Origin of the sequence: Arabiibacter massiliensis (assembly GCF_902386925.1) — a bacterium.
GTDB lineage: Bacteria > Actinomycetota > Coriobacteriia > Coriobacteriales > Eggerthellaceae > Arabiibacter > Arabiibacter massiliensis.
The window spans coordinates 2,387,400-2,502,742 of the sequence record NZ_LR698996.1 but is presented as its reverse complement, the minus strand read 5'-3'; the positions used below and the strand labels follow the sequence as shown (position 1 = coordinate 2,502,742).

Annotated in this window: 86 protein-coding genes and 2 tRNA genes; 51 read left to right on the top strand and 37 right to left on the bottom strand. The window is 67.0% G+C overall.

Annotation, left to right across the window (positions count from 1 at the left end; translation table 11 throughout):
• Nucleotides 1–461: 461 nt before the first annotated feature.
• Nucleotides 462–980, bottom strand: a complete 519-nt coding sequence (locus FX134_RS10620) for a ferritin (RefSeq protein ID WP_080801516.1) — start codon at nucleotides 978–980, stop codon at nucleotides 462–464.
• Nucleotides 981–1,152: 172 nt separating this feature from the next.
• Here FX134_RS10620 and FX134_RS10615 point away from each other — a divergent pair, with 172 nt between their 5' ends.
• Nucleotides 1,153–1,743, top strand: coding sequence for a sugar O-acetyltransferase (locus FX134_RS10615; RefSeq protein ID WP_080801514.1), 591 nt, complete (start codon nucleotides 1,153–1,155; stop codon nucleotides 1,741–1,743).
• A 107-nt stretch (nucleotides 1,744–1,850) separates the two neighbouring features.
• Here FX134_RS10615 and FX134_RS10610 read toward each other — a convergent pair whose 3' ends face one another.
• The gene (locus FX134_RS10610) at nucleotides 1,851–4,520 is read right to left on the bottom strand and encodes a LuxR C-terminal-related transcriptional regulator (RefSeq protein ID WP_080801512.1); all 2,670 of its coding nucleotides are present in this window, start codon (nucleotides 4,518–4,520) and stop codon (nucleotides 1,851–1,853) included.
• 51 nt (nucleotides 4,521–4,571) lie between these two features.
• A complete protein-coding gene (locus FX134_RS10605; protein WP_080801509.1) occupies nucleotides 4,572–5,861 on the bottom strand; it encodes an ATP-binding protein in 1,290 nt (429 codons plus the stop codon).
• A gap of 330 nt (nucleotides 5,862–6,191) precedes the next feature.
• Between FX134_RS10605 and FX134_RS10600 the strand changes: the two genes are divergently transcribed.
• Both FX134_RS10600 and FX134_RS10595 read left to right on the top strand, forming a co-directional pair.
• Nucleotides 6,192–9,767 (top strand): hypothetical protein, encoded by a 3,576-nt coding sequence (locus FX134_RS10600; RefSeq protein WP_080801507.1) that lies wholly within the window; start codon nucleotides 6,192–6,194, stop codon nucleotides 9,765–9,767.
• Between the two features lie 12 nt (nucleotides 9,768–9,779).
• Nucleotides 9,780–11,840, top strand: coding sequence for an alkyl/aryl-sulfatase (locus FX134_RS10595; protein WP_080801504.1), 2,061 nt, complete (start codon nucleotides 9,780–9,782; stop codon nucleotides 11,838–11,840).
• A gap of 100 nt (nucleotides 11,841–11,940) precedes the next feature.
• Here the strand turns inward: FX134_RS10595 and FX134_RS10590 are convergent, their stop codons facing one another.
• Nucleotides 11,941–14,514: a LuxR C-terminal-related transcriptional regulator gene (locus tag FX134_RS10590; protein WP_080801502.1), complete on the bottom strand. Its 2,574-nt coding sequence runs from the start codon at nucleotides 14,512–14,514 to the stop codon at nucleotides 11,941–11,943.
• A 196-nt stretch (nucleotides 14,515–14,710) separates the two neighbouring features.
• Between FX134_RS10590 and FX134_RS10585 the strand changes: the two genes are divergently transcribed.
• From FX134_RS10585 to FX134_RS10565, 5 genes are all read left to right on the top strand, one after another.
• Nucleotides 14,711–19,534: an InlB B-repeat-containing protein gene (locus tag FX134_RS10585; protein ID WP_080801499.1), complete on the top strand. Its 4,824-nt coding sequence runs from the start codon at nucleotides 14,711–14,713 to the stop codon at nucleotides 19,532–19,534.
• Nucleotides 19,535–19,857: 323 nt separating this feature from the next.
• Nucleotides 19,858–20,970, top strand: a complete 1,113-nt coding sequence (locus tag FX134_RS10580) for an AAA family ATPase (RefSeq protein ID WP_080801496.1) — start codon at nucleotides 19,858–19,860, stop codon at nucleotides 20,968–20,970.
• A 191-nt stretch (nucleotides 20,971–21,161) separates the two neighbouring features.
• The gene (locus FX134_RS10575; RefSeq protein ID WP_080801495.1) at nucleotides 21,162–22,463 is read left to right on the top strand and encodes an ATP-binding protein; all 1,302 of its coding nucleotides are present in this window, start codon (nucleotides 21,162–21,164) and stop codon (nucleotides 22,461–22,463) included.
• 305 nt (nucleotides 22,464–22,768) lie between these two features.
• The gene (locus FX134_RS10570; protein WP_080801493.1) at nucleotides 22,769–23,806 is read left to right on the top strand and encodes a threonine aldolase family protein; all 1,038 of its coding nucleotides are present in this window, start codon (nucleotides 22,769–22,771) and stop codon (nucleotides 23,804–23,806) included.
• A gap of 18 nt (nucleotides 23,807–23,824) precedes the next feature.
• A complete protein-coding gene (locus FX134_RS10565; protein WP_080801491.1) occupies nucleotides 23,825–24,991 on the top strand; it encodes a 4Fe-4S binding protein in 1,167 nt (388 codons plus the stop codon).
• Nucleotides 24,992–25,056: 65 nt separating this feature from the next.
• Here FX134_RS10565 and FX134_RS10560 read toward each other — a convergent pair whose 3' ends face one another.
• Both FX134_RS10560 and FX134_RS10555 read right to left on the bottom strand, forming a co-directional pair.
• Nucleotides 25,057–26,178, bottom strand: coding sequence for an aldo/keto reductase (locus FX134_RS10560; protein WP_080801488.1), 1,122 nt, complete (start codon nucleotides 26,176–26,178; stop codon nucleotides 25,057–25,059).
• Nucleotides 26,179–26,247: 69 nt separating this feature from the next.
• Entirely contained in the window at nucleotides 26,248–27,147 is a 900-nt protein-coding gene (locus FX134_RS10555) for a LysR family transcriptional regulator (protein ID WP_080801486.1), read from the bottom strand.
• Between the two features lie 291 nt (nucleotides 27,148–27,438).
• Here FX134_RS10555 and FX134_RS10550 point away from each other — a divergent pair, with 291 nt between their 5' ends.
• Nucleotides 27,439–28,428 (top strand): TDT family transporter, encoded by a 990-nt coding sequence (locus FX134_RS10550; protein WP_080801483.1) that lies wholly within the window; start codon nucleotides 27,439–27,441, stop codon nucleotides 28,426–28,428.
• A 219-nt stretch (nucleotides 28,429–28,647) separates the two neighbouring features.
• On the opposite strand, the gene FX134_RS10545 is transcribed toward FX134_RS10550, so the two are convergent.
• The 4 genes from FX134_RS10545 to mazG all read right to left on the bottom strand — a co-directional run bounded on the left by FX134_RS10545 (nucleotide 28,648) and on the right by mazG (nucleotide 36,081).
• Nucleotides 28,648–30,012 (bottom strand): glycoside hydrolase family 30 protein, encoded by a 1,365-nt coding sequence (locus tag FX134_RS10545; protein WP_080801480.1) that lies wholly within the window; start codon nucleotides 30,010–30,012, stop codon nucleotides 28,648–28,650.
• A gap of 3 nt (nucleotides 30,013–30,015) precedes the next feature.
• Nucleotides 30,016–30,708 (bottom strand): GTP pyrophosphokinase, encoded by a 693-nt coding sequence (locus tag FX134_RS10540; protein WP_232050917.1) that lies wholly within the window; start codon nucleotides 30,706–30,708, stop codon nucleotides 30,016–30,018.
• Between the two features lie 119 nt (nucleotides 30,709–30,827).
• Nucleotides 30,828–34,955 carry an EAL domain-containing protein gene (locus FX134_RS10535; RefSeq protein WP_143412180.1) on the bottom strand — a complete coding sequence of 1,376 codons (4,128 nt, stop codon included), beginning with the start codon at nucleotides 34,953–34,955 and terminating at the stop codon, nucleotides 30,828–30,830.
• A gap of 262 nt (nucleotides 34,956–35,217) precedes the next feature.
• Nucleotides 35,218–36,081, bottom strand: a complete 864-nt coding sequence (gene mazG, locus FX134_RS10530; protein ID WP_080801474.1) for a nucleoside triphosphate pyrophosphohydrolase — start codon at nucleotides 36,079–36,081, stop codon at nucleotides 35,218–35,220.
• 91 nt (nucleotides 36,082–36,172) lie between these two features.
• Between mazG and FX134_RS10525 the strand changes: the two genes are divergently transcribed.
• A complete protein-coding gene (locus tag FX134_RS10525; protein ID WP_232050916.1) occupies nucleotides 36,173–36,634 on the top strand; it encodes a hypothetical protein in 462 nt (153 codons plus the stop codon).
• A 45-nt stretch (nucleotides 36,635–36,679) separates the two neighbouring features.
• Nucleotides 36,680–37,567 (top strand): VIT1/CCC1 transporter family protein, encoded by an 888-nt coding sequence (locus tag FX134_RS10520; protein WP_080801471.1) that lies wholly within the window; start codon nucleotides 36,680–36,682, stop codon nucleotides 37,565–37,567.
• Nucleotides 37,568–37,609: 42 nt separating this feature from the next.
• On the opposite strand, the gene hcp is transcribed toward FX134_RS10520, so the two are convergent.
• On the bottom strand, nucleotides 37,610–39,187 hold the full coding sequence (gene hcp / locus FX134_RS10515; protein ID WP_080801469.1) for a hydroxylamine reductase: 1,578 nt from the start codon (nucleotides 39,185–39,187) through the stop codon (nucleotides 37,610–37,612).
• 135 nt (nucleotides 39,188–39,322) lie between these two features.
• Between hcp and FX134_RS10510 the strand changes: the two genes are divergently transcribed.
• The 3 genes from FX134_RS10510 (at nucleotide 39,323) to FX134_RS10500 (ending at nucleotide 42,125) form a co-directional block, all read left to right on the top strand.
• On the top strand, nucleotides 39,323–39,997 hold the full coding sequence (locus FX134_RS10510) for a Crp/Fnr family transcriptional regulator (RefSeq protein ID WP_080801466.1): 675 nt from the start codon (nucleotides 39,323–39,325) through the stop codon (nucleotides 39,995–39,997).
• A 265-nt stretch (nucleotides 39,998–40,262) separates the two neighbouring features.
• Entirely contained in the window at nucleotides 40,263–40,901 is a 639-nt protein-coding gene (locus FX134_RS10505; protein ID WP_080801463.1) for a cysteine hydrolase family protein, read from the top strand.
• Nucleotides 40,902–41,276: 375 nt separating this feature from the next.
• Complete coding sequence (locus tag FX134_RS10500) at nucleotides 41,277–42,125, top strand: TrmH family RNA methyltransferase (RefSeq protein WP_080801459.1); 849 nt, start codon at nucleotides 41,277–41,279, stop codon at nucleotides 42,123–42,125.
• A gap of 72 nt (nucleotides 42,126–42,197) precedes the next feature.
• On the opposite strand, the gene FX134_RS10495 is transcribed toward FX134_RS10500, so the two are convergent.
• Nucleotides 42,198–43,886, bottom strand: coding sequence for an MDR family MFS transporter (locus tag FX134_RS10495; RefSeq protein WP_080801456.1), 1,689 nt, complete (start codon nucleotides 43,884–43,886; stop codon nucleotides 42,198–42,200).
• Between the two features lie 235 nt (nucleotides 43,887–44,121).
• Between FX134_RS10495 and FX134_RS10490 the strand changes: the two genes are divergently transcribed.
• The 3 genes from FX134_RS10490 (at nucleotide 44,122) to FX134_RS10480 (ending at nucleotide 48,079) form a co-directional block, all read left to right on the top strand.
• Nucleotides 44,122–45,597 (top strand): helix-turn-helix transcriptional regulator, encoded by a 1,476-nt coding sequence (locus FX134_RS10490; RefSeq protein WP_087881564.1) that lies wholly within the window; start codon nucleotides 44,122–44,124, stop codon nucleotides 45,595–45,597.
• 181 nt (nucleotides 45,598–45,778) lie between these two features.
• Nucleotides 45,779–47,389, top strand: coding sequence for an FAD-dependent oxidoreductase (locus FX134_RS10485; protein WP_080801449.1), 1,611 nt, complete (start codon nucleotides 45,779–45,781; stop codon nucleotides 47,387–47,389).
• Between the two features lie 234 nt (nucleotides 47,390–47,623).
• Nucleotides 47,624–48,079 (top strand): rhodanese-like domain-containing protein, encoded by a 456-nt coding sequence (locus FX134_RS10480; protein WP_087881563.1) that lies wholly within the window; start codon nucleotides 47,624–47,626, stop codon nucleotides 48,077–48,079.
• Nucleotides 48,080–48,257: 178 nt separating this feature from the next.
• On the opposite strand, the gene FX134_RS10475 is transcribed toward FX134_RS10480, so the two are convergent.
• Entirely contained in the window at nucleotides 48,258–48,686 is a 429-nt protein-coding gene (locus tag FX134_RS10475; RefSeq protein WP_080801445.1) for a universal stress protein, read from the bottom strand.
• A 216-nt stretch (nucleotides 48,687–48,902) separates the two neighbouring features.
• Between FX134_RS10475 and FX134_RS10470 the strand changes: the two genes are divergently transcribed.
• The 3 genes from FX134_RS10470 to FX134_RS10465 all read left to right on the top strand — a co-directional run bounded on the left by FX134_RS10470 (nucleotide 48,903) and on the right by FX134_RS10465 (nucleotide 51,335).
• Nucleotides 48,903–50,288, top strand: a complete 1,386-nt coding sequence (locus tag FX134_RS10470; protein ID WP_080801441.1) for an FAD-dependent oxidoreductase — start codon at nucleotides 48,903–48,905, stop codon at nucleotides 50,286–50,288.
• Between the two features lie 129 nt (nucleotides 50,289–50,417).
• Nucleotides 50,418–50,567 carry a DUF5679 domain-containing protein gene (locus FX134_RS14600; RefSeq protein ID WP_172623455.1) on the top strand — a complete coding sequence of 50 codons (150 nt, stop codon included), beginning with the start codon at nucleotides 50,418–50,420 and terminating at the stop codon, nucleotides 50,565–50,567.
• Between the two features lie 9 nt (nucleotides 50,568–50,576).
• Nucleotides 50,577–51,335, top strand: a complete 759-nt coding sequence (locus FX134_RS10465) for an aquaporin (protein WP_080801437.1) — start codon at nucleotides 50,577–50,579, stop codon at nucleotides 51,333–51,335.
• 85 nt (nucleotides 51,336–51,420) lie between these two features.
• Here the strand turns inward: FX134_RS10465 and FX134_RS10460 are convergent, their stop codons facing one another.
• On the bottom strand, nucleotides 51,421–52,359 hold the full coding sequence (locus FX134_RS10460) for a LysR family transcriptional regulator (protein ID WP_080801433.1): 939 nt from the start codon (nucleotides 52,357–52,359) through the stop codon (nucleotides 51,421–51,423).
• A gap of 297 nt (nucleotides 52,360–52,656) precedes the next feature.
• On the opposite strand from FX134_RS10460, the gene FX134_RS10455 reads away from it, so the two are divergent.
• Genes FX134_RS10455 through FX134_RS10445 form a run of 3 tightly spaced genes read left to right on the top strand, consistent with a single transcriptional unit; the run spans nucleotide 52,657 to nucleotide 55,933 of the window.
• Nucleotides 52,657–53,676: an acyl-CoA dehydratase activase-related protein gene (locus FX134_RS10455; protein ID WP_080801429.1), complete on the top strand. Its 1,020-nt coding sequence runs from the start codon at nucleotides 52,657–52,659 to the stop codon at nucleotides 53,674–53,676.
• A complete protein-coding gene (locus FX134_RS10450; protein ID WP_080801426.1) occupies nucleotides 53,666–54,904 on the top strand; it encodes a hypothetical protein in 1,239 nt (412 codons plus the stop codon). Before FX134_RS10455 ends, FX134_RS10450 begins: the two co-directional genes overlap by 11 nt.
• Nucleotides 54,905–54,964: 60 nt before the next feature.
• Complete coding sequence (locus FX134_RS10445) at nucleotides 54,965–55,933, top strand: acyl-CoA dehydratase activase (RefSeq protein WP_080801421.1); 969 nt, start codon at nucleotides 54,965–54,967, stop codon at nucleotides 55,931–55,933.
• Nucleotides 55,934–55,955: 22 nt separating this feature from the next.
• On the opposite strand, the gene FX134_RS10440 is transcribed toward FX134_RS10445, so the two are convergent.
• The 6 genes from FX134_RS10440 to FX134_RS10415 all read right to left on the bottom strand — a co-directional run bounded on the left by FX134_RS10440 (nucleotide 55,956) and on the right by FX134_RS10415 (nucleotide 64,240).
• Nucleotides 55,956–56,741 (bottom strand): glucose 1-dehydrogenase, encoded by a 786-nt coding sequence (locus FX134_RS10440; protein WP_080801417.1) that lies wholly within the window; start codon nucleotides 56,739–56,741, stop codon nucleotides 55,956–55,958.
• A 689-nt stretch (nucleotides 56,742–57,430) separates the two neighbouring features.
• Nucleotides 57,431–57,937 carry a nitroreductase family protein gene (locus tag FX134_RS10435; RefSeq protein ID WP_080801414.1) on the bottom strand — a complete coding sequence of 169 codons (507 nt, stop codon included), beginning with the start codon at nucleotides 57,935–57,937 and terminating at the stop codon, nucleotides 57,431–57,433.
• 437 nt (nucleotides 57,938–58,374) lie between these two features.
• Nucleotides 58,375–60,318 carry a molecular chaperone HtpG gene (gene htpG / locus FX134_RS10430; protein WP_080801412.1) on the bottom strand — a complete coding sequence of 648 codons (1,944 nt, stop codon included), beginning with the start codon at nucleotides 60,316–60,318 and terminating at the stop codon, nucleotides 58,375–58,377.
• 240 nt (nucleotides 60,319–60,558) lie between these two features.
• Nucleotides 60,559–61,170, bottom strand: a complete 612-nt coding sequence (gene cgr1 / locus FX134_RS10425; protein ID WP_080801409.1) for a cytochrome c-type protein Cgr1 — start codon at nucleotides 61,168–61,170, stop codon at nucleotides 60,559–60,561.
• Nucleotides 61,171–61,179: 9 nt separating this feature from the next.
• Nucleotides 61,180–63,441: a molybdopterin-containing oxidoreductase family protein gene (locus tag FX134_RS10420; protein WP_080801402.1), complete on the bottom strand. Its 2,262-nt coding sequence runs from the start codon at nucleotides 63,439–63,441 to the stop codon at nucleotides 61,180–61,182.
• On the bottom strand, nucleotides 63,434–64,240 hold the full coding sequence (locus FX134_RS10415) for a 4Fe-4S dicluster domain-containing protein (protein WP_080801398.1): 807 nt from the start codon (nucleotides 64,238–64,240) through the stop codon (nucleotides 63,434–63,436). The genes FX134_RS10420 and FX134_RS10415 overlap by 8 nt, the downstream gene beginning before the upstream one ends.
• Nucleotides 64,241–64,529: 289 nt before the next feature.
• Here FX134_RS10415 and FX134_RS10410 point away from each other — a divergent pair, with 289 nt between their 5' ends.
• Entirely contained in the window at nucleotides 64,530–65,246 is a 717-nt protein-coding gene (locus FX134_RS10410) for a Crp/Fnr family transcriptional regulator (RefSeq protein ID WP_080801394.1), read from the top strand.
• A 50-nt stretch (nucleotides 65,247–65,296) separates the two neighbouring features.
• Here FX134_RS10410 and FX134_RS10405 read toward each other — a convergent pair whose 3' ends face one another.
• The 6 genes from FX134_RS10405 to FX134_RS10380 form a co-directional block, all read right to left on the bottom strand.
• Nucleotides 65,297–67,168 carry an MFS transporter gene (locus tag FX134_RS10405; RefSeq protein ID WP_080801392.1) on the bottom strand — a complete coding sequence of 624 codons (1,872 nt, stop codon included), beginning with the start codon at nucleotides 67,166–67,168 and terminating at the stop codon, nucleotides 65,297–65,299.
• Nucleotides 67,169–67,455: 287 nt separating this feature from the next.
• Entirely contained in the window at nucleotides 67,456–68,331 is an 876-nt protein-coding gene (locus tag FX134_RS10400; RefSeq protein ID WP_080801388.1) for an SGNH/GDSL hydrolase family protein, read from the bottom strand.
• 261 nt (nucleotides 68,332–68,592) lie between these two features.
• Complete coding sequence (locus FX134_RS10395) at nucleotides 68,593–69,516, bottom strand: PfkB family carbohydrate kinase (protein ID WP_080801384.1); 924 nt, start codon at nucleotides 69,514–69,516, stop codon at nucleotides 68,593–68,595.
• A 70-nt stretch (nucleotides 69,517–69,586) separates the two neighbouring features.
• Nucleotides 69,587–70,984 carry an APC family permease gene (locus FX134_RS10390; protein WP_080801381.1) on the bottom strand — a complete coding sequence of 466 codons (1,398 nt, stop codon included), beginning with the start codon at nucleotides 70,982–70,984 and terminating at the stop codon, nucleotides 69,587–69,589.
• Nucleotides 70,985–71,134: 150 nt separating this feature from the next.
• Nucleotides 71,135–72,040: an acetamidase/formamidase family protein gene (locus FX134_RS10385; protein WP_080801378.1), complete on the bottom strand. Its 906-nt coding sequence runs from the start codon at nucleotides 72,038–72,040 to the stop codon at nucleotides 71,135–71,137.
• Nucleotides 72,041–72,174: 134 nt separating this feature from the next.
• Complete coding sequence (locus FX134_RS10380) at nucleotides 72,175–73,587, bottom strand: sodium-dependent transporter (protein WP_080801375.1); 1,413 nt, start codon at nucleotides 73,585–73,587, stop codon at nucleotides 72,175–72,177.
• A gap of 165 nt (nucleotides 73,588–73,752) precedes the next feature.
• Here FX134_RS10380 and FX134_RS10375 point away from each other — a divergent pair, with 165 nt between their 5' ends.
• The 5 genes from FX134_RS10375 to FX134_RS10355 all read left to right on the top strand — a co-directional run bounded on the left by FX134_RS10375 (nucleotide 73,753) and on the right by FX134_RS10355 (nucleotide 80,682).
• Complete coding sequence (locus FX134_RS10375) at nucleotides 73,753–75,225, top strand: LuxR C-terminal-related transcriptional regulator (RefSeq protein ID WP_080801372.1); 1,473 nt, start codon at nucleotides 73,753–73,755, stop codon at nucleotides 75,223–75,225.
• A 224-nt stretch (nucleotides 75,226–75,449) separates the two neighbouring features.
• Nucleotides 75,450–77,021: a flavocytochrome c gene (locus FX134_RS10370; RefSeq protein WP_080801369.1), complete on the top strand. Its 1,572-nt coding sequence runs from the start codon at nucleotides 75,450–75,452 to the stop codon at nucleotides 77,019–77,021.
• Nucleotides 77,022–77,118: 97 nt separating this feature from the next.
• Entirely contained in the window at nucleotides 77,119–77,517 is a 399-nt protein-coding gene (locus FX134_RS10365) for a secondary thiamine-phosphate synthase enzyme YjbQ (protein ID WP_080801367.1), read from the top strand.
• Nucleotides 77,518–77,656: 139 nt separating this feature from the next.
• Nucleotides 77,657–80,104 (top strand): molybdopterin-dependent oxidoreductase, encoded by a 2,448-nt coding sequence (locus FX134_RS10360; protein ID WP_080801364.1) that lies wholly within the window; start codon nucleotides 77,657–77,659, stop codon nucleotides 80,102–80,104.
• An 8-nt stretch (nucleotides 80,105–80,112) separates the two neighbouring features.
• Nucleotides 80,113–80,682 carry a 4Fe-4S dicluster domain-containing protein gene (locus FX134_RS10355; RefSeq protein ID WP_080801359.1) on the top strand — a complete coding sequence of 190 codons (570 nt, stop codon included), beginning with the start codon at nucleotides 80,113–80,115 and terminating at the stop codon, nucleotides 80,680–80,682.
• Between the two features lie 80 nt (nucleotides 80,683–80,762).
• Here FX134_RS10355 and FX134_RS10350 read toward each other — a convergent pair whose 3' ends face one another.
• Both FX134_RS10350 and FX134_RS10345 read right to left on the bottom strand, forming a co-directional pair.
• Nucleotides 80,763–81,998: an MFS transporter gene (locus FX134_RS10350; protein WP_232051002.1), complete on the bottom strand. Its 1,236-nt coding sequence runs from the start codon at nucleotides 81,996–81,998 to the stop codon at nucleotides 80,763–80,765.
• 93 nt (nucleotides 81,999–82,091) lie between these two features.
• Complete coding sequence (locus FX134_RS10345) at nucleotides 82,092–82,811, bottom strand: Crp/Fnr family transcriptional regulator (RefSeq protein WP_172623454.1); 720 nt, start codon at nucleotides 82,809–82,811, stop codon at nucleotides 82,092–82,094.
• Between the two features lie 388 nt (nucleotides 82,812–83,199).
• On the opposite strand from FX134_RS10345, the gene groL reads away from it, so the two are divergent.
• Nucleotides 83,200–84,786 carry a chaperonin GroEL gene (groL, locus tag FX134_RS10340; RefSeq protein ID WP_080803998.1) on the top strand — a complete coding sequence of 529 codons (1,587 nt, stop codon included), beginning with the start codon at nucleotides 83,200–83,202 and terminating at the stop codon, nucleotides 84,784–84,786.
• A 162-nt stretch (nucleotides 84,787–84,948) separates the two neighbouring features.
• Here the strand turns inward: groL and FX134_RS10335 are convergent.
• Together FX134_RS10335 and FX134_RS10330 are read right to left on the bottom strand one after the other, a co-directional pair.
• Nucleotides 84,949–85,025: transfer RNA gene (locus FX134_RS10335), tRNA-Met, on the bottom strand.
• A 118-nt stretch (nucleotides 85,026–85,143) separates the two neighbouring features.
• Nucleotides 85,144–85,923 carry a CPBP family intramembrane glutamic endopeptidase gene (locus tag FX134_RS10330; RefSeq protein ID WP_080801348.1) on the bottom strand — a complete coding sequence of 260 codons (780 nt, stop codon included), beginning with the start codon at nucleotides 85,921–85,923 and terminating at the stop codon, nucleotides 85,144–85,146.
• 49 nt (nucleotides 85,924–85,972) lie between these two features.
• Here FX134_RS10330 and FX134_RS10325 point away from each other — a divergent pair, with 49 nt between their 5' ends.
• A complete protein-coding gene (locus FX134_RS10325; protein WP_080801345.1) occupies nucleotides 85,973–86,725 on the top strand; it encodes a TraX family protein in 753 nt (250 codons plus the stop codon).
• Between the two features lie 6 nt (nucleotides 86,726–86,731).
• Here FX134_RS10325 and FX134_RS10320 read toward each other — a convergent pair whose 3' ends face one another.
• Complete coding sequence (locus FX134_RS10320; RefSeq protein ID WP_232050915.1) at nucleotides 86,732–88,246, bottom strand: LCP family protein; 1,515 nt, start codon at nucleotides 88,244–88,246, stop codon at nucleotides 86,732–86,734.
• A gap of 79 nt (nucleotides 88,247–88,325) precedes the next feature.
• Between FX134_RS10320 and FX134_RS10315 the strand changes: the two genes are divergently transcribed.
• Nucleotides 88,326–89,555, top strand: a complete 1,230-nt coding sequence (locus tag FX134_RS10315) for an IS3 family transposase (protein ID WP_080801342.1) — start codon at nucleotides 88,326–88,328, stop codon at nucleotides 89,553–89,555.
• Between the two features lie 66 nt (nucleotides 89,556–89,621).
• On the opposite strand, the gene FX134_RS10310 is transcribed toward FX134_RS10315, so the two are convergent.
• On the bottom strand, nucleotides 89,622–91,799 hold the full coding sequence (locus tag FX134_RS10310; RefSeq protein ID WP_080801339.1) for a MurT ligase domain-containing protein: 2,178 nt from the start codon (nucleotides 91,797–91,799) through the stop codon (nucleotides 89,622–89,624).
• A gap of 507 nt (nucleotides 91,800–92,306) precedes the next feature.
• Here FX134_RS10310 and FX134_RS10305 point away from each other — a divergent pair.
• The 5 genes from FX134_RS10305 (at nucleotide 92,307) to FX134_RS10285 (ending at nucleotide 97,799) form a co-directional block, all read left to right on the top strand.
• Nucleotides 92,307–93,494 (top strand): polysaccharide deacetylase family protein, encoded by a 1,188-nt coding sequence (locus FX134_RS10305; RefSeq protein WP_232050914.1) that lies wholly within the window; start codon nucleotides 92,307–92,309, stop codon nucleotides 93,492–93,494.
• Between the two features lie 208 nt (nucleotides 93,495–93,702).
• Entirely contained in the window at nucleotides 93,703–94,977 is a 1,275-nt protein-coding gene (locus FX134_RS10300) for an ArsB/NhaD family transporter (RefSeq protein WP_080801333.1), read from the top strand.
• A gap of 89 nt (nucleotides 94,978–95,066) precedes the next feature.
• Nucleotides 95,067–95,142: transfer RNA gene (locus FX134_RS10295), tRNA-Thr, on the top strand.
• An 89-nt stretch (nucleotides 95,143–95,231) separates the two neighbouring features.
• The gene (locus FX134_RS10290) at nucleotides 95,232–95,513 is read left to right on the top strand and encodes a hypothetical protein (protein ID WP_080801331.1); all 282 of its coding nucleotides are present in this window, start codon (nucleotides 95,232–95,234) and stop codon (nucleotides 95,511–95,513) included.
• Nucleotides 95,514–95,816: 303 nt separating this feature from the next.
• The gene (locus FX134_RS10285) at nucleotides 95,817–97,799 is read left to right on the top strand and encodes a bifunctional metallophosphatase/5'-nucleotidase (RefSeq protein WP_087881562.1); all 1,983 of its coding nucleotides are present in this window, start codon (nucleotides 95,817–95,819) and stop codon (nucleotides 97,797–97,799) included.
• Nucleotides 97,800–97,981: 182 nt separating this feature from the next.
• On the opposite strand, the gene FX134_RS10280 is transcribed toward FX134_RS10285, so the two are convergent.
• Nucleotides 97,982–98,827, bottom strand: a complete 846-nt coding sequence (locus FX134_RS10280; RefSeq protein ID WP_080801328.1) for a tocopherol cyclase family protein — start codon at nucleotides 98,825–98,827, stop codon at nucleotides 97,982–97,984.
• A 248-nt stretch (nucleotides 98,828–99,075) separates the two neighbouring features.
• On the opposite strand from FX134_RS10280, the gene FX134_RS10275 reads away from it, so the two are divergent.
• The 6 genes from FX134_RS10275 to FX134_RS10250 are packed head-to-tail and all read left to right on the top strand — an operon-like array spanning nucleotide 99,076 to nucleotide 103,660.
• A complete protein-coding gene (locus FX134_RS10275) occupies nucleotides 99,076–99,804 on the top strand; it encodes a hypothetical protein (protein WP_143412179.1) in 729 nt (242 codons plus the stop codon).
• A 10-nt stretch (nucleotides 99,805–99,814) separates the two neighbouring features.
• Nucleotides 99,815–100,468: an ABC transporter ATP-binding protein gene (locus FX134_RS10270; RefSeq protein ID WP_080801322.1), complete on the top strand. Its 654-nt coding sequence runs from the start codon at nucleotides 99,815–99,817 to the stop codon at nucleotides 100,466–100,468.
• Nucleotides 100,465–101,097, top strand: a complete 633-nt coding sequence (locus FX134_RS10265) for a hypothetical protein (RefSeq protein ID WP_080801321.1) — start codon at nucleotides 100,465–100,467, stop codon at nucleotides 101,095–101,097. The genes FX134_RS10270 and FX134_RS10265 overlap by 4 nt, the downstream gene beginning before the upstream one ends.
• Nucleotides 101,094–101,909 (top strand): hypothetical protein, encoded by an 816-nt coding sequence (locus tag FX134_RS10260; protein ID WP_080801318.1) that lies wholly within the window; start codon nucleotides 101,094–101,096, stop codon nucleotides 101,907–101,909. The genes FX134_RS10265 and FX134_RS10260 overlap by 4 nt, the downstream gene beginning before the upstream one ends.
• A gap of 9 nt (nucleotides 101,910–101,918) precedes the next feature.
• The gene (locus tag FX134_RS10255) at nucleotides 101,919–102,794 is read left to right on the top strand and encodes a hypothetical protein (RefSeq protein ID WP_080801316.1); all 876 of its coding nucleotides are present in this window, start codon (nucleotides 101,919–101,921) and stop codon (nucleotides 102,792–102,794) included.
• A gap of 5 nt (nucleotides 102,795–102,799) precedes the next feature.
• On the top strand, nucleotides 102,800–103,660 hold the full coding sequence (locus tag FX134_RS10250; RefSeq protein WP_080801313.1) for a hypothetical protein: 861 nt from the start codon (nucleotides 102,800–102,802) through the stop codon (nucleotides 103,658–103,660).
• A 9-nt stretch (nucleotides 103,661–103,669) separates the two neighbouring features.
• Here the strand turns inward: FX134_RS10250 and FX134_RS10245 are convergent, their stop codons facing one another.
• The 3 genes from FX134_RS10245 to FX134_RS10235 are packed head-to-tail and all read right to left on the bottom strand — an operon-like array spanning nucleotide 103,670 to nucleotide 105,544.
• Entirely contained in the window at nucleotides 103,670–104,593 is a 924-nt protein-coding gene (locus tag FX134_RS10245; protein WP_080801310.1) for a hypothetical protein, read from the bottom strand.
• Nucleotides 104,586–105,158 carry an RNA polymerase sigma factor gene (locus FX134_RS10240; protein WP_080801307.1) on the bottom strand — a complete coding sequence of 191 codons (573 nt, stop codon included), beginning with the start codon at nucleotides 105,156–105,158 and terminating at the stop codon, nucleotides 104,586–104,588. The genes FX134_RS10245 and FX134_RS10240 overlap by 8 nt, the downstream gene beginning before the upstream one ends.
• Nucleotides 105,092–105,544, bottom strand: a complete 453-nt coding sequence (locus FX134_RS10235) for a hypothetical protein (protein ID WP_080801304.1) — start codon at nucleotides 105,542–105,544, stop codon at nucleotides 105,092–105,094. Before FX134_RS10235 ends, FX134_RS10240 begins: the two co-directional genes overlap by 67 nt.
• 169 nt (nucleotides 105,545–105,713) lie before the next feature.
• On the opposite strand from FX134_RS10235, the gene FX134_RS10230 reads away from it, so the two are divergent.
• From FX134_RS10230 to FX134_RS10195, 8 genes are all read left to right on the top strand, one after another.
• On the top strand, nucleotides 105,714–106,193 hold the full coding sequence (locus tag FX134_RS10230; RefSeq protein WP_080801301.1) for a universal stress protein: 480 nt from the start codon (nucleotides 105,714–105,716) through the stop codon (nucleotides 106,191–106,193).
• A gap of 131 nt (nucleotides 106,194–106,324) precedes the next feature.
• On the top strand, nucleotides 106,325–107,920 hold the full coding sequence (locus FX134_RS10225; RefSeq protein ID WP_080801299.1) for a L,D-transpeptidase family protein: 1,596 nt from the start codon (nucleotides 106,325–106,327) through the stop codon (nucleotides 107,918–107,920).
• A gap of 125 nt (nucleotides 107,921–108,045) precedes the next feature.
• Nucleotides 108,046–108,744 carry a response regulator transcription factor gene (locus FX134_RS10220; protein WP_080801296.1) on the top strand — a complete coding sequence of 233 codons (699 nt, stop codon included), beginning with the start codon at nucleotides 108,046–108,048 and terminating at the stop codon, nucleotides 108,742–108,744.
• Nucleotides 108,732–110,261: a sensor histidine kinase gene (locus tag FX134_RS10215; protein ID WP_080801293.1), complete on the top strand. Its 1,530-nt coding sequence runs from the start codon at nucleotides 108,732–108,734 to the stop codon at nucleotides 110,259–110,261. Before FX134_RS10220 ends, FX134_RS10215 begins: the two co-directional genes overlap by 13 nt.
• Nucleotides 110,262–110,317: 56 nt before the next feature.
• Nucleotides 110,318–111,082 carry a TVP38/TMEM64 family protein gene (locus FX134_RS10210; RefSeq protein ID WP_080801290.1) on the top strand — a complete coding sequence of 255 codons (765 nt, stop codon included), beginning with the start codon at nucleotides 110,318–110,320 and terminating at the stop codon, nucleotides 111,080–111,082.
• A gap of 91 nt (nucleotides 111,083–111,173) precedes the next feature.
• Entirely contained in the window at nucleotides 111,174–111,545 is a 372-nt protein-coding gene (locus tag FX134_RS10205; protein ID WP_080801287.1) for a demethoxyubiquinone hydroxylase family protein, read from the top strand.
• A 180-nt stretch (nucleotides 111,546–111,725) separates the two neighbouring features.
• On the top strand, nucleotides 111,726–112,538 hold the full coding sequence (locus FX134_RS10200) for a family 1 encapsulin nanocompartment shell protein (RefSeq protein WP_080801285.1): 813 nt from the start codon (nucleotides 111,726–111,728) through the stop codon (nucleotides 112,536–112,538).
• A gap of 249 nt (nucleotides 112,539–112,787) precedes the next feature.
• Nucleotides 112,788–113,567, top strand: a complete 780-nt coding sequence (locus FX134_RS10195; RefSeq protein ID WP_080801282.1) for an SDR family oxidoreductase — start codon at nucleotides 112,788–112,790, stop codon at nucleotides 113,565–113,567.
• Between the two features lie 66 nt (nucleotides 113,568–113,633).
• Here the strand turns inward: FX134_RS10195 and FX134_RS10190 are convergent, their stop codons facing one another.
• Nucleotides 113,634–115,196 carry an ABC1 kinase family protein gene (locus FX134_RS10190; RefSeq protein ID WP_143412178.1) on the bottom strand — a complete coding sequence of 521 codons (1,563 nt, stop codon included), beginning with the start codon at nucleotides 115,194–115,196 and terminating at the stop codon, nucleotides 113,634–113,636.
• Nucleotides 115,197–115,343: the final 147 nt, after the last annotated feature.

Genomic DNA, 115,343 nt, shown 5'->3' with positions numbered 1-115,343 from the left:
GCTGCGGCTCGGCGTGAAATCATTCGATCGCCCCGTGAGGCGGCATCCCGAAACAACGAGGTCGGGAGCTCGCAAGCCCCCGACCTCATCGAAAGGAATACCGACAGTATCGCTTGGCTCCTCTTGAGTTGCCCACTAGCCCATCGCTTGCGCGATAACCGCAATAGTACCGCACGAGACTGTTACTTGGCGAAGATAGTCATTTCGTTCGTATTGCGTGGTTCCAACTGTCGGACTAGGCGCATTGTACCGCCTTTTCCGAGAACTGCGAACCCCCGCCAGCGTTTTTGTGCAGGTGAACAAGCAAATTGTAACCACGCCGTGGCGCAGTTGTGACCGCCTGGCACCGCGAAACGCCGCTGCGATCCGACTCCGACGCCGTGCTTCTGCGCACGAACGGAGAGCGGCCCGCGCCCTGATCGAGGGACGGGCCGCCTACAACCGGGCGTTGAGGGTTGCGCTTACTCGGCGGTGGCCAGGGGGCTCGGGACGGAGTACACGCGCGCGGCGTTCTCCTGGTCGAGGTCGTAGAGGGCCTTGGCGTCGGAGCCGAACAGCTTCATGCGGGTGATCATCTTGTCCGCGTTGTCCTCTTCCTCCTGCTGCTCCTCGATGAACCAGTCGAGGAATTTCATGGTGCGGTAGTCGCGCACGTCGGCCGCGGCGGCGTAGATGTCGTTGATGAGGCTGGTCACGTACTGCTCGTGCTCGAGGGCGGCCTCGAGCGGCGCGAGGAAGTCGGTGAACTCCTTGTCGGGCTGGTCGATGGCCAAGAGCTTCACCTTCTGGCCGTTCTCATGCAGGTAGTTGCGGAAGATCATGGCGTGGTCGCGCTCCTCGGCCGCCTGGATCTCGTACCAGTTGGCGAAGCCCTCGAGGCCCTCCTCCTCGTAGTAGTCGGCAAACGACAGGTACAGGTAGGCCGAGTAGAGCTCCTTGTTGATCTGGTCGTTCAGCAGTTCGTACACGCGTGCGTCCATCGGGATCCTCCTTCTCGTGCGGCGGCCGCCCGGGCCGCCTTCGTCTCTTCGGCGTATATGATACCGCTGGTCAGGCATTATGCGCGAGGACGCGGGCGCGCTCGCTCGAAATCAACACAGGGCGCGGCTATACTGGGAGCACGACATGGCCGCGCGGACAAGGAGGGCGCCGATGGAACGCACCGAGCGCGAGAAGATGCTGGCCGGCGAGCTGTACGACTGCGGCGACGCCGCGCTGCTGGCGCGCTGGCACCGCGCGAAGGACCTCGCGCGCGACTTCAACGTCACGGCCTCCGAGGACGCCGCGCGCAAGGAGGCCCTGCTGCGGGAGCTTCTGGGCGGGTTCGGCGAAGGCCTGTGGATCACGCCGCCGTTTTTCGTGGACTACGGCGAGAACATCTTCTTCGGGCGCAACTGCGAGGTGAACCTGAACTGCACGTTTCTGGACGCGAACGTCATCCGCATCGGCGACAACGCGCTCATCGCGCCCAACGTGCAGATCTACACGGCCTTCCACCCCACGAGCGCCCGCGAGCGCTTCGGCGCGCCGCGCGCAGACGGCCGCATCGCGTTCTGCACAACGCAGAGCGCGCCCGTGACCGTGGGAGACGACGTGTGGATAGGCGGCGGGGCCATCATCCTGCCGGGCGTGACCATCGGCGACAACGTCGTCATCGGCGCCGGCAGCGTGGTCACCAGCGACATCCCCGCCAACACCATCGCCTACGGCAACCCCTGCCGCCCGATGCGCGAGAACAGGTGAGGGCGGGCCGCGGGCGAATCTTCGCTCCAAAAACATGCCTCAGCGCACGAGGCGTGTTTTTGGAGCGAAGATGCGTCCTGGCGGATGACGCAGGACGCGCGGGCGTCTTACTCGAGGAGGCCCAGGTCGCGGGCGCGGAGGATGGCGTCCATGGCGTTGTGGACGCCAAGCTTCTGGTAGGCGGCAGCGATGTGGCTCTTCACGGTGGGAACGGAAAGGCCGCACTCGGCGGCTATCTCGGCGTTGCGCAGGCCGCGGGCGAGCAGCTCCAGCACGCGCTTCTGCTGCTTCGACAGCTTCACCGGCTTGTCGGCGCGGCGCGCTCCCAGGTTCGCGCACACGCCGCGGAAGCGCCGGCCCCGCTCGTGCGCCGCCAGCAGCGCCTCCTGCACGAAGCCGCGCTCCAAGCACCCCTTGTAGCCCGGGCACGCCAAGCGGTCGGCCAGGCTCTTCAGCACGGGCTCCACCGCAGCGCCCTCGTCGGCTGCCGCGCGGAAGAACCCGTAGGGCGCAAGAACCTCCAGCGCCTCGGCCAGCGCTTCCACGGCCTCGTCCTTGCGGCCGAGCGCCCACCGAAGCGCCGCCAACAGCGTGCCGGCCTCGCCCACGTCGAGCGGACGGTTGAACCCGCGCCCGAACTCCAGGAGCGCGCCCAGCAGCCGCTCGGCCTCCTCCGCCCGCCCCAGCACGATGAGCGCGCGGGCCGTGGTGAAGTGCTGGAACACGCGCACGAGCTCGATGCGCTCGGCTCCGGTGACGAAATACTCCTCCATCCACGCCCGCGCCGTGCGCGCATCGGCGTCGAACAGCGCGAGCTTCGCCCGGTACGCCTTCAGGTTCGGCAGGAAGTGCGCGGCCTCGACCTGCGTGAACGCCGCCAGGTCGTCCAGCGCGCAGGCCGCCTCCGCGTCGCGCCCCTGCTGCCACAACGTCGCGTGCCGCATCACCATGATGCACACGCGGCCGTCCACCTGGTTCTCCGGCACGAGCGCGGCCGCAGCGGCCTCGAAGCCGGCCAGCGCCTCGTCCAACCGGTTGCGCTCGTAGGCGAAGCACGACTCGATGAGGCGGGGGATGTAGCACCACTCCGCGCCCAGCAGCGGTCTGAACGTGCGCCCGAGCAGGTCGAACCCGCCATCTTCCAGCGCGATGGCCGAGTAGTCCACGTTGCTGCGGTGCGGATAGGGCAGGTTGTGCGTGAACGAGGCGATCTTCGTGGCCAGCCCTGCCGGCGTGAAGCGCTTCACGAACCGGCCGAACAGCGAGAACCTCCGCGCCTTCTCAATGATGGTGGTGCGGTGGTCCACGCTGTAGGCCAGAAGCGCGAACTCCACGAACCGCGTGTCGGACACGGCGATGCGCGGCAGCGCGCGATACAGCTCGTCCAGGTGGCGCTCGAAGGCAGCGCGCTGGCTGGTGAGGTAGAAGAACCACGCGGCCAGCACGCGCAGCGGCGGGCAGACCCGGAACGCCTCGTCGGGCAACGCCTCGATGCCGAGCGTGCGCAGGAAGTCGGCGTAGTCGGCCACCGAGCCGTGCGCGTTCTCGAACAGGAACAGCAAGAGGTAGGTGTCCATGCCCCTGAAGTCGCCGCTTTCGAACCAGAACCGCAGCGCCCGCGTGTAGTCGCCGCCCGCGCGGAAGCTCTCGGCCGCCCGCTTGCACAGCGCCGCGCGATCGACCCCCGCCTCCGCCGCCTTGTCGCGCAGGAAGTCGCGGAACAGGTGGTGGTAGCGGTACGTGTCGCCGTGCAGCCGCGAGAGGAAGGTGTTCGTGCGCGCGAGCTGCTCCATCACGTCGCGTGCGTCGTCGCGGCCGCTCAGAAGCGCCGCCAGCGCCGGGTCGAACTCCTCGGCCACGCTGGTGGCCAGGCAGAACGCGCGCAGGCCCTCGTCCCAGGCGCTCCACACCTGCCGCTCGAAGTAGCTGGCGAACAGCGTACGGCCGTCGCCCTTCGCCACCTGGTCGGACTTCGCGAGCGCCGCCACGCCGATGGCCCAGCCCTCGGTGGCCGCGTGCACGAGCCGTGCCTCATCGGGCGTGGGAAAACGCCCGAGCGCGTTGAAGTAGCCGCGTATCTCGTCGGGCGCGAACCGCAGGTCGTCGGCCCCCATCACCGCCGGCCCCTCCGCGCCGCCGAGCGCGCGCCACTCCCCAGGCAGCGGGGCGCGCGACAGCAGCAGCACGGCGAACGCGCCGGGCAGGCGGCGCAGCACGGCGGGCAGCGACTTCACTATCTCGCGGTTCTCGATGAGGTGCATATCGTCGATGACCAGCACGAAGCGGCGCCTGAGCGGGCGCATCTCGGCCACCAGCCGCACCGTGTGCTCCACAGGCGACGCGGAGAACGCCGGGCTTTCCAGCACCGTGCGCATGCCCGCGTTGTCCGGCTGCACCGAGTAGAGCCCCATTGCCAACTGCTTGTAGAACACCGAGGGCACGTCGTCGTAGCGGTCGAGGCCTATCCACACGCACGGCCGCTTCGCGTGCTTGAGCCACAACAGCGCCGACACCGTCTTGCCGCTGCCCGCCGGCGCGCCCACGTACACGAAGCGCCGCTGCCGCACGGCGCGGTCGAGCGCGTCGACCACCCGCAGCCGCGGCGCGCATACGTCCGGCAGCGCCGCCGGCGCGAACTTCTCGCTCAGGATGAGCTCGGGCGCCTCGACGGGCTGCGCGCTGGGCCGCGCGCTGGTCGCTGCTTCAGACGCCGTGCCTTGCCGCCCGCGCGCTGCCTTTGCCTTCCCCACTTCGGTCTTATCTTGGGAGCGCCCCATACCACCAGCCCTTTTACTATAAGAGTTTGCCATTCAGCAGAGCAGTACATGCTATGCAGTCAATTCAGTGAGAGGAGCTACGATCACGCCTTCGGGCGTTTTGTACTGGTAATCGGTTTTTCCCACAAGGACGAGCAGAAAACTCGGCTCGGGATTGCGAGCAGCTGGATTCGCGGCGATCTTCCTCTTCAGCCGCAGCAGGTTCCGAACCGCGGCATCGGCCTTCGCGGCCCCGAGCTTCACCTCAATCCCGCCCCATCGGCCATCCCGCAGTTCGACGATGGCGTCCACCTCCAAGCCGTCGGCATCCCGGTAGTAGCGCAGCGGATCGGACTGCGCCTCGCGCAGAGCGGAGGCATACACTCGCAAGTCGCGCAGGCAAAGTTCCTCGAACAGCTGCCCGAAGAGCTGCAGGTTGCCCATAAGCGCCTCCGGTCCGGTGCCCAGAAGCGCCACGGGGAGCGAGGGGTCGGCGAACCCGTGCTTGGGCTTCGTGCGCAGGCGGCCCTTCGACTTGATGGGCGCATCCCATCCTTGCAAGTCGCACACGACATAGCGGCCGATGAAATAGTCGAGGAAGGCGCTCATTCTGCGCGCGTCGGCATCGGTGACCTTCCCCTTCTTGGCAAGCCCCATGTCCTTCGCGAGCGTTTCCAAAGTGGCGGCGCTGCCCACATTGCGCGCCAGAGATTGGAGAAACAACCTCAACTCCCTCTCCGTGCCCGGAGCCTTTTCTTCCTCTTTAGCGAACAGGGCATCGAGATACTGACCTGGCACGATACGCGCTGCATCGTCATCCAAGTCGACGGCCGCAGGCCAACCGCCGCGGCAAATGAGCCTGGCAAGCTGCTCGAGGTCTGTTTCTACGGGACCCGACTCAAACGCGCCCTCGAACAGACCGGAGAGGGAGACCGATCCGCCCGAATGCCCCGATTCTGAAAGAGCCATAGGCCACATCTTCAGCCTTGATATCCTCCCCGATCCCGTATGGTGTGTTTTACCCTTGACCGGCCGCGACGAACCAGTGAGGATGAAGAGGCCGCGCTTACCGCCTGCCTCGTCAACCTTATCGCGCACCGCATCCCACACCTGCGGCACCTCCTGCCATTCGTCGACGATGTGGGGAGCTTCGCCCTTGAGGACGGCGTCGACATCGAGCTCCGCAAGCTCACGCGTCTGCTTATTGTCGAACGTCACCCTGCTTTTACCATGTGCGCGCGACGTCCACGTTTTGCCCGACCACATAGTTCCGGCAATCTCCACCGCCCCGAACGCGCGCAGATGGAGATCGACCACGGGATCGATGAGCCGGGGAAGGTAGCGGTTGCCGTCTATCTCCATTGGTACTCCACTTTCTTATAGGCTATTCAACAGGTAAAACCGAAAATGTAGTATAAATTTAACCGTAAATGTAGTATGTAGTTTACCGAAAATGTTGAAAGTGATCAACCGGGCCAATCGGGGATATCAACCGAGCGGTGGGTTCTGCCCAGATTCGATCCCCGGAGACACCCGCCACGTCGCGAGGCGGCCCTAGAATAAGCGCCGATTACACGAGAGTTTATCGTCAAAACCTCATCCTGGATGATGTTTTTTGGCGGCGGGTGCCGCTATCGTGAGTATATAAGTGTGCGCATTCCCGCGCACCGGTACGACACGAGGAGCACGCCCATGAGACTCCGCACGAAGACATCCCGCCCCTCGCGCACCGCGCTCTGCCTTCTGCTTGCGCTGAGCCTGGTCGGCCCCATGACCCCGATACCCGCCGCGGCCGGCCCCGCCGACTGGGCGCTCGACAAGATATTCGGCATCGCCTTCAGCCTGGCCGAGGGCGCGGCGTTCAAGGCGCTCGGCGCAGCCGTGGATCCGAACAGCGCAGAAGAGCTCGAGAAGGTGCTCGACTGCGTCGACGGCCTGCTGGGAGGCACCAACAGCATCGAGCACGAATGCGAGAAGATCCTGCAGGCGGTGAACGACCTGAGCAAGCAGATGAGCGACCTCGAGAACAGGAACGACCAGCAGTTCAACGACCTCAAGCAAACCGTCACGCTCAACGAGATCGAGCGCCAGCGGGAGCAGATCGTCAAGATGAGCGACTCGGTGTACGCCCCCGCGCTCACCGCCTACAACGACTTCATCAAGGCGGCGCAGGACTACTCCGCATCCATCGGCACCACCAACGAGTCTGCCCGCCTGGAAAGCGCGAAGCAGGCGGAACGGGCGCTCGCGGCCGCGTTCGACAAGCTCGACTACGAAGGCGACCTCACCACCCTCGAAACCCACGGCATCAACATGGGCCACTACACGAACCATCGCTACCTGTACAACCTGGACAAGTACGCCGACGAGGCGCTCGCCTTCGACCATCAGCGCTACGCCCTGCTCACCGCCGGCATCAACGACGTGGTGGTCAACCTGAACGTCATCGTCTACGCACAGCGCCTGGAGTACGACTACTGGAGCGCCAAGGCCGGCAACGACCCGGACAACGACGCCTGGCGCGACAAGGTGAGCGATCTCGAAAGAGCCCTGATCACCAACATCAAGCGCGTCACTGCGGACATCAACTTCACCGTGGCCGAGTTCGCCAACAAGGACGGCGACGCCGCATGGCCGCGCACCGACCTGCTCACGCTCATGCGCCCCTACGACTTCCAAACCGAGTACGACTTCAACTACGAAAGCTCGTCCAGCAGGACGTTCGAGTACCGCACGCCCGACCCCAACGGCCAGGCCACGTCGACGGTGCACTACACGGCCACTGCGGTGAAGACCGCCCCTACCATGCCCGTGTACCGCGCCTCGGTGAAGGGCGCGACGTACCTGATGGTCGACGGCAGCAGGGGCGTCTCGCACGGCGAGAAGCAGGGCGACCTCATCCACGGCCTGCGCTACTGGGAGAAGCTGCGCTCCAACACGCTTTCCACCTACGACTGCTTCGGCCTGCCCGACCAGGATTTCTACAACCTGCTTTCCACCCGCGACGGCGTGTACTCGCTTCCGCAGGATTTCGCGGCCCTCGCGCCGCTGGTCGAGCAGGAGAGCTATGCCAACTCGGAAGGATCGCTCACCTCCTTCCTGGGCAGCAATGGCATGGCCTCTATCGACCAGGAATCCTACGTGCTCATGAACAGCTACGTCGACCCGGCACCCCTCTCCAATACCCAAGAGCAGAACCACTCCTCGTCGTTCAACCTCTTCAGCACCGCCATTCCGACCAGCGGCGACTACGAGAGCGCGAAGACCAGCCTGACCATGGATGACACCGCCGACGACCCCGGCATGCTGGTGGTGCTGGCACAGGAGACGGGCAAGCGCGAGGCCTACCAGCTGCACGTGAACGCCGAGGGAAGCGGACTCGACATCGTCATGACCGACCTTACGGGCAACGCCCTTCCGGACAAGGTGCCGGCGGGTACCTGCGTCAAGCTCTCCGTCGTTGCGCCGGAACCGTCGATGCTCGATTCACTCGTGCTCAAGAACGCGAACGGCGACGTGCTGGAGAAACTCGCCACCCCCGAGGCGGCGTCGCTGGTCGAGCCCGACCAGCCAGCCGATCCCGACCGGCCCGGCGCGATGAGCTTCATGTTCGCCATGCCCTTCCAGGACGCGTTCGTCGTGGCCACGTCGAGCGTCGCTCCGGCCAACCCGCTGAACTTCTCCGAGGACGCCGATGGGGCGTACCTGGTGAGCACCCTCGACGACCTGGTAAAGGTGGCCGCCGCTTACGAGCAGCACGCCGAAGCGTACGAGAATGCCACGTTCAGGCTGGCCGCCGACATCGTCAACCCGTCCGCGCCCTTCCCGGCGTGGACGACGCCCATCGGCACCGAGGCGCACCCGTTCACGGGCACGTTCGACGGGGCGGGCCATCGCATCAGCGGCTTCACCATGGACATGACGAAGGACTCGCTCGCCGCGCAGAGGTACGGCGGCATCTTCGGCGTGATCGGCGAGGGCGGCGTGGTGCGCGACGTGGCGGTGAGCGCCGTCGACTTCAGCGGCGACCCCGCCAGCCAGTCGGTGGGCGCGCTGGCCGGCCTCAACCGGGGCAGCATCGTCGATTGCTCCACGGGGTCGGCGCAGGCCGGCGCCACGGTGGAAGGGCTCGACGCGGGCGGCCTCGTGGCCGTGAACAGCGGACAGGTGCTCAACTGCTGGTCGGGCGCGGACGTGCGCGCCAGCGCGAACGGCGGGCACGGCGGCGGACTGGTCGGCGTGGCCGAGGCGGGATCGAGCGTGTGGAGCAGCTACGCCTTGGGCAACGTGTACGCAGGCGAGCAGGTGGGCGGCCTTATCGGGAGCAACTCCGGCGACGTGTACAACGCGTACTTCGCCGGCGCCGAGGTGAGCGGCGCCCAAGCGGGCAGCTTCATCGGCGCGAACCACCACGACGTGTTCGCGGCCTACGCCGTCGAGGGCGTCGCGGGCAGCGCGTTCGGAAGCGGCGATGCGGGCGACGACCCCGAGGCCGGCCTCGCGGAGATGAAGCGGGATTCCATGACCGCGCAGTCCTTCGCCAACCAGCTCAACGCCAAGGCGACCGGCGCCATGAACTGGTGGACCTGGTCGCGCGACGCGAACGCGGGGCTGCCTTCGCAGGTGAAGGACCCGATGATCGAGCGCACGATAACCGATGGGGCCACCGGCGTCTCGCTTACCGGCACCATCCACGCGGGCGCGGTGCTCTCCGTCGAGCCCATCACCGAAGGCGACGCGAGCTACGACGCGCTCTTGCAGCATGCCGAAGCATCCGATTTGCTGGGCGAGATGACGGCGGCCTACCGGCCCCTGCTGCCCGTGAACGGGAGGAAGTCGGGCCAGGCGGCGTTGGGAGGCGGCGTCACGCTGCGAATTCCCGTAGCGGCGGCCTTCGCGGGACGCGACGTCACGGTGCTCCAGGAGCTTCCCGACGGCATGGTGGCCCTCGATGCCGCCGTCGCCGACGGCGTGGCGACGGTGCAGGTGAGCGCGGTGACGCCATTCGCCGTGATCGTGGCCGACGTGGAGAATCCACCCGTGGACCCGCCGGATGAGCCGGATGAGCCGGACACGCCCGTGGTGAAGCCGGAAGAGAAGCCGGCCGCGCCTGTTGCGAAGCCGGCGATGCCGGGCGGAAGCGCCACGGCGCTCGCGCCCATGGGCGACGGCGCGGGCGGCTGGGCAGGGGCGCTCGGGGCGCTTCTGGCTGCGGCGGCGGGAGCTGCGGTGGTATCATATCGGCGGAATCGCAAACATCTTCGCTGAAAGCGAGACGCTATGACCTGCAACCACAACCTCGACCGGCGCACGTTCATCACCGGCACGTTCGCCACGGGGGCGCTCGTGGCCGCCGGGGCCGCGCTCTGCGGCTGCGCGGGCGACCCAGGCGCAGCGGGCGACTCCCCCGCTCCCACAAGCGACGCCCTGGCCAGCCTGAACGCCGACCCCAAGCCCGCCACCGACCCCACGGCCGCCGCCAACCAGGCCGTGTACGCGCTGCTCGACTTCGACGACGAACGCGAGCGCGACTTCGCCAGCCGCAACCTCATCGCGGCCCCCGAGGCGCTCGAGATCACCGACGACGCCGGCAAGCTCGTGTGGAGCCAGAAGGCCTACGCGTTCCTCGACGGCGCGGACGGCCAGCCCGCAGAGGCGCCCGACACCGCCAACCCCAGCCTCTGGCGCAATACGCAGCTCAACCACCTGTTCGGCCTGTTCGAGGTGGTGGACGGCATCTACCAGGTGCGCGGCTACGACATGACCAACATCACGTTCGTGCGCGGCGACACCGGCTGGATCGTGTTCGACCCGCTCATGAGCGTGGAGTGCTCGCGCGCCGCGTTCCAGCTGGTGACCGAGCACCTAGGCGAGCGCCCCGTCATGGGCGTCATCATCAGCCACACGCACATCGACCACTTCGGCGGCATCAAGGGCATCGTGTCCGAGGAGGAGGTGGCCGCGCGCAGCATCCCCATCATCGTGCCGGAGCACTTCGTGGAGCACGCCGTGTCCGAGAGCGTGTACGCCGGCAACGCGGTGGGCCGCCGCGCTGCCTACCAGTACGGCACCATGCTCGAGCCCGGCGCGCAGGGCAGCCTCTGCATCGGCATCGGCATGGGCCAGTCGAAGGGCACCACGTCCTACATCGCGCCGAACGACGTCATCACCGCCACGGGCGACGTCCGCACCATCGACGGCGTTACCCTGGAGTTCCAGATGACGCCCGGCACCGAGGCCCCGGCCGAGATGAACACGTGGCTTCCCCAGTTCAAGGCGCTGTGGGTGGCCGAGAACTGCACGGGCACGCTTCACAACCTGTACACGCTGCGGGGTGCTGAGGTGCGCGACGGCAACGCCTGGGCGAACTACCTCATGGAGGCCAAGGCGCGCTACGGGGCGCAGGCCGAGGTGACGTTCCAGTCGCACAACTGGCCGCACTGGGGCAACGACTTCGTGAACGAGTACCTGGAGAACACGGCCGCCATGTACAAGTTCATCGCCGGCCAGACGCTCATGTACCTGAACCAGGGCTACACGTCCACCGAGATCGCCGACATGATCCAGCTGCCCGCCGACCTGGAGAAGAACTGGTACACGCGCCAGTACTACGGCACCGTGCGCCACAACGCGAAGGCGGTCTACCAGAAGTACATGGGCTGGTACGACGCGAACCCCGTGAACCTGAACCCCCTGCCGCCGGTGGACGCGGCCAAGAAGTTCGTGGAATACTTCGGCGACGTGGACGCCGTGCTGGCCCGCGCCGCGCAGGACTTCGAGGCCGGCGAATACCAGTGGGTGGCGCAGGTGACGAACCTCATCGTGTTCGCCGACCCGACGAATCAGGCCGCGCGCCTTCTGTGCGCCGACGCGCTCGAACAGCTGGGCTACATCGCCGAGTCGGGCCCGTGGCGCAACGCCTACCTCACCGGCGCCAAGGAGCTGCGCGACGGCGTGGACGCCGACCCGAAGTACCGCGCCACCGGCTCGTCCGACCTGCAGCGTGCCATGACCGCCAGCATGATGCTGGACAACCTCGGCATCATGACGGACTCCACCGCCGCGCAGGACACGAACCTCAAGGTGAACCTGGCTTTCACCGACGACGACCCCTACCTGCTCACCATGCGCGCGGGCGTCGTGCTCTACGAGCGCGGCGTGCAGGCGGACGACGCCGACGCCACGCTCACGCTGCCGCGCATCGGCATGTTCGCCATCCTCAGCCGCGACGAGGAGGCCCAGGCGAAGTCCATCCAGGTGGAAGGCGACCCCGACATCCTCAAGAAGCTCACCGAGCACCTGGTAACCTACGAGTTCTTCTTCAACATCGTCGAGCCGTAAGACGAAATGTCCCAAATGGGGACTGTCCCCGTTTGGGACACGCGCACTCTAACAACCGACGATCTTCGCTCCAAAAGGGGACAGTCCCCTTTTATGCCATTTATCCGATCAGGCCTCGGCGGCGGGCTTCCAGGACGGCTTCCTCGGCGGTGTGGGCGTTGAGCTTGCGGTAGGCGTTGGCGGTGTGGGTTTTCACGGTGGAGAGGGACAGGCCGGTGATCTGCACTATCTCGGCGTTCGTGCAGCCGCGCGCCAGCAGTTCCAGCATACGGGCCTGCTGCTTGGACAGCTTCAGCTTGGCGGGGACGTCGCCGGGCAGACCGCTGCGGCGCGATGCCTGCTCCTGCAACGCGATGGACACGCGGTTGAGGTAGCGCACGCGCTCGTCCTCGGCGCTCGCGCTGTCGGCGTCCCCGGCCTTGCGCAACCAACGGGCTTTCGCGCGCTTGACCAGCGGGGCGGCGGCCGTGCCCTCCATGGCCAGCGTCGCCACGAAACCGTAGGGCTCGAGCAGCTCCACGGCGCGGTCGATGAGCGCGTCGGACGCCTCCATCGCGCCGGCGCGGTACTGGGCGATGGCCCCCAGCGTGCACGCCTCGGCCTCGTCGATGGTGCGCGCGAACGAGCGCGCCAACTCGGCCACGCGCGCGGCCAGGTCGGCGGCGGCCTCGTTGCGGCCGAGCGCCACGTAGGCGCGCACGGTGGTGAGGTACGTGACCATGCGGAACAGCATGAGCGTGCCCTCGTCGCGCACGAAGTAGTGCGAGAGCCACGTCTCGGCGGCGGCCGCGTCGCCCGAGCGCAGGGCCTGGTCGGTGCGCAGCGCCAGGTAGTTCGGCTCCAAGAACTGCGCCTCGCGCATGGCCATGAGCTGCTCGATGTTCGCGGCCTCGCGCGCCACACCCTCGTCGTCGCCGGACGCGAAGGCGGCGCTCATCTGCAGAGAGGCCACCACGAACAGCGCCTCCTCGGACGACGACGGCCCCAGGTACGTGCGATACGCGCGCAGCGCCAGCTCGTCGGCGCGCGCGAACTCGGCCCGCTCCAGGGCGAACCCGGCCTCGCACGCCGCCAACGCCGCGGCGAAGTACTCGCTGAACACCGCCCCCACCGTGCGCTCAAGCCGCTCGAACGACGGCATGAGCACGAACTCGCTGAAATCGCGCAGGCACCGGTGCGCGAACGGCAGGTTGATGGTGATGGAAGCCATCTGCTGGCCGGTGCGCCGAAACGGCAGCTTCGGCAGCTTCTCCAGCCGCACGGCCAGCGACGCCAGCGAGGTGCGCGGATCGATGAGCTCCACGGTGACGGCCGCCTGGAAGAACCGCGGGTAGCGCAGCGCGATCTTGGGCAGCCGCGCGTGCAGCGCGTCGAGCGCGGCCTCGGTGCCGGGGCGGTCGCCCGTGAGGTAGCGGTACCACACGAGCGAGATGTACAGGAACGGGTAGCGCTCGAGGGCGTCGGCCGGCAGGTTGGCCAGCGAGCGGTGGAAGTCGTCCACGTAGGCGGCGATGGAGCGGTTGTTGCGCGACGTGCCGTATTGCAGTTCCTCCAGAATCTGGGCCTTGAGCAGGCGCATGTCGCCGCCCTGCACCGCGTAGCGCCGCGCCGTGTACGCGTCGCCCACGCCGTGGTAGTAGCGCGCGGCCGTGCGGCTGAGGCCCTTCGCGTCCACATGCGCCAGCTCGGCACGCCGCCGCAGGTAATCGAGGAACACCGCGTGGAAGCGGTAGCGCGCGCCCTCGCCCTCGCGCGCGACGCCGATGCGCGAGAGGAACAGTCCGCGGCGCATGAGGTCGTCGATGGCGGCTTGCGCGTCGTCGCATCCGGTGAGCAGGGCGAACAGCGGCGGTGTGAAATCGGACACCACCGACGCGCGCACGAGCATGTCGCGCGTGGGCTCGTCGAGCGCGCTCCACACGTGCGCGGTGAGGAACGGCGCGATGGAGGCCTCGTCCGTGCGGCCGCCGTCGGCCACCATGTCGCCCGCCGCGATGGCCGCAACGGCGAACGCCCAGCCGCCCGTCGCCTCGCGCAGCGCCTCGGCCTGCCCGTCGGCCAGCTCGCGGCCGCGCACTGCGAAAAACGAGCGGATTTCCGCGGCCGTGAACAGCAGCTCGTCGGCCCGCACGCAGGCCACGCCCTCGTCCTGCACCTGCTTGTCCAGAAACGGCGTCGGCATGGCGCTGCGGCTGAGCACGAGGAAGCGCAGGCGCCTCGGCAGCCGGCGGATGAAGGCCGGCAGCGATTGCACCAGGTCGCGGTTCGCGATGCAATGGAAGTCGTCCAGCACGAACGTGGTGGCGGGGCCCTCCTCGGGAAGCGTCCGGGCCAGCATCATGGCGTGCTCGATGGGCGAGGCGGCGAACGCGGCGGGGTCGGCAGGGGCGGCAGAGGCGGCGGCGCCAGGGCCGTCTTCCTCGGCGCTGGCGACGGCTGCGCAGAGCTGCTGGTAGAACGGAGCGGGCGCGTCATCGTAGGCATCGAGCGACAGCCAACGCGCGTTCACGTTGCGCCCCGCCAGCCATAGGCGCGCGGACACCGTCTTGCCGAACCCGGCCGGGGCCTCGATGAACACGATGCGCGTGGCGCTGGCCTCGTCCAGCCGCCGCATGAGCGCCGCACGCGGCGCGGCCGCTGAAACCGCCTCCGCCGCGAACCTCCCTGCGTCCATCACACCCCCTTGCTCCCCATAGGCTCGGCACGTTCTCCACTATAGAGCAAGTGCCCGTGCGCTGCCGCCTTTTTTCGGAGAAGGGCTGAAGGGGAAGCGACAAAACTTCATACGGTACGATGGCGCGGAGCCTTGGCGGGCGATATAGTCAAGCGGTACGTTGGGTTATTCCCCTCACGATGCCGAGGAGCGTTTCATGAACACCATCCGCCGCGCCGCCTGCGCACCTGCGAACGTGCTGCTGTCCCTGGTCTTGGCCTTCACCCTCATGCCCCTGCCGCGCGCGTGGGCGGACGACGACGCGGCCGTTGACCCCGAGGCCCTCCCCGCCGTCGACGGCACCGTTGACCCCGAGGCCCTCCCCGCCGTCGACGGCACGGCGGCAGCGGCCGCCCCCTCCACCTCCCAGGCCAACTACTTCGACGACCCGTCCGCGTACAAGGACTTCGGCATCGACACCGCGAACGTGCCGACGGACTTCAACGACGACACCTCCACCGACCCGCTCTCGGGCTACAAAAGCCTCGACCCGCAGAACCTGTTCATCGGCTACGTGAACAAGAACGAAAGCGACACCGGCATGACCGCCGTCGCCGACAGCCTCGATTATCTGGTGAACTCCGGCGACGGGCTCGACAGCATGCTCAAGAAGTCCATCGGCTCTTCGCATTCCATCACCAACGACTGGAAGCGCTTCCAATACCACGCAAACGACGCCATCCCGCTCAAATACAACGGCGAGGACTTCATCGTGGAGAACACGCTCTATACGGGCACCTTCCCCGACACGATAGGCGATCGCAATAGCAAGCAGGAGATTTTCGTCCGCCGCTACGAAAGCGGCAAATCGCCTGCGAAGGTCGCGGCGGTGTACAACTATCTGGCCAACGCTCCCGACCTGGTTTCGAACATCGAGCAGGAGGGCTCCCTGGGGTTGACGGCCATGGCCGCCGGCAACTTCTACCACACGGACAACGGCAACCAGCAACTTGCGGTGTACTGCCCCGCGCCGGCGGTCCCCCTCCGGTACCCGTCCCTCCTCATCTACGAACTCGACGAAAATGGTCTTCACCTGAAGCAGAATATCCCCCTCGCCGACATGGACAGTCGTTTCTTCCTCCCCTCCGAAGACTGGCGCAGGCCCATCGTGCACCTGTCCACGTTCTCCCACGACGGCTACGACGATCTGGTGATCAACGTGAGCTATCCCCGCTCGAACGATTTCGGATCTTCCAGCCAGAAGCACGACCCCATGATGTTCATCTACTCGACCGGCGGCGCTCCAGGCGAATTGAAGAAGGCGTTCGAATGCGAGATGACGTCCGGCAACCATCGGATGCGGTTCGCCTCGGCCCTTCAAACCGACCTCAACGAAAACGGCGTGCCCGAGCTGGTGGTGGCCGGCCATTGCAACGAAGGCTACGGCAAAAGCGATCACGCAGGCAGGATGAACTCGAAGAAGAACCTCGTGCAAATGTTCACCTACGACTCCTCCCGCGGCTACCAACCCGTCTGGGACCAGCCGAAGGAAGTCGAAGCCATCGAAGACGTGTACGTCGACTACGAGATGTGCGAGCCCGCCGCAACAGCCACGGGCAAGTTCCTCCGCAACCAGAAAAATGCCCTGTTCGTGGAGGGGGTCGTGTTCACGCTCTCCGCCGACTCCCCGGCAGCAGGCAAAAGCGAGGCCGACCTGTTCAGGAACGGCGCATTCGCCAAGCAATTCAAGATGAGCCTCACGGGCGGCCGCAACCACTTCATAAAGAAGGCCGTGAGCGGGAACTTCGCGAAGATGAACGTGGGCACCGAGCAGATAATCGTGCAGAGCGGCGCGATCGACCCCGTGGTCAACTACCGGCTGACCTACGATGTGCGCTGGATCTACTCCAACAACGACACGCTCGTCGCCCACGACACCGACCTCGGCTACCTCGAGAACAAGGACACCCGCGACAACGGCACGTTCCTCACCTTGGCGCGGTGCGAGGTCAACAAGACCAACGCGTACCAGTTCCAGCTGAAGTCCAAGAGCTACGGTTGGAGCGCGCCCACGCCCCTCGCCGTGCTGGGCGGCGCGCCTTACTGGAGCGAGCTGCAGGGCGGCGACTACGCCATCGGCTCCACGTCGTTCGGCATCAACCAAACCACCGCGAGCGGAAGCGGCGGAAGCTGGCAGGTGGGAGGCAGCTTCAACGTAGCGGCCGAGTTGCTGGTGGGCTCGGGCTTCTTCGGCACCAACATTCTTGGGGGCGGCGGCTTCGACTTCCACGTCGCGGCGAGCTACATAGGAAGCTACACCCAAGAGCACGAGGTGAGCCGGTCGCTCACCTACACGGAGCAGGCCGGGCGCGACATGGTGGTGTGCCAGGCCACGCCCGTGGTGGTGTACGAGTACGACGTGTACGTGCCGAAGTTCATCGTGACCGAGGAATACCTCGATCAATACAACAAGCTCGCCAAGATGGTCGACCCGACGAAGGAATGGGACCCGAGCATGGTGGGGCAGAGCGTGGGCGATTGCACCGTGCCTTTCAAGGTGATCAGCACGCACGCGCCCGCCCTGAGCATGCTCACGGTGCAGAAGTACAACGCCTTGTGCGAAAGGTGGCGCAGCAAGGACGATCGTATCGAGATGAAGGACTTGTTCCCCCACCAGCCGGGCGACCCCACCACGTATCCCGCGAACGCGGACAGCCTGCCGAAGGTGCATGAGGAAGACGGCACGAAGGCGCTTGCCACCAGCCAGCTCCTCGATGTCACGGCGGAAGGCGGCTCCGTCACCGCCGAGGCGAGCGTGACGGATTCGTCCGGGTTCACCCATGGGTTCGAGCTCGCGCTGGGAGGCGGCCTGTCCGCGAGCATCGCCGTCGAAACGTCGTTGTTCGGCGCCATGAGGGGCTCCATCACCGGCGGCTGGGACGTGGACATCGTGGGCGGCGGAAACTGGACGACGTCCACCGCCACCGGCGAGACGTTCTCGACCAGCCTCCCGCCGCTGCCCAAGGGCTGCGACTCCTACGGCCACAGCGTGCAGATGGCGGTGTGGCAGACCGATGCCTTGGCGAGCCACCCGTTCGTCATCGGATACCTGGTAACAGGCACGGGGCCGGACAGCGCCCCGAGGAGCCTGCCGCGCTGGGCGGTTCCCTACAGCACCCAAGGCACCGACATCGTCTGGGCGTGGAGCAACGACACCACGCGGCCAGCCGAGCAATACGGCATCGCCACCCCCAGCACGCAGGGCACGTGGAACGTCACGGGTTCGGTGCTCGGCACGACGAATAACTACACGACGCGCGGGGTGGCGGGCGAAGAGCAGCAGATCAAGTTCCAATCGTATGCCTCCCAGAGCGGGAGCAATCCGAGCGTCTTGGGCCCGGCCGTCTCCGGCTACACGAACGGGCCCGGCGCGCCCGCCATCACCGCGCACCCGGCGAACCTCAACGTGAAGGAAGGCGGAACGGCTGCGTTCACCGTGGAGGCGACGCCCCAGGCGGGCGGGCAGCTGGCTTACCAGTGGTACGAGCTGGACACCGAGAGCGATGAGTATTACGCCACGTGGAAGAAGCTGGTCGGCAAGACCGGCAAGACCTTGACCCTCGAGAACGTCACGAAGAGCGGCTACGACAAGCATCGCTACCGCGTGGAGGTGCTCGACGCATCCGCCATCCCGAACCAGGCGGCCCTGTCGAACCCGGCAACGCTCAGGGTGGACGCCGCCTCCGACCAGAGCGATGCGGGGAAGCTGGTGCCTAACATCTCGTTCGAGGTGACGGGGAGCACGGTGGTGCAGCACGGCGACGAGGTGTTCTGCGATTACGGGGACACCTTCGATCTGAAAGTCAAGGTGACGGACGCCGACGGCAATCCCTGCATCGGCGAGATCCAGTCCTTGACCGTGAAGGCCTACAACCCAACCGCCAAGAAGCTGGAGCAGGGACAGGCCTACAACACCGCACAACTGAACGGCGACGGGGAAGTTCTCTATGAGAACAACTGCCCTTCGGACGACACGAAAAACACCCCTTGGCGAATAGGCGCGAATGAACCGAAGGTGTTCCAGGTGGAAGCCACCTACAAACCCTCCGACGGTAACACCACGCACGTGTTCACCACGGCCACGCTCTTCATCAACTACGGCACCGTCGATATCTCGCGCAAGGCCCGCATGCTGGACTTCGACGTGGACGGCGACAAGCTGCCCGACCTGAAGCGCGCGTTCACGCAGGCCATGGAGCTGCCCAGCCCGGAGATCGACATGGTGGGCCAGACGTTCGAGGGCTGGTACCTCGACGAGGCGCTCTCGACCCCGCTCACCCACGAAAACCTGCGGAACCTGGTGGGCGATGCCGTCGTGTTCAGCAAGTGGAGCCAGATCGAGCGCACCGTCTCCTACGAGCTGAACGGCGGCGAGAACCACCCCGCCAACCCCACCGTACTCACGCACGACAGCAGCGCCGTGAGCCTGCTGCCGGCGACGCGGGCGGGCTACGCGTTCGAGGGCTGGTTCCTCGACCCCGACTTCACGCAGCCCATCGACTGCATCCCGCAGGGCGTGCTCGACGACCTCACGCTGCACGCCAAGTGGTCGCTCGTGGAATACCCCATCTACTACGCCTCGTTCTGGGGGACGAACCCGGCCGGCAACCCGCTCACGTACACAGTGCTCGACGAGGTGAAACTTGAGCCGCCCCTGTTCGAGGATGCCGTGCCCGGCTCGAACGCCTGGTACGCCGATTGGCAGTTCACGCAGAAGGCCGAGACGACCATCCCCGCAGGCAGCACCGGATCCGTCGTGCTGTACGGCAATGCCGAGCGCGCGGCCGAGCCGGATCCCGGCCCTGGCCCGACTCCCGGTCCCGACCCGAATCCGACCGTCCCGACGTCCGGCGACCCCGCGCACCCCAAGGCCCTCGTGCGCACCGGCGACTTCCCGTTGCCCTGGATTTTGCTGGTTGTGTGCGCCTCAGCCGCAGCGGCCGCCATCGTCGTCACCGTCCGCATCCGCCGCCGTCCCTAGGAAGTCGAACTGTCCCAAACGGGGACTGTCCCCGTTTGGGACGCTTTGGCATAAAAGGGGACAGTCCCCTTTTTGCCATTCACCGCCGTCGGACAACTTTTTCGAGGCAACGACGGCTCAAGGAGCACTTCAACGCCTCGCCTGTGACGAGACCTCGGCGTTTTCCCAACTCGTGATCACCTATCGGGCTTCCGATATCCTGCAGAGCCATCGTTGCCTCGTTCGCATAGTCAAGAAGCCTTGCATTTCTTTACGATTTAAGAGAAACTTAGAATAACTTAGAGAAACTTAGAACTACTGAGAGAAAATTGGCTGGGTTGATTATGGGCAGCGTGGAGAATCCTTTCACACCAAGCTTTGGCGAAGCTCCCGCTCATCTTGCCGGGAGAAAGCTGGTGGTCGACAATCTTGTCCGGGCTTTTCGCAGCGAACAGCGCAAACCGGAGCTCACTACGATCATCTCCGGCGCCAGAGGCACGGGAAAAACAACTTTGCTCACCCTGCTCGCCCACAAGGCCGAGGAGCGCGGATGGATCACAGCTAGCGTTACCGCCCTTCCCGGCATGCTTGACGATATCGAGATACGCGTTCGCAAACAGGCGGCCCATCTGATCGACACCGAAAACGGACCTAGCCTTGCAGGAATAGGTATCCCGCAAGTGATCGACATTCGATTCGAGGAGAAGAGCCGGCCAGCTGGCAATTGGCGCTCACGCATGGAAGATCTGCTCGTCCAGCTGGAGACCTGCGGTGCAGGTCTTTTGATCACCGTCGATGAGGTTGATGTCGAGCTTGATGAAATGATCCAGCTTGCCGCTGTTTACCAGCATTTTGTACGCGAAGGACGCAAAGTCGCTCTGCTCATGGCGGGCCTCCCCCATCACATATCAGCACTCCTCAGCAACAAGACGGTCTCTTTCCTCAGACGTGCCCAAACCCAACTTGGCCGCATCGCCGACTTCGAAATCGAGGATGCCCTCCTGAAAACCATACAGGAAAACGGCCGCAGCGCCGACGTTGAAGGGCTGAAGCTCGCAACCGAGGCAATCGGCGGATTCCCGTTCCTGATGCAGCTTGTGGGATACCGCTCATGGGACGCGAATCCTGAAAGCAAGTGTATTTCGTCTGCAGACTTCCATCGCGGCATCGCAGTGGCGCGCGAAGAGTTGCGGGCGCGCATTCTCGAGGCGACGTTCCGCGAGCTGTCGCCAGAAGACGTACGCTTTGCGAGTGCCATGCTCCAAGACGAGCGGGAGAGTCGAATCGCCGACCTCGTAGCCCGCCTCAACCGATCTTCGGCACAGGTTGCACAGTATCGCAAACGACTTATCGAAGCAGGCGTCATCGGGCAACAAGGGCGCGGCGTGGTGGCATTCGAACTCCCCTACTTTCGCGAATACCTTATGGAGAAGCGAGAAAACGGCGAATTGGGCTGATTCGCTCCCTCAAAACGCCTCTGCTGCGCACTCATACTGACTAGTGCACAACCCTAGGGGCTCGGAAAATACGAAATGAATAATTCGGATTTTCTTTCTTATGAAGTTCGGAAAATCGTACTTCATCTATTCGGATTTTCGCCAAACCTGCTATACTCCCTTTTAAAAGGCGCTTGCGAAAGGGAGGCGATATGGCCGACGTCATCAAGCCAGCTGGGTACCGTCCGCGAATCGTCGATGCGGAGGTTGACCGGTTCCTTGACATTTTCGGCGCCGTGGAGATTGCGGGCACGAAGTGGTGCGGCAAAACGTGGACCTCGCGCGCGCATGCTGCCAGCATCAGCTACGTCGACCGAGGGAACAACCTGGCGCTTGCAAAAGCCGACCCCTCCCTGATGCTCATAGGCGACGAGCCGCACGTCATAGACGAATGGCAGCGCGTCCCCGCTCTTTGGGACGTTGTCAGGCACGCCGTGGACGACGCGGCTGGCAAGAAGGGGCTGTGGATTCTCACCGGCTCGTCCACCCCTCGCAAGAAGGAAGATAAGCCCGCCCACAGCGGGGCCGGCCGCATCGGGCGCATTCGCATGCTGCCGATGAGCTTAGCCGAGTCGGGCGAATCGAGCGCAGCCGTCTCTCTCGCAGGCTTGTTCAGGGGCGAGTTCTCCCGGCAGAAAGTCGATGTCGACACGCGGGCGCTGCTGGATATGGCCTGCCGCGGCGGCTGGCCCGAGGCGATCGACGCGCCTGTCGACAAGGCGCAGACCATCGCACGCGAGTATCTGCGCACGATTCTGGAAGAGAGCGCACCCACCCTCGGGAAGAGCAGCGACATGGCTGAAAGGTTGATCGCGTCGCTTGCGCGGAACCTGTGCCAGGCTGCCACGTATCAGACCTTGCGACTCGATATGTACGGCGGCGAGGAGGATCCCGAGGGTTTGGCAAGCGACAAGGCCATCACTGGTTACCTCGAGATGCTTCGATCGCTCTATTTGATCGAGGGCGTGAAAGGCTGGGTTCCGCCCGCGCGCTCGCCGAAACGCGTGCAGTTGAAGGAGAAGCGCTACTTCGCCGACCCATCGCTCGCTGCCGCAGCGCTCGGAATGACGCCCGAGGCGCTCCTTGAAGATTGGCAGACGTTCGGCCTCATCTTCGAGAACCTTTGCATGCGCGACGTGCTCGTGTATGCGCGGGCGCTTCCAAACGTCGGCATGACGCCCGTGCGCTACTATCGGGACGACTCGGGACTTGAAGCCGATGCGATCATCGAGCTGGCCGACGGTCGTTGGGCAGCGCTCGAGTTCAAAGTGAGCGAGGACAAGGTTCCCGAGGGCGTCGAGAGCCTAGAGCGGCTGCGCGCGAAGCTGCTTAAGAACCCGAGTGCACGTACACGCGAGCCCGAGTTCCTCGCTGTGATAGTGGGGCTGGGCGAATACGCCCGCAAGACGGAGGAGGGTGTATACGTCATTCCTCTGAGAGCGCTTGGGGCCTAGCGGCTGCCTATTCGGAAAATCACGAATGGAAAGTACGGATTTTCACGGTTGAGAAATTCGGATTTTCGGAAGTCGGCGATTCGGATTTTCGCCGGCTTGCGGAATGTCCCAAAAAGGGCCTGCCCCCTTTTATGCTATTAGTTCTTGTGGCGAGAAGAACGCCGTGAGCGATGTGAGCTCGATGGCCAGGTCCGAGGATGATTTCTCCGCACTTGGCGCGCGCTCGGCGAGATGCGGCTTGCGTTCGGCAGCAAAATACTCGACTATAGGAGGCGACAGACAACGGAACGCGAAGGGACCGACCAGTGCTTCATTTCGATTCGGACTACATGGAGGGCGCGCATCCGGCCATCATCGAGCGGCTTGCGGCCACGAACCTCGACCAGACGAGCGGCTACGGCACCGACGAGGTGTGCGAGCGCGCCCGGCAGCGCATCCGCGAGGCGTGCGCGTGCCCGGAGGCGGCCGTGTACTTCCTGGTGGGAGGCACGCAGGCGAACGCCGCCGTGGCCGACCAGATCCTGCGGCCGTGGGAGGGCATCGTGAGCGCCACCACCGGCCACATCACCGCGCACGAGGCGGGCGCCGTGGAGGCGTGCGGCCGCAAGACGCTGCCGCTGCCGCAGCACGACGGCAAGCTGGACGCGACCGAGGTGCGTGCGTACTGCGAGGCGTACTGGGCCGACGAGAACCGCGAGCACATCGTGGCGCCGGGCGCTGTGTATATCTCGCATCCCACCGAGTACGGCACCGTGTACTCGCTGGCCGAGCTGGAGGCATTGGCACAGGTGTGCCGCGACTTCGACATGCGGCTGTTCATGGACGGCGCGCGATTGGGCTACGGCCTGGCCGCCGTGGGCGCCGACGTCGCGCTGCCCGACATCGCGCGCCTGTGCGACGCGTTCTACATCGGCGGCACGAAGGTGGGCGCCTTCTGCGGCGAGGCCGTGGTATTCACCAAGCCGGGGCTGGACGACCACTTCTTCACGCTCATGAAGAAGCGCGGGGCGCTACTGGCGAAGGGGCGCTTTTTGGGGCTGCAATTCGACGTGCTGTTCGAGGAGGAGGACGGCGGGCTGCGCTATGAGAACGCCGGCCGCCACGCCGTGGAGCTGGCGCAGCTACTGGCCGAGGGCTTCCGCGCGAAGGGCTACCAGCTGCACCTGGACTCGCCTACCAACCAGCAGTTCGTGGTGCTCGACGACGCCACCAAGGCGCGCCTGGCCGAGCACGCGTCGTTCGGCTTCTGGGAGCTCACGCCCGACGGCCGCACCGTGGTGCGCTTCGCCACCAGCTGGGCCACGCGCCCCGAGGCTGTGGACGAACTGCTCGCGCTGCTGTAAGAAGAGAAGGGGGCTGCCGTGCCCGATCTGATCGCCATAGCCGAACGCCTGGCCGAGCGCCCGCCGGTGGCAGCGCTCGACGGCGGGCGCTGTCTGCGCGTGCGCGACCGCGAGTCGTCGTGCGCCGCCTGCGCCGACGCGTGTCCCGTGGGGGCCGTCGCCATGCGCGCGGCGGCCGTGGAGGAGGAGGCGCCCTACGGCTCGGTGGACGCGGTGAAGGACGCCGGCCCCCGCATCGACGACGAGGCGTGCGTGCGCTGCGGCGCGTGCATGGCCGCGTGCCCCACGAACGCGCTGCTGGCGCTGCCGCCGCTCGACGACGAGGAGCTGCTCGCGCGGGTCGCCGCCGCTGGGGCTACGGCGCGGGCGCAGGCGGCAGCCGAGGCGAGCGAGGAAGAGCCGCGGGAGCCCGAACCCGCGACGGCCGGGTTCGCCTGCGAGCGCGCGGCCGCCGGGCTGCGGCTCGAGCGGGAGCGCGTCGTCGTGCTGCCGTGCCTTGCGTGGGTGGATGCGGCGCTGCTCGTCCATCTGGCGTGCGCGGGTGCGGAGCGTGTCGAGGCTCTGCTCGGCGCCTGCGCGTCGTGCGAGCTGGCGGCCGTGGAGGCGCGGGTACGTGCGGCGCTGGACGAGGCGCGGCGCGTGTGCGACGCATGGGGGCTGCCCGTCGCGTTCAATGCGGACGGAGAAGGGCTGCTCGCGCCGCCGGACGCCGATGCCGCCGGCGATCCTTCGCGCCGCGCGCTGCTCTCCCAGGTGGGGGCCTCGCTTATCGACACCGCGAAGGCCAAGGCCTCCCACGCGCGGCCCGAGCCCGACGTGCGCCGCTGGCGTCTGCTCGATGACCTGCACGCCGCCGGCCTGCCCGACGACGGCGCGATCGTCCCCCGCGCGCTCGCGCCGCGCGTGGCCATCGACGTCGACCGCTGCTCCGGCTGCGCCCAGTGCGCGCTGTTCTGCCCCGCCGGGGCGCTGCGCAAGATCGGCCGAGCGGCGGGCGGCGGAACGCTGCTTGAATTCGACCCCGCGCGCTGCCGTGACTGCGGCGTGTGCGAGGGAACCTGCCGCTACGGCGCGCTCACCTGCGAGGAGACGCTCACGGCGGGCGAGCTGTTCGCCTTCGACCCCCTCGAGATCGTCATCCCCAAGCGCCGCGTCCTCCCCGAACGCTGCCTCCGCTCAGGATGACAAAGCGCCAAGCGCACAAATGTTTCACGTGAAACATTTGTTGATTTTCAAACTCATGGATAAAATCACTCGAAGTGGGCGGCGGCTGTCTCCATGTGGTGGACGATATCGATGCTCTGGGGGCACATGGCCTCGCAGGCGCCGCAGGCGATGCAAGCGGACGCGGGCGCGACGGCCTGCCATGCGTATTGGCTCTTCGCGAAAGCGCGGTTGCCGGTCATGAGCTCCAGATTCAGCAGCGACAGGATGGTGGGGATGGCCACGCCCTGCGGGCAGTCCTTCACACAGTAGCGGCAGTTCGTGCACGGCACGGCGGCCAGCCCCGTCAGCAGCTCGCGCGCCTCGGCGAGCGCGCGCTCCTCCTCGGGCGAGAACGGCGCACTCACCTGGAGCTCGGCCATGTTCTGGCGCGTCTGCTCAAGCGAGGACATGCCGGAGAGCACCGTGAGCACGCCCGGCAACCCGTAGCAGAAGCGGTACGCCCACGACACCAGGCTCATATCCGGCCGGCACGCGCGCAAAGGCGCGGCCACCTGCTCGGGCAGCTCGGCCAGCCGTCCGCCGCGCGCGGGCTCCATGATAACCACGGGCACGCCGTGCTTGGCGGCCACCTCCATGCAGGCGCGCGACTGCGTGACCGGGTTCTCCCAATCCAGGTAGTTCACCTGCAGCTGCACGAAATCGACGTCGGGGTGCGCCGTGAGCAGCGCGTCGAGCGCCTCGGGGCCGTCGTGCATCGAGAAGCCCCAGTTGCGGATGCGCCCGGTGGCCTTCTGCTCGCGCGCGAAGTTCCACATGCCGTACTCGTCGAACTTGGCCGTGCGCGCGCCGCCCACGTTGTGCAGCAGGTAGAAGTCCACGTAGTCGGTGCCCAGGCGCTCAAGCGACATGCCCAGGTTGGACTTCGCCTCCTCGGCGCTTTCGGCGGCCCAGGCCAAGCACTTCGTTGCGATGGTGAACGACTCGCGCGGATGCCGCGCCACCAACGCCTTCCCGAGCGCCTTCTCCGACGCGCCCTCGTGGTAGACGAACGCGGTGTCGAAGTACGTGCCGCCGCCTTCCAAAAACGCGTCCACCATCTGCTCGAGCTGCGGAAGGTCGATGCTGGTCTGGTCGGCGGGGTCGAGCAGCGGCAAGCGCATGCAGCCGAAGCCGAGCTTCGGCGTGGATTCGAATTCGGGCCTCATGGGGTCTCCTCTCGTCGGATTCGCCGCTCATCATACGGCTTGGAGCGCGCTCCAAGTCAAGGGTCAATCTCAGACGGTTTCGTCTGCGAGGGCGCGCACCTCGTCGAACAGGCCTTGCAGCTCGCTCTCGAACACGCTGCCCGCCAGACGGATGAAGGCGATGCCGTGCTCGATGGCCGGACCCGCCAATGGCACGGCGCGCAGCGTGCCGGCATTAAGCTCGCGGCGCACGGCGGCTTCGTACAGAAACGAAATGCCCAGGTCGCGCTCCACGAACACCTTGATGACGCCGAGGCTTTCCACCACGCTCGCGCGCTTGAACCCTTCGACGGTGAGGTTCTGCGCGGCCAGCGCATGCTCGAGCACGGCGCGCGTGCCCGACCCCCGCTCGCGCAGGATGAGGCGCTCGTCGAGCAGATCCTCGATCGTGAGGGGCTCGCGCGCGAACTCGTGCCCGGGGGCGCACACGCACACGAGCCGCTCCGTGCGCAGCAGATCCCACTTGTAGGCGCTCTTGTCGAAGAACCCCTCGATGAACGCGCAATCGATCTCGCCCGCGTCGAGGAGCCCGAGCAGCTCCCCCGTTCCGCCGGATCGCACGACGGCCTGCAGCTCGGGGTGGCGCACGAGGCAGTCCGCGAGCGGCGCGGCCACCAGGTGCTCGCCTGCGGTGAGCGTCATGCCCACGGCCAGCCTCACCGGCGCGCCCGACTGCGCGTTGGCCATGCGCTCGCGCAGCATCCGCTCGTCGTGCGCCATCGTGGCCAGCGCGTCGCGCAGCAGCCTGCCGGCCTCCGTGAGCACGAGACGCTTGCTGCGGTAGTCGAACAGCCGCGCGCCGTACGCCTTCTCCAGGTGCGCGATGTGCTGGGAGACGGCCGGCTGGGTGATGGACAGCTCCTCGGCGGCCCGCGTGTAGTTCATGGTGCGGCACGCCGTGAGGAACGTCTCCACGCGGAAGTCCTGCATGTGCTCGCCTTCCTCCCAGGTCAGGCACCCCGTTCGTCGGGGCCGCCCGTTTATCATAACAACATGTTATCAATTCATAATAATATAGAAGTTTTCTTTCTTGTTCAAGCGTGGAAGAATAGGCGGCGGCTCGCGGAGGCGGCATGCGCATCGGATGGCCGGCACCCGATGGCACCCGACTCGTCACGCGAGCCCCGTGCGTGTTTCGTGCGCGTTTCGCGTGAATCATCGCCCGGCAGCCTCCCTTCGCGCGTCATGGGTTTATGATGCGCCCAGCAGAAAGGTGTTAACGTGCGCGAACTTATCAAAAAAGTCCCCATCCCCACAGCCGGCGTCGCGCTCGGCTTGGCTGCGTTGGGCAACCTTCTGCAGCCCTACACCGAGATCGCCCACGCCCTCTGCGGCGTGCTGGCGCTCCTTCTCGTCGTCCTGCTTTCTGCGAAGATCGTGCTGTTCCCCGGCATGATCCGCGACGACCTGCAGAACTCTATCATGGCCAGCGTCAGCGCCACCCTGTTCATGACGCTCATGCAGCTTGCCACCTACCTTGCGCCCTTCGCCTACGAGGCGGCCGAGGCGCTGTGGGCGGCGGCCATCGTGGCGCACCTTGCGCTCATGGGATGGTTCACCTCGCGCTTCTTCGCCCGCTTCAAGCTGCACGAGGTGTTCCCCACCTACTTCATCTGCTACGTGGGCATCGTGGTGGCCTCGGCGACCGCTCCCACATTCGGCATGCAGCTGGTTGGGCACGTGCTGTTCTGGTTCGGGTTCGCATGCTACCTCGTGCTGCTCGGCTTGGTGACGTACCGGTATGCGAAGCATGAGGTGCCCGAGGCCGCGCGCCCGCTGTTCTGCATCTACACGGCGCCGATGAGCCTGTCCATCGTGGGCTACCTCGCCACGGCGGCCGAGCCCAACGCGGTGTTCGTGGCCGTCATGCTGGTGCTGGCGCAGCTCCTCTTCGTGGCGGTGCTCTCGCGGCTGCCGCTGCTCCTGCGGCTCAAGTTCTATCCCAGCTACGCGGCCATGACGTTCCCCTTCGTCATCACGGCCACGGCGCTGGGCAAGGCGCTCGCGTTCTTCTATGCGAGCGGCTGGGGCCCCACGCCCGTGCTTGACGTGCTGCTGCTGGCCGAGACGACGGTGGCGGTGGTGATGGTGGCCTACGTGTTCGCCCACTACGTGCACTTCTTCTTCAAGCGCGTCGAGGCCCCCGAAAGCGCGGCCGTCATCCGCGAGAACAAGCAGATCGCCCGCTTCAGCGAGCACTTCGAGAACTAGCCCGACCCCGGCGCACCTCCCTCACCCGACGGATGTTTCACGTGAAACACTCGTCGGGTGCCCTTTTTGAACGCACAATCGGGAAGCCGCTCCCAACTGCACGCAAAACCGCGCCGCATCCCCGCGGCGCTTGCTGCTGGCGCCGCAGGGGATCCTTCGACTCCGTTCGCTGCGCTCACTCCGCTCAGGATGACAAAGGGAGGGCTGCGCTCGCTCCGCTCAGGATGACAACGCGGGAGCTAGCTCTTCGGCGGTCCAGGTGCAGGTGACGATGCCGTGGGCGGGTGCCTCGACGCGGGCCGTCCAGGGGCGCTCGGCCACGTCGAAGCGCACGGCGCGGCCGGTGCGGTTGAGGACGACCAGCACGCGCCCGCCCGCCGCGTCCACGAAGCCAGCGCATTCGACATCGCTTGAGAAGCGCGACGTCAGGAAGCGCCGCGCGCCGGGACGCACGAACCGCGACACGTGCCCGAGGTAGTAAAACGACCTGTTCACAAGCAGCTTTTGCGCCTCTCGGTCGTACATGAGCGGCGCCTCGCAGAAGTTGCCCACGTGGTTGGGGCCCCCGCGCTCGTCGAGCAGCAGGTTCCAGTCGATGAAGCCCTGCGCCCCCGCCTCGAGGTGGCCGATGAGCGCGTGGGCGTACTGCTCGGCCTTGCGCTCCTGGGTGGCGTCGGCCATGCCTTCGCGCGAGAACTCCACGCATCCCTCCGTGAACAGCAGCTCCTTGCCGGGGAAGGCCTCGGCCACGGCGCGCACCTGCTCGAAGTGGTCGCCTGCGTACCAGTGGAACGCGATGCCGTCCACCGCCTCCGCCGCGCCGGGGTGTGCGAGCACCGCCTCGGCGCGGTCGAGCACGCGGTCGGTGTTGTGGTCCCAGGCCAGCAGCTTGACGTCGGGAAAGCCCGCGTCGTCGAGGGCCGGCCGCAGGAATCGGGCGGCGAACTCAGCTTCCTCCTCGGGCTCGAACAGGCACGAGTCCCATGTCTGGCGCGCCATCGGCTCGTTCTGCACGCTCATGCGCCCGATGCGGACGCCCTCCTGCGCATAGGCCGCCACGTAGCGCGCCAGCAGCCGCGCCCACGCCTCGTAGCACGAGCGGCGCAGGCGGCCCCCGCCGTTCATCATGCGGTTCGTCTTCATGAACGCGGGCGGGCTCCACGGCGAGGCCAGCAGCTCGAGTTCCGGATTCGCAGCCAGGCCGCACTGGATGAACGGCAGCAGCAGCCGGCGGTCGCGCTCGATGGAGAACGACCGCAGCGCCCGGTCGAACGGCCGCACGTAGGCGTAGTTGCCCAGCGCGAAGTCGCAGCTCTGGATGTGCGTGCGGCAGAGCGTGTACGCGTTGCCGCCCGCGTCAGCGTTGCCGAAGCACAGGGCGATGAAGCGGTCCTGCTCGTCGGGCGGCATCTGCGCGAACACGTGCGCCCCCGCCTCGGTGAACGCCCCGCCGAAGCCCGCGATGCGCTGGAACGTGCGGTCGGGGCGGCACACGACAAGCTCCATCTCGGCGCGCTCGTCGCGACGGAACCGCACGTCATCGCGGCGAAACGCGCTGCGGCCGTCAGTCGTGTAGACGCGCATGGCTCACTCCTCCATCTCGAGGGCGCGGGCGAGGATCTGCATGCGGGCCTCCACATCCTCGATGATACGGCTGCAGTCCTTGAGCTCGCTGTAGGAGTCGATGCCCTCCACCGCGCGCACCGCCTTGTACTTGAGATCGTGCTCGAGGCTGGCCCAGAAGTCCATCGCGATGGTGCGCAGCTGCACCTCCACGGGGATGAGCTCCTTCTTGTCCAGGAAGTACACGGGGATGCGCACGATGACGTGCAGGCTGCGGTAGCCGTTGGGCTTGGGGTTGGCGATGTAGTCCTTCACCGTGACTATCTCGAGGTCGTCCTGCCTCTGCAAAAGCTCCAGCAGGTTGTACACGTCGTGGATGTACGAGCAGATCACGCGCACGCCCGCGATATCCATGATGTAGCGTTCCATGTTCTCGAGCGTGGGCTCCTTGCCGTAGCGACCCAGCTTCTCGAAGATGCTCGCCGGCTTCTTGATGCGCGACTCCACGTGGTGGATGGGGTTGCGGTGCTTCTTGAGGTTGAGGTCCTGGTCGAGGATCTCGAAACGCACCTCCATCTCGCGCATGGCGGCCTGGTACTTCTGGACGATCTCGCGGGTGCGCGACTCGGCGCTGCGCAGGCGCTGCAAGTCCTCGATGGGCTGGCGCAGATCGTCGGTCACGCTGAACTCCGACAGCGGCGCGTCATCCTCGGCCACAGCGTATGCCACCTCCCCTGGGTAAGCGATGCTCTTCGTTTTTCGTGCGAATGGCTATGATAGCCGAAGCGAGGTGATGAGACAAAGGCGCGACAAAGGGACGGGGCGCCTTTGTCTCATCACCTCGCGACGCGCAGGCGGTTCTTGCCGGCGTGCTTGGCCTCGTAGAGCGCCTGGTCGGCGCGGGAGAACACGTCCTCGTAGCCCTCATCGGAGGCGCGGGTGGGCGCGGCGCCGATGCTGATGGTGGGATGCAGGCCCGCGTCCGCCGCGTCGCCGTCGAACAGCGCGGCCACCGAGCGCTTCATGGCGGCGAGCTTGCGCACCGCCACCTCCAGGCCGATGTTCTTCAGCAGCACCACGAACTCGTCGCCGCCCACGCGCCCCACCACGTCCGACTCGCGGCAGCTCGAGCGCAGCACCCGGCCCACCGCGGCCAAAAGCTCGTCGCCCTTGAGGTGGCCGAACGTGTCGTTCACGGCCTTGAAGTCGTCGAGGTCCACCACGGCGCACACGCTGTGCGAGCGCACATGGGGATCGGCCAGGGCGTTGCTCACCAAATCGTGCGCCGCCGCGTAGTTCGACAGGCCCGTCACGCCGTCGACCTCGGCCTTGAGGCGCAGCTCGCGCTCGGTCTGGATGTTCTCGATGAGGCCGACGAGGTGCCACGCGCCGCCCTCGTCGTGCGCCACGAACAGGTTGGTGCGGTACCACTGGTAGCCGGTGCCGTAGTAGTCGGCGCGGTACTCGATGATCTCGTTGGTGGTGCCCTCGCGCACGCGCTCGAACATCGCGCGCACCGTCTCCATGCTCTCGGGGTGCACGGTGCTGGCCCGCGCGTCGGAGAGCGTCTCCACATAATGGGGGATGACCTGGGCTTCCATTCCCTTTCCCGTGCGGTCGATGTACAGGAGCACCGTGTCGGACTCGGAGTCGTAGTCGAAGCTGATGGCGTGCGTCAGCTCGCTGAGCAGGCGGTAGCGCTCGGTCTGCCACGACTGGCGGCGGCGTTCGCGCACCTCCTCGGTGACGTCGGTGATGACGGCGTACACGCGCAGCCCGCCCCGCTCGAGCGGCGCGACGCGGCTCTGCACGCGCACGACCGCCTGCTGGCCGTCCCTCAGCATCGTGCGCTCCAAGACGAAGTCCTGAGCACCCTCGTCGGAGGCGCGCTGCGCGAGGAAGCGCTGCACCGCCTGCGAGTCGTGCACCGTGGCGTTCGCGGCGATGAGCACATCGTACTCCGCGCGCGACTTGCCCACCAGATCGCACACCGCATCGCTCACGTAGCGCGGATGCGCGCCCTCCTCGTCCAGATCGTACACGCCGATGCCCGCGGGCAGGTTGGCCACGATGTCGCCCACGCGCCGCTCGAGCCGCGCGTCCTCGGCGAGCGTCCGCGCGGTCACGTCGTTGTTGCAGCACAGCACGCTCGTGTCCGACGCGCGCAGAAACGTGCTCTCGTACCACAGCTCGCGCCCCTCCACGACGAAGCGGTAGGTGCAGGTGATAGGCTCGTCGGGCAGCTTCTCCCGGAAGCCGCGCACGATGCCGCCCACGCGGTCGCGATCCTTCTGCGAGGGGATGTGCTCGAACCACAGGGCCAGCGCCTCCTCGATGGGCACGGGCCGGGCGTCCTCGGGCGACTGGTGCATGGAGTGCTTGAGCAGGTAGGTCCCCTGCTCCACGTTCACCTCGAACACCTCGTCGAACACCCCGCACAGAACGGCCGTGAACCGCTTCAGCTCGGTCTCGCTGCGCTGGCGGCGCGTCTCCGTCACGTCGTTGAACGCGCTTTGCACGATGGTCTGGCCGTCCATCGTCACCGTGAGCGCCGAGACGCCCTCCACCCAGCGCAGCTCGCCGTCCGCGCGCCTCAGCTGGCAGGAGAACGGCAGCGGGCCGGACCCCGCGCGCAGGCGGCGCAGGATGCCGTGCAGCTGCTCGTGCCCCTCGGGCGAGAGGGGGGCGAACACGTCGTCCTTCGTCAGGGAGAGGACCTCCTCGAAGCTGCACGCCATGACGTGGCACGCCTCCTGGTTCGCCGATACCATGCGCGGCTCGTCGTCCACCGTGTAGCGCACGATGCAGCACGGCAGGGTGTCGAAGAGCTGGTGCTGCTGCTCGGCGCGCGCCTTGAACTGCAGGTCGCGTTCCTTATCCTTCGTCACGTCCAGGAACACGGCCACCACGTACAGCACGCCCCCGCTGCGGTGCATCACCGACGCGGACATCGAGCACCACCGCTCGACGCCGCCCTGGCATGCGATGCGCAGGGTACCCTCGGCGCGCTTCGCCCCGTCGCGCAGCTCCCCCACGACCGCCTCCACGATCCAGCGGTCCCCGGCCGCGACGGGGGCCAGCGGATCCTCGCCGCACGCCTTCTGGAACTCCTCGCGGCCGTACCCCGCGAGCTCGGCCGCCGCGTCGTTGAAGTCGAGCATCGCGATGCGCTCGCCCTCCAGGCGATAGAAGCACAGGCCGCCCGGCACGCCGTCCATCGCCGCGCGCAGGCGGTCGCGCAGGGCCTTCGTCTCGGTGGTCTCGTCGAGGAGGAGCAGCAGCGAGGACACCGAGCCCTGCTGGGTGAGCAGGCGCGCCGACACGTGCACCCAGAAGTCGTCGCCCCGGCCGCGCACGCACAGCTCGCATTCGCCGACGGCATCCACGGCCGCGCGGCCGAGCGCCTCCTGCAGGCTCTCGGCGTCGTCTTCGGCCAGCGCGCCGAACACCTCCTCCTGCGTGTGGGCGAAGCGGTCGAGCGGTAGGGCCAGCAGGCGGTGGAAATCGTCGTTCGCACGCACGACCTCGAACGACGAGCCGTCGAACTCCGCGAGGGCGGCCGGGCCCACGTAGCTGTTGAACACGAGCGCGATCACCGAATCGGCGTCCCACAGCTGCGCGGCCTCTTCGCCGCCTTCGCGCCGCACGGCATGCCAGCGGCGGCCGTCCTCGACGCCGCCGAGCCGCGAGGCGCGCATGACCTCCTCGAACGACGCGCGGTCCACCGGCTTGGAGAACCAGTAGCCCTGCATGACGTCGCAGCCGATGCTGGCCAGGTAGGCCGCCTGCGACTCGGATTCCACGCCCTCGGCGATGACCGGCAGCTCGAGCCAGCGCGCCATGCGCACCACCGACGCGAGGATGATGCCGCCGCGCGTGTCGTTGCGCGCATCGAGGAACCGCAGGTCGAGCTTCAGCACGTCCACCGGCACGTCCTTGAGCACGTTGAGCGACGAGTAGCCGCTGCCGAAGTCGTCCATCTCCACGGTGAACCCGGCGCCCTGGAGCCGGCGCACCGCCTCGGCCAGCTGCTCGGGCGCTTCGACGTAGGCGCTCTCGGTGATCTCGAGGTGCAGCAGGTCGATCGGCAGGTCGTGCTCGCGCACGAGGCCCTCCAGGTAGTCGCACAGGTCGTCGCGGTAGATGTCGGCGCGCGACAGGTTCACCGACAGGCGGGGCACGCGCGCCGCGCCGTCCGGGCCCGCCTCGTCGAGCCACGCGCGCAGGCAGCGGCAGGCCTCGGCCCACATGTGGTAGTCGAACTCGGAGATGAGCCCGGTGCGCTCGAACACGGGGATGAACTCGGCCGGCCCGATGAGGCCTTTCTGCGGATGGTTCCAGCGCGCGAGCGCCTCTGCGCCCACCAGCTCGCCCGTGGTGTAGCGGTACTGGGGCTGGAAATGCAGCTCGAACTGGCCCGACGCCAGCGCGTCGGCCATCTCGCCGGCCATCTCCTGCTCTTTGACCACCGAGTCGCGCAGCGATTCGTCGAAGCGCGCGCATTTGCTGTCTTTGGCCCCCGTCTTGGCGGCGCGCAGGGCGAGCAGGGCGCGGTCAGTCATGAGACTCACGTCCAACCCAGGGTCGTCCACCTCGTACACGCCGAGCCGGATGAAGAACGCGAAGTCCGCCGGGTACGTGCCGAACCAGGCGTCGAGCTGGCGCAGCGTCCGCTCGGGATCGCACTGCGAGCTGGGCAGACAGGCGGCGAAGTGGTCGGCGCGCAACCGGGCCGCCACGGCGTGCTCGGGCAGGAGCGACGCGATCTGCGAGGCCACGGCCGCCAGCAGCCGGTCGCCCGCCTCCGCGCCGAAGCGGTCGTTGAACACCTTGAAGCGGTCGATGTCCCCGTACAGGATGACGAAGCGCTCCTGCGGGTTCTCGTCGATCAGCCGCCGGACGGCGCGGTTGAATCCCTGCCGATTGGCAAGGCCGGTCAGGGCGTCGCGTTCGGGCGCACTCAAATTCGAGCGCCCCCCCCCGGCGGCGTTTTTCGGGGCCCGCGGGGCCCTGCATCTCACGATGTCGCCTTACGGCCGCTGGGACCACCCTCCCTCCGACGGGTCGCGGACGCCGTCATCTGCCCCTTCATTGATCGTGCGGCTTACATTCTACCCAGACCGCGGGCCGCAGGGCAAGCTTGAAGGTGAATTCAAGCCCGCGGCGCACGAGGCGGCGGCAGACGGCGCAGGCCGGGCGGCGTCAGCGGCACGGGCCCGGGCGGCGTCAGCGGCGCTTCGCGACCTGCCAGAGCTTTTCCTGCTCGTCGAGGGAGAGCTCCTCGATGCGTCGGCCCTGCTCGGCGGCCGCCTGCTCCATGGCGGCCCAGCGGCCGCGGAACTTGGCGCACGTGGCGCGCAGGGCGCTTTCCGCGTCCACGCCCATGCGGCGCGCGACGTTGACCAGCGAGAACAGCACGTCGCCCAGCTCAAGCTCCACGGCGGCCGCGCTCGCGGGGTCCGCGCCGGCGTCCACCTTGCCGTTCGCGGCCTTCGGCGTGGCGGCATAGGCCTCCCGAAGCTCGGCCTCTTCCTCGGCCACCTTCGCCCACACGTCGTCCACCGTGTCCCACTCGAAGCCGGCCGCCGCGGCCTTGCGCGACACCTTCTGCGCCTGCATGAGCGCGGGGAAGCTTGTGGGCACGCCATCGAGCAGGCTTGCGCGGGGCTCCTCGGCGGCGGCCGTGGCGTCGGCGGCGTCCTTCTCGGCGAGCTTCACCTGATCCCACAGGTCGAGCACCTCGGAGGCGTTCTGCGCGCTGGCCTCGCCGAACACGTGCGGGTGGCGACGGATCATCTTCGCGTTCACCTCGGCGCACACCTCGTCGATGTCGAACTCGCCCGCGTCGGCGGCAATCTGGCTTTGCAGCACCACCTGCAAGAGCACGTCGCCCAGCTCCTCGCGCATATGCGGCACGTCGCGCGCCTCGATGGCGTCGACGGCCTCGTAGGCCTCCTCGATCATGTTGTTCGCGATACTGGCGTGCGTCTGCTCGCGGTCCCACGGGCAGCCGTCGGGCGCACGCAGGGCAGCGATGGTGGTGACGAACTGGTCGAATGCGGGGTGGTCGGCGGGATCGATGGAGGGCATGGCGGGATTTCCTTTCCTCGGCTGGTCAACAGCAGTATACCCCTGTGCGGGCGGCGTGGTATGCTGCATGGCGACGCGAAAGGAAACCTGCATGGATGCCGCCTCTGACATGACCGCCCCCGCCTCCCGCCCGCCGCGCGTGCGCCGCGCCGTGTGGGTGGCGCGCCTCGCGTTCTTGGCGGTGTTCGTGGCGAACGTGCAGTGCGCGGTGCAGTTCGTGCTGTGGCCCGAGGCGTACGCGGGCGGCTTCGAGCTGGCCGGCGTGCCGGGCGCGGCCGCGGTGCGCGGCATCGGCGTGGCCTTCCTCATGTGGAACGCCACCTACCCCGCCGTCATCGCGAGCCCGCTGCGCTTCCGCGCGCTGGCCGTGGTGGTGCTGGCGCAGCAGCTGGTGGGGCTGGTGGGCGAGACGTGGATCCGCCTCTCGCTGCCCGCCGGCCACGTGCTGCTGGCCGCCAGCATCGAGCGCTTCGTCGCCTTCGACGCCGCCGGCCTCGTCCTGATGGCCGCCGCCTTCGTCTGGCTTATGCTGGCCGCCCGCAAAATGTCATAAAAAGGGACAGTCCCCTTTTGTGACATTTCCGATTCGAGGAGGATCATGAACGAGAACAACCGCCTGTCATCCGCCGCGCTCGCGCAGATCCGCGCATTCCAACAGAACGAGGTCACCGAGTCCGCGGTGTACCGGCGCATCGCCGCGTGCACGAAGGACGAGGGCAACCGCGACACGCTGCTGCGCATCGCCGACGAGGAGGCCAAGCACGCCGCCATCTGGCAGCGCTACACCGGCGAGGAGATGCGTCCCCAACGCGGCAAGGTGGCCCGCTACGCGCTGCTGGCGCGGGTGTTCGGCTTCACCTTCGCCGTCAAGCTCATGGAGAAGGGCGAGGCCAAAGCTCAGATATCCTACGACGAGCTAGCACGCGAGGCCCCCGAGGCGCTGGACATCCGCGCCGACGAGGAGGCGCACGAGGCGGCGCTTCTGGACATGCTCGACGAGGAGCGCCTGTCGTACGTGGGCAGCATGGTGCTGGGCATGAACGACGCCATGGTGGAGATGACGGGCACGCTGGCGGGCCTCACGCTCGCCATGCAGAACACGCGGCTCATTGCGCTGTCGGGCCTGATCACCGGCATCGCGGCCACGCTTTCCATGGCGTCGAGCGAGTACCTGTCGGCCAAGAGCGAGGGACGGCCCGACGCGCTGAAGTCGGCCAGTTACACCGGCGTGGCCTACCTCATAACGGTGGCGCTGCTCATCCTGCCGTACCTGCTGTTCGACGCCGAGCACTACCTGTGGGCCATGGGCACCATGATAATCATCGTGCTGCTCATCCTGGTGGTGTTCAACTACTACATCTCGGTGGCGCAGGACCTGCCGTTCAAGAAGCGCTTCGGCCAGATGGCCGGCATCAGCCTGGGCGTGGCCGCCCTCTCGTTCGTCATCGGCATCCTGGTGAAGCAGTTCCTCGGCGTCGACATCTAAAATGTCCCAAATGGGGACAGTCCCCATTTGGGACATTTCGTCTTACGCGAGGGCGGAGAGGGGGCGGACGTCGAACTCGCGCACGAGGACGTCCAGCACGGCGGGCGAGACGAAGGCGGGCAGCGTCGGGCCCAGGTAGATGCCCTTGATGCCCAGGTGAAGCAGCGAAAGCAGGATGCTAACAGCCTTCTGCTCGTACCACGACAGCACGAGCGTGAGCGGCAGGTCGTTCACGCCGCACTCGAACGCCTCGGCCAGCGCCAGTGCCACGCGGATGGCACCGTACGCGTCGTTGCACTGCCCCATGTCCATGAGGCGCGGCAGGCCGGCCACGGTGCCCAGGTCCAGGTCGTTGAAGCGGAACTTGCCGCAGGCCAGCGTGAGCACCACGCTGTCGGCCGGCGTCTGCTGGACGAACTCGCGGAAGCGGCTGCGGCCCGGGCGCGCGCCGTCGCAACCGCCCACCAGGTAGAAATGGCTGATCGCGCCCTGCTTCACCGCGTCCACCACCGCATCGGCCACGCCGAGGATGGTGCCGTGGCCGAAGCCCGTGGTGAGCTCCGCGCCCGCTTCCGCCGCGATGGCCTGCGGCTCAGCGAACCCGCCCAGCTCGAGCGCACGCTCGATGACGGGGCCGAAGTCCTTGTCCGCGCCGATGCGCGCCATGCCGGGAAACGCCACGGGGCCGGTCGTGAACACGCGATCGGCGTACGATGCCGCGGGCGGCATGAGGCAGTTCGTGGTGAACAGGATGGGCGCGGGCAGGTCGGCGAACTCCTCGCGCTGGTTCTGCCACGCGGTGCCGAGGTTGCCCTTGAGGTGCGGGTACTGCTTGAACAGGGGATACGCGTGCGCGGGCAGCAGCTCGCCGTGCGTGTACACGTTCACGCCGCGCCCGGCCGTCTGGTCGAGCACCAGCTTGAGGTCGAGCAGGTCGTGGCCGGACACCACGACGAACGGCCCCGGCTCCACCGTGCGCGCCACTTGCGTGGGCTCGGGCGTGCCGAACGTCTCGGTGTTGGCCTGGTCGAGCAGCTCCATGCAGCGCAGGTTCGCCTCGCCCACGCGCAGCGCGAGCGGCAGCAGCGCGTCTGCGCCGGCGGCGTCGTCGGCCAGCGCGGCCAGGCCCTCGTGCAGGAAGGCCGACACCGCCTCGTCGCGGTAGCCGAGCGCGGCCGCATGGTAGGCGTAGGCCGCGAGCCCGCGCAGGCCGAACAGCACGAGCGACTTGAGCGAGCGCACGTCCTCCGGCGCATTCCACAGGCGGGCCAGGTCGTAGTCGGGAGCAGCCGAGATGCCGGCTGCGGCGGCGATGCGGTCGCGCTCGGCGTGCGCCCGGTCGATGAGCGCGCGCAGCGACGCGTCGTCGAAATCCACGTTGGTGAGGGTGGCGAAGAGGCCCTCCATCGCCACGTCGTCGGCCCCGGTGCGTGCCGCCGTGTCCGTGCCGCCGGCCGCTTTCGCCGCCTCCACCGTGAGCGCGAGTCCCACGAGCGCGCCGGTCAGCTCGTCTTGCACCTGCGCGGTGGCCGCCGTCTTGCCGCATACGCCCGCCGCGCCCGTGCACGCGGCGCACCCGGCCGTTTGCTCGCATTGGAAGCAGAACATCGTCGTGTCCATGCCGTCGTCCTTCCCTTCGTCGCGCGCCGCTCGCGGGCCCAGCCGGTCGCTCGCGCGGATTCCTTCTTGCCTGACGCGCTTCACCCTACGATACTGGCCCCAGATGTTCCGTTGTAATTCCAACGAAGGAGACCGATGGACCGCCACCTTACCCTCATCGGCCGCTCGCCGCTGTTCGACGGCATCCGGCCGGACGACCTCGAGGCGATGCTCCGCTGCCTGGGCGCGCGCACCCGCACGTACCCGCGCGGGTCGGCCGTGTTCCGCATGGGCGACGCCACCACGTGCATGGGGCTGGTGCTCGAGGGCGCCGTGCGGCTGGAGAAGGACGACTGGTGGGGCAACCGCACCATTCTGGCGTCGTTCGGACCGGGCCAGTCGTTCGCCGAGGTGTATGCGTGCGAGCCGGGGCTGCCGCTCGACATCAACGCCGTGGCGGCGGAGGACGCGCTCGTGCTGCTACTGGACGTGGGCCGCATCGCCACGATGTGCCCCTCGTCGTGCGCCTTCCACGCGCGGCTCATCCGCAACCTGCTGGGGCTCATCGCCAAGCGCACGCACGCGCTGACGCGCAAGATCGAGCACACGTCCAAGCGCTCGACGCGCGCCAAGCTGCTGTCCTACCTGTCCGAGCAGGCCGAAGCCGCAGGCGCGGCCCGCTTCGCCATCCCGTTCGACCGCCAGGAGCTGGCCGACTACCTGTCGGTGGAGCGCAGCGCCATGTGCGCCGAACTGTCGCGCATGAAGAAGGAGAACCTGATCGACTACCACAAGAACCTGTTCGAAATCGTGCGGGCAGAAAAGATCTGATCGAGCCTGGCCACTTGCGGTTTTAGCGGCGACGAATCCGGGATAGGAACCCCTCACCCTCGCCCGCGCTGAGGAGGGACCGCCGCTCTTGTTCTCGTCGAGGAAACGCCTCCTTGCGTCATTTTTTCTCACTCGCTTTGAGAATATTCGACTGTGGGTCACTTTTTCTCAAAGCGAATGACAAAGAGAAGCCGAAATCCCCTTGGCGCGAAACGCGGTATCATGGTGATCTCTGGAATCATTCGTGTTTGGATGGGAGCGCCCTATGATCGAGCCCCGCAACGCAGCTTTGCTCGTCATCGACATGCAGCATGGATTCGTCGACTCGTCGTCGGCGCTGTGCGTGGCGGGGGCCGCGGCCACGGTGCCCGCGTGCTCGCGCGCGCTCGACCGCGCTCGCGAACTGGGGATTCCCGTGTTCCACGTGGTGCGCGAGTACGCCGAGGACGGCTCGGACGTGGAGGCGTGCCGCCGCGCGGTGTGGGTGGAGGGCGGCAAGCCCGTGTCGCGCGCCTGCGCCAACCCGCGCACGCTAGCCGAGGTGGAGCCGCTCGCGCCGCAGCCCGGCGACCGCGTCGTGGTGAAGCCGCGGTTCTCGGCGTTCTTCGGCACGGGGCTCGACCTCGTGCTGCGCCGCCTGGGCGTGGACACGGTGGTGCTCATCGGCACGACCACGCCCAACTGCATCCGCACCACCTGCTACGACGCGCTCTCGCTCGACTACAACGTGGCCGTGGTGGAGGATTGCACGTCGTCGCGCGCGCCCGAGGTGCAGGCGGCGAACATCGAGGACATGCGCTGCATCGGCGCGCACATCATGACCTGCGAGGAGTTCTGCGAGCGCGGCCTGGCCGACGTGCCCGACGTCGTGGCCAAGGCGCGCGCCGCGTGCCGGGAGGGGTGAGGGGGCTCTTCTTCAAGCTCAGGCTTTCGCCAATGCATGAGCGAAGGCGCATCGTTTGGGCGATACACGATTTGCGAGGCGTTTTGCAAAAAAATCGAAGCTGTGATGGCTTGAAGAGCTCTTGGCGGCCTTCGAGGCCCTGTTTTCAGCGCAAAACTAGCGAAAATCGGCATTGTCCGCATGGTCAAGCCAGCATTACTTCGAAAAAATTGCAAATCAGGCCTGAATTACTGCATTGGCAATGCGTTGGAGTCTCGACGGAGCGCCGGGGACCGGGGGCACCGGGGCTTCTATAGGGTACCGGGACTCGCATCACTGCGCATGCCGCGCTTCTGGTATAGTCCTTTCGCGAACGACCCCGAAGGAAGGTTCCCCATGCCCCTCGTAGAAGTTTCCACGCTGGACGACCCGCGGCTCGACGCGTACGCGCGCTTGACGGAGGCGCAGCTGCGCAGCAAGCTGGAGCCGGAGCGCGCCCTGTTTATCGCCGAGTCCGGCAAGGTGATCGAGCGCGCACTAGAGGGCGGCATGGAGCCGTTGTCGCTGCTCATGGAGGCGAAGTGGCTGCCCGCCATGCAGCCGGTGCTCGACCGCGTGGATGCAGCGTACCCGCACGTGCCCGTGTTCGTGGCCCCGCACGATGAGCTGGCGAAGCTTACCGGCTTCGAGCTGACGCGCGGGGCGCTCGGCGCGTTCCGGCGGCCGGCGCTGCCGAGCGTGGCCGACGTCGTGCGCGGCGCGCGGCGCATCGCGGTGCTCGAGGACATCACGAATCACACGAACGTGGGCGCCATCTTCCGCTCGGCCGCCGCGCTCGGGGTGGACGCGGTGCTCGTGACGCCCGCGTGCTACGACCCGCTGTACCGGCGCGCCGTGCGCGTGTCGATGGGCACGGTGTTCCAGGTGCCGTGGACGCGCATCGGCGAGGAGGCCGGCGCCGGGGCCACCGGCACGGGAGGCTGGGCCGAGGACGGCGTGCCGCTGCTGCACGAGCTGGGCTTCAAGACCGCGGCCTTCGCGCTGACGGACGATTCGGTGCCGCTGGACGACCCCGCGCTCAACGCCGAGGAGCGCCTCGCGCTCGTGTTCGGCACCGAGGGCGACGGCCTCGCCCGCGACACCATCGCGCGCTGCGACTACACCGTGCGCATCCCCATGGCCGCCGGCGTGGACTCCCTCAACGTCGCCGCCGCCAGCGCCGTCGCCTTCTGGCAGCTGCGGTAGAAATGGCACAAATGGGGACAGTCCCCTTTTATGCCAAAATGTCCCAAATGGGGACTGTCCCCATTTGGGACATTAGAGGGCGTCGTCGGCGGGGTGGCCGGTGTGGTTCACGCTCTTGGCCAGGGGGTTCTCCTTGAGGGTGAGCATGAGGAGGAAGCCCACCACCAGCAAGGGCACCACGTACAGGAAGATGGGCACGAGGGCGTCGGAGTACGCGCTCGTGATGATGTCGCGCGCGGGGCCGGACAGGTGGTCGATGAACTGGGGCGTGATGCGGTTCATGCTGATGTTGTCCGCTTTCGGCAGCTGCGCGGCCAAATCGGCCGCGAGGCGCGACGTGAACAGCGCGCCCACGAGCGACGCGCCCAGCGTGGATCCGATCTGCCGGAAGAAGTTGTTGGCGGCGGTGGCCGTGCCCACGATGGCGTGCGGGAACTCGTTCTGCACGATGAGCACGAGGATCTGCTGCCCGAGGCCGATGCCGAAGCCCAGCACGAACAGGAACACGCCCGTCATCAAAAGCGACGTATCCGGCGTCAAGCGTGACAGCAGCACGAACCCCACGGCCGCCACAGCGCACGACGCGATGGGCATCCACTTGTAGCGCCCGGTCTTCGTGGCCAGAAAGCCCGTGCCCACGGCCGTGAGCAGCACGCCCGCCATCATGGGGAACGTCATGAGGCCGGCCTGCTCGGGTGCGAGGCCGTCCACGATCTGGAAGTACGTGGGCAGGTACGACACCGTGCCCATCATCCCCAGCATGATGAACATGCCCGCGATGGTGCACACCACGAAGTTGCGGTTCTTAAACAGCAGCATGGGGATGATGGGCTCCTTCGCGCGCCGCTCCACGAGCACGAACACCACGGCCGCTGCCAGGAACAGCGCGAACAGCCCGAGGATCTGCCACGACAGCCATGGGTACAGCGTGCCGCCCCACGCCGTGGCCAGTACGAGCGACGACACCGACACGGCCATGGCCATCATGCCGCCCACGTCCACCGGCGGCCGGTCGTCGCGGCGCTCGGGCTTCGTGAGGAAGAACGCCACGGCTGCGATGGCCAGCAGCGCCAGCGGGATGTTGAACGCGAACAGCCAGCGCCACCCCGTCACCTGCACGAACCAGCCGCCCAGCAGCGGCCCCACCACGGTGGACACCGCGAACACCGAACCCATGACGCCCATGTACTTGCCGCGCTGCCGAGGCGGGATGATGTCGGCGATGGTGGCCTGCGCCAGGATGATGAGGCCGCCGCCCCCGAGCCCCTCCACGGCGCGGCCCGCGATGAGGCCGTCCATGCTGGGCGCGAGTCCGCAGGTGGCCGATCCCACGATGAACACCGAAAGCGCCACGATGAACAGGTACTTGCGGCCGAACAGGTCGCCCAGCTTGCCGTAGATGGGCATCATGATGGTTGAGGCCAGGATGTAGGCCGTGGTCACCCACTGCATGTGGTCGACGCCGCCGAGGTCGCCCACGATGGTGGGCAGCGCCGTGGCCGTGACGGTCTCGGACAGCGTGGACACGAACATGGCCAGCAGCAGGCCGGCGAACACGGCCGCCACGCCGCGCTTGCGCTCGGGCTTGGGCTCGGCGGCGGGCACGCTCCCCTGCCGGGCGGAGTCGGCGGCCAGCTGGGCGGCCCGTGCGGCCGCCGCGGCCTCGGGGGTCGCGACCGCCTGCACGCGTTGGGTTTCCGCCGCCTCGCGCACGCGCGCCTCGTCCGCCGCCGCGCCCGCCGTCCTGTCCACGCCTTCCATAGCCGCTCCTTCGCATCCGTCGCATTCGACCTCCCAGTATGCCGCCCCGCACGGCCACGAGCCGCCTGCCGCGCGCAGCGGAAACCGTCCCGTCAGCGATACGCTCGCAGGTTGTCATCCTATGGGACAATGGATGACATGGTGCACTGACACCCCCGAAAACGGATGCGAAACGACCTATCGCCGGTCAGGACAAGCGGGTAGAATACGGGGGATGACCAAGGAGGGTACGGAAATGGACGACCGCGCCGTGAACAGCCTCGAGAGGCAGCGCGCCCAGGCGACGAACGCCGTCGGGTACGGCATCGTGTGCGGCCTCACCTTCCCGCTCATGATCTCGAGCACGTTCCTCCAGGAAATCAGCCTCTCGCACGGCGCGGGCGACGCGTTCGGCGCGCTGTTCTTCCTGGCGTACTCGCTCACGATGGCGCTCACGGCGCTCGTCCATCTGTTCCACCGCACGCCGACCCACCGCGGCCGCATGGCAAGCGCCTACGTCGCCGCGTTCGTGGGCAACACGCTCATGCTGGGCCGCACGCTCGGCCTTATCGAGGGCGGCTGGCTGTACGCGTTCCTCGCGTCGGGCACCATCGGATACGGCCTGGCCACAGCCGAGCTCGGCTGGATGGCGCGCATCACCACGCTGCACGAGCATGGCCGGATCTCGCTCACGCGCACGGTGCCGCTCGCGTTTCTGTGCGGCGGGATGGTGGCCGCGCTCATCTTCTACGCCACCGGCGCCACAGAGATACTGTTCGCGCTCACCATCATCGTGATCTCGGCGGCGCCGCTCGTGCGCTCGCAGACGCTCGAGGAGGCCGACCGGCGCATCAGCTTCTCGCAAGGCGGCGCGGGCGACTTCGTGAAGGCGGTGTCGTACCTGGCGGTGTTCTCGTTCGTGTTCGGCGCGGTGAGCCAGGTGGCCACGAAGACGGGCAGCGACCCCATCCCCATCGAGGCGCAGGCGGTGGTGGGCATCCTCGTGGCAGCCGCGGCCATGCTGGCCTACGCGATGCTGCGCAGGCGGCCGCTCGCGGTGAACGACCTGTACAACGTGCTTTTCCCCATCGTGGCGCTCGCGCTGGTGGCGCTGCCGTTCATCACCTCGCCCGCGCTGCACATGGCCGCAACGGTGCTCGTGTTCACGGCGTTCTACCTGGCGGGCATGAACGTGCGCATCGCCGTGTGCCTGCTGGGCGAGCGCGACCGCGTGTCGATGTGGGTGTACCTGAGCATCGCGTTGGGTGCGTCGGGGCTGCTCATCCTGGCGGGCGTGCTGATGGGCGCGTTCGTGCTGGCGCAGGAATCGCCGGCGATGGGGCTCGCGCTCGTATCGCTCGTGTCGCTGTTCGTGCTGGCGCTCAACCCCGTGGTCACCGCGCGCCTCGAGCAGCGCCGCGCGCGCGATGCGGAAGCCGCGGCCCCCTCGTCTGCCGCGCCCGACGTCCAGCCGGAGCACGCCGACGTGCTGGCGCTCCAGACGGACCTGCTGCGCTCCTTCGCCGCCAGCCACGGCATGACCGCGCGCGAAACCGACGTGCTCGTGCTGCTCGGCCAAGGCCGCACGCGCACCTACATCGCCGCCGAGCTGGGGCTGTCGCCCAACACCATCAAGGGCTACATCCACAACGTCTACCAGAAAAGCGGCGCGGTGGACAAGCAGGACCTGCTGGACCGCGTGGAGCTGTACGGCCAAGGACGAGAGCTGTAACCCCTGGTCAGCGCTCCCCTCCTCCACAATGGAGGGTTTCCCGACCCCGCGCCTTTTTCGCAAGGCGAACCGGCGGCCCACCCACTTTGGGGCTGACGCGCCGCGGACGGCTCCCTCATGATGATCGGCAGCGGACGGCGGGGAAGCCGTCCACCGACATTTCCGAGAGGGAGGAAATCACATGTCCGAACAGGGGAACATCAACGATCGCACCGGCCTGACCCGCCGCTCGTTCATCATGGGCCTGGGCGCCACCGCCGCCGTCGTGGCGGGCGGGAGCCTCGCCGCCTGCGCCCCGCAGGCCGGCGCGGGCGCCGAGGGCGGCTCCAACTCCGCGAGCGAGGGCGGCTCGCAGACGTCCGGTTCCGCCGCGCCCGCCGGCAAGAACGCCCCCGACACCATCCAGGCCGCGGCCGAGAAGCCGGCCGAGAAGCAGGAGACGAAGGACGCCGACTTCGTGGTGGTGGGCAGCGGCATCGCCGGCATGAGCGCCGCGGTGGAGGCCTCGCGCGGCGGCGCCAAGGTGGTCGTGCTGGAGAAGCACAACGTGACCGGCGGCGACTCGTCCATCTGCTCCGGCAACTTCTACTGCTGCGGCTCCAAGAAACAGGACGAGATGGGCTACACGAACTACGGCACGCCCGAGGAGATCGCGCAGTTCTTCTTCGAGCAGTCCGACGGCGACGCCAACATGGACATCTGCCGTCTCGTGGCCGAGAACGGCGGCGCGGCGATGGACTGGCTCGTTGAGCTGGGCTGCGACTTCGACAAGAAGCCCGGCGACAACGTGTCCGACCGCTCCATGCTGTCCACTACCAGCGGCAAGGGCATCGTGGACAACCTCATCGCCGAGGCTGAGAAGAACGGCGTGGAGCTGATGATGGAGACGCGCGCCATCGAGGTGCTCACCGACGGCGACAAGGTGTCCGGCGTGAAGGCGCGCCAGGGCTCCACCGAGTACACCATCAACGCGAAGGCCGTCATGCTGGCCTCGGGCGGCTTCGACGGCCAGGACTGGGCCAAGGAGCTCTACGCGCCCGGCGCCGTGGGCTGGCACACGTTCTCCAGCCCCAGCAACACCGGCGACGGCATCGAACTGGCCAAGCAGGCCGGCGCGACGACCCTGCTCAAGGGCGGCCTGTCGCAGATCCACCTGGTGGGCCGCGAGCCGCTGCCGCTCAACGACGAGCTGAGCTCGCTGCGCATGGTGAACACCGGCGTGTTCGTGTCCGACCTGGGCTACCGCTGCGCGAACGAGTCCATGACCAGCCAGTTCGACTACTTCACGCCGTTCGTGCAGAGCGGGCGCAAGGAGTTCACCATCATCTGCGACTCGCAGCAGCCCGACAAGCGCATGGACCTCATCAAGAAGGGCGTCGAGAAGGGCGTGGTGGACACGGCCGACACCATCGAGGAGCTGGCCGAGGCTGCGGGCCTGCCGTCGTACCCGCTGATGAAGACCATCGAGAAGTACAACGCGCTTTGCGACGCCGGCGAGGACACCGACTTCCACAAGAAGCCCGAGGACCTGCAGAAGATCGAGGAGGCGCCGTTCTACGCCATCCAGATCACGCCGAACACGAACGACTCGTTCGGCGCGCTGGCCATCAGCACGAAGGCCGAGGTGCTCGATGCCGACCGCAAGCCCGTGCCCGGCCTGTACTCCGGCGGCACGTTGGGCAACGCCGAGCTGTTCTACATGCGCTACGCGGTAAGCGGCTCGTCGCTATGCATGGGCACCGTGACCGGGCGCATCGCCGCCCAGAGCGCGCTCGAGTACATCGGCGCGTAGCGGCTCGCCCGTCGCAGTCGTTTGCAACCCCGATTCGCCCAAGCGCCCCTTGCCCTCCGCGAGGGGCGCTTTGCGTTGGAGCGTACCCCCCCCCCCGCCTTCCGTGGAGAAGCGTTCACAACTGGCGGATTCCCGAGAAGATCGCTTGACTTCTCTATCTGTATGCCATAGTGTTACAGTTACAAACTGTATTGAACGATATTACAGTTACCCGAAGGCCAAGGAGGAAATCGCATGATGAACGACGGAGGCAGGGCCGTTGCCCGCTCCCCTCGACGCGCGGCATCGGCCGCAGCCGCGACGTTCGCCTTGGCCGGCGTGCTGGGCCTGGCATCCTGCGCCGCGCCCGCATCGACGAACGACGCATACGCCAAGATCACCGCCGACGAGGGCGCAGCGCTCATGGAGTCCGGCGACCCGGTCATCGTGGACGTGCGCACGCCGCAGGAGTACGCCGACGGGCACATCCCCGGCGCCATCAACATCCCCGTGGAGACCATCGGCGCGGACAAGCCGGCCGAGCTCTCCGACGCCGACGCCGAGCTCATCGTGTACTGCCGCACCGGCGTGCGCAGCAAGCAGGCCTCCGACAAGCTGATCGCGATGGGATATCAGCACGTCAACGACATGGGCGGCATCGTCGACTGGACCGGCGAGAAAGTGACCGGAACCGAACCCGGCGACAAGTAGCCCCCCCCCCCGCTTTCCTGGGGTCCGTGCGCGCTCCGCCTTGACCGACACGTGGACAGGTATGGGCAACCGCTCCGCATAAAGACGCGGAACGCGCACGGACCCCGGGAAAGCCGAGGCGGCGCACTACGAAAATGGCATAAAAGGGGACAGTCCCCTTTTATGCCATTCCGCGCGTTTACTTCGCGATGAGGACGGGGATCTTGGAGCCGTGGAGCAGCTTGTGGCTCACGCTGCCCATGTACTCTTTGAGGCCGCTCAGGCCGCGGTTGCCCACCACCAGCAGGTCGTAGCCGCGCTGGTCGATGAGCTTGATGATCTCGGTGGCGGGGTTCGTGCCGGTGAGCAGCAGCGAGTCGGCGCGCTCGGCCACGGGGCCCAGCTGATCCACCGCCTCGGCCAGCAGGTCCTCGCCGTCGGAGATCATCATGTCGAGGATCTCCTTGAAGCTGGCCATCTGCTTGTCGTCGAGCAGCGGGATGGGCACGACGTACACCACGTCCACATGCGCGTCGGGGTTGGGCTCGGCCAGGCTGGCCGCCATCTCGAGCGCGCGCTTCGCACCCTCGGATTCGTCGAATGCGACGAGCAGTTTGTTCACAGCCATTCTCGGCCTCCTTCCGTCGCAGCGCGCCTCGCGGCCCTTCGCGCGCGGTGCATCGCCTGCGTTCCGCTTCCAGTATAAAGCTTAGAGAGCAGGCGGCGGCTCAAAAATCGGCAGCGCCGAAATGTCCCAAATGGGGACTGTCCCCAATTGGGACATTTCGGGGGTGCGGCGGGCGGGATACCATGGGACGTCCCAACAGGACGGAAAGGACGACCCATGGAACACTTCGACGCGGCCATCATCGGATTCGGGACGGCGGGCCGGGCCCTCGGCGGCGCGCTCGCGGACGCGGGCCAGACGGTGGCCGTCATCGAGCAGTCCGAGCGCATGTACGGCGGCGCCTGCGTGAACAACGCGTGCATCCCCACGAAGGCGCTCGTGCACTCGGCGCGCCTGTCGGCGGCCATGGGCGGCTCCATCGTGGAGCGCGAAGAGCGCTATGCCGCCGCCATCGACGACATGAACAAGCTGCGTGACTCCGCGCGCGAGCGCAACTACCATTCGCTGGCCGACCGTCCCAACGTCGCCGTCATCGACGGGCGCGCCGCGTTCACCGGCCCCCTCGCCCTCACCGCGGCCACCGCCGACGGCACGCGCGAAATCGACGCCGACCGCGTGTTCATCGACACGGGCTCGCTTCCCTCGCTGCCCGCCATCCCCGGCATCGACAGCCCGCGCGTGCACGTGAGCAGCTCGCTCATCGACGTGCGCACCCTTCCGCGTCAGCTGGTGGTGATCGGCGGCGGCTACGTGGGCCTCGAGTTCGCCAGCATGTACGCCGACTTCGGCGCGCAGGTCACCGTGCTGCAGCGCGGCCCCGCCATCCTCGAGCACGAGGACGGGGAGACGGCCGAAGCCGTGCGCAAGAGCCTGGCCGACCGCGGCATCCAGCTGATCTGCGACGCGGACGTCGAGCGCATCGACGACGAGCATGACCAGGTGCTCGTGCACGCGCGCATCGGCGGCGCGAACGGCGCGGAGAGGCGCTTCCCCGCCCACGCCGTGCTCGCAGCCACGGGCCGCACGCCCAACACGGCGGGCCTCAACCTGGAGGCCGCCGGCATCGAGCTCGGCGAGCGCGGCGGTATCCGCACCGACGAGCACCTGCGCACCACCGCGCCGGGCGTGTGGGCCATGGGCGACGCCGCCGGCAGCCCGCAGTTCACCTACATCGCCTACGACGACTTCCGCATCGTGCGCGACGACGTGCTCGGCGACGGCGCGCGCACCACCGAGAACCGCGGCGCCATCCCCCGCTGCACGTTCGTCCATCCCCCGTTCGCCCGCATCGGCGCCACCGCGCAGGAGGCGCGCGACGCCGGCTTCACCGTGCGCACGGCCACGCTGCCGGCCGCGGGCATCGGCCAAGCGCGCATCCTCCGCGACGAGACGGGCCTCATGAAAGCCGTCGTGGACGCGAACTCCGACCTCGTGCTGGGCATGGACCTGTTCTGCGAGGACGCGCAGGAGCTGGTCAATCTCGTGAAGATCGTCATGGACGCGCGCATCCCCGCCACCGCGCTGCGCGACGCCGTGTTCACGCACCCCTCCATGACCGAGGCGTTCAACAACCTGTTCGCCGCCCTGCGCGACGCCGGCTAGAACGCGCCCCGCCATACCTCCGATGCCAGCCCCCCGTCAAGCTGTCAACTTTTCTTTAACGCATTGACGTGGGCGTTCTCTAAGGTGAACATGAAGCCACCGACCTGTAGTATTCGAAAAAGGAGAGTCATGGCTATCGAAGCGTACTGCATGAAGTGCAAGGAGAAGAAGGCGATGAAGGATCCCGTCGCCGGCACGACGAAGAACGGCAAGCCCATCACGAAGGGAACGTGCCCCGACTGCGGAAGCACGATCTGCCGCATCGGCGCTGCGAAGTAGGGGGGCGTGATGGAGGCTTCCTCGATCAAGAAGTACGGTGCCGAGGCATTCGGCACGTTCGTGCTCACGCTGTTCGGCTGCGGAAGCGCCGCCGTGGCGGGCGCCACCTTAGGGACGCTCGGCATCGCCATGGCGTTCGGCCTGTCCATCGTTGCCATGGCGTTCGTCATCGGCAACGTGTCGGGCTGCCACATCAACCCGGCCGTGTCGCTGGGCCTGTTCCTGGACAAGCGCCTGTCCGCCAAGGACCTGATCGGCTACTGGATCGCCCAGTTCATCGGCGGCATCGTGGCCGCGGCCGTGCTGCTGCTCATCGTGAGCATGTGCGACCTCGGCGGCGCTCTGACCACCGGCCTCGGCTGCAACGGCTATGACGCCGCTTCGTCCGTGGGGCTCACCGCCATCGGCGCCGTCGTGGTGGAGATCATCCTCACGTGCGTGTTCGTGCTGAGCGTGCTGGGCTCCACCGCCGACGAGCGCACGGCGCCCTACGCCGGCATCATCATCGGCCTCACGCTCGCGTTCGTGCACATCATGGGCATCCCGCTGACGGGCACGTCCGTGAACCCGGCGCGCAGCTTCGGCCCGGCGCTCATGATGGCGTTCTCGGGCGATATGACCGCGCTGTCGCAGGTGTGGGTGTTCATCGTGGCCCCGCTCGTGGGCGCCGCGTGCGCCGCCGGCATCTGGGCCGCGTTCAAGGCGAAGGCGAAGGCCGCCAAGCCGGCTACCGCCGCCGCCGACGAGGACCTGGCTGCCCAAGCCTAGCGCAAACCGAACGCACCGCGCTCTGAAAAAGCCCGCCATCCCGGCGGGCTTTTTTACGTTTCCAAGCTTAGGCGCTTATTCGCAGTCACTTCGCCGGCGACCCGACCGCTGCCACGGCCAAACGCCCGATGGAGTTGCCGCCCAGCACGAGCAGCTCGTCGACTATCCAGCGCTCGAACACGCAGTATGCGTGTGATTTACGCTCCTTCGGGCTGACCAGGCAGATAGGGATGGCCACCGCGTCCTCCGACGCGACGAGGCGCGTGACGCTTTGCGGATGCAGCCGGCCGAGCGCCGGGATGCCGATGACGAACACCGCCCCGTCGGCGCCCAGGAACTCGTCGAGGTTTTTGCGGTCGAAGTCGAGCTGGCGCACGTCGACGCCCCGCTCGCGGAGCTTCTCCCGGATGGGATCGCCGAACGACTCGAAGCCGCTCGCCACCGCCATCGGGAACGGCTCGAGGTCCTCCAAGGACACGGCCGTGCGCGAGGCAAGGGGGTGGCTCGTCGCCATGAGGACGCCGGTGGAGATGGTGCCGACGCTCACGCAATCGAGGTCGGGATGGGCGAGCGCCCCCACCGTGAGGAGCGCATCGTACACGCCTGCACGCAGCCGCTCCACCCCTTGCGCGCATCCTTCGAGCGCGACCGTCGTCTCAATGCCGAGGTTCTTGCCGACGAACGACGAGATGCTGGCCCGCGCCCGCTCGTGATTGCTGAACGGCGGCGTGCACAACGCCAGCTTCAGCGTCAGCGAGCCGGACTCCTGGTACGAGCACGCGAACTCCTCGAGGTCGGCGAACATCCGCAGCACAGGCTCCGCCTTCGCGTAGAAGCTCTTGCCGAAGAGCGTGGGGCGCACGCCTCTGCTCTGGCGGATGAACAGGTCGCTCTTCAGCTCGCGCTCGAGGTCAGCGATGGCTTTGGACACGGCTTGCACCGTCACGTACTGGTCCTTTGCCGCAGCCGACAAGCTGCCGTGATCGAACACGGAGACAAAGTATTTGATCTGTTTTATGTTCAAAGAACCTGCCTTAGCGCTCAACCTGCCTTAGCGTTCCCGACGCGGGCCTCTTCCCTATCTGGGGGAATTCTAGCGCTCTTGCCCCTCTTGCAACCGAGAACTGACCCCTTTCAACTTTCTTTTAACAAAGCACCAAAGTGCTTCCATCTTGCATATTAGCAGGTCATAAGGGTGTTTATCCTGCACGGCAGCAGGCGGACGGACGCGCGGAGAAACAATGCAGCATCGAACCTGCGCGCGCGGGCAGTGGTATGCTGGAATGCGGAAGGACGCGCGCGACAAACGGCAGGAGGACGCATGGGATCGGCAGGGCTTCCCGCGAGAGCCGGGCACATCGACGCGCGGCGCATCGGCATGCCGCGCGCGCTTCTGCACTACCGCTACGGCGCGCTGTGGACGACGTTCTTCGAGGCGCTCGGGCGCGAGACGGTGCTGAGCGCGCCCACCGACAAGGGCACGGTGGCGCGGGGCGACGCGCTGTCCAACGACGAGTGCTGCCTGGCCTCGAAGATCTACCTCGGCCACGTGGCCGCACTGGCGGGCGCGTGCGACGCCGTGTTCGTGCCGAGCATCGCCAACGTGGGGTTGCGCAAGGGCTTCTGCACGAAGTTCCAGGCGCTGCCCGACCTCGTGGCCAACACGTTCGCCGACGAGCGCCTGCCGGTGCTGTCGTGCCTGGTGAACGAGTCGGCCGAGAAGCTGGGCATGAAGGAGGGCCTGCTCGCGGCCGCCGCCTCCCTAGGCGCGGGCCCGCGCGACGCCAAGCGCGCGTGGAAGGAGGCCGCGCACGCCCAGGAGCAGGCCGAGCGCTTCGCCGCCACGCGGCAGGCCCGCGTGCTGGCCACGCTCGCCCACGAGCGGCAAGCGGCGGCCGGCCGCCCCGGCGACGCGCCGCTGGGCATCCTGCTGGCCGCGCACCCCTACGTCGCGCACGACCCCTACCTGGGCGGCGCGCTGGTGGACCTGCTGGAGGGCCTGGGCGCCGTCGTCCTGTTCACCGACGAGGCCGATCGCAAGCGCGCGCTGCAGGCCAGCTTCGACTTCTCCGACACGCTGCCATGGATCGTGAACCGCGAGCTCATCGGGGCCATCACGCTTTTGCACGAGCACGTGGACGGCATCGTGCTGGTGAGCGCGTTCCCGTGCGGGCCCGACTCGATGACCGACGACGCCATCGTGCGCTGCGTGCGCGGCAAGCCCATCCTCAACCTCACCATCGACGCGCAGAGCGGCACCGCCGGCCTGGAGACGCGCGTCGAGAGCTTCGTTGACATCCTGCGCTACCAGAAGAAAGGGGGCTACGTCCATGGCGCCTGAGAATCCGCGCGACCGCGAGCGCGTGAACCCCCTGCGCACCGACGCCACCTCCGACGAGGTGCGCGGCGCGCGCGTGGTGCTGGGCGGCGAGGGCGGCCCGTTCAAGCTGCTGCCCAAGCTGCCGCGCCGCGCGCGCCCGGTCAAGCGCGACCGCCACGCCCGCACGCGGGTAGCGTTCTTCCGCTACAGCTACTACGACATCGCGTTCAAGTTCTTCGTGGAGCAGGTGCTCGACGCCGATTTCGTCGCGCTGCCGAAGCCCACGAAACGCACCATCGAGCTGGGCTCGCGCCATTCGAGCGACTTCGTGTGCGCGCCGTTCAAGCACATCCTGGGCGACTACATCGAGGCGCTCGAGCTGGGGGCCGACGTGCTCGTGCAGTTCGCCGGGCCGTGCCGGCTGGGATACTACGGCGAGCTGCAGCAGTCCATCCTGCGCGATCTGGGCTACGAGTTCGACATGCTGAACTTCGCCATGCTCACCGGCAAGCCGCTGACCGAGTACATCTCCACGTGTAAGAAGAAGGTGAACCCCGACCTGTCGGTGCCGCACGGCGTGCGCGGCATGCTGGCCGTGTTCAAGATGATCGAGTGCCTGGACGAGGCGAGCGACTTCTACCTGGCCAACGCCGGGTTCGAGGCCGAGCCGGGCTCGTTCGACCGCGCGCGCGAGGCGTACTTCGCCGACATGCGCGCGGCTGCGAGCGAGCGTGACATCGCCGCCGCGCAGCGCCGGGGGATCGACGCGCTGCGCGCCCTGCCGCTCGTGCGGCCCGAGCGCCCCCTGCGCGTGGGCGTGGTGGGCGAGTATTTCACCGCGGCCGACCCCGCCAGCAACCTGGGGCTTGAGCGCAAGCTGCTGGGCATGGGCGTGGAGGTGCACCGGATGCTGAACATGACCAGCCGCAACCTGCGCTACAACGAGAAGAACCTGCGCGCGGGCATCGCCGACTACGTCGCCTACGACATGGGGCCCACGTCGAGCATGACCATCGCGGCCGCGCTCAAGTACGCGCAGGAGGGCTTCGACGGCGTGGTGCACCTCAAGTCGTCGGGCTGCACGCCCGAGGTGGACTGCATGCCCGTGCTGCAGCGCATCAGCCACGACTACCGCATGCCCGTGCTGTATTTGAGCTACGACTCGCAGACGAGCGACACCGGCCTAGACACCCGCCTCGAAGCGTTCTACGACATGCTGTCCATGAAGAAGGACCGTTTGTCATCCTGAGCGGAGGCGGTGCCAGCCGCCGGAGTCGAAGGATCCCGCCAATGAAAGGAAGAGAAGACTGTGACGGACGCGTACCTCGGAATAGACATCGGCTCCATCTCCACGAAAGGCGTGGTCATCGACGCGGATCGGAGCATCGTCGCGCGCACGTACCTGTGGACCGAGGGCAACCCGGCCGACGCGGCGCGGCGCGTGGTGGCCGACCTCGGCGCGCAGATCGACCGCGACGCCGTATGCGTGCGCGCCGTGGGCACCACCGGCAGCGCGCGGCGGCTCGTGGGTGCGATGTGCGGCGCGACCGTGGTGAAGAACGAGATCACCGCGCACGCCGTGGGCACGACGTTCCTGCATCCCGACGTGCGCACCATCCTGGAGATCGGCGGGCAGGACTCCAAGATCATCTGCGTGGAGAACGGCATCGCCGTGGACTACGCCATGAACACGCTGTGCGCCGCCGGCACGGGCGCGTTTCTTTCGAGCCAGGCGCATCGGCTGGGCGTGGAGGTGGAGGAGTTCGGCGCCATCGCGCTCACGTCGAAGAAGCCGGCGAACATCGCGGCGCGCTGCACCGTGTTCGCCGAGAGCGACCTCGTGCACAAGATCCAGGTGGGCTACGCGCGCGAGGACATCATCGCGGGCCTGTGCCGCGCGGTGGCCACGAACTACCTCAACAACGTGGGCAAAGGCAAGCAGATCGTCGCGCCGGTGGTGTTCCAGGGCGGCGTGAGCAAGAATGCCGGCGTGGTGCGCGCCTTCGAGGACGAGCTGGGGATGCCCGTCGTCGTGGACGCCGACGGACACCTGATGGGCGCGTTCGGCGTGGCTTTGCTGGCCGCCGAGGCCGCCCCGCGCGCGGGAGCCGAGGCGTTTGACTTCGACGCGCTGCGCTCGTTCGAGTTCGCCACGCGCGAGGTGGAGTGCCAGAAATGCGCCAACCGCTGCGAGATCATCTGCGTGCACCGCGACGGCAAGATCATCGACTCCTGGGGAAACCGCTGCGACAAAGGCGCCGTGAAGACCGAGGCGTGAAGCCGCCGCGACCGCAGGCACCCTACCCGTCGCCGTGTTGGAAACCGGGGTAGAGGGTCATGCCGCCGTCGACGTAGAGCGTGATGCCGGTGACGTACTTCGCCTGATCGGAGGCGAGCCAGGCCACGGCGGCTGCCACGTCCTCCGGGTCGCCGATGCGGCCCATGGGCACGAGCTTCACGGTGGATTCGAGCGCAGCAGGGTCGGCGAGCTTCTCCGCATTGAGGGGAGTGTCCACCGCACCGGGCGCGACGGCGTTCACGCGGATGCCGCGGTCGGCGTACTCGAGCGCGAGCGTCTTGGTGAGCATGCCCACGCCCGCCTTGCTGGCGGCGTAGTCCGCAAAGTGCGGCCACGGGATGCTCTGATGCGCCGACGACAGGTTGATGATCGCGCCTGGCATGCCGCAGTCGAGGAAGTGCTGGATAGCGCGCTGGCTGCCGGCAAAGACCCCGGTCAGGTTGACGTCGATGACCTTCTTCCACTCCTCGACGGACTTCTGGTCGGACGGGGCGCCCACCTCGATTCCCGCGTTGTTCACCCAGACGTCGACGCCGCCGAACGAGAACATCGCTGCGTCGAAGAGCGCGTCTACGCACTCGGCCTTGCTCACGTCCGCCTGCACTGCGGCCGCCGCGCCGCCGGCCTCCTCGACGGCCCGCACCGTCTCGCGGGCGCCCTCCTCATCGGTGCGGTAGTTCGCCACCACGTTCATGCCCTCCGCGCCGAAGCGCCGGGCGATGGCCGCGCCGAGCCCCTTCGAACTCCCGGTGACCACGGCGGTCTTTCCTCGCAGGTCGTCGAACATGGCGCATCCTTTCTCGCAGCGTGAGCTGGGTTGGCGCCGCCACGATAGCGCGGCTTTCGACAGCTGCCAGCGAGGATGCATGCATCGTGGAGCGCCCGTTGGCGATCCGCCACCGTTTCGAGCGGACGGCCGCCTCGTGCCGGTAGCGTCCAGTGCGCGAGAAACCGCCTATCGTGGCAGAAATCCAGGTTTCACGCGCACTCGGCACCGCAGGCCATCAGAACCTGCACGCGAATCGCGCCCGCCTGACACAATAATCCCCTACGTGAAAGGCTCGGAGACGGAAAGGGGCGGTCATCGGCTCCTCGGAGCAATGGCCCTCGGCGTTTTCCCAGGTCGCGAAATCCCAACGCCCGCGATGATCGCCAAAATCCTTTCACGTCGAGGTTTTTTGTGTCAGGCAGGTCCGATTCGCGTGCACTCCCGAGGTGCCTGATTGTGCGACAAGACGAATCAGAGCATTCGTGCTGAGAACCCGACGTTTCACGTGAAACATTTTGACGAGCAGTGAGCTGAAAACGAGCTTGCGCGGAGGTGGCAAAAGGTCGCCGAAAAAGGTTTCTTTTTGCCACGCTAGCCGAACAACAACTCAGGCGCACCGTCCGCGGCGAGGTGGCGGCCATCCGCATCAGGCGGCGCGGATCCCCGATGTTTCACGTGAAACATTGGGGGATGCCGCGGGTTGGCCGCTAGCTTATCCAGCGGATGCGGGACTCGTCAAAGCGGTCGCGGCCCTTCGGCGCGGGCTCTTCAGCCGGACGGCCGCAGGCGACGAGGGCGAACGGTTCGACGCCTTCCGGCAGGCCGAGCACCTTGGACACGGCGGCAATGCGGTCGGGTTCCGGCGCGACGCCCAGCCACACGGCACCAAGGCCCAGCTCCACGGCCTCAAGCAGGAGATTCTCCACCGCCGCGCTCATGTCCTGCGGGGCGCACATCGGGAAGTGCAGCTCAGCGGTGTGCGTGCAGGCCGCGATGACGCACGGTGCCGCGGCGGCCGGCTTCGCGTAGGGCGTCGCCTCGGACAGACGGACGCGCGTTGCCTCGTCGCGCACCACGTAGAACTCCCATGGCTGCTGGTTGCCCGCCGACGGTGCCGCCATGGCCGCGCGCAACAGCGCCCTCACCTCGTCGTCCGTCACCGGCTCGTCGGTGAACCTGCGTACGCTCGCGCGCTTGAAAATCGCCTCGGTCATGTTGGCCTCCTTTTGGCTCGCTTCCCCTAACGAAGCCGATCATAGCGCGCCGCCCGGCACCCGCGAACGGAATTTTTCAAATCGCTCAGGCGGTGCTTTAAGAAGAGTGGCGCGCCTTACGGCGCGCGGCTTTGGAAGGATCCTTCGACTACGCTCCCTTCGGTCGCTGCTCGGGATGACATACCTGCTTGCCCGCCCCTACGAAGGACGAGGCAGCCAGCACGTCATCTTGAGCGAGCGTAAGCGAGTCGAAAGATCCCTCTAAAAGAGCGCGTCAGCGCGACACGCTCTTCCCTGTCATCCTGAGCGAAGGCCGTAGGCCGTAGCCGAAGGATCCCGTGCGGCGATAGCCGAAAGACTCCCGGTTGGCACCGCAGGGGATCCTTCGACTTCGCGCTGGCGCGCTCCGCTCAGGATGACAATGGGCCCCACCCTAATTACGCCATCAGCTTCGTCACCGCGTTGGCGTAGGCGACCGGATCGTCGATGGGCATGCCCTCCACGATGAGCGCCTGGTTGTACAGGATGGTGGCGTACAGCTTCACCTTGTCGGCGTCGCCCGCCTCCTGCGCGGCCTTCAGCGCGGCGAACACGGGGTGCTTCACGTTCAGCTCCAGCACGCGCTCGGACTTGGGGCCGTCCTCGCCGTCGGGCATCTGCGCCATGATGCGCTCCATCTCCAGCGAGATGGGGCCGGCCGCCGTGATGCACGCCGGCGCATCGGTCAGGCGCGACGACACCGTCACGTCGGTCACCGCGTCGCCGAGCGCGTCCTTCAAAGCCGCGAACAGGCCCTCGTTCTCCTTGGCCGTCTCCTCGGCCTCCTTCTTCTCCTCCTCGGAGGCCAGATCGAGGTCGCCCGACGCCACGTTCTTCAGCTCGAACGGCTCCGGCGCGTCCTCGCCGTCGCCGGCCGCCGCGGCGCCGTAGGTCATCATCGACTGGAAGCAGAACTCGTCCACGTCGCGCGTGCACAGAAGCACGTCGTAGCCCTTGGCCAGCACCGTCTTCACGATGGGCATCTTGGCCAGGCGCTCGATGCTCTCGCCGGCGGCGTAGTAGATGGCCTTCTGGCCCTCCGGCATGGCGGCCAGGTACTCGTCCAGCGTGACCAGCTTCTCCTGCTTGGCGGAGTAAAACAGCAGCAGCTCGGCCAGCTCGTCCTTCAGCATGCCGTAGCTCGAGTAGATGCCGTACTCCAGCCCGCGGCCGAAGTTCTCGAAGAAGCGCTCGTATTCCTCGCGGTCGTTGTCGCGCATCTTCTTCAGCTCGGACGTGACTTTCTTCTCCACCTTCTTGGCGATGGCGCGCAGCTGGCTGTTGTGCTGCAGCGTCTCGCGGCTGATGTTCAGCTGCAAATCCTGGCTGTCCACCACGCCGCGCACGAAGTTGTAGTGGTCGGGCAGCAGCTCCTCGCACTTCTCCATGATGAGCACGTTGGAGCTGTACAGCGCCAGGCCCTTCTTGAAGTCCTTGCTGTACAGGTCGTACGGCGCGCGGCTGGGCACGAACAGCAACGCGTCGTAGGAGAGCGCGCCCTCGGCGTGGATGCTGAACGTGCGCGCGGGGTCGGCAAAGTCGTGGAAGTCGGTCTTGTAGAACTCGTGGTACTCCTCGTCGGTGACCTCGGATTTGCTGCGCTTCCAGATGGGGATCATCGAGTTGATGGTGTCGAGCTCGGTGTAGCTTTCGTACTCGGGCGTGTAGTCGTCGTCGGCGTCCTCGGGGCGCGGCTTCTCGCGGCTCTTCGACACCTCCATCTGCACGGGGTAGCGTACGTAGTTGCTGTAGCGCTTGATGAGGTTTTTCAGGCCATATTCGGAAAGGAAGGTGTCGTAGCTCTCGTCGCCCTCGTTGTCCTTGAGCGTGAGGATGACGTCGGTGCCGTGGCCCTCGCGCTCGGCCGCCTCGATGCTGTAGCCCTCCACGCCGTCGCTTTCCCAGGCCCAGGCCTCGTCGCTGCCGTAGGCGCGCGACACCACGCGTACGCTCTTCGCCACCATGAACGAGCTGTAGAAGCCCACGCCGAACTGGCCGATGATGTCCACGTCGTCGCCTTGGGCCTCGGCGTTGTCCAGCTTGAACGCCATGCTGTCGGAGTGCGCGATGGTGCCCAGGTTGCGGTCGAGCTCGTCCTTCGTCATGCCGATGCCGCTGTCGCTGACCGTGACGGTGCGCGCGTCCTTGTCGAAGCTCACGCGGATGGCCAGCTCGTCTTTGGCCAGCTGGATGTCCTTGTCGGTGAGGCTTTTGAAGTAGAGCTTGTCCACCGCGTCGGAGGCGTTGGAGATGAGCTCGCGCAGGAAGATCTCGCGGTTGGTGTAGATGGAGTTGATCATGAGGTCGAGCAGCTTCTTGCTCTCGGTTTTGAACTTGCGCATGGTTCGCGTCGCTCCCTTTCAATCCTGTTTTAGCACTCGCAGGCTGAGACTGCTAACACGTGATTGTAGTACGAGCCCGCCCGATGTCAAGAAACCCGCACAGCCTTTGCAGAAATGGCAACGGGACGGGTGCTCGTTTGCTCTCGGTGCCATTTTCGCTCCGAAAACCGCAGGCGGCCGCCCGGCACGATAGCCGGGCGGCCGCCTTCCCGCGCGAGGGAGGGAGGGGGTGCGCGGGTCCTACGCTGCGGGCAGCTGCGCGTTTTCCTTCGCAGTCAGCCAACCGGCGGGCGTCACGGCGTCATCGTGGCAGGTGGTGCAGTAGTTCACCGACGCGCGATGCGCCTTGTGGCACGAGTCGCACGAGATATCGCCGTGATAGGGCAGGTGCGGGTTGCGCGGCTGGTCGGCCGTCACCTTCGCCAGATCGTCGCGCGTAAGGTTGTGGCAGGCCTCATTCAGGCAGAACTCGTCGGGCGAGAGCCCGCGCGCCGCTGTCAAGTCGGCCAGCGTCGCCTCGGCAAGGGGCACGCCGTAGCCGCCCGTCACCCAGGCCGCGCCCTCCGTCACCTGCTCGCCCAGCGTGGGCACGTGGCAGTCGAGGCAGGTCTTGCCCGAAGCCCGATGTGCCACCGCCAGCATGCTGGACGTGTCCGCCACCTCGTTGCCCCACTTGTCAACGCCCGCCTGGCCGAGCGGCTGCTCGTAGGTTTCAACATACGGGTCCATGGGCGTATGGCAGATGGCGCCGCAGAAGCTCGGCTGCTCGTGCCACACCCAGAACCCCATCCCGGCCACCACTAGGACGAGCGCCACCACACCCGCCACCAGGGGCCATTTCTTCGCTTTCATGGCGGCCCCCTACGCTCGTTCGACCTGGCACAAGCCGGACTTGAACGGCGGGTAGCCCGTCACATGGTCGAACTCGCGCTCGGTAAGCTTGTTCACGTTGGCCTTCTCCCATCCGTGGAAGATGTCCACCACGCCTGGCAGCACGAGGTTCGTCACCTCCAGCTTCACCTGTATCTCGCCCAGGTGGTTGAACACGCGCACCTGCTCGCCGTCCTCCAGTCCGCGCTCGGCGGCCGTCTTGGGATGCAGCCGCACGATGGGCTCGGGCATGAACTGGTTGAGCCAGGGGCAGTCGCGCAGCTTCGAGTGCGAGTACATGGGCACGCGCGAACCCGTGTTCAGGATGAGCGGATAGTCCTTCGCCAGGTCGGGCGTGCTGATGGGGCTGCTCACCGGCTCGTTGTATTCCGGCAGGCCCTCCAAGCCGCACTCTATCATGATCTCGGACACCAGCTCTATCTTGCCGCTGGGCGTGTTGAAACCAGGCTGGCCGTCCTTGCGGATCTTGCCCGTCTCGTACTTCTTTGGCTCGTAAGGCGCGCCACCCGGCACCGTGTAGCCGTCGGGATTGTCGCGCAGATCCTGCATGGTCACCTCCAGCCCCGACGTGCGCAGCACCTCGGCCAGAGCTTCCTCCACGCTGCCGTTGAAGCACTCCTCCGCGTAACCCAGGCGACTGCCCAGCTCCATGGCCACCTGCCAGTCCTCACGCGCCTCGCCGCGCGGCTCCACCACCGGCTCGCGCAGGTAGATCTTGCGTCCGAACACCGCGAGCGGAGCCATGCGCTCGTAGCACATGGCGGCGGGCAGGATGATGTCCACGTAGTCGTGCGTCCAGGGGCGAATGTAGTAGTCGGCCGCGCAGACGAAGTCCAGCTTGCCGATAGCCTCCTGGTACAGGTGGCTCTGAGGCCACATCATGGCGTTACCGCCGAACATCACCATGGCCTTGATCTTGCCCTCGTCCACATATTCGGGGAAGCGGTTCGTCTGCATCTGCTTGACGAATCTCGTCCACACGGGGAAGTCCTGCAGGTCGTAGCGCTTGTCGGCCAGCTCCGCGTCATAGATGTCCTCGCGGTTGAAGCCGGCCGTGCTGGCGAACAGGTCGAACGGCAGCCCGGGCGCTATCTGCAAGCCGCCGGCCACGTCCACGTTGCCGGCCAGTGCCACGAGCGACGCGATGGCGCGCATGTTGTTGCCGGCATTGGTGTGGTGCACTTGCGGGCTCGCGCTCGTGATGAACGAGCCGGGCGTCTCCTGGCCCCACAGCTTCGCCGCCGCCTCTATCTTCTCGGCCGGCACCCAGGTAATCTCGGCCACCTTCTCGGGCGTGAACTGCTGCACGTACTCCTTGAACTCATCGAAGCCGTGCGTCCAGTTGGCGCAGAAGTCCTCGTCGTAGTAGCCGTCGCGCAGCATGACGTGCGCGATGCCCAGCGCCAGCGCGCCATCCGTGCCGGGACGCAGCTGCAGGTGGATGTCGGCTAGGCCCGTCACCGTGGGCGTGACGCGCGGGTCCACCACGATGAACTTGCAGCCCTTCTCCTTTGCGTTCATCAGCTTGCCGAAGCGGTTGGGCAGCGACCACGCGGGATTGAGCGACCAGATGAGGCACGACTTGGAGGCGTCGGTGGGGTTCGCGCCCATCGTCTGCGCGCCGAACACCAGGCCGGTGCCGATGAGCGTGGCGTAGGCGCAGGTGGAGCTTTCGTTGCCATAGGTGGGCGTGCCGAACAGGTTGGCCAGGCGGTTCACGGCACCGCGCGGCTCCTTCGGGTCGCCGCAGTAGAAGAACACGCCCTCGGGGCCCATCTCGTCCTTCACCTTGGTGAGCGCCGCGACGATGGTGTCGTACGCCTCATCCCAAGTGATCTGTTCCCAGCCGGCGTCGCCCTGCCCTTTCGGCTTCGTGCGCTTCATCGGATGCAGCAGGCGGTGCGGATCGTAGAGCTCCTGCAAGCTGGACAGGCCCTTCGCACACAGCGGGCTGTTCGGGTAGTTCTCGCGCGACACCACGCGGACGATCTTGCCCTCCTTCACCGTGGCGGTGATGCCGCACTTCGGCGCATGGTTGCACATGTCGCAGTACGTGTGCTTCGTGACCTCGGGCGCGCTCTCGTCGGCGAATGCGTCGTCGGGGTAGACGAACTCGAAGCCGCCCTCGATGGCCGAGATGCCCACCGCCATGGCTGCCGCTCCCTTGAGGAAGCTGCGGCGCGACAGGCCCGTACCCGGCGCTGCTGCGTGATCCAACGTTGCGTTACTCATGGTCGTCGCCACCTTTCGCCTCGACCTCGACCTGCTCGGATTTGCGCTGATTTTTCACACCCACGGCGATGCCCGCGCCCGCCACAGCCGCCACGGCCACGCCGCCGACGGCCGCAGGCAGCGGGATGCCGGGATCGGCCGGCTGCGAATCGACGCCCTTGTTGGCCACCGTCTGCACCTCGGCATGCGGCAGCAGGTCCTCCGGCATGCCGTCTACCGGCCGATAGTAGAAGTGCGTGTTGCGAATCTGCACCACCTCGTTCTTCGCGATGAACGCGCTGACAGGGCTTTCGGGATCGTCCAGATCGCCGAAGTAGCGCGCGTTGCCGGGGCAGTTCGACACGCAGGCGGGCTGAAGCCCCGCGTCGATGCGACCCGCGCAGAAGATGCACTTCTCCACCACGTTCGTGCGCTGAATGCCCTCGGCTTCATACGGCGCGGGCTCCTCGGCATCGAAATAGTTGGCCGCCACGTCGTTTTGGACGCGCGCGCCGTACGGGCACGCATGGATGCACGACCCGCAGTTGATGCACTCGCTGTAGTCCACCATCACGATGCCGTCTTCGCGCACGTACGACGCGCCCGTCGGGCACACGTTCACGCACGGCGCGTCCTCGCAGTGCATGCAGGCGTGCGGCAGGTAGCAGCGGCGGTTGTCGGGATCCTCCCCCCACTCCCGCGCTTCCACCTTGCCCCAGGCCACACCTGGTTCGGTGTTGTTGTGCATCTGGCACGCAACCACGCACGCGTAGCATCCCGCGCAGCGCCTGAGGTCGATGGCCATCGCCATGTTCGCCATAGCTTCACTCCCCTTCCGATAGGTTCTATTCCCCCGCCACGAAGAGCACGCCGAAGTTGGAGAGGCGGCGCAGCACGTTTCCCCGGTTTAGCGTCATGCCTGTTCCGCAGCGTGTTTACAGGGTATGAAATCTACGCGGCGGCCGGTAGAAGCGGCGGCATAACTTGGAGTTATCGTGCGAAAGCGCCGCAGATGCGCAATCAAATCACAGAGCTTTCGTAGGAAACATCGGGCGCAGAACACGGAGCGTTGAGCTACAATAATCGAGGACACGACGACAGGGGGATTCGTGGGCACCGATAGCGACTTCGACGCCATCCTCATTCCGACGCTTCCGTTCAAGAAGCTGCGATTCGGGGAGTTCATCGACCAGGCGCGCAAGCGGAAGCTGTTCAAGGGCGAATACATCGACCTGACCTGCGCCGACAAAGACGACCGCTATTTCTATTACATCGAGAAGGGGCAACTGAAATGTTGCTTCGAAAACGAGGACGGTCGGGAAATCGTGGTGTACTACCGCAACGAGGGCAACGCCTTTCAGGCCGAGTACCACCACTTCGCCTCCATCGGTCAGAACCGCATGAAGTTCGTGGCCACCAAGGACACCGTGGTATTCGCGTTCACGCTGCAGCAGCTGTTCGACATCGTGCGCGAGGATTTCGAGCTGTTCGACGAGCTCATGTACGTGGTGCACATGAGCTTTGCGCAGATAGGCCACCGCATCGGCAACACGGGCATCCAATCGTCCAGCAAGCGCATCCTCATCTGGCTCACGAAGCTGTGCGAAGTGCGCGAGCCCGATCCCGACGGCGTGTACCGCATCGAGTGCAACCTCACGCTGCAAGCGCTCTCCGACATCCTGCTCGTGCACATCACCACATGCAGCAAGCTGCTGACCGCGCTGGAAACCCAAGGCGTGGTGGAGCGCACGAAAACGCAGCTCCTCGTGAAGGACTACGAGAAGCTGCGCGCGTACTGCAACGAGGAGAATCCCGTGCTGTATTAAGGGAAGGCGCCCCTCGCGTCAACGCCTTCCCTGTCCGACAGAGAACACGCCTACGCCCCCTGCAGGCAGGAGTCCATGGCGTAGCGGAGGATGTCGGAGCGGTTCACCGTGCCCACGACGGCGCCGGCGCGCACCACGGGCACTTTCTTCAGACGGCGTTCGGCCAGAAGGGCGCACGCCTCCTCCAGCGTGGCGTCGGCGTCGAGCGCGACCACCTTCTGCGTGGCGATCACGCTGGCCGGCAGCGCCATGAGCTCGCGGAGGCGCTCGTCGAACGTCTGGCTCTGGGCGGCCTCCATCAGGGAATACGCCCCGGTGATCACGGGATGCTTGTCGGCTAGGTAGCGCATGACGTCGCCGTCGGACACGAAGCCGGCCGGCTTGCCCGCCTCGTCCACCAGCGGCAGACCGCCCACTTTGCGGTCGACGAACGCGCGCATCACCTCGCCCACCGACGCGCTGGCAGGCAGCGTGTAGGGGTCGGCCTGCATGAGCAATGCCAGCACCGACTGCGGGGCGGCCGCGCGCTCGGCGGCGCGCACTTGGGAGCGCTTGCGGGCCGCGCGGGCGTACACGAACGCCATCGCGAAGCCGAGCGCGCCGATGGCCGCGGCCACCGCCATCGCCAGGGAGAAGCCGCTGGCCACAGCCGAGGCCGCGTTCGCCCCCTGCGCCGCCGCGTCCGCCTGCCCCGACGACATGATGCCGATGTACAACGAAGGCCCGATGCATGCCGCTATCTGCACGAACGTGGTCATGAGCGCCACGCCGAACGGGTTCTGCTGCGGGGGCAGCGTGCGCAAGCCGGCCGTCTGCGACGGCGAGAAGATGAAGCCCACGCCCGCGTACACCGCGAACATCCCTACGAACATGAGCGGAATGGACAGCAGCGGGCTCGCCACGATGAGCCCCGCGAAGCCCAGCGCGATGGCCGCGAAGCCCAGCGGCAGCAGCGGCCACTCGCCAAGCTTGTCCATGATGCGGCCGCCCAAAAGCGTGCAGCCCGCATTCGCCAGCACGGGCACCAGGATGACCAGGCCCGCAACCATCGCCGTCATGCCCGCCGCACCCTCAAGGTACAGCGGCAGCAGCACGCTCAGGGAAAACGTGCTCATCATGGCGATGGTGGCCAGCACCAGCGCCGGCCAGAACGCGCGGCTCTTCATGGGCGCCAGGTCGATGAGCGGGTGGGCGCACCGCAGCTGGCGCACCGCGAACGCCGCGCCCACCGCCACAGCCAGCACCAGCGATACAGCCGCCACCGCCGCATCAAGCGTGAGCTGGGCCAGACCGAACGACAGCGCCGTCAGCATCACGGCCGACAGCACCACCGACGCCACGTCCAAGTGCGCCTCGCTCGTCTCCAAATTCTTCACGAAGAAGAAGCCCATCACCACAAGCACCGCCATAGCCGCGATGGGCACGACGAAGATGCTGTGCCACCCGAACGCCGTCACCAGCGCACCGCACACCACCGGCGCGAACGCGGGCCCGAACGTGATCATGCAGCCGCCCACGGACATGAACGTGCCCAGCTTGTTCTTGGGCGTGACCGCCAGGATAGTGTTCATCATGAGCGGAATGAAGATGCCCGTGCCCACCGCCTGCACCAGGCGCGCCGCCATGAGCACCTCGAAGCTGGGCGCGACCAGGCCCATCGCCGAGCCCACGATGCTCAAGCCCGCCGCGCTGAAGAACAGCGTGCGCACATGGAAGCGCCGGTAGAGGAACGCCATGCACATGACCACGACGGTGGCCACAATCATATAGCCCGTGACCAGCCATTGCGCCGTGACGGAATCCACGCCGTAGTCGCCCATAATGGCCACGAGCGCCATGTTGACGAGGTTCTCGTTGAACCCCGCGAGGAACGCGCTGCCGTACAACACGGAAAGCAGCAGCACAAGAGGTTTTCCTTGCATGAAGGAAGTCCTTTCATCTTCGGTTATCTTGAGGGCCCCATCGAACCTACCAGCGCGAGACGTGCGCCTTTCGGGGTAACGAGACACGCCGAACGCGTCGAAAGCATACGGCAGCAATCGATTCTAGCGAATCGCGACGGCTCGCGTAAGTGTTTTTAAGATGAAGGCGATTCGGCAGAAGAACGACGATGCGAGAGCAGGGCCGCTTCCCTTCTCGTGACAAGATTCTTCTTTCTTATCACCAAATGTGACAAGATTCTCTAATCTTGTCACGACGCGCGCCGTCTTTAGGCTGGCGGCTCGCAGACGCAGAGCCACTGGTTGCCGGTGGAGGCGGCGCGTTCGCAGCCGATGCACGACGGGCGGTCGCAGGATTCCTCGGAGCGCGGGGCCTCGGCAAGCGCTTGAGCAGCCGCATCGTCCAGCGGCAGCCCCATGGACTGCTCCACCATGGCGGCCAGCTGGCGCATGCCGCGCGCGGTGGGGTGCGTGCCGTCGAGCGCCTCGTAGTCGCGGCCGAGCGCGCGGATGTCGGTCACCTTGCAGCCGTTCGCGCGAGCCGCCTCGCGGATGGCATCGTTGTAGCTGTCGAAGTGCACGCCTCGCAGGTTGTACGCGAACGTGGAACGCTCGCTGCCGGCCACGCGGCCCGGGCAGAGCGTGCAGCACCACACCTCGGCCTGGGGATACGCCTCGCGAATGCGCGCGAGCATCTGGCTGTAGGCGGCCCCGAAGCGCTCGGCCGCATCGGCAGGCGCGAGACCGGCGGTGCGCTCGGGCACGCTTTCCACGTCCAGGCACTCGGGCAGGGCGTTTCCACGTCCCGCCGCCTGGGCTTCCGCACCGCCCCACCCGTAGTCGTTGATGCCGATGAACACGAGCACCCCATCGGGCGCGACGCCATCCTTCGCCAGCGCCTCCACGCGCTGCTGGCTGTTACCCGCCGGGAAGCCCGCGCCCTCCACCATGCTGCCGGAGAACGCGCCCACCCGCAGCGGCTTGGCGCCCAGCGCTGCGAGCACCTGCGCCCACCAGGTGTCGGTAGGCAGCTTGACGCCGGTTGCCGCGCGTCGTTCGCCCTCGTAGAACACGCGGAAGCCCTCGGGGTTGCACCCCTGAAACGTGCTGATGGAGTCGCCCAGTATGGAAATGCGCTTGGTCATGAGGCCGTCCTTCCCGAATTGCAGGGCCGCTTCGTCGCGCGCCCGCCGCCGGAGATTGTACGGCGAACGCGCGGTTTTGTCATCCTGCCCGGGACGGGGAAGCGCTCCCCCTGTGTCATCCTGAGCGGAGCGCGTCAGCGCGGAGTCGAAGGATCCCGTGCGGCGAAAGCCGGAAACGTCACAGCTGGCGCCGCGCGGGATCCTTCGACTGCGCTCCCTTCGGTCGCTCCGCTCAGATGACAAGGGGGATGCTTCGCCCGCTCAGGATGACAGAGGGGGCACGCCCAACTGCGCGAACGTCTCGTCGTCCAGCGTACCGCCTTCCACCTGGCAGACGGCGCCGGCCACGCGGTTCGCCAGGGCGAGCGCGTCCTCCCACGAGCGGCCCGCCGTCCGCGCGGCCACGAGCGCACCCAGGTGCGCGTCGCCGGCGCCTATCGTGTCCACCACCCGCACGGGCTCCGTGGGCACCAGCACGTGCCGCCCGCCCTCGAACAGGTGCGCGCCTTCCGCGCCGGCCGTCACCACCACGGCGTTGCCGCATTCCTCCGCCAACGCGAAGCCGGCCGCTTCCAGCGACGCACGCCCCGTGTAGGCGAGCGCCTCCTGGTCGTTCAGATGCCACACGGGATGCAGCGCGTTGATGCGCGCCGTCTTCTCCGGCCCGACGCCCTGGATGCGCGGCCCGGGGCCGTAGTACAGCTGCACCTGGGGATGCGCCTCGAAGAAGCCGATGATGGCGGAGCCGCCCGCGCCCTCCACCTCATAGCCACTGGCCAACCCGCATGCGAAGCGGCCGGCATCCAACGCATCGAACCACGCGGGTTCGAAGTGGCGGTCGATACCCGGCATGGTGAGCATGGTGCGCTGGCCGTCCGGCTCCACGAAGCACACGCAGCCGCCGTTGTCGCGCCCGCCCGGCACGCGTAGCGCCTCCAAGCCGCGCGCGGCCAGCTCGCGCTCGGCGAACCCGGCGAACACCCCGCTACCCACCGGCGCGAACAGCGTATGCGGCACGCCTAGCTGCCGCAGCACGTTCGCGGAGTTGAACGCGCAGCCGCCCACCGTGGCGCGCACCTCGTCGGCCACGATGCCCTCGCCCGACTGCGGCAGACGCGGCACCCGGCACACCAGATCCACGATGATGGCCCCCACCGCCAGAATCGCATCGCCGCCGTTCGACATGCTCGCTCCCTTCAAACGAAAAAGGGCCCCGCCGCACGCGCGAGGCCCCTCGATCACACTCAGCGATTCGCTACACTTCCAGGTGCTTGAACGCCTCGGGGACTTCCTTGTAGCCCTTCGACTTCACCGCGCCGATGATCAGGCCGATCACCAGCCACACGATGCCCACGGCGTACGTGGCCAGCTCGAAGCCGGTGAACACGTACCCCAGGATGACGATGCCGATGGCCGGGCAGATCAAATACATCAGCACATCCTTGAACGACGTGCGCTTCTTCTCCTTCACGAAGAAGAACCAGAACACGGCGAAGTTCAGCAGGATGAACGACGACAGCGCGCCAAAGTTCACGAAGCCCGCCAGCGTGCCCATGTAGTCCTGCAGCGGCAGTGCCAGGCACAGCGTAATGACGCCGAGGAAGATAGACGCGACCCACGGCGTCTGGTACTTCGGATGCACCTTGCCGAACACGCGCGGGATAACGCCGTCGCGGCCCATGGAGTACAGCAGGCGCGAGGACGCCATCTGCGCGTTGATGATGTTGGCGATGCCCACGGCCACGATGTTCACCAGCAGCATGATCTTGTAGAACACGGGGCCGCCCACCAGCATAACGGAATCGAAGAAGCCCATGTCGGGATCGGTGTTGGCCCAGTCGGGCTGCACGATGGCGGCGATGTAGGTCTGCGCCACGAACACCACGATGATGATGGACAGCGCGATGATGATGCCTCGTCCGATGTTCTTTTCGGGCTCGTGCGTCTCTTCGGCCAGCGTCGACATGCCGTCGAAGCCGAGGAACGACAGCGCCGCGATCGAGATGCCCGCCGCGATGAAGTGCGCGTCAACCTGACCCGGCTGGTAGAGCGGATCCATCACGAAGCCGCCCGCACCGCCGCCGCCCAGCACGAAGCTGGTGCCCAGGGCGATGAACGCCACCACGGCCACGATCTCGACGATGAAGATGACCCAGTCCACGCCGCGGCTCATCTGGATGCCGCGGATGTTCACGAACGTGTTGAACGCGATGAACGCCATGGCCCACAGCCACGCCGGGCTGCCGGGAACCAGCGCGACACCCCAGTTCATCACCATGACGATGAGCAGGGACGGCACCAGCACGTAGTCCAGCAGGATGAGCCAACCGGCCATGAAGCCCACGTGCGGGTTGATGCCGCGCTGCACGTAGGAGTACACCGACCCCGCGATGGGGAAGCGCTTGGACATGCGCATGTAGCTCATGGCCGTGAACAGGATGGCCACGAAGCCGATGATGTACACCAGCGGCGTCATGCCGTGGCTGTTCTGCTGGATCGTGCCGTAAATCGATTGCGGGGCGATGATCACCATGAACAGCACGCCGTACAGCACGACGTCCCACAGCCCCATGCCCCGTCGCAGCTCCTGCTTATAGCCGAACTGCTCGATGTTCTCTCCGGACACCTTGGCCGGAGTCTCGGCTTTCGCCATCGCAACACCCCTTCTCTCGTCTCCGCGCGATCCCCACCGCGCGCCAGTTTGGGTTCCGCGTCTCTCGCTTTACCCTCGTAAAGCGGTAGACGCGGTATCGTAGACGGCCCCTGCGAACAGGCGCCGGACGATCCTCTCCACGCCGCGCGGCTAGCCCACCAGCGGCGGGAACTGCGGCAGCTTCGGCGTGCCCATGCGCAGACTCAGCTGCACCTCGCACGGCTTGCACGCCTGGTTGAGCTCCACGTCGCTGCGCACCGACATGTACATGTACGTGTCCACGGCGTCCCAGCCGGTCACGCGCATGAGCAGGCGCTGCATCTCCTTCGAGGCGTTCACCAGGGCCTCGTTGAACTCCTGGGCGCTGGCGTTCACGTACCACTGGCCGTGCGGGCCGAACGTCTCGTGCACGGGCCAGTTCAGCTCGAAGCCCTTGATGAGCGACACCTTCACGGTGATCTCGGAGGCTATCTCGATGCCCGTGCCGCACAGCTCCGCGTCGCCCATGGCGGCGTGCACGTCGCCCATCTGCAAGAGCGCGCCGGGCACGCGCACCGGGAAGTACAGGCGCGTCCCCTTGGTGATGAGCTTGTTGTCCAGGTTGCCGCCGTGCGCGCCCACGTAGCCGTCGATGACGTCGTCGCCGTCGGGCGCGGTGCCGATGACGCCGATCATCGGGTCGATGGGGAACTTCACGCCGTTGACCTCGGCCATCCCGTCTACGATGGGCACCTTCTTCGTGCGGTAGTCCGTGCCCTCGAACAGCGGGCCGCAGTGGTCGTCGGTGGCGATGGTGCCTTCGTCGGCCACCTCGATGTCGTAGATGTCCACCACCAGCACGTCGCCCGGCTCGGCGCCCTCCACGTACACGGGGCCGGCCGCGGGGTTGGCCACGTCGTAGCCGTAGTCGAGGCTGGCCATGGTCACCGTCTCGTCCACCAGGCGATTCGAGAAGCAGTCGAGCGTCTTGAACTTGAGCACCTCGCCCGGCTGCGCCGTGTAGCAGGGCGCGTTGTCCTTCGAGAACGCATACACCTGGCTGTCGATGACCTTCATGGCGTCCGCCTCCTTCTCCCGTTGCCCCGGCCCCCAGCCGAGTTCGATGAGCGCATTATACTGCTGTTCGGCGCATACGCGAGGCTCGAACGCCCTCAATTCCCACGGTGATTTCGGCAGTTTCGGCAGCTGCGCTACGCCAGCCCCAGCCAGACGGCGAACTTCGGCACATAGCCCATCACGAAGATCACGATGATGAGCGCCGGAATGCCGAACTGCAGCCACGGCTTCGACCAGCGCGGGAAGCGCGCGCCCTTGCCCGTGTCGGCCTCGGCCAGGAAATTCTCCCAGCCCCAGCCGCCGCGCGTCACGCAGAACAGCACGTAGAACAGGCTGCCCAGCGGCAGCAGGTTGTTCGACACGATGAAGTCCTCGATGGATTGGATGTCGCCGATGGCGGGCACGGTGACGCCCGAGAGCACATTGAACCCGAGCGCGCACGGCAGGCTGAGCACCGTCACGATGATGGCCGTGCGCGCGACCGCCTGCTTGCGCGACCAGCCCCACTTGTCCATCGACCAGCTGATGAGGTTCTCGAACACCGCGATGATGGTGGAGAGCGCCGCGAAGCTCATGAACACGAAGAACAGCGCGCCCCACAGCTGCCCCATCGGCATCTGGTTGAACACGCTCGGCAGCGTGACGAACACGAGGCCCGGGCCGCTGCCCGGCTCCACCGCGAACGCGAAGCACGCCGGGAAGATGATGAGGCCCGCCATGAGCGCCACCGCCGTGTCCAGCCCGCAGATGCGCAGCGCCTCGCCCGTGAGCGAGCGCTCCTTGCCGATGTAGCTGCCGAAGATCTCCATGGCCGAGATGCCCAGCGACAATGTGAAGAACGCCTGGCCCATGGCCGCGAACACGGCGTCGCCGAACGTGGCCCACTGCTCGGCCGGCGTCGCGCCTGCGAACAGGCGGCCGAAGTCGGGGATGAGGTAGAACTCGAGGCCTGCGAGGCCGCCCGGCAGCGTGACCGCGCGCGCCACGAGCACCACCATGATGCCCAGGAGGCACACCATCATCACCTTCGTGACGCGCTCGACGCCCTTCTGCAGGCCGAAGCTGCACACGAGGAACCCGAGCGCAACTACCGCGAGCATCCAGCTCACAAGCTCGACGGGGTTCGCCAGCATGCCGTCGAACACCGCGCCGACGCCCGCGCTGTCCAGCCCGTTGAACGCGCCGGTGGCCATCTTCGCCACGAACGAGAGCATCCAGCCGCCCACCGTGGTGTAGAACATCATGAGCACCATGCACCCCAGATAGCCCCACCACGAGAACCAGTGCCACTTCCGCGACGGCTGCAGCGCGTCGAAGGCGCTCGCCGCGCTCTTCTGGCTGGCGCGGCCCACGGCGAACTCCATCACCATGACGGGAAGGCCCAGGATGAGGAGGAACACCAGGTACATGAGCACGAAGGCCGCGCCGCCGTACTCGCCCGTGATGTAGGGGAAGCGCCACACGTTGCCCAGGCCGATGGCGCACCCCGCGCTGATGAGGATGAACCCCAGCCGCGACCCGAACCGCTCCCGCTTGGCCTCCGCCATGCCACATCCCTCCGCGCTTGTCTTGTACGATAGTGCCCCGCCGGCAAAACCCTGCAATTGTACCGCAAGTTAGCAGAAACGCATCGGCTATGATGACGCAAGAAACCCGCCGAACGCGCATTATAATGATGCAACGCACGTCTCGGGGATCATGACGGAGGGGCGATGGAAAACACGGACCGACACACTTGCACGAAACAGCTCGGCGCAGATCGCCGCTATCTCGTCGCTATCGTCGGTTTCACCTGCCTGTACGCCGTGTGCGTGTCATTTTTCTATTCCAGCTGGCTGATCGACCGGCCGAGCTTCTCCCCCGCATCGTTCGACAACGTGCTGAACCCGTCCATCTTCGTCGCATCGCTGCTGTTCTCGCTGCTCGTGCGCTCGAAGGCGCCGCTTCGCCGTCTGCCGTACCTCGTCGTGGGCTACGCCGGGTTCGCCGTTGCGCTGGGAGGAACGTTCTTCGCCGCGACGGCGGACCTCGACCCTGCCGTCGTTTCCGCATCGGCGCTGGCGGCCGGCGTGGGCATGGGACTCGTCATGCCTTTCTACTTCGAGACGTTCGCACGTTACTCGTCGCGTCGCATCGCCATCGCATTCGGCATCATGGCGCTTGGCGGCATGGCGGCGAATATGGTACTGGGGTTCCTGCCCGACTTCCTTTCGCTCGCACCGTACGCCCTGCTCCTCGTCGCTTCGGCAGGATGCCTTGCCTTCGTGTGCCGCACCGACGCTTCAGGGCATTCGAACGCCGACCGGCACCGCGACACCGCGGCATCGGCGCTCCCGAAGCGCGAGTTTCTCGACGTGTTCCTCGTGTCCGGCGTGTGCACGTTCGCGCTGTCCATCGTCTACGGCATCATCGACACCGCCGCCACCGGAAGCAGCGCCTCCCCCGCCACGTCGATCCTCATCTCGCAGTTCGGCGGCATCGTCGCCGCCATCGTCTTCCTCGCGTACTTCGGCACCCGCTCGCAACCAGCGCCGTCGCTGCTGTTCAACGTCGTGTTCGGCATTCTGGCTACCGGCATTCTGTTCCTGCCGTTCCTCTCGAACGACTACGCGGTGTCGCTCAACATCCTGGCGGCGGCCGGATGGAAGCTCGTCATGCTGGCGCTGTTCTTCCTCGTGGTCGTCACGTATGCGCACAGCCGCACGAAACTGCTCGTGGGCATCTCGCTTGCTTACGCGCTGCCGCGATTCGGCCTGTTCGTCGGCCAGAATGTCGCGCAATTGCTGGGGGTGGGCAGCAGCGCCGACTTCGTGCGCACCACGGCGGTGGCGTTCTTCCTGCTGTACCTCATCCTCATGGTCATCTGGCTAGTGAACTCCCACGAGCGCAAGCGCGCCGAGGTGCAGGCGCGCGCCGCCGACGAGCTGCTCGGCCGATTCGAGCACGAGCAGGAAAACGTGCGCAAGCTGCGTTGCGACGCGCTGGCCGACGACCACGGGCTGACCAATCGCGAGAAGGACATCCTGTACCTGCTGGCGCAAGGACGCGACATCGCCTTCATCTGCGAGACGCTGTTCCTGTCGAAGAACACGGTGAAGAGCTACCAGAAAACCATCTACGCGAAGCTCGGCGTGCACAGCAAGCAGGAGATCATCGACCTCGTGCACACCGAGTCTCGCTGCTGATTCCGCCCGCAGCGCAGGTCGCCATCTCAAGCGAGCGCAAGCCGTCAGTCGCCCCCAGCGCTTCCCCATCTGCATAACCCCAGGTCGCGCACCCCACCTCAAGGGGGGTTTCGGCATTTCCCGCTCCAGGTGGGGTGCGCGTGCCCGCGTCCGCGCCTAATCTGGCCGTGACGGCATGTTGAAGAGCGCATGCCGAAGGCAACCGACCGAGGAGGATGCATCATATGAGGGAGACCATAACCGCAACGGGTTCCAAGGGCGTCTCGCGCCGCTCGTTCGTCACCGGCGCGGCGGCGGCCGGCGTGCTGGCGACGCTCGGGCTGGCCGGCTGCGCGCCGCAGGGCAAGCAGACCGCAGCCGCCGCCACGAACGGTGCCGACACGAAGTGGGACGAGGAGTGCGACGTCCTGATAGTCGGCAGCGGGTACACGGGGCTGGCCGCCGCACTCGAGGCGAAGAGCGCCGGCGCCGATGTGAAGGTTATAGAGAAAACCGAGCGCGTGGGCGGCAACTCGGCGCTGGCCGCCGGCGACTTCGCTGTATGCGGCTCGAGCGTTCAGGAACGCGAGGGCGTGCAGGACTCCGTCGACCAGTACGTCGAGGACATGCTCGTTGCGGGCCTGTACCTCAACGACAAGGACAAGTGCCGCGTCATCGCGGAGAAGTCGAACGAGACCTGGGAGTGGACCATCGAGATGGGCGCCACCTGGGACACGAACGACCAGGGCGAGCACTTCCTCTACCCCTACGGCGGCCACACCGTCATGCGCTCCATCGCGCAGGGCAAGGGCGGCGGCGCGAACGTCACCACCCCCTTCGCGGAGAAGCTCAAGGAGATGGGCGTCGAGGTGGAGACGAAGCGCATGCTCACCGAGCTGGTCAAGGACGAGAACGGCCGTGTGATCGGCGCCGTCGTGCACGATAGGCCCAAGGGCAACGACGTCGAAAGCGGCACCCCCGTCACCATCAAGGCGAACAAGGCCGTGGTGCTGACCACCGGCGGCTTCGGCCAGGACCTCGCGTTCCGCATGGCACAGGATCCGCGCCTCGACGACACGGTGGACTGCACGAACCAGGAAGGCGCGACCGCCGAGAGCCTGCGCGCACTCGTGGCCGCCGGGGCCATGGCCGTACACACCGACTGGATCCAGCTGCTTCCCTTCATGAGCCCGGACGAGTCGGGCTACGGCGTTGCCGCCTTCTACACCGACGGCCAGGCCAGCTATGCGCCCACGCTGGACGTAGCCACCGGCAAGCGCATCGTCAACGAGCTGACCGACCGCAAGCGCTATGCGGACGCCATCCTGGAAACCGGCCAGCCGTGCGTGCAGATCACCTGCAAGAAGGCGCTCTACGACGGCGGCAGCGGACTCGAGGGCGCGCTGAAGGCCGGCATCACGCTTGAGTTCGCTTCCATCGAAGAAGCTGCCGAGCACTACGGCATGCCGATCGACGCGGTGAAGGCGGAGATCGAGCGCTACAACACGTTCGTGGCGAACAAGGTGGACGAGGACTTCAAGAAGCCCATCCCCGACGACGCGCAGCCCATCGACGAGGCCCCGTTCTACGGCGTGCGCCTGTGGCCGAAGGTGCACCACTGCATGGGCGGCGTGAAAACCGACCTCGACTGCAAGGTGCTCGACATGGACCTGCAGGTCATTCCTGGTCTGTACGCGGCAGGCGAAGCGGTGGGCGGCATCCACGGCGCATGCCGCCTGGGTTCGTGCGCCACGGCCGACTGCCTGGTGAACGGCCGCATCGCCGGCCAGAACGCCGCCAAGGAGCAGAGCGCCTAGCAGCCCCGCGTGGCCAAAATGTCCCAAAAGGGAACTGTCCCCTTTTGGGACATTAGTGCGCTATAGTGGACGCACGAGGCGAACAGGAGGTTGCAGCATGGCCATCTTCACCCACACGATCTCGACCGCGACGGAAGAGCTGGTCGACATCACCGCGCAGGTGCGCAAGGACATCCAGGCGAGCGGCGTGCGCGAGGGCCTGTGCGTCGTGCACTGCCCGCACACCACGGCCGCCGTCACCGTCAACGAGAACGCCGACCCCGACGTGCAGCGCGACCTGGTGCTGGGGCTGGACGCCGCCTTCCCCGATCGCGCCGACTTCCGCCACTTCGAGGGCAACAGCGCCGCGCACCTCAAGTCGAGCGCCGTCGGCTGCACCCAGACGTTGCTCGTGGAGAGAGGGGCGCCGGTCCTCGGCACCTGGCAGGGCATCTACTTCTGCGAGTTCGACGGCCCCCGCACCCGCACCTACCACGTGAAGGTGATGGCGGGGTAGGCGCCCGGCGAAGCGAATTGGTGACGTTCTATCTGACAAATTCTGGGCAGAACGGCGCCTCTTTGCCTTCCTATACTTATGTTGCCCGCATCGGGGGACGCGTATGCGCAGATGCGGACATCGGAACGATAGGAGGAGCATGGACAAGAACAGGGATCATTCACCGATCGAGTACGTCAAGGACGGCAAGCTCACGCGCCGGACGTTCGTGAAGGGGGCCGGGTGGATCACGGTCGCCTCCGCGATAGGCTTCGGCGCCGCAGGATGCGCGCCCGCCGGCGAGCCGCAAGCCGACAAGGAGAAGGAAGCGGCGGCGCCCGTCGACCCGAACGAGGGCGTCACGTACGCCCACGCGTGCTGCAATCTCAACTGCACGTCTCATTGCCATCTGAAGGCGCACATCAAAGACGGCAAGATACTCACGGTTACGCCGGGCGACACGCCGGGCCGCGAGGACTACGCCAACGCCTGCCTGCGCGGCATAGCGCTCAGCCAGAAGACCCAGGACGAGAACGCACGCGTCATGTACCCGATGAAGCGCACGGGAGAACGCGGCTCGGGCGAGTTCGAGCGCATCTCATGGGATCAGGCGATGGACGAGATCTCACAGAAGCTGCTCGAGACGAAGGATAAGCACGGCGAGCAGGCGGCCGGCTTCTACTCGTTCACCGGCAACTCGGGCAACCTCTCCATGAGCGCGCCCACGCGGTTCGCGGGCACCTTCGGCGGCACGGTCTTCGACATCGAGGGCATCATGGGCGACCAGGGCGCCAGTATGGGCATGATCCTCGCCTACGGCGTGAAGCGCGGCTCGCACGACACGCGAGACTACCTCAACTCGAACATGATCGTGCTGTGGGGCCGCAACGTGGCCGACACGCACACCTCCGAATTCCGCTACCTCGTGGAGGCGCGCGAGAAGGGCGCGAAGATCGTCGTGGTCGACCCGCGCCTGTGCTCGTCGGCCGCTATCGCCGACCAGTGGATCCCCCTCAGGCCGCAGACCGACCCCGCGCTGGCGCTCGGCATGATGAACGTCATCATCGGAAACGACCTGCACGACAAGGAGTGGCTCGCCTCATACAGCGTCGCCCCCTTCCTGGTCAGGGAATCCGACGGTGCCTACGCCATGGACGGCGAGGACTGGCTCGTGTGGGACACCGCGTCCAACAGCGCCAAGAAGCACGGTGAGGAAGGCGTTGTCCCCGCACTTTCGGGCACGTTCGAGGTGAACGGCGAGGCGGTGCGCACGGCGTTCGACCACCTGGTCGACGAGGTGTCGAAGTACACGCTGCCCGTGACGGCCGAGATCACCGGCCTGTCCGAGGATGTCATCGAGACGTTCGCCCTCGAGTACGCCAACGCGAAGCCCGCCGGCATCCGCATGGGCCAGGGCATGCAGCGCGTGTGGAACTCGTTCTCGCCGTTCCGCACGGTGGCGACGCTCGCGGCCGTGACCGGCTACGTGGGCATCAAGGGCGGCGGGGCGTCGCACATGGGCGGCATCTCGGCGGCCGAGACGCATCCCGACCTGAAGATACCCGCGATCGGCAACCCCGACTGGTCGAACACCGGCGACAAGAAGGCCGCCATGGTGCGCACGTCCACCATGTACGACCAGATCATAAGCAAGGACCCCTACCCTCTCGACTTCCTGTGGTTCGCGAACTCAAACTTCGTCAACATGAGCCCCGACGCCAACAAGATAATCAACGAGGTGCTGCCCAACGTCTCCACCATCGTGACGGTGGATCCCTACTGGACATGGACGGCCAAGCAGTCCGACTACGTGCTGCCCGCGTGCAACTACTGGGAGAAATGGGACGTCGAGGACCGCACGCCCTGGGTCATCATCAGCAAGCCCGGCATCGAGCCGATGGGTGAGAGCAAGTCCGACGTCGAGATCATGTCGCTGCTGGCCAAGAAGGTGGGGCTCGAGGATCTCTGGAACAAGACCGACGAGGAGTGGGCGCGCGGGTTCTTCAACCCCGAGCATCCCGCCTGGGAGGGATTCGACTTCGACAAGGCAGCCGAAGAGGGCATCTTCGCCCGCGCGGACGCCATCTTCGAGCCGCTCATCTTCCGACCCGACAACACGTTCCCCACGCCGTCGAAGCGCTTCCAGCTGTACAACGAGGAGCTCGTGCAGTTCGGCCAGGAGGTGCCTACCTACGAGCCGATGCTCGAGGATCCGAACGGAGATCTCGGCCAGAAGTACCCGCTTGTGTACCTGCAGTTCCACGACCGCCTGAACGTGCACTCGCAGCACATCCTCATCCCCGAGCTCAGCGTCGTGCAAAGCGAGCCCCAGCTCGAGATGAACCCGGTGGACGCCAAGGCGCGCGGCATCGAGCACGGCGACGTCGTGTCCATCGTGAACGACCGCGGCGCCTGCAAGATGAAGGCGTTCCTGACCGAGGGCATCCGGCCCGGCACCGTGGCCACGGCGAGCGGATGGACGCCCGAGCAGTTCATCGAGGGCAATTACCAGATGCTCACCCATTTCACGATCAACCCGACCGAAGAGTTCATAGGCCAGACGAGCACCGCTTTCTATGACGTGTTGGTCGAAGTAGAGAAAGCGTAGGTGGAATCATGGCTGACAAGGTTCAATACGGCATGGTTATCGACACGACCCGCTGCATGGGATGTCAAACCTGCGTGGTGAGCTGCAAGGTGTCGAACCAGACCCCCGAGGGGCTGTACTGGGGGCGCGTCCGCAGCCGCGACGGCGAGATCGTCTACCAGGCCACGGGCACCTTCCCCGACGCGAAGCTGGCGTTTCGGCCCGAGCTGTGCAACCACTGCGAATCTCCCGCCTGCCTGGCCAAATGCCCGGCGGGCGCGATCGAGAAGCGCGAGGACGGCGCCGTGGTGGTGAACGAGGAGGCGTGCATCGGATGCGGCACCTGCGCGGTGGCCTGCCCCTACGAGATACCGCAGGTGGACGAGGCGGCCAAGAAGGCGTCGAAGTGCACCCTGTGCCACGAGCGCATAGCCGTGGGCGAGCAGCCCTGGTGCGTGCTGTCGTGCCCCGGCAAGGCGCGCATCTTCGGCGACCTGGGCGACCCCGCAAGCGACGTATCGAAGTACATCGCCGAGAAGAAGGCCGTCCCCTTCCACGAGGAGTTCGGAACCGGCCCCTCGGTGTACTACGTGATGTGACGTTGCCAACCCTCCCTCCCTTGGAAGCCCGCCTCGGCGGGCTTCCTGCTTTTCGGGGGACAGCGAGCGGGGGCCGAGCGCTAGAAGCGAACCGCCCGCTTGGCGACGAGCAGCGCGAACGCGCTTGCGATGGCGAAGGCGGCCTGCCCGGCGAAGACGAACTCCGGGGTCGCAGCCACGGCGAACAGCCAGCCGAAGAGCGTCGAGGCGCAGGCGATGCCGAGGTCAACGACGTTCTGCTGCACGGCGAGAGCCGATGCGCGGAACCGCTCGTCCACGCGCGCGGATATGGTGGAGAGCACGACGATGGTCGACCCGGACGAGCCCAGGCCGGCGACGAGACCCGCCGCGAGCAGGATGGACGGGACGGACTGCACGAACGCGATCAGCCCGATGCCCGCCCCCATGCAGCCGAGCGTGCCCGCCAGCAGTATCCGCCGATCGCACCGATCGGCGGCCCAGCCGGCAAGCGGGTTGGCGATGAGGCCGCCCAAGCTGAAGCACGAGAAGAACAGTCCCGCGTTGATGGGGGATCCGATCCCCTCGACGAACGTCACGACGAAGTTCATCGACAGGCCGTACCCGAGCGAGACGACCGCCGTGACGCAGAGCAGCACCGGAAGGTTCCCCTGCCCCGACGCGAAGGCCCCGCGCAGCTTCCCCGCCGTTCCTGGGGATTCCCCGCTGGCGCGCTCGGCCGCCCTTCCTGCCGCCGAGCCTCCGTCCGAAGGCGCGAAGCACAGCGATAGCACGAGCGCCATAGCGGCAAGGCCCGCCAGCGCCAGGAAACAGGCCGCATACCCTCGCTCGCCCACCAGCATGAGCGCGGCGAGCGGCCCGACCAGGAGCGACGCGGCTGTGGCGAAGCGGTAGGCCCCGATGAACAGGCCGCTTTTGCCCTGGGGCGCGATGGAGGCCACGGCGGCCACGGCGCAGGGCCAGAATGCCGAAAGTCCGACCGCCTGCACGCATCGCACCAGCAGGATCTGCCAGAACGCCGTGCAGAACACGAGCATCACGCTCGATACGACGAACGAGGCGGCGCCGACAACCATGACGAAGCGGGTTCCGCGACGATCGGCCAGCGGGCCGAAGTAGAAGCGCATGAGCACCGCCACCAGGAGGAACACCGTCCCCTGCAGGCCTGCCTCCACCATCGTCGAGCCGATATCCAGCGAATAGGAAGGCAGCAACGTCATGAGGACGTTGTTGCAGCCGTACATCGAGAACCCCGCGAGCGAGATCCCGACGAGCGGGAGCACCCCTTTACGGACGCGCGTGCGTCCTTCCTCGTCCAATCGTCGCGCATGCGCCATCTTCAACACCCCCGTATCCCCTTGGCACCAGAGTATATCCGCGCGACGCGGGCCGGTCTGCCCAATAGTGTGCACACGCGGGAAAAGAAGATGTCAGTCGCCCGACTCGAGCTTCGTGACGCTTTCCAGCCGATCCATGTCGAGGATCTCGATGCTGTTGCGCCGCTTCGCCACGATGCCCTGCTCCTGAAGGCGCGAGATCGACGACGTGACGGAGTTCCTGCTGATGCCGAGGATGTTCGCAATGTCGCCGTTGCCGTACTTCACGATGATGGGCGCAGTCACATCGTCCGACCCGCCGGCGGCGCGCGAGCCCAGCTCGTCGCGACCGAGGCTGAGCAGCAGCATGGGCACCCGCTGGGCGCTTGCGTAGAAGGCCGACGAGACCGATTCGTTCGTCAGCGTCGAGATGAGGTTGTACAGGTACTTCACGATCATATCGGCGAAATCCGGGCAGGTGTGCAGCGCTTTGAAGAACGATTCCTTCGGGATGGCGACGAGGTCGCTGTCGACGCACGCGCTGGCCGTGGCGATGGGCACGCACGTGTCGCTCAGTATCTGGAAGCCGAAGAAATCGCCCTTCTTGCAGAAGTACAGCGTCTTCTTGCGACCGTCGCGCTCGAGCTTGTAGATCTCCACCATGCCCTCCGCCACGAAATGCGCGGTCCTATGGGGCTCCTCGCCCCATCCGAACAGAACGCCCTTCGGCACATGGCGCTCGTAGTAGTCGACGCCCGCCTTCTGCAGCATGCCGACTAGCTCGTCCCTCCCCGGAAGCTCCGACGAGATCTCTCCCCTGTCAGGCCAGAACATGGTTGCCCCCTCCCCCAAACTTCGCCCTGCACGCCCAAGCATAGCACAGCGATATGTGAGACAAAGGGAGACGAAGGGACGGGGCAATCGTCTCATCCAAGTGCATCTTCGCTCCAAAAACACGCCTCATGTGCTGAGGCGTGTTTTTGGAGCGAAGATTGCAGCGACTGGTGTTTCACGTGAAACGTCGGGGCTTTCAGAGCGTCTCAATCCAGAGGAATCGCGGAAAAGCGGGCTCGCGGCTAGCACTCTGAGCAAAAGAGTGCTAATTTCTTCGGGTATGGTTTTTCAGGCGCTGCGTTTCGCGGGCAGGCTCTTCGCCCCTCGGAAGGCGGCGCTCCGCGCGGCGATGGCGAAGCGCCGCGACATTTGCGAGGAAGGAAGAGACGTGCCCAAAGATCTTGCTTTCGATAACGAAACCCGCGCGAAGCTGGCGGCCGGCGTGAACAAGCTGGCCGAGGCGGTGCGGGTGACCATCGGCCCCAAGGGCCGCTACGTTGCCATGGAGAAGCAGCACGAGAAGCCCAGTCTGTCCAACGACGGCGCCACCGTGGCCGCCAACGTCGACCTGGAGGATCCCATCGAGAACATGGGCATGAAGATCGTCCGCGAGGCCGCCATCGCGGCCAACAACGACGCGGGCGACGGCACCACCACGGCCACCATCCTGGCCGACGCGCTGGTGAGCGAGGGCGTGAAGTGCGTTATGTCAGGCTCCGACCCCCTGGCGCTGCGCCGCGGCATCCAGAAGGCAGCCGACGTGGTGGCCGGCGAGGTGCTCAAGAACGCCGTCGAGGTGTCCACGCGCGAGCAGATCGCCGAGATCGCCACAGTCTCGGCCGGCGACCGCGAGATCGGCGAGAAGATCGGCGAGGCGCTGGAGGCCGTCGGCCGCGACGGCATCGTGTCGGTCGAGAAGTCGCAGACGTTCGGCATCGAGGTGAAGGTGCTCAAGGGCATGATGTTCGACAACGGCTTCATCTCGCCGCACATGGCCGATGATCCGGGCCGCATGGAAGGCGAGCTGACGGAGCCCTACATCCTGATGACCGACCAGCGCCTGGCCGACAACTTCACCGACGTCGTGCCCGTGCTCGAAGAGGTCATGAAATCCGGCCACCCGCTGCTCATCGCCGCCGACGACGTGCGCGGCGAGTCGCTGAACGCGCTGCTCACGAACCGCCGCCGCGGCACGCTCAACAGCGTCGCCGTGAAAGCGCCGTCCCTGGGCGACCGCCGCAAGGCGGAGCTGGAGGATCTGGCCATCCTCACCGGCGGCGAGGTTATCACGCCCGACCGCGGCCTCACTTTGGCCGACGCCCAGAAGAGCATGCTCGGGCGCGCCGCCAGCGTGCAGATTTTCAAGGATCGGACCATCGTCATCGGCGGCAAAGGCAAGAAGGAGGCCGTCGAGCAGCGCTGTAACCAGCTGCGCGCCCAGATCGAGCAGACGAAAGTGAAGTACGACCAGGACGTGCTGCGCGAGCGCTTGGCCAAGCTTTCCGGCGGCATCGCGGTGATGAACGTGGGCGCCGCCACCGAGACCGAGATGAACGAGATCCGCAGCCGCATCCAGGACGCGCTCCTGGCGACGCGCTCGGCCGCCGAGCAGGGCCTCGTGGCCGGCGGCGGCGTGGCGCTCGTGCAGGCCGCAGCCGCGCTCGACGGCGTGACCTGCGACGAAGCGGACGAGCAGCTGGGCGTGGACATCCTGCGCAAGGCCCTGGAGGCTCCGGCGCGCGCCATCGCCGACAACGGGGGCTTCGAGGGTAAGCTCGTGGTGGAGAAGATCAAGACGCTGCCGCTGGGCGAGGGCCTGGACAGCAAGTCCGGCGAGTACGGCGACATGATCTCGCGCGGCATCGCCGACCCCGCGAAGGTGACCACGACCGCGTTGCACTCCGCCGCGTCCGTGGCGTCGCTCATCCTCATCACGAACGCCTCCGTGAGCGAACTCGTCCCCGAGGAGAAGTAACCCGCCGGACAACCGCCCGCCCCAAGCCCCCTCGCCCCTGCCAATCCCCCAAGCCCCCTCGCCCCTGCCAATCGCAGCGGACGAGGGGGCTTTGTAGTTTAGGACTCGTTAGCGCCAAACAAAAAGGTCGGAAGCCATTTGAGCTTCCGACCTGCTAGTTTCTGGTCGCGGGGGCTGGATTTGAACCAACGACCTCCGGGTTATGAGCCCGGCGAGCTACCAGACTGCTCCACCCCGCAACGTAGGTTGCGCCTACCCTTCCTGCCCGAAGTACCTTCAAACAGGAAAAGCGGCAAGAAAGAATATTACCTTCGCGGAGTCCTGGGCGCAAGATAAAACTTTGCTTTCACAGAATCATCACGTCGGTCCGGAGGGCGATCCGGGGGTTCCGCCTCCCCGCTCCTTTGCCTCGCTCCAGGCGGCGAGGGCGGGCGGGACGAGGAGGGCGGTCGAGGCGGCCAGCAGAGCGAGGTCGCGCAGGTCGCCGGTGACGTAGGTGGCTTGCGCGGCACCGGCCAGCATGAGCGGACCCGCGTAGAAAACGTTGAACAGGCCGTGCAGCCCCGCAATCGCCCACAGGCTGCGCGTGCGCACGAAGAGCCCCGCCATGAACAGGCCGAACAGCGTCGCTTGCAGCGGCTTGAGCACGGTTTGGGCCCAGGCTACGGCCGACCCGGCCGCAACCGCATCGGCTATCGGCACGTGCAGTGCGCCGAACAGCAGCGACGAGACGAGCGCCGCCTTCAGCAGCCCGCGCCGACCGCCACCGAAGGCGGGCACGAGCGCGGCGAGCGCCGCCACGCGGAAGACCCCTTCCTCGAACACGCCGGTGAACAGGCACGAAAGCACGACCTCGAGCACCTGCGGCACGGAAGCCGAACCGTCGCGCCCCATACCCGCAACCGACGCGAGCCCGCAGGCGAGCCCCACCGCCAGCACGTAGGCCGGCCATCCGAGGCTGCCGCGCATCCCCCGCCACGCGAGCGCCGGCCGATCCGCCAGCGCCGCGGCGCCGACGCCTACCGCCGCCAACAGCACCCCTTGTACGAGCAGGTCGCCGGACACGAGTTGGAAGCACGCGACCGAAAGCACAAGCGATCCGGCGAGAACCGCCGCAGTCTTCGCCTCCTCTTTCATGCCGCGCCACCTCCCGCCTTCGCCTTCCCGTGCAGTATACTGGAACGCCATGGCAACGACGACAGGCATATCGGCAACCGCACCTCCCCGAGGCGGGCTCTCGTCGTTCGCGCTCAAAGCCGTGGCCATCATCGGCATGACGTTCAACCACGGCTGCTACATCTTCTACCCCTACCTGCCCGTCGAGGCGCTGTCCGTCCTGTTCGGCCTGGGGGGCGCCACGTTCCCTATTATGGCGTTTCTGCTGGTGGAAGGCTACGTCCACACCTCCAATGTCAGGCGCTACGCCCTGCGGCTGCTCGTGTTCGCGCTCATCGCCGAGGTGCCGTTCTGGCTCTTCTTGTCGCATGAGGGCAACGTGCTGTTCACCTTGCTCCTCAGCCTCGCGGCGCTCTACCTGTACGACCGCCTGGAGAATCGCGCGCTGTTTTGGCTGGCCTTCGCCGCCCTCACCGCCGCGAGCGCGGTGTGCGACTGGGGAATCCTCGGGCCGATCATGGTCCTCATGATGCGCGTCCTGCCCGGCCGCCGCGAGCGCATCGTCCTGCCCATCCTCCTGCCCATCGTGAGCTCCGGGCTGCCCTACGCCTTGCAGCTCTTCGCCACGCTCGACCTGGTGAACCTGCCGTTCGCCCTGTACGGCCTGGTGGGATGCACGCTGGCCATCCCTCTTCTGCTCGCGTACAACGGCGCGCGCGGCCGCTCGATGAAGTGGTTCTTCTACGCGTACTACCCGCTGCACATCCTGGTGCTCGGGCTGGCGAAGGGGCTGCTTCTGGGCGATTGGACGCTCGGGTACTGAGGATGCCTACCAGTCGGCGCCGAGGATGACGAGGAGGTCGCCGTCGAAGGCGTACGAGCCGTCGTTGAGCACGAGCCTGCCCGCGCCGAGCGCGTCCGCCACCTGCTGCGCGGCGGCCGCCTGGCCCTCCGTGCCGTACACGACGAGCGTCTCCGCGTAATCGAAGCTATCGGCGTTGCCGGACTCCACCGTGTAGCCAAGGGCCTCGATGGACTCGGCCGCCACCGAGCCCGCGCCCGCCACCCCGTTGCCGTTGAGCACGGACACGAGGCCCGGCTGCGCAGACGCCTTCGCCCCGGTCGCGCCCGAGCCGCCCGAGCCCGATTGCTGACCGCCCGTGGTGGCCAGCACCGTGTTCGATCCCGCATCGACGATGTCCTGCTCGGTAGGCGGAAGCCCCTGGTCGACGCGGGCCATCATCTTCTTCCACGCCTGGACGTCGGTGATCTCGTACCAGATATCGTTGATGTACTGCGATTCCGTAGGCTCCATGGCCGAGTAGATGTCGGTGGAGGGGTCGAGCCCCTGCAAGGCCTGCGCGAGGCCAACGATATCGGTGATCTCGAGATCGGTGGTGACGTACTGGGAAAGCGCCTGCACCGTGCCGGCCATGGTGGCCACGTCGGCCGCGAGCACCTTCTTGGCGATGGCCGCCAGGACGAGGCGCTGGTTGGCGGCGCGATAGGAGTCGCCGTCGCCGAACTCGTCGTAGGCGTGGCGCGCGCGGCACAGGATGAGCGCCTGGTCGCCGTCGAGCGTTTGGAGGCCGGCGTCCACGTGCCCCCCGGCGTCCGCGTCGTCGATGGTCATGGGAACGTCCACCTCCACGCCGCCTAGCGCGTCGACGACGTCCTTGAACCCGTCGAAGTTGATCTCGGCGTAATGCGAGATGGGCACGCCGGCCAGCTTGGATACCGTCTCCACCGTCATGGCGGGGCCGCCGATGGCATGCGCGGCGTTGAGCTTGTTCTGCCCGTACTCGCCCATGTCGACGAGCGTGTCGCGGTGCAGCGACACCATGGTCACCTTCTTGTCCACCGGGTCGATGCGCGTGAGGATGATGCTGTCGCTGCGGAACTGGTCGCCGGCGTACTCGGCCGATGCGGCGCGGTCGTCCGACCCGTCGGTGCCCATGAGCAGCAGGTAGAACGGCTCTCTGGCCAGGTCCGTGTCCACGAGCGCGGCGCGCAGATCGTCGTCCACGCCTTCGTGCAGGTTGCCGGACAGGGTGGAGTAGTAGGCGAAGGCCGCTCCCGCCCCGCCCAGCACGAGAACCGCGATGACGGCGAGAGCGATGAGCATGGTGCGGCGGCGGCGCTGCCTGCGCGCATGCACGTACTCGGCGCGCGAGATGCGCCGCGGCGTGGGAGTCTGGCTGGGGGGCGTCGCATACCTGGCGCGCGAATCGACCGGCATGCGGCCGGCGTCGGCGGGCGTGCGGCGAGCGCGCGAGGGGTTGCTGCGTCGGTTGTCCATACGGCCATGGTGCCAGTCGCACGGCAGCGGCGCAAGCGCCCCCACGTCTTCCCTAAGAAATGCCCATAGGGCGTGACAGAGGGACGGGGAGGTGCGGACTCTAAGTTGGAGAAAAGGAGTTCGCATGTTCTCGCTTGAAGAGAAGATAAAAGCCGTTAACCTCGTGAGGGACGAAGGCATGAGCTACCGGTCCGCCGCCCGGTCCTGCGGCGCCTCCCACGAGACCGTGAGGCGCTGGCGCCTCCAGCTCGAGGGAGGCCGCGGGGAGGGCCTCGGCGCGGCCGGGAAGCCCCGAGCCCGGAAGGAGGCCCCCGTGCCCGACCTGGACAACCTGCCCGACGACCCCGAGGAGCTCAAGCGGATCATCTTCGACCTGCGCTTCGAGATGGACCTCAAGCAGGCGGTCGTGGACATACTAAAAAAAGACCCCGGCGCCGACCCGAGGACGCTCCCGAACAGGGAGAAGGCCCTTCTGGCAGGCGCCCTGCGGAGAACGTATTCGATTGGATGGACGCTGTCGTCGCTTCGTCTCGCACCAGCCACCTTCTACTACCACGCGAAGAGGGCCGGGGAGGACCCGGAGGCGGAGCTGCGGCCGAGGGTGGTCGAGGCGTGCCTGGAGAACCCGGGGTGGGGGTACCGCAGGATCAAGGCGGCCCTCGCCTCTGACGCGGAGAGGCCGCTGAACGCGTCGGAGAAGCGGGTGCGCCGCGTCATGGCCGAGGAGGGCCTGCAGCCCGACAGGCGCCGGAGGGGCTCCCGCTACAGCTCCTACTCGGCCAGGGCCGACGCCTCCGACCTGCCCAACGTCCCCTTGCGCGAGGACGGCGGCCACGACTTCTCGGCTCCCGCGCCGAACCGCCTGTGGCTCACCGACGTGACCGAGTTCGCGCTGCCGAGCGGGGAGAAGGCGTACCTCTCGCCGGTCCTCGACTGCTTCGACGGCATGCTCGCGGGGTGGGCGGCCTCGGCGAGCCCCGCCTCGGAGGCCCTCGTCGACCCCTCGCTCGAGCGGGCGTGCCGGCTGCTCGGCCCGGGCGGCGGGTGCACGGTCCACTCCGACAGGGGCGGGCACTACCATGCGAAGAGCTGGATCCGGATCTGCGAGGAGAACGGCCTGGCCCGCTCGATGTCGAGGAAGGCCTGCCCGCCGGACAACGCGCGGATGGAGGGGTTCTTCGGCAGGCTCAAGATGGAGTTCTTCGACACGCGGGACTGGACGGGGGCCTCCGCGGAGGATTTCATCGGGGAGCTCGACGCGTGGCTTCTGCGCTACAATGAGTCCAGGCCCAAGCTCTCGCTCGGATGGATGAGCCCCGTGCAGTACAGGAGGAGCCTGGGGCTCGCCGCCTGAGGCCGGGGCGTCTACAAGAAATCGTCCGCACCTCCCGGGGTAATCGTCACTCTGTCACGCCCCTCCCTACGCTTTCACGTTGAAGCGTTTGCAGAGGGCCTCGTTCGCCGCGAGTTCCACGGCGTCGTCGAGGGGCGCGAGGGCGGCGGGCTCTCCCTGCGTGCGAGCCGCGTTGCGTTCGAGGGCGCGGCAGAGCAGCTCGTCGGCCACTTCGGGGTTCTTCGCCAGCAGCGGCCCGTGCAGGTAGGTGCCCACCAGGTTCTTGAACAGCACGCCGTCCTTCTTGTCCGCGTCGTTGTTGCCGTGCCCCGTCGCCGAGGCCACCTCGCCGAACGCCTCGACGCCCGCGCCGAGGTGCGTGCGGCCGGCGTGGTTCTCGTAGCCCACCACGGGACGCGTCGCCAAGGGCGAGCTCAGCACGATGTTGTCGATCAGCCGGTCGGCCGAGCCGCCAGCGGCGCGCTCGGTGGTCATGTCCACGATGCCGAGGCCCTTCACCACCTCGTCGCCGAGCAGCCACTCGTGCCCGAGGATCTGGTAGCCGCCGCAGATGGCCAGAAGCACGCCGCCGTCCTCGACGTAGGCGCGCAAGTCGTCGCGCATGCGCATGAGCTCGCCCGACGCGAGGCGCTGCTCGCGGTCGGGACCGCCGCCGAGCACCACCAGGTCCACGCCGGAAAGGTCGACGGACTCGCCGTGGTTGACGCGGCGCACCTCCACGGGGATGCCGCGCCAGCGCAGACGCTGCGCGAGGACGCGCACGTTGCCGCCGTCGCCGTAGAGGTTCAGCAGGTCGGGGAACAGATGCGCGATCACCAGCGGCGACGCGGCGCCCGGAGCCGGCGGCTCGATGGGTCCGCGCATCTCGGCAGGCGCGCCGGAGCCCGACGCCGCCGCGGCCGTCCCCTCGCCCGCCCGCGCGTCGAGCACGGCCTTAACCACCGGCAGGGCCGTGTAGTTGGCGATGAAGTAGGCGTTCGCCTCCTTCGGCAGGCCGGCGATGCGCGCCAGCAGCTCGTCGGTGCCGTCCACCACCTCCGACACGATGCCGGCGTACTTGAGGCGCACCTGCACGTCGTTGCCGCGGATGCCGCCGGCGAACACGGCCATCGGGCCGCCCTCGGCCAGCTCCTCGAAATCGATGTCCCACAGCCACGACACGTCGCGGCCGTCGCCCTCCTTGTCGTTCACGAAGAACGCGACCGCCTTGGGATTCGGATCCTGCGCGACGATCTTGAGGTTCTGATTGAAGCCGGTGGGGTTCTTGGCCAGGTTGAGCAGGATGCGCCGGCCGTCGATGTCGAAGGTCTGCAGCCGGCCGTTCTGCGGGTCGAACGCGTCCACGGCCTGGCGCACCGCGTCGGCAGGGCAGCCCGCCAAATCGGCCGCAACCGCCGTGGCCAGCAGGTTGTACACCATGTACGCGCCGTTGTACGGGGCCTCTATCTCGAAGGCGTCCGCGCCGTCCTCCGCGCGCCGCACGCGAAACGCGAGGCCGTCGGCGCCCAGGCGCACTCCCTCGCCCGCAAAGGCCAGCGCGGGCCGCTCGAAGCCGCAGTCCGGGCAGCGGTACGCGCCCAGCTGGCCGTACTGGCGGTAATCGTACTCCAGCATGGCAGAGCATTGCTGGCACATCTGCGCGTCGGCCACGGTGTTCTGCGGCAGCCCCATGTCCTCGGCCAGGCCGAAGGGAACGGAGCGGTTCGCCGCGCGCGCGGCGATGGCGGCGCACAGCGGGTCGTCGGCGTTGTACACCAGCACGGTGCCCGGCGACTTCGCCAAGGCGCCTGCGATGCTGTCCTGGATGCGGTCGATCTCGCCCACGCGATCCAGCTGGTCGCGGAACAGGTTGAGCAGCACCACGTAGCTGGCCTGCATCTGCGGCAGGATCTTCGCCAGCCACAGCTCGTCGCTCTCGAACACGCCCCAATCCGACGGCTTCGCGTGCAGCAGCGCCGTGGCCACGCCGGAGTCGAGGTTGGCGCCCGTGCGGTTGCACACGACGCGCTGGCCCGCGCGCTCGAGGATGTCGGCCAGAAGGTTGGTCACCGTGGTCTTGCCGTTCGTGCCCACCACCAAAAACGAGCCCGCCTGAAGCTTCGGGGCCAGGTCGGCGATGAGGCGCGGGTCGAGGTAAAGCGCCATCTTGCCGGGAAAGTTCGCGGCGGGGCGGTGGAACACGTTCTTCAGCCCCCAGGTTGAGACGGCGCTGACGGCGCGTGCGGCGGCGAACTGAATGCCCATAGGTTCGTTCCTTTCGATCACATGGTGCCACCAGTATAGCCGTTTGCCCTGCGCGCCTACGGCCCCTGCCACGTTGCGCGCCCCGCCCCTCCATACAAACTTCAGCAAGCGGCGCCGCTGCGGCCCTCGCGGCCGACCCGCCGTTCAAGCCGGCCGCTGAATCAACCGCCGGTGAAGATGCTCGCCGTGATGTAGTTTTGATGGCATCACGTGGTATGGTAGTTCAGATGTGCACTGTGCCCGGCGCGCGACCCACGCACGAGGACGACCATGACATACGACCGCTCCCATAATCGAACCAGCGCAACGCGTCCGTATCGCGATGCCCCGCAGCGTTCTGATCGCGGGACGAGTCGCGTCGAAGGCCGCCCGCCTGCGACGTCCCCGCGCCCTTCCCGCACGCCGCGCGAAGCGTACGGCAGGCAGTCGGCGTATCCGGCCCGACAGAGCTCCTACCGCCGTCCCCCCTACGAAACCGAACGCCTCTCGTCGCGAGGCGGCGGCTACGTGCCCTACGGCAGCCGACCGCGCACCGCGCCCCCTCAGCCGAAACGGCCGCGGCGCAAGCTCGCGGGCATCCTCGTCTGCTCGGCGATCGTGCTCGCCTTCGCGAGCGTCATCGCCTTCGCCGTGCAGAGTCTGCCCATCTCCATCACCTTCAACGGGCAGGCGCTCGAAGTGCCCGGCGAGCGGACGCTCGCCGACGCCATAAAGACGAGCGGGATCCAGCCCGCGCCGGGCGACCTCGTGGCCGTGGACGGCAGCGTGATCGAGGCAGGCAAGGGCGAGCCCTTCCACGCCACCGTCAACGGCGAGCCGGCGAGCGATCTTACGCGCAAGCTCGCGAAGGGCGACGTCGTGGAAGTGGGCGACGGCGGCCCCATCGAGGAGCCCTCCGACGTCTCGGAGCAGGCCGTTCCCTTCGTCATCGAGACGGAGGGCAACGGAGCCATCCATCTGCTCGAAGGCGAGGGGGCCGAGGGCCTCGTGCAGACCAAGACCGGGCACATCTCCGGCATCACCGCCGACCAGACCGTGCGCGAGCCGCAGAACATCACGCGGCGCAACGTGAGCCCCCAGGTGGGCGACGACAAGGTGATCGCGCTCACGTTCGACGACGGCCCGTGGCCCGACACCACCGCGCAGGTGCTCGACGTGCTGAAGGAGCACGGCGCCAAGGCGACGTTCTTCACCGTGGGCAACCGCATCGACGGCGAGGGCATCGACCTGGTGAAACGCGCCGCAGCCGAAGGGCATCAGATATGCACGCACTCGTTCAGCCATGCCTCGGGGACGGGGCAGGGCGTGAACCTGGGCTACATGTCGCCCGAGGAGCAGACCGCGGAGATCGAGCAGGGCTACGCCGCCATCCAGAACGCCACCGGCGCTGAGGCGAGCCGCGTCATCCGGACGCCCGGCGGCAACTACGGCGAGGAGGTCATGCGCGCTATCGGCCCGCTGATCAGCGTCGAGATCGGGTGGAACATCGACTCCCAGGATTGGCAGAAGCCGGGCGCGGGCGCCATCGTCAACCAGATAGAGGCCGCCTGGCCGGGGGCCATCGTCCTCATGCACGACGGCGGCGGCGACCGCACCCAGACGGTCGAGGCGCTCAGGAAGGCGTTGCCGCGGCTCAAGGAGCAGGGCTACCGGTTCGTGACCGTTGACGAGCTCATGGCGTACCCGCTGGCCTAGCCGACGCGCCGCTCGCCGTCCAGGGTCAACCGCTCGCTTCTGTCGCGGGCGCATTGACAAACCTCGCCGAAAATCCCTGTCCACGACGCCGCCAACTTGCTATAGTTCAAACGAGGTCGTGCGGAGGCGCGGCTTTTTTGAGGACGATATTCGGGAAATTGGGACTCTGCGGGCGCTGGAGAAGCCGCCTGCGTGAGGCGGTGTTTTCATGGACGTGAGCCAAATCGTATCCATCGCGGTCTTCGTCGTGGTCATGGTGGCCATCATGACGGAGAAGCTGCACCGGTCGCTTGCGGCCATCGTGGGCGCCATGCTGGTGCTGGCGCTGCACATCCTGCCGTTCGACGCGGCTATGGAGCACATCGACTTCAACACGCTCGGCGTGCTCTTGGGCATGATGCTGTTCGTGTCGGTGGTGAAGCTCTCCGGCATGTTCGAGTTTCTGGCCATCAAGGCAGCGCGGCTCGCCAAGGGCGACCCATGGAAGGTCATGCTGCTGTTCGTGCTGCTCACCGCCGTGCTTTCGGCGTTCTTGGACAACGTGACCACCGTGCTGCTCATCGGACCGATGACGCTCACCGTGTGCAAGCTGCTCGATGTGAACCCCATCCCGTTCTTCATGACCGAGATCCTCGCGTCCAACATCGGCGGCACGGCCACGCTCATCGGCGACCCGCCCAACATCATGATCGGCTCGGCCGCCGGGTTCACGTTCTTCGACTTCATCCTGTACGACGCGCCGGCCGTCGTGGTCATCCTGGCCGCGGTGCTGGGGGTGTTCTACCTGATGTACGGCCGGAAGATGCAGGTGAACGAGGAGCATCGCGCGCGCCTCATGGAGCTTGACGAGCACGCGATGATCAAGAGCAAGCGGCTGCTCAAGCAGAGCTACGTCATGATCGGCCTGGTGGTGGTGGGCTTCATGGCCCACGGCGCGCTCGGCCTTGAGTCCAGCGTCATCGCGCTCGGCGCGGCTGGCATCATCATGCTGATCTCGGGCGAGAGCATCGAGGAGGCGCTCGCCAACGTGGAGTGGACCACGCTCGCGTTCTTCGCCGGCCTGTTCGTCATCGTGGGCGCCATGGCCGAGACGGGCGTCATCGAGATGCTGGCGCACGCGCTCATCGACGCGACGGGCGGCAACGTGTTCATCACCATGCTCGTGCTGCTGGTGGGCTCGGCCGTCATCTCCAGCTTCCTGGACAACATCCCGTTCGTGGCCACGATGATCCCCATCCTCTTGGCCATGGAATCCACCGGCATGGACGTGACGCCTCTGTGGTGGGCCGTGTCGCTGGGCGCGTGCCTGGGCGGCAACGGCACGCTCATCGGCGCGAGCGCCAACGTGGTGCTGTCCGACATCAGCAAGAAGAACGGCTACGAGATCACGTTCGTGCAGTTCCTGAAGACGGGCTTTCCCATCATGCTGCTGACCGTGGTGATAGCGGGGCTCTACCTGGTGGTGCGGTTCCCGCCGATGTAGGGTTTTCGGCAGAAACCACTGGTGGACCCCTTGCGAGGCCCGGAAGCTTTCGCTATACTTCATTTTCGCGCTTCGCAAGAGGCCGTGACGCCAACGTGGCTCAGCTGGTAGAGCAACGCACTCGTAATGCGTAGGTCAGCGGTTCGAATCCGCTCGTTGGCTCCAGAAAATGTGCAGGTCATCGGGGTAAAACCCGGTGGCCTGTTTCTGTTTTGAGCTTTGAATATTCCAGTTTGGCGAATGGGAGGATGGATATGGGAGCAGCGAAGCATGGCGAGGCAGGGCGCTACCTTCTCACATCCTTCGACGCGGACGAGCGCGCCACCGACAGGCGCGGCCTGTCAGCGCGCGACGACGCCGAGGCGCTTGAGCAGGCCGAACGCGCCCGCTGGGAGCACGAAGCCGCAGGAGAGAGCCGCCTGCTCGTGCTGGAGCGCGCGGACGGCGGTGAGCGCGCCGTCGTGGCCCGCCTCGGCTCGCGCCGCTTCGAGGGCGTCCGCGAGGTGCCGGAAGGGCTGGGCACGCCGCTTGACTAGCCGCCGTCGGCGGATATCGGCGCGCCGCGGCCCCCAAGCCTTGCGCGGTGGCCGGATCGCCTGCGAAAGCTGTGGACAGAATCGGCCTTCGGGACTGATTTTTCGCGCATCCCACGGCCGCAGACGAAAGAAACCCCTGGTCGCAAATGCTTGCGCCAAGGATCACCCTTTCAAAATCAGTCCCGAAGGCCGATTTTGTCCATGATGATGCAAGTCATATATAAATTCGGACGCTCGTCCACCGAGCCGTCGTGTAAGGTGTAAAATAGTGGACGTCATTTTCCCCGTGCGAAGGGAACGCCCATGAAGATGTCGCCGCGAAGCCTCCTCGACCGCCTCGGGCACCTCGCGCTCGCCCTCGCGTTCGCCTGCGCCCTGCTGCCCCTGCCCGCCGCAGCTGAACCGGCGGAGGAGTCCCCCGCCACGGTCGAGGCCGACGAGACGACCGAGCCGGAAGCCGAACCCGCAGCGACCGAGGGGTCCGCAACCCCCGCGCCCGCAGCCGCCTCCCCCATCGTCATCCTGCACACCAACGACGTGCACTGCGGCGTCGACCAGGTGCTCGATGCGAACGGCAACCCCACGAGCATCGGCTACGCGGGCGTCTCGGCGGCCCTGAAGGCCGCGAAGGCGCAGTACGGCGACGACAACGTCACGCTCGTCGACGCCGGCGACGCCGTGCAGGGCAAGCCCATGGGCACGCTCTCGCAGGGCGCCTACCTCGTGGACATCATGAACCAGGTGGGCTACGACCTGGCCATCCCCGGCAACCACGAGTTCGACTACGGCATGGCCCAGCTGCGCGCGCTCGTCGGCCGCTCGAACGCCACGTACCTCGCCTGCAACTTCGACAACCTGGCCACCGGCAAGACGGAGTTCTCGCCCTACACCATTAAAACCTACGGCACCACGAAGGTGGCCTACGTGGGCATCGCCACGCCCGAGTCGCTGACCAAGTCGAACCCCGCTCACTTCAAAGACAAGAACGGCAACACCGTCTACAGCTTCTGCGAGGACGATTCGGGCCAGGCGCTCTACACCCGCGTGCAGCAGACCGTCGACGCGGCGCGCGCGGCCGGTGCCGATTACGTCGTGGCCCTCGGGCACCTGGGCGAGACGGGCGTCGCCACCCGCTGGCGCGCCGACACGGTTATCGCGAACACCACGGGCATCGACGTGTTCATCGACGGCCACTCCCACGAGCAGTACGAGCAGCGCATCGCCAACAAGAGCGGCCAGGAGGTGCCGCTCGCCCAAACCGGCACGCAGCTGCAAACATACGGCCAGGTGGTCATCGACCCCGCCACGGGCTCCATCACGACGAGCCTGGTGAAGCCGCCCGTGGCGCAGGACGCCGACACCGCCGCCTTCGTCAAGCAGATCGAGGACGAGCTGAACAAGACGCTCGGCAAGGTGGTGGCGCGCACCGAGGTCAAGCTCGTAGCCGTGGAGAACGACGCGCGGAAGAACTGGGCCGTGCGCATGCACGAGACCAACTTGGGCGACCTCACCGCCGACGCCATGCGGGTGGCGCTCGGCGCCGACATCGGCTTCTCGAACGGCGGCGGCATCCGCTCCGACGTGCCCGTGGGCGACATCACCTACGGCAACGCCATCGGCGTGCTGCCGTTCGGGAACGCGCTGTGCAAGGTGGAGGCCTCCGGGCAGACCATCATCGACGCGCTGGAGATGGGCGCGCGCCTGTATCCCCAGCCCAACGGCGGGTTCCTGCAAACCTCGGGGCTCACCTACGAGATTCGCTCCGACATACCCACGCCGGTGAAGCTGAACGCCAAAAACGAGTTCGTGGGCATCGAGGGCGAGCGGCGCGTGCAGAACGTGCGCGTGAACGGCGAGCCCATCGACCTGGGCAGAACCTACACCGTGTCGGCCATCGCGTATCTGCTCAAAGACGGCGGCGACGGGTTCACCATGTTCAAGAACGCGAAGGTGATCGTGGCCGAGCAGGGCCTGGACTACGAGGCGCTCATCACCTACATCCAGGATAACCTGCACGGAGTGATAGCCGCCGACTCCATCTACGCGAACGAGGGCGGCGAGGGCCGCATCCTCGTGAAGAACGGCCCCGACCCGAAGCCCGTGCCGAAGCCCGACCCCAAGCCCGAGCCTACGCCCGCGCCCAACCCGAAGCCCCTCGCGCCCACCGGCGACCCGCTGACGGCGCAGACGGCGCTGGCGGGAGCGGCCGCGCTCTGCGCGCTCGCGGGGGCAGTGGGAGCGCGGCGCGCGATGCGGCGCGCACGGCCAACCGCGTCACGCAGGTAGAGGGCTACAGCGGGGATGCGGCCCTCTTTGTCATCCTGAGCGAGCGAAGCGAGTCGAAGGATCCCACGCGGCGTTAGCTGACAGTCTCACGGCTGGCGCCGCACGGGATCCTTCGACTACGCGGCTTCGCCGCTCCGCTCAGGATGACAACCTGAATGAGGCAATTACCCCGTCCCTTCGCCTCATTCCACGTGCTCGTAGCCGGTGTGGGGGCAGACGGCGTCCAGCAGCGTGCGGCCGCCTTTCTCGAATGTGAAGCGCGCGGGTATGGCGGGGCTTTCCCTGATCACGCGGCGCATCTCCCCCTGGTCGGGGGCCTGCAACCGGTGTCCCTCGTCGCCGCGCACCTCCACGCGCAGGCGCAGATCGCGCTGGACGAGGTCGATCACGCGTTCCGAGGCCTCCACGATGCGCACGCCCAGATACGTGGCCAGGCGGTACTCCTCGTTGTCGAGGCTCACCACCGCGATGCAGCCGGTGAAGCGGATGCCCAGCGGTATCTCCGCTATCGCCACCATCACCGAGGCGTCGCGGTCGAAGTCGACGCTCTGCACCCAGGTATAGCCGCGCGGGAAGCTGTGCCCGCGATCGCCCTCCATGTAGCCGACGGCGTTGCGGAAGCGATGCTCCTCGCCGTCGAGCTCCACCATGCCGTCCACGCGGTGGCGCATGCTGAACACGGTGTGCTTCGTCTCCATCGGCAGCAGCGAGAACGGCCCCATGATGTCGTAGCGCAGCGGCGTGAGCGCGCGATAGCGCAGGCGTCCCTCCAGGTCGATGCCGTCCTGGTGCACGTTGAGGTCCATGCCCTCGGGTGAGAAGAAGCTCTCGGAGATGCGGATGCCCGGCACGCCGCCGCGCGAGGGCCCCACCCGCTCGAACGCCTCGAGCGGGTACGCCAGGTAGCGCGCCTTCTGCGGTGTGACCACCTGGATGAACGCGTTGTCCTCCGCGCGCCCGGGGATGACCGCCAGAAAGTCGTCGCCCTGCTCCTGCTTCATGTACCAGCCTTCGTAGTACGGCTTCATCTCGCCCGCTCCTCGCGATTCGCTGCTTGCTCCGGACGTCGATCGTAGCAAGCGCCGCCCGCGCTACCAGGCAGCCGCCCCCAGCCGTCAACCGCCCGTTGGGCAACGGTGGCGAGCGCGGATGAAAAACCTCTTCTTTCACCGATTGATGCAACATCGTTTTCTCCATAAAGCGGCGCGGCGGGAAGGCCATACAATCACTCGAAGACCAACTGCACAAACCCATGCGGAAAGGATCGGTGGAGAACATGGCTCGATCGCGCTTCCTCAGCTTCGCATCCGCAGCGGCGCTCGGCATCGCGCTGCTCGTCCTCGGCGCGTGCGCCCCGTCCCCCGGCCAGGAGCAAGCGGAGCCCTTCGCCCCGGCCGAGACCACGCTGGACAAGTCCGGGCTGTACGCCCTGGGCGAAAGCGTCTCTGTCGGCGGCCTAGCCGACGAGGGCCAGGCCACGGCTTCAGACGAAGCGCTTTTCGTGCAGCTTGCCAGCATCATGAAGCTCGATACGTTGCCGGAAGGCGTCGAGAGCAGCGATTTCAGGGGCGGCTCGTTCGACGCCTCGTCGGCCGCCGCCATGAAGGAGCGCCTCGGCTTCGCGCCCGATGCCGAGGGCGGACTTCCCGAAGGCTACTCCTACGTGCTCGTCGAGGAGTCCGTGACGAACGCGACCGACGGAACCGTCACCTACGACGTGAGCCAAGGCCGGTTCGCGCTCAGGGGAGATGCGGGGGAGCTCGAAAACGTCGGCACCGACGATCCGCTTTGGCGCAGCGAATGGAGCGGGAGCAACCTCAAGCAATACTGGCAGGTGTCCCTCGAGGCGCGCGAGAGCGCGAGCGTGCAGCTTCTCTACGCGCTGCCGGACGACGCGATCGACGCCGCCGGGCTCGCGTACCTGGTCGATCCGGGCAACGCGAACGGCGAGGAGGGCTTCACGGGCCTCAAGGCGTTCGACGTGGCCGGCCAGATTCAAGGGTAGGGTGAGTCTCATGAAGGTGGAAGTGAAGGGCCTTGTGAAGACCATCAAGGGCGCGACCGTGCTCGACGGCATCGACCTCGCCCTGGAAGGCGGGCGCGTGTACGGCCTTCGCGGCAAGAACGGCTCGGGCAAGACCATGCTCATGCGGGCGATGGCCGGGCTCATCAGGCCCACGGCCGGCGAGGTCGTCATCGACGGGCACCCGCTCGCGCCGGGCGAGTTCCCGCCGAGCGTGGGCATCATGATCGAGAACCCCGCGTTCATCGGCAAGTACACGGGCTTTCGCAACCTGAAGTACCTGGCGGGCATCAGAAACGAGATCGACGACGCGAAGATCGAGCGCACGCTCGAGGAGGTGGGGCTCGACCCGCACGATAGGCGCACCTACAAGAAGTACAGCTTGGGGATGAAGCAGCGCCTCGGCATCGCGTGCGCCGTCATGGAGGACCCCGACCTGCTGCTGCTCGACGAACCGATCAACGCGCTTGACCCCGCCGGCGTTGAGATGGTGCAGCGGCTCGTCGCCCGGCAGAAGGAGCGGGGCGCCCTGGTTGTGGTCGCCTGCCACGACGCCGAGGAGCTCGACGATTTGGCGGATGTGATCTACCTCATGGCCGAGGGACGGATCGTCGGCTGCGAGGACGGCGGGGGCGATGCCGCATGAGGAAGACGCTGTCCATCGTCATCGCGACGGCCTGCATCGCCCTCGCCGTTCTGTGCGGGTTCCGGATCGCCCAGGTGAACGCCGCCTACCCCGAGCAGCATTCCCGCGCCTTCTCGATAGGCGAGGAGGCGACCTATGCCGGCCAGGACTCCTCGGGCGGGCAGGTCGAATACGGATCGATCCTGGTGAGAGCCGAGGGGTCTTCGCTGGTCGACTACGAAGGGCTGAAGGCGCTCGTGCCCGATCACATCGACTCGTTCATAGAGGACGGCACGTTCCGCGACATGAGGGCGCTATTCGTCGAGATCGAGATGAGAAATGCCTCCTCCGAGGTGAAGAAGGTGTACGTGCGGGACTTCTCGCCGCAATCGGGCGCGTGGACGAACGGCCTGTACGCCCCGCTGTACATGACCCTGAACGACGACCCTTCGACGATCATCGAGCTGGAGCCCGGCGAGAAGGCCAGCAGGACCCTCGTCTACCTCATGTACGACGGGCAGTTCAGCGGCGGCGGTTGGGAGCGCGTCAGCGAGCGGGAGTTCGAGCTCGTTTTGGCCCTGTATCCCGACAAATACCTCATCGAGCTGGGCGTTCCATCTGCGGGCGGCAGGGAAGGGAGCACGGTATGATCACGGTGGAGTTGAAGCGGGCGTTCGCGAACAAGCTGTTCGCCGCGGCTCTCGCCATAGGCGCCGCCCTCGCGCTCGCCCAGATCGTCACGGTCGTCGTGCCTTACGGCCTGGGCGAAGAGTGGGCGTTTTGGCGCGCGGGGTCGAAGGGTGCCTATCCCAACTCGCTCTTCGACTCGTGGATGGGCGCCACCCCCTTCTCCATTTGGTCGGTGCTGTACTTCTTCGTGCTGCCCCTGACGGCCTGCCTGCCGTACGCCGACAGCCTGTATGCCGACATGAGGAGCGGCTACGCCGCGAACGTCGTGAGCAGGGGCGGGGCCGGGCGGTACTTCCGGGCCAAGGCGATCGCAGTGCTTCTGACGGCGGGCACGGTGGGCGTGGCGCCCCAGCTGGCCAACCTGCTCGGCACAGCGCTGCTCGTGCCTATCCTTGCGCCCGAGCCGACGGCTGGAACGTTCTTCGTCTTCTCGGGTTCTCTGCTCGCGGATCTCTTCTACGCATCGCCTTGGCTCTACGTCGCGTTCTTCATGGCGCTCTGCTTCGCCGTGTGCGGCCTTGTGGCGTGCTCGTGCCTCGTGTTCTCGTACCTGGTCGCGAATCGGTTCATGGTGCTCGTGGCGCCGTTTCTGGCGTGCGCCATCGCCTTCCTCGTCCTCGGGGACTTGGCGGGGTATTCCCCGATCAACCTTCTGAATCCGGCGCAAACCCATGCCGTTGCGCTTCCGGTCGTCCTGATAGTCTACGGGGCGCTGGCGGCCTTCGAGGCGGCGTTCCTCACCTGGCGGTGCCGCCGCTTCGAGGCGCTGTAGGGAGCCGGCATGGAACGCAGAAGAGGAAAGCTCGGAACGTTCGCGCACCTGGCCCGCTACGATCTGGCCAGGGGCTTCTCTTCCAACGGGACGAGGCTCGTCGTGGCCTTCGTCTGCGTCATCGCGCTCGCGGCGATGTTCCTCTCGGCGCTCGACGCCGCAGCGGGGTACGCCAGGGCGATGGGCGCCGACGACTCCTCCGGCGGGTTCGGCTTCGTCGACGTGCTCGCGTACTTCTTCGCTGGCTCGGACTACTATCGGGCGGGCGGCAAGGTGCCGTTCGCGCTGCCCATCGGATGGCTGATTCAGCAGATCCTCATCGCCGTCCTCGTGGGGAGCTACGCCGTGCACGACCTTGGCGGGCAGGCGCCCCAGGTGCTCGTGCGGATCGGCGGAAGGTGGGCGTGGTGGCTGTCGAAGTGTTTGTGGACGGCCGCGACGGTGCTGGCTTTCTACGCGGCGGAAGCCTTCGTCGCGCTGGCCGCCGCAGCAGCGCTCGGAGGGTTGGGGGCGATGGGCGATGTCGAATCGGTCGCGGTGCTCGGCTTTTCCCTGTCGGGTTTGGACGGTGCCCGGCTCGCCCTGCTGCTGGTGCTGCCCGCCGCCCTGTCGCTTGCCCTGTCGCTTGCCCAAGTGGCGCTCTCGCTGGTCGCAGGCCCCTTCATGGCGTTCGTCGCCGTGGTCGCGTTTTTGGCGACGTCGGTGTACTTCGGCTCGCCGTTGCTCATCGGAGACTGTTCGATGATGGCTCGAAGCGCCTTCGTGCAGCAGGGCGGCGTGGACGCGGCGGCGGCTCTCGCGGCGTGCGCGGGCGTCGGCTCAGTCGCCGTAATCCTCGGAGGGCTAGCCTTTTCGCGCAGGGATCTGGCCGACAGGAAGGATTAAGCGACATGGGAGGACGAAGCAGGGGGCTGTACGCCAGGACGGCGGCACAATCGCTCAGGGCCGCGCCGATCGTGATGGCGGGCTGCATCGCCGCAGTGGCGGCCGCGGCATTCGCCGCCTGCGCGCAGCAGACCGCCTACCTCTCGGCGTACGATTTGACCCCCGGCTACCTCGACAGCCTCATATGGCTCTTCTCGTCGCACAAGGGCATCCCCCTGCTGTGGTGCGTCGCGCCGGCCGCGCTCATGGTGTGGCTCGTGGCTGCGGGCCGGCACCGGCGCGGGGCGGGCTGGGCCGTCCGCCACGGAAGCGTGCGCGAGCTGTGGGTCGAGGACGTTGCGGACGCCGTGGTCGGCGCGGCCGTGTTCGGCGCCGCCACGATGGCCTCGGCGTGCGCGGCCGCATGGGCCTTCTCGGGAGGCGCGGCGGCCGACTTCGGGCCCCACGGCGTCTTCGCCGCGGTGACCGAGCAGGTGCCGCCGGGGCCCTTGGACGTCGGAACCGTCACTGCGGCAAGCGCGGCGCTGTCCTTCCTCGTGCTCGCCGTGTTCGGCACCGCGTTCCAGCTCGGGAGGCTCTTGCTGAACGGCCCCGCCGTGCCGTTCGCTACGCTCGTCCTGCTGGGACTGCCGACGATTCACGGCCCGCAGGCGTTCCTCCTCGAGGCCGCCCGGCTGCTGGGCGTCCCCGTGGATCCCAACGGCGTCACGAACCCGCTTTCGCTGCCCTTCGAGGTGAGCTCGGTGTTCTACGGCTCGTGGCTGCCGGGCGCGGGCCACGGCTTCTGGCTGCAGGCGCTGCTCTTCGCCGTCCTGCTCGCCCTCGGCCTGCTGGCCGCGCCCCGCAAGGATCGCCTGCGCCCGTGACACCTCAAGCTAGCGGCCCTTCTCCACAAGCGCGAACAGCGCAGGCTCCCCTGCGAGGGACGCCCACGCTTCGGCATCGCTCGCGCTCGGCAGCTGCGTGAGATAGGCCCGATACATGGTCTCGAAGCCCTCCGCCGGCACCAACCCGTAAGCCTTCGCCGCGCTCGACCCGTCGGCAAACGTCGCCGTCGCGCCGATGGTCACGTTCGCGAGGCGCTTTGCGTCGCATTTCGCAAGCAGGGCCTCCATCGCGTCGGCATCCCCCGACTGGTAGCAGCGATCGAACTCGACCCTCTCCTCTTCGTCGAGCACGTAGTTGAGCCCGATCTCGCGAACGACCTGCCTTCCGTCATCGAAAGGCACGGTGAACGAGTTGGACGTCTCCTCCGCAACCTCGCCTTCGCTTCCCTGGCTGCTCTTCCAGCTCCCATAGGAGACGCCTTCGCCGTCGATGGAATACGCGACCGATTCCACGTTCTTGCCGGCGACGGACATGTCGAACGCGTAGTACCTGCTCACCGTCACCACGCTGAAATCCACTGCGTCGCTTGCCGCATCGTAGAGGTACCCCGCGCTCGTGCGCGTGGGATGGAATCGGTCGAAGCCGAGATCCGCCGCGCCGTCCGGAGCCTCTTCGGCATACGCCGCCAGCGAGAACGAGTTTCCCGAAAGGAGCATCGCCACCCTCTCGAACGACCCGGCAGCCGCCAAAAGCCCCACGCCGACGACGACCGCCAGGCACGCGGCAATCGCGGGCCTCCACCTCCATGCCGCGGCTTTCGAGCCCCGGGGGTCGCCGACGCGAGGCGAGGCGCTTTTCGCGGGGAGCTCCTCGGCGCGAAGGAGCGCCTTCGTCCGGGCCTTCAGCTCGTCGCTTGCCGTCACGTCTGCTTCGATTTGGGCGTATGCCCGCTTGAACTCGGCTTCATTCATCTGCGGCTCCTTCCAGCGATATCCTGAGCGCCTTGCGCGCCCGATGGAGGTGCGATCTGACGGTCGAAGGCTTCTCGCCGAAGATCTCGGCGATCTCCTCCGTCGAATAGCCTTCGAAATAGTAGAGGTGGATGGCGCTTTTCATGGCGGGGGCGAGCCCGTCGATAGCGCGCTCCAGCGCCGTCTTAGAGAGCGAGAACTCGTCCATCTCCTCGACGGCGTCCGATTCCTCGAGCTCGGCCGTGGGCCGGCGCTTGCGAAGCTCGTCGTAGCAGCAGTTGAGGGTGACGCGGATCAGCCAGGCTTTCAGATGGTCCTCGTCGGCGATCTTGTCCTTAAACTTGAGGAGCCGCATGAAGACGGTCTGGAAGACATCCTCGGCGTCGTGCCTGTTGCCCATGTACCGGGCCGCCATCCTCAGCACCGTATCGCCCCAGACGTCGACGGCCTCGCAGACGTCGACCTCGAAGGAGCCTTCCCTCCTTCTCTTGAACGGGCTCACTCGCCGAGCCCCGGTTCCGTGCGCGCGGAGGAGCGGCCCTCGTGAAAGCGGTCCCGTCTGCATCGCTTAGCCTTGCCCAGCACTGCTTCGGAGAGCCTGGCCGGTGCATTCACCTGCGCCAGGGCCGAGCGCCACCGCTCAAGGAGGGCGTCAACCGCGTCGCCGCTCCGCTCGTCCACCGAGGCGACGAGCGCCACGACCCTCCCTTCATCGCACACCGAGACCGTCTGGCCGCACTCATCGGCCAGGGCGCAAAGGCGGTCGAAGTTGTCGCAAGCCCAATCGTAGTCCACGCTCGGCCCCTCCCCGCCCTGACGCGTCGCGGAGCACGGCTCGCGCGAGCCGCCCGCCGCGAGCCGAAGCGCATCATCGTCCCCGCTTTGCGCAAGCGGGGCCCTTCCCTTCCGCACGAGCTCGCCGTAGAGCTCCGTGAATTCCCCTTCGTCCATGGTCGTCCTTTCGCTTCCCTTTCAAGGGAAAACGGATGGGCGGCCCGAAACGTTGCAAACTCTTCCGAAAATTCGCCCCCCGCCGCCCGCACGGAGCGTCCCGCATGTCGCGGGGCCGATGGTTGCTATACTGGGAGCGAAACGGCGGCCCCGCGAGAGAGGAATCCTCATGCTCTACGATAACATCCTGGTGCCCTACGACGGCTCGCCTTCCGCGCGGGCAGCGCTCGCGGAAGCCGTGCGGTTCGCGAAGGACGACCCCGGCCTCACGCTGCACGTCGTCCAGATCGCGGACATGGAGCAGCTGGTCATCGACAAGCTCGAGGCCGAGGGGCGCGACTACGCCACCGTCTCCGCCTCCGACGATCTGCGCGCCACCCACGACGAGGTGGTCGCCGAGGCCCAGGAGCGCCTCGAGCGCCAGGTGGACGGCGTGACGCACGGCCTCATGAACAAGGCGGTCGCCGAGCTGCTCGAGGAAGTGAACCCCGGCCCCCAGATCGTCGACTACGCCGTCGGGCACGACTGCGACCTCATCGTCATGGGATCGCGGGGCCTAGGCGCGCTGCGCGGCATCATCGGCAGCGTGAGCAGCTACGTCCTGCGCAACGCCGACGTCCCCGTGCTCATCGTGAAGCATATCGACTGACGCCGCCCGCCGCGCGCATCTGGCGGGTTCAACCGTTGCTTTCATCTGACGAAATCTTCCTTTGCGCAGCGTAATCGGGCAGGGTTCGGTACAATGGACGCCGACCTGACATCCCGCGCGTGAGAGTGCTTATGAGCAAGAAGAGCAACCCGGCGTCGCACGGCCGCCATGCGGCGAGCCCGACGCCTTCCAGCAACGTCGACGAAACGACCGGCACCGGCCTCAGACCGGTGCCGGCGCCTCAGGGTCCGCAGGGCTTCGCGCCCGCCGGCCCGCCTACGCCGGCCGACTTCGGCTTCGACGAGAAGCCCCGCAACCGCCGCCCCTTGAAGGTAGCCGGCATCGTGCTGGGCATCCTCGTCGCGCTCGCGCTGGCGGCCTACCTGGCGGGGGCGTTCTACTTCACGGGCCGCTTCATGCCCAACACGACCGTCGGCGACCACGACGTCTCGCTCATGACGGGCCAAGAAGTGGGCGGCCTGCTGGCCGCGGACCTGGAAGGCTACGCCGTGTCCGTGTCCGGCCAGGGCTTCTCGATGGATATCTCGGCGAAGGACGCGGGCATGGCCATCGACACCGAGGGCGTCGTCGGCCGCATGCTGGACGACGCGAACCCGTGGCTCTGGCCGATCGAGCTCACGCGCGAGCGCGACGAGACGGACAAGATGGCCGCCTCGTACAACGAGGGCGGGCTCGGCGACGCCGTGCGCGCGGCCGTGGAGGAGTTCAACGCCTCGGCCGAGCTGCCGGTGAACGCCACGGTCGCGTTCGACGAGGGCGCGAACGCGTTCGCCGTGCAGAAGGAGTCCGTGGGCACGGCGCTCGATCCGGAGGCGGTGATCGCGTCGGTGGACGAGGCCCTGGCGACGCTCGAGCCGACGGTTAAGCTGACGGCCGAGCACCTGCTGCAGCCGAGCGTCCTTTCCACCGACGGATACCTGAAGGCTTCGGCCGACGCGGCGAACCAGCTGATGCGGGCGAACATGCAGCTCATGATGGGCGGTACGGTGGCGGCCGAGGTGAACCCCGCGCTGCTGTCGACGTGGGTGAAGTTCGACGACGCCCTCATCCCCTCGCTTGACGAGGAGGCGCTCGCCGCCTGGGTGGACGAGACGGCGGCCGCCTTCAACACGGTGGGAACGGAGCGCTCCTACACCCGTCCCGACGGCAAGGCCATCACGGTGGCCGGCGGCCCCTACGGCTGGTCGGTGGATCGCGACGCCCTGCTCGAGCTGGTGAAGACAGGCGTGGCCGAGGGCACGACCGGCGAGGTGGAGGTTCCCTGCGAGACGACGGGCACGGCCTACAACGGAGCCGGCGCGCAGGATTGGGGCGCGCGGTACTGCGACATCGACCTGTCCGAGCAGTACGTGCGCTTCTACGACGAGTCGGGTTCGCTGGTGTGGGAATCGGCCTGCGTGTCGGGCACGCCGAACGGGTCGCACAACACCCCGCCGGGCGTGTACTGGCTCAACCAGAAGGCGAGCCCCTCCAAGCTGAAGGGCACCAACCTCGACGGATCGAAGTACGAAAGCACCGTGCAGTATTGGATGCCGTTCGTCGGCAACGTGATCGGCATGCACGACGCCGACTGGCAGCCGTACTTCGGCGGCACGCGCTACCTCGACGGCGGCGGTAGCCACGGCTGCGTGAACCTGCCGCCGGGAGCGGCCTCAGTGCTCTACGGCATCATCCAATCCGGCGACGTCGTAGTGTGCCACTGGTAGCCACTTTGTCATCCTGAGCGGAGGCGGCGCGGCCGCCGGAGTCGAAGGATGGCAGATGCGCGTTGATCGTTTCTTGATATTCTCGTGGTAGACTTCCCGGACGCAGCACCGCAGAAGGGGGCACCGTGGAGGACAACGCGCGCAGGCAGCAGGCCACCATTCTCGTCGTTGACGACGAGCCGGATATCGTCGCCCTGCTGGAGGAGTATTTCGTCGGCCAGGGCTACGAGGTGCTCACCGCCTGCGACGGGCCGACCGCCCTCAAGCGCGCCGAGCGCAGCCCCGACCTCATCGTGCTGGACGTGGGGATGCCCCTCATGGACGGCTACGCGGTGTGCCGCCGGCTGCGCGAGCACCTGGCCTGCCCCATCGTGTTCCTCACCGCGCGCGTTGAGGACGTCGACGCGCTTGAGGGCTTCGAGGCGGGCGCCGACGACTACGTGCTCAAGCCCTTCTCGCTGGCCGTGCTGGGCGCGCGGGTGAAGGCCCACCTCGCGCGCGACATGCGCCAGCAGACGAGAGCCGAGGTGCGCTTCGACGGGGACATCGCCATCGACTACCGCGCGCGCACCGTGTCGGTGGCCGGCGAACCCGTGGAGCTCACGCGGCGCGAGTTCGACATCGCGGCCTTCCTCTCGAAGCATCCCGGCCAGGTGTTCGAACGCGAGCGCATCCACGAGCGCGTGGGCGGCTGGGAGGCCGAGAGCGACCCCCAGGTGGTCACCGAGCACATCCGCCGCATCCGCAAGAAGCTGGCGGCGGCCGGCGTCGCGCCCGACCCCATCGAGACGGTCTGGGGCATGGGGTACAAATGGCGCGCGTGAAGCGGAAGCGCCCGCAGAAGAAGCGCTTCGCCCGCCTGCGCGAGCGCTGGCGCAACGCCTCGCTCAAGACGTCGTTCATGGTCTACATGCTGGCGTTTTTGCTGGCGGCGCTCGTGCTGTCGACGGTCACCGGATCGATCTTCGCCAGCCTGCAAAACGACATGACCGCCGACGCGTACGAGATGGCGGGCATCTACGTGTACGACGCGGAGCAGAACGCGCTCGTGCCGGCCCGCTCCCTCTCCGTCGACGAGGCGGGCAACGAGCTGTTCGTCCAGCGCGCCGACGACGCTCGATCGCCCATCGCCCTCGACGACCCGCCGCAAAGCCTGGTCATCGAAAGCTACAAAGGCGAAGGAGGCATTCGCGCGCAGGACGTCGCCGCCTACGACGCGCGCGCCCGCGAACTCTTCGGCGAATGGGTGGCCGACAACCCCGGCAACCCCTACGGCGGCCTCTTCGACGGAACGGACGCGGCGCGGTTCGGCGACCTGCTCGTGTCGCCGACAGGCTATTACGCGCACACAGAGCCCTCGGAAGGCGCGCGCGTGCTCTCCACCTTGTTCGGCTTGCTCACGTTCCTCATGTTCCCCCTGTGGTTCGGGCTGTGCATCTTCGCGGCGGCGCGGCGGTTCTACCGCTTGCGGCTGGCTCCGGGCCTGGCCGTCCTCGACGACGCGGCGGCGAAGATAGCCGACGAGGATCTCGACTTCCAGGTGGCCTACGACCGCGACGACGAGCTGGGAAGGCTGGCCGGCTCGTTCGAGACGATGCGCGCCTCGCTGGCCGACTCGCAGCGCGCGCTGTGGCGCACGGCCGAGGAGCGCAAGCGCCTGAACGCCGCGTTCGCCCACGACCTGCGCACGCCGCTCACCATCCTGAAGGGCAAGATCGAGCTTCTGGACGCGCATCTGGGCGCGGGCGACGCGACCCCCGAGCAGCTGAAGGCGTCGGCGGAGGCCCTCGCGCGCCAGGTGGAGCGCCTGGAGCGCTACGTTGCGGCCATGAGCGGCCTGCAGAAGCTGGAGGATCGCGCCGTCGCGCGCGAGACGCTGCCGTTCGACGAGGTGGCCGAGGGCATCGACGACATCGGGCGCGGACTGGCCGCCGACGCGGGCAAGCGCTTCGCGCTGTCGGTGAGCCCGGCGTGCGATGCCGCGCGGCCCGCGCTGCACGTCGACCGCACCATCGTGGGCGAGGTGGCGGAGAACCTCGTGGGCAACGCGATGCGCTTCGCGCGGGAGCGGGTGGACGCGCGGCTCGATGTGCGCGAGGGGGCGCTCGTGCTCGTCGTGGACGACGACGGCCCCGGCTTCTCGCCCGCCGCGCTCGACCACGGCTGCGCGCCCTTCTTCAGCGAGACGCCGTCGGAGAGCCACTTCGGCCTGGGACTCAACATCGCGTCGCTTCTGTGCGAGCGCCACGGCGGGTCGCTTTCGCTGGCGAACCGGGCCGAGGGCGGCGCGCGGGCGACCGCATGTTTTGCATTGAGTTTGCCGGAGGTTGGGAAGGCGTAGACATTTGCTCCGTACCATGGGTTTCGTGAGATACGATCCCGGAAACGGAGCACCCCATGGAGAAGACCGCAACGCCCGCCGTCCCCGCCGCGCCCAAACCGCACGCACCGGGAGCCGACAGCCGCCGCGCCCTCGTGCGCAAGCGCGTCGCGGTGATCGTCGGGCTGGCGGCCCTCACGGCCGGCATCGGCGCGCTGTGGGCGCTGTTCGGCCCCGAGCTGCTGGCATTCGTAGGAGACGCGCCGCGCTTCCGCGCCTGGGTGGACGAGGCGGGCGCGGTGAGCCGCGTGGCGTTCGTGCTGGCCAACATGGCGCAGGTGGTGCTCGCATTTCTGCCCGGCGAGCCGCTCGAGCTGGCAGCGGGCTACGCGTTCGGCACGCTGGAGGGCACGCTCTGGTGCCTCGTGGCCAGCGCGCTCGGCACCGCGCTCGTCATGGTGCTCGTGCGCACGTTCGGCATGCGCATCGTGGGACTGTTCTTCGCGCCGGAGAAGATCACGTCGGTGCGTTGGCTGCAGGACGCGAGGCGCTTCGAGCTGGTGCTGTTCCTGGTGTTCCTCATCCCGGGCACACCGAAAGACCTGCTCACGTACGTGGCCGGTCTGGGAAAGAGCCCCATCGGGCGCATCGTGGCCCTCACCACGGCGGGCCGCATCCCCTCCATCATCTCCTCGACGCTGGCGGCCGGCGCGTTCGGCGACGGCAACTACGGCATGGCCCTCGCCATCGGCGCGCTCACCGTGGCGCTGGCGGGCATCGGCGTGCTCGCGTACCGTCGCTTCATGGCCAAGCATGTAGTTATTGAGAATGATTCTCAATAAGTTCAAATCTGGCTGCACAACCATGATGGACGGAGTATCATATCGGGCATAAGAAGGAACCGCTGTTCACCTGTGAAAGAGAGGGGTCCCCATGCCCAGTTTCGCCAACCCGTTCGCCGGCAACGTCGACCGCAAGATGACCAACGCCGAGCTCATGCAGGCCTTGCGCCTCGATATCGCCGGCGAGCTCGAGGCCATCTACCTGTACGAGTCCCATTACCTGGCCACCGACGATCCGGCCGCAAAAGCCGTGCTCGCCGACATCCGCGACGAGGAGAAGGCCCACATGGGCGAGCTCATCACGCTGATGCGCCACCTCGACCCCAAGGAGACGGAGTTCTTCCTGGAGGGCGAAGGCGAGGTGCAGGAGCAGCTGGCCGAGCTCGGCATCGTCACGGACGGCGAGATTGCCGCCGCGCCTACCGAGCCCGCCCCCGCCCCCACCGTCGGCGACCTGTCGTAAACCCCTTTTGCCATCCTGAGCGAGCCGCTGCGCCAAGCGCTCCCTTTGTCATCCTGAGCGAGCCGCTTGCGCCAAGCGCTCCCTTTGTCATCCTGAGCGGAGCGAACGAAGTGAGCGCAGTCGAAGGATCCCGCGCGGCGCCAGCCGGATGGCATCAACCACCACCGAAAGGAGTCCCTCATGGATTACCTCGCTCGCGATACCGCCGACCTCTCGGTCGAGCTTTGGAACCGCATCGACGACGCCGTCGTCGGAACCGCCCGCAAGCACCTGACCTGCCGCCGCTTCCTCAAGACGCACGGCCCGCTGGGCGTTGGCGCCACCACCGTCGCCGTTGACGGCGTGGCCAAGGAGGAGGTGCTCGAGGACGGCATCGGCCGCATCGTCGGCCGCACGCAGCTGGAGCTGCCGCTGTTCTACGAGGACTTCACCCTGCTCGGCCGCGACCTCGACCTGGCCGTGCGCACCGGCATGCCCGTCGACCTCGCGCCCGCCGTGGCCGCCGCCAAGAAGGCCGCGCGCCGCGAGGACGAGCTCGTGCTGAACGGCAGCAAGGCGCTCGACGTCGAAGGCCTCGTCAACGCGAAGGGCGCCGGCAAGATCAAGCGCCGCAACTGGGCGCAGGGCGAGAACGGCTTCGCCGACGTGGCCGCCGCCGTCTCGCAGCTGGCCAAGACCGGCTACCTCGGCCGTTACGCGCTGGCCGTCGCGCCCGATCTGTACCTCGACCTGCAGCGCCTGCAGCCGAACACCGGCATGCTCGAGATCGACCGCGTGCAGAAGCTCATCGGCGACAACGTGTACATGACGAGCGTCCTCGCCCCCGGCCAGGCCGTGCTCGTCTGCGCCGAGCCGGAGTACCTGGACCTCGCACTGGGGCTTGACCTCTCCGTGGGCTACCTGGAGTTCGCCGACTTCAACCACACGTTCCGCGTCATGGAGACGGCCGCCCTGCGCATCAAGGACCCCGCCGCCATCGTCGTCTTCGCGTAAGCGCGACCCCGCGCACCGCCGCTCGCAAGGCCGGCCTGTCAGGGTCGGCCTTTTTCGCGCATCGGCACGCCGTCCGTTTGCGGTTTCGTGCCGCTCCCTCGCGCACGCCTCCGCAAACCGCCGCATTCGGCCGCACTCTCGCGGCATCACAGCATCGCGACAACCGCCCCCTATCCTGTACGCATCGCCCTCCGCGCACCCGGACGGCGACGAACCCATGGGAAGGAATGCATCGAAAGGGAGGATCGCATGAGACTGGAGAACGAGAGCGCCGTCATCACCGGCGCGGGATCGGGCATGGGCCGCGCGATGACCGAGCTGTTCGCGCTCGAGGGCGCGAACATCGTAGCCGCCGACATCAACACCGACGGCGTGGAGACGCTCATCGCCGAGCTCAAGGAGAAGGGCGCGCCCGGCACCATCGTGCCGTGCAAGACCGACGTGAGCGACTGCTCCCAGGTGGAGGCGATGATCGACCTGGCCGTGGAGCGGTTCGGACGCCTGGACATCCTGGTGAACAACGCCGGCATCATGGACCATATGATGCCGGTGACCGAGCTTTCCGACGATCTGTGGGCGAAGGTCATCGACGTGAACCTGAAAAGCGTCATGTACGCTTGCCGCCACGCGATTCCCCTGATGACCGCGCCGAAAGACGGCGATCGGCAAGGCGGGCGCATCGTGAACACGGCCTCGGTGGGCGGCCTGAGCGGCTGCCGCGCGGGTGCCGCGTACACGGCCTCGAAGTTCGGCGTCGTGGGCCTCACGCGCAACATCGGCTTCATGTACGCCACCAAGGGCATCCGCTGCAACGCCATCTGCCCCGGCAGCATCGAGACGAACATCGGCGTGGGACTCTCCGCCGCGAGCGAATTCGGCATGGAGCGGGCGACCAGCGGCATCGGCTCGAACCCCCGCAACGGATCCGCCGAAGAGGTGGCGAAGGTGGCGCTGTTCCTCGCCTCCGACGAGTCGAGCTTCGTCAACGGAACCACCGTCACCGTCGACGGCGGCTGGACGGCGTTCTAAAGCGCCGCGCGCGCAGGGGGTCCGAGGGCCCTCTGCGCGCTGCTCCGCTTTCGCGCGCCTTTCGCGCTACAGCCGCTCCTCGTTTTTCTGGCGGTGGCGGATGAGGAGGTTGCGCCACACCACGTAGGCGGCCAGCACGAACGCGCCCACGTAGCCGAAGATGCCGAGGAAGGGCACGCCGAGGAACTGCGGGTGCATGTTCGTCTGGGCGATCAGGCTCGAGCCCACGAACAGGCCGGCCGAGATGAGGGCCATGGCAACCGTGCCGCTCACGGAGTAGAGGGCGGCGAGCGCGTCGGTGGGAATGCCCAGGTCGGCGCCGAAGGTCACCTGGCCGCGGTTCACCATGTCCAGCGTGTGGGATGCCTGCGTGGGCAGGCGCACGGCCGCCTCGCCCGACGACAGCGCGGTGGACAGCAGCTCGCGCGCCTTCGTCTCGACCGATTCAAGGGTGCGCTCGCGGCGCTTCACGTGGTCGGAGATGATGTCGATGACGCTCGTGTCCGGCGCGATGTCCACCAGCACGCCCTCGATGGTCACCATGCCGCGGGCGAGCAGCGTGAACGACGGCGGCATGGCCAGATTCTGCGTGCGCAGGACGTCGAACACGTCGAGCAGCGCCGAGCCCACGTTGATGTCGGCCAGATTCACCGTGGCGTAGGAAGCGAGCAGCTGCCCCAGCTGGTCGAGCAGCCGTCCGTGATCGACCGGGCCGTCCTCGCGCGCGGCGGTGAGCAGGGCCTGCATGAGCGCGTACGGGTCGTTCTCGGCCGCGGCGCGCAGCATCTTGCCCACCAGCCCGCGCTCCACCGCCGTGAGCTCGCCCACCATGCCCAGGTCGATCCACACGATGTCGCCGCCGCGCACGAGAAGGTTGCCCGGATGCGGGTCGGCATGGAAGAAGCCGTTGTCCACGATCTGCGTGACGTAGCTTTCGGCCAGCCGGTGACCGAGCTCGACGGGGTTCAGCCCGAGCGCGCGCAAGGCAGGCACGTCGTTGATCATCGGGCCGTCGACGAAGTCCATGACCAGCACGTCGTCCGAGCTGAGCGGCCGATACGGGCGCGGGCTCTCCACGCCGGGCTGGTCGTTCAGGTGCGCGCGGAAGCGCTCGAGGTTGCCCAGCTCCACGCGGAAGTCCAGCTCCTGGCGCGTCGTGCGCTCAAGTTCGGCCACCAGGTCGTCGAGCGAGAGCTTGATGCCGTCGGTCGCGCGGGTGAGGCCGACGAGCGCGACCGCCTGGCGCAGGATGGCGAGGTCCTGCATCATCTGCTCCACCACGTGCGGGCGGCGCACCTTGATGGCCACGCACGCGCCTGCCTTCGGCATGCAGGCGGGCGCGGCGGCCGCGTCGTCGGAGGAGGTCGCGGCGCCCACCGGTGCGGCCAGGGCGTTCCCCTTGGCGTGCGGGGCCACCACCGCGCGGTGCACCTGCGCGATGGAGGCCGAGCCGAGCGGGCGCTCCTCGATGCACGCGAACGTTTCGCGCCACGAGTGGCCAAGCGATGCCTCCACCGTGGCAAGCACCGTCTCGTAGGGCATGGGCGGCACGTCGGCGCGCAGACGTTTGAACGCGTTGGCGTAGTCGGGCGGGATGACGTCGCTGCGGTTCGCCGCGATCTGCCCCATCTTCACGCGTCGTACACGGCGTTCTCCATCCTCATCATGCTCATCATGGCCAACCTGTGCTATCGCTGGGGCATGTCGGCGGTGTGGCTGTTCGGCCTCGAGCGCGGCGTGCGGGCGCTGTTCTCGCTCGTCGGACGGCGGCCAGCC

Bases quoted from the DNA above. Each gene is read 5' to 3' on its own strand.
- FX134_RS10620 (WP_080801516.1), bottom strand. From the start codon at position 980: ATGGACGCACGCGTGTACGAACTGCTGAACGACCAGATCAACAAGGAG.
- FX134_RS10615 (WP_080801514.1), top strand. From the start codon at position 1,153: ATGGAACGCACCGAGCGCGAGAAGATGCTGGCCGGCGAGCTGTACGAC.
- FX134_RS10610 (WP_080801512.1), bottom strand. From the start codon at position 4,520: ATGGGGCGCTCCCAAGATAAGACCGAAGTGGGGAAGGCAAAGGCAGCG.
- FX134_RS10605 (WP_080801509.1), bottom strand. From the start codon at position 5,861: ATGGAGATAGACGGCAACCGCTACCTTCCCCGGCTCATCGATCCCGTG.
- FX134_RS10600 (WP_080801507.1), top strand. From the start codon at position 6,192: ATGAGACTCCGCACGAAGACATCCCGCCCCTCGCGCACCGCGCTCTGC.
- FX134_RS10595 (WP_080801504.1), top strand. From the start codon at position 9,780: ATGACCTGCAACCACAACCTCGACCGGCGCACGTTCATCACCGGCACG.
- FX134_RS10590 (WP_080801502.1), bottom strand. From the start codon at position 14,514: ATGGACGCAGGGAGGTTCGCGGCGGAGGCGGTTTCAGCGGCCGCGCCG.
- FX134_RS10585 (WP_080801499.1), top strand. From the start codon at position 14,711: ATGAACACCATCCGCCGCGCCGCCTGCGCACCTGCGAACGTGCTGCTG.
- FX134_RS10580 (WP_080801496.1), top strand. From the start codon at position 19,858: ATGGGCAGCGTGGAGAATCCTTTCACACCAAGCTTTGGCGAAGCTCCC.
- FX134_RS10575 (WP_080801495.1), top strand. From the start codon at position 21,162: ATGGCCGACGTCATCAAGCCAGCTGGGTACCGTCCGCGAATCGTCGAT.
- FX134_RS10560 (WP_080801488.1), bottom strand. From the start codon at position 26,178: ATGAGGCCCGAATTCGAATCCACGCCGAAGCTCGGCTTCGGCTGCATG.
- FX134_RS10555 (WP_080801486.1), bottom strand. From the start codon at position 27,147: ATGCAGGACTTCCGCGTGGAGACGTTCCTCACGGCGTGCCGCACCATG.
- FX134_RS10545 (WP_080801480.1), bottom strand. From the start codon at position 30,012: ATGCGCGTCTACACGACTGACGGCCGCAGCGCGTTTCGCCGCGATGAC.
- mazG (WP_080801474.1), bottom strand. From the start codon at position 36,081: ATGCCCTCCATCGATCCCGCCGACCACCCCGCATTCGACCAGTTCGTC.
- FX134_RS10525 (WP_232050916.1), top strand. From the start codon at position 36,173: ATGGATGCCGCCTCTGACATGACCGCCCCCGCCTCCCGCCCGCCGCGC.
- FX134_RS10520 (WP_080801471.1), top strand. From the start codon at position 36,680: ATGAACGAGAACAACCGCCTGTCATCCGCCGCGCTCGCGCAGATCCGC.
- hcp (WP_080801469.1), bottom strand. From the start codon at position 39,187: ATGGACACGACGATGTTCTGCTTCCAATGCGAGCAAACGGCCGGGTGC.
- FX134_RS10510 (WP_080801466.1), top strand. From the start codon at position 39,323: ATGGACCGCCACCTTACCCTCATCGGCCGCTCGCCGCTGTTCGACGGC.
- FX134_RS10505 (WP_080801463.1), top strand. From the start codon at position 40,263: ATGATCGAGCCCCGCAACGCAGCTTTGCTCGTCATCGACATGCAGCAT.
- FX134_RS10500 (WP_080801459.1), top strand. From the start codon at position 41,277: ATGCCCCTCGTAGAAGTTTCCACGCTGGACGACCCGCGGCTCGACGCG.
- FX134_RS10495 (WP_080801456.1), bottom strand. From the start codon at position 43,886: ATGGAAGGCGTGGACAGGACGGCGGGCGCGGCGGCGGACGAGGCGCGC.
- FX134_RS10490 (WP_087881564.1), top strand. From the start codon at position 44,122: ATGGACGACCGCGCCGTGAACAGCCTCGAGAGGCAGCGCGCCCAGGCG.
- FX134_RS10485 (WP_080801449.1), top strand. From the start codon at position 45,779: ATGTCCGAACAGGGGAACATCAACGATCGCACCGGCCTGACCCGCCGC.
- FX134_RS10480 (WP_087881563.1), top strand. From the start codon at position 47,624: ATGATGAACGACGGAGGCAGGGCCGTTGCCCGCTCCCCTCGACGCGCG.
- FX134_RS10475 (WP_080801445.1), bottom strand. From the start codon at position 48,686: ATGGCTGTGAACAAACTGCTCGTCGCATTCGACGAATCCGAGGGTGCG.
- FX134_RS10470 (WP_080801441.1), top strand. From the start codon at position 48,903: ATGGAACACTTCGACGCGGCCATCATCGGATTCGGGACGGCGGGCCGG.
- FX134_RS14600 (WP_172623455.1), top strand. From the start codon at position 50,418: ATGGCTATCGAAGCGTACTGCATGAAGTGCAAGGAGAAGAAGGCGATG.
- FX134_RS10465 (WP_080801437.1), top strand. From the start codon at position 50,577: ATGGAGGCTTCCTCGATCAAGAAGTACGGTGCCGAGGCATTCGGCACG.
- FX134_RS10455 (WP_080801429.1), top strand. From the start codon at position 52,657: ATGGGATCGGCAGGGCTTCCCGCGAGAGCCGGGCACATCGACGCGCGG.
- FX134_RS10450 (WP_080801426.1), top strand. From the start codon at position 53,666: ATGGCGCCTGAGAATCCGCGCGACCGCGAGCGCGTGAACCCCCTGCGC.
- FX134_RS10440 (WP_080801417.1), bottom strand. From the start codon at position 56,741: ATGTTCGACGACCTGCGAGGAAAGACCGCCGTGGTCACCGGGAGTTCG.
- FX134_RS10435 (WP_080801414.1), bottom strand. From the start codon at position 57,937: ATGACCGAGGCGATTTTCAAGCGCGCGAGCGTACGCAGGTTCACCGAC.
- htpG (WP_080801412.1), bottom strand. From the start codon at position 60,318: ATGCGCAAGTTCAAAACCGAGAGCAAGAAGCTGCTCGACCTCATGATC.
- cgr1 (WP_080801409.1), bottom strand. From the start codon at position 61,170: ATGAAAGCGAAGAAATGGCCCCTGGTGGCGGGTGTGGTGGCGCTCGTC.
- FX134_RS10420 (WP_080801402.1), bottom strand. From the start codon at position 63,441: ATGAGTAACGCAACGTTGGATCACGCAGCAGCGCCGGGTACGGGCCTG.
- FX134_RS10415 (WP_080801398.1), bottom strand. From the start codon at position 64,240: ATGGCGAACATGGCGATGGCCATCGACCTCAGGCGCTGCGCGGGATGC.
- FX134_RS10405 (WP_080801392.1), bottom strand. From the start codon at position 67,168: ATGCAAGGAAAACCTCTTGTGCTGCTGCTTTCCGTGTTGTACGGCAGC.
- FX134_RS10400 (WP_080801388.1), bottom strand. From the start codon at position 68,331: ATGACCAAGCGCATTTCCATACTGGGCGACTCCATCAGCACGTTTCAG.
- FX134_RS10395 (WP_080801384.1), bottom strand. From the start codon at position 69,516: ATGTCGAACGGCGGCGATGCGATTCTGGCGGTGGGGGCCATCATCGTG.
- FX134_RS10390 (WP_080801381.1), bottom strand. From the start codon at position 70,984: ATGGCGAAAGCCGAGACTCCGGCCAAGGTGTCCGGAGAGAACATCGAG.
- FX134_RS10385 (WP_080801378.1), bottom strand. From the start codon at position 72,040: ATGAAGGTCATCGACAGCCAGGTGTATGCGTTCTCGAAGGACAACGCG.
- FX134_RS10380 (WP_080801375.1), bottom strand. From the start codon at position 73,587: ATGGCGGAGGCCAAGCGGGAGCGGTTCGGGTCGCGGCTGGGGTTCATC.
- FX134_RS10375 (WP_080801372.1), top strand. From the start codon at position 73,753: ATGGAAAACACGGACCGACACACTTGCACGAAACAGCTCGGCGCAGAT.
- FX134_RS10370 (WP_080801369.1), top strand. From the start codon at position 75,450: ATGAGGGAGACCATAACCGCAACGGGTTCCAAGGGCGTCTCGCGCCGC.
- FX134_RS10365 (WP_080801367.1), top strand. From the start codon at position 77,119: ATGGCCATCTTCACCCACACGATCTCGACCGCGACGGAAGAGCTGGTC.
- FX134_RS10360 (WP_080801364.1), top strand. From the start codon at position 77,657: ATGGACAAGAACAGGGATCATTCACCGATCGAGTACGTCAAGGACGGC.
- FX134_RS10355 (WP_080801359.1), top strand. From the start codon at position 80,113: ATGGCTGACAAGGTTCAATACGGCATGGTTATCGACACGACCCGCTGC.
- FX134_RS10350 (WP_232051002.1), bottom strand. From the start codon at position 81,998: ATGGCGCATGCGCGACGATTGGACGAGGAAGGACGCACGCGCGTCCGT.
- FX134_RS10345 (WP_172623454.1), bottom strand. From the start codon at position 82,811: ATGTTCTGGCCTGACAGGGGAGAGATCTCGTCGGAGCTTCCGGGGAGG.
- FX134_RS10330 (WP_080801348.1), bottom strand. From the start codon at position 85,923: ATGAAAGAGGAGGCGAAGACTGCGGCGGTTCTCGCCGGATCGCTTGTG.
- FX134_RS10325 (WP_080801345.1), top strand. From the start codon at position 85,973: ATGGCAACGACGACAGGCATATCGGCAACCGCACCTCCCCGAGGCGGG.
- FX134_RS10315 (WP_080801342.1), top strand. From the start codon at position 88,326: ATGTTCTCGCTTGAAGAGAAGATAAAAGCCGTTAACCTCGTGAGGGAC.
- FX134_RS10310 (WP_080801339.1), bottom strand. From the start codon at position 91,799: ATGGGCATTCAGTTCGCCGCCGCACGCGCCGTCAGCGCCGTCTCAACC.
- FX134_RS10300 (WP_080801333.1), top strand. From the start codon at position 93,703: ATGGACGTGAGCCAAATCGTATCCATCGCGGTCTTCGTCGTGGTCATG.
- FX134_RS10290 (WP_080801331.1), top strand. From the start codon at position 95,232: ATGGGAGCAGCGAAGCATGGCGAGGCAGGGCGCTACCTTCTCACATCC.
- FX134_RS10285 (WP_087881562.1), top strand. From the start codon at position 95,817: ATGAAGATGTCGCCGCGAAGCCTCCTCGACCGCCTCGGGCACCTCGCG.
- FX134_RS10280 (WP_080801328.1), bottom strand. From the start codon at position 98,827: ATGAAGCCGTACTACGAAGGCTGGTACATGAAGCAGGAGCAGGGCGAC.
- FX134_RS10275 (WP_143412179.1), top strand. From the start codon at position 99,076: ATGGCTCGATCGCGCTTCCTCAGCTTCGCATCCGCAGCGGCGCTCGGC.
- FX134_RS10270 (WP_080801322.1), top strand. From the start codon at position 99,815: ATGAAGGTGGAAGTGAAGGGCCTTGTGAAGACCATCAAGGGCGCGACC.
- FX134_RS10265 (WP_080801321.1), top strand. From the start codon at position 100,465: ATGAGGAAGACGCTGTCCATCGTCATCGCGACGGCCTGCATCGCCCTC.
- FX134_RS10260 (WP_080801318.1), top strand. From the start codon at position 101,094: ATGATCACGGTGGAGTTGAAGCGGGCGTTCGCGAACAAGCTGTTCGCC.
- FX134_RS10255 (WP_080801316.1), top strand. From the start codon at position 101,919: ATGGAACGCAGAAGAGGAAAGCTCGGAACGTTCGCGCACCTGGCCCGC.
- FX134_RS10250 (WP_080801313.1), top strand. From the start codon at position 102,800: ATGGGAGGACGAAGCAGGGGGCTGTACGCCAGGACGGCGGCACAATCG.
- FX134_RS10245 (WP_080801310.1), bottom strand. From the start codon at position 104,593: ATGAATGAAGCCGAGTTCAAGCGGGCATACGCCCAAATCGAAGCAGAC.
- FX134_RS10240 (WP_080801307.1), bottom strand. From the start codon at position 105,158: ATGCAGACGGGACCGCTTTCACGAGGGCCGCTCCTCCGCGCGCACGGA.
- FX134_RS10235 (WP_080801304.1), bottom strand. From the start codon at position 105,544: ATGGACGAAGGGGAATTCACGGAGCTCTACGGCGAGCTCGTGCGGAAG.
- FX134_RS10230 (WP_080801301.1), top strand. From the start codon at position 105,714: ATGCTCTACGATAACATCCTGGTGCCCTACGACGGCTCGCCTTCCGCG.
- FX134_RS10225 (WP_080801299.1), top strand. From the start codon at position 106,325: ATGAGCAAGAAGAGCAACCCGGCGTCGCACGGCCGCCATGCGGCGAGC.
- FX134_RS10215 (WP_080801293.1), top strand. From the start codon at position 108,732: ATGGCGCGCGTGAAGCGGAAGCGCCCGCAGAAGAAGCGCTTCGCCCGC.
- FX134_RS10210 (WP_080801290.1), top strand. From the start codon at position 110,318: ATGGAGAAGACCGCAACGCCCGCCGTCCCCGCCGCGCCCAAACCGCAC.
- FX134_RS10205 (WP_080801287.1), top strand. From the start codon at position 111,174: ATGCCCAGTTTCGCCAACCCGTTCGCCGGCAACGTCGACCGCAAGATG.
- FX134_RS10200 (WP_080801285.1), top strand. From the start codon at position 111,726: ATGGATTACCTCGCTCGCGATACCGCCGACCTCTCGGTCGAGCTTTGG.
- FX134_RS10195 (WP_080801282.1), top strand. From the start codon at position 112,788: ATGAGACTGGAGAACGAGAGCGCCGTCATCACCGGCGCGGGATCGGGC.
- FX134_RS10190 (WP_143412178.1), bottom strand. From the start codon at position 115,196: ATGGGGCAGATCGCGGCGAACCGCAGCGACGTCATCCCGCCCGACTAC.